At 56.2% G+C, this 115343-nt stretch carries 122 protein-coding genes, 1 tRNA gene, 1 pseudogene and 1 riboswitch (1 of these 125 running past the window's edge); of the genes and pseudogenes, 71 read left to right on the plus strand and 53 right to left on the minus strand.

Annotation, left to right across the window (positions count from 1 at the left end; translation table 11 throughout):
- Positions 1–247: 247 nt before the first annotated feature.
- A complete protein-coding gene (locus RWM61_RS02765) occupies positions 248–352 on the minus strand; it encodes a YjcZ family sporulation protein (RefSeq protein ID WP_313997147.1) in 105 nt (34 codons plus the stop codon).
- A gap of 158 nt (positions 353–510) precedes the next feature.
- Between RWM61_RS02765 and RWM61_RS02770 the strand changes: the two genes are divergently transcribed.
- From RWM61_RS02770 to RWM61_RS02785, 4 genes are read left to right on the plus strand one after another with little or no spacing between them, the layout of a single operon-like run.
- A complete protein-coding gene (locus RWM61_RS02770; protein WP_313997149.1) occupies positions 511–726 on the plus strand; it encodes a spore germination protein in 216 nt (71 codons plus the stop codon).
- 15 nt (positions 727–741) lie between these two features.
- Positions 742–921, plus strand: coding sequence for a hypothetical protein (locus tag RWM61_RS02775; RefSeq protein WP_313997151.1), 180 nt, complete (start codon positions 742–744; stop codon positions 919–921).
- Entirely contained in the window at positions 911–1231 is a 321-nt protein-coding gene (gene gerPC / locus RWM61_RS02780) for a spore germination protein GerPC (protein WP_313997154.1), read from the plus strand. Before RWM61_RS02775 ends, gerPC (RWM61_RS02780) begins: the two co-directional genes overlap by 11 nt.
- Positions 1232–1537, plus strand: a complete 306-nt coding sequence (locus RWM61_RS02785) for a hypothetical protein (RefSeq protein ID WP_313997156.1) — start codon at positions 1232–1234, stop codon at positions 1535–1537.
- A gap of 38 nt (positions 1538–1575) precedes the next feature.
- Here the strand turns inward: RWM61_RS02785 and RWM61_RS02790 are convergent, their stop codons facing one another.
- A complete protein-coding gene (locus tag RWM61_RS02790; RefSeq protein ID WP_313997403.1) occupies positions 1576–2043 on the minus strand; it encodes an Hsp20/alpha crystallin family protein in 468 nt (155 codons plus the stop codon).
- Between the two features lie 154 nt (positions 2044–2197).
- Here RWM61_RS02790 and RWM61_RS02795 point away from each other — a divergent pair, with 154 nt between their 5' ends.
- The 13 genes from RWM61_RS02795 to RWM61_RS02855 all read left to right on the plus strand — a co-directional run bounded on the left by RWM61_RS02795 (position 2198) and on the right by RWM61_RS02855 (position 10588).
- The gene (locus RWM61_RS02795; RefSeq protein WP_313997158.1) at positions 2198–2419 is read left to right on the plus strand and encodes a spore germination protein; all 222 of its coding nucleotides are present in this window, start codon (positions 2198–2200) and stop codon (positions 2417–2419) included.
- Between the two features lie 33 nt (positions 2420–2452).
- A complete protein-coding gene (locus RWM61_RS02800) occupies positions 2453–2656 on the plus strand; it encodes a spore germination protein GerPB (protein WP_313997160.1) in 204 nt (67 codons plus the stop codon).
- 57 nt (positions 2657–2713) lie between these two features.
- Positions 2714–3331: a spore germination protein GerPC gene (gene gerPC, locus RWM61_RS02805; RefSeq protein WP_313997162.1), complete on the plus strand. Its 618-nt coding sequence runs from the start codon at positions 2714–2716 to the stop codon at positions 3329–3331.
- A gap of 8 nt (positions 3332–3339) precedes the next feature.
- Complete coding sequence (locus RWM61_RS02810) at positions 3340–3522, plus strand: spore gernimation protein GerPD (RefSeq protein ID WP_313997406.1); 183 nt, start codon at positions 3340–3342, stop codon at positions 3520–3522.
- A gap of 1 nt (position 3523) precedes the next feature.
- Positions 3524–3916: a spore germination protein GerPE gene (locus RWM61_RS02815; RefSeq protein WP_313997164.1), complete on the plus strand. Its 393-nt coding sequence runs from the start codon at positions 3524–3526 to the stop codon at positions 3914–3916.
- A complete protein-coding gene (locus RWM61_RS02820) occupies positions 3900–4628 on the plus strand; it encodes a nucleotidyltransferase domain-containing protein (RefSeq protein ID WP_313997166.1) in 729 nt (242 codons plus the stop codon). The genes RWM61_RS02815 and RWM61_RS02820 overlap by 17 nt, the downstream gene beginning before the upstream one ends.
- Positions 4629–4813: 185 nt before the next feature.
- Entirely contained in the window at positions 4814–5434 is a 621-nt protein-coding gene (locus RWM61_RS02825; RefSeq protein ID WP_313997168.1) for an NUDIX hydrolase, read from the plus strand.
- Positions 5435–5560: 126 nt separating this feature from the next.
- Positions 5561–6277: a class I SAM-dependent methyltransferase gene (locus RWM61_RS02830; RefSeq protein ID WP_313997170.1), complete on the plus strand. Its 717-nt coding sequence runs from the start codon at positions 5561–5563 to the stop codon at positions 6275–6277.
- Between the two features lie 124 nt (positions 6278–6401).
- A complete protein-coding gene (locus RWM61_RS02835; protein ID WP_313997172.1) occupies positions 6402–6947 on the plus strand; it encodes an acetyltransferase in 546 nt (181 codons plus the stop codon).
- A 170-nt stretch (positions 6948–7117) separates the two neighbouring features.
- Positions 7118–7954: a TIM barrel protein gene (locus RWM61_RS02840; RefSeq protein WP_313997174.1), complete on the plus strand. Its 837-nt coding sequence runs from the start codon at positions 7118–7120 to the stop codon at positions 7952–7954.
- 166 nt (positions 7955–8120) lie between these two features.
- Entirely contained in the window at positions 8121–9557 is a 1437-nt protein-coding gene (locus tag RWM61_RS02845; RefSeq protein WP_313997176.1) for a hypothetical protein, read from the plus strand.
- Positions 9558–9715: 158 nt separating this feature from the next.
- Positions 9716–9970: a DUF1450 domain-containing protein gene (locus tag RWM61_RS02850; RefSeq protein ID WP_313997178.1), complete on the plus strand. Its 255-nt coding sequence runs from the start codon at positions 9716–9718 to the stop codon at positions 9968–9970.
- Positions 9971–10084: 114 nt separating this feature from the next.
- Complete coding sequence (locus RWM61_RS02855) at positions 10085–10588, plus strand: ferritin (RefSeq protein ID WP_313997408.1); 504 nt, start codon at positions 10085–10087, stop codon at positions 10586–10588.
- An 80-nt stretch (positions 10589–10668) separates the two neighbouring features.
- Here the strand turns inward: RWM61_RS02855 and gluQRS are convergent, their stop codons facing one another.
- Positions 10669–11631 (minus strand): tRNA glutamyl-Q(34) synthetase GluQRS, encoded by a 963-nt coding sequence (gene gluQRS, locus RWM61_RS02860; protein ID WP_313997180.1) that lies wholly within the window; start codon positions 11629–11631, stop codon positions 10669–10671.
- A gap of 95 nt (positions 11632–11726) precedes the next feature.
- Positions 11727–11803, minus strand: a tRNA-Asp gene (locus tag RWM61_RS02865).
- A 112-nt stretch (positions 11804–11915) separates the two neighbouring features.
- Between RWM61_RS02865 and RWM61_RS02870 the strand changes: the two genes are divergently transcribed.
- A complete protein-coding gene (locus tag RWM61_RS02870; RefSeq protein ID WP_313997182.1) occupies positions 11916–13040 on the plus strand; it encodes a serine hydrolase in 1125 nt (374 codons plus the stop codon).
- Between the two features lie 66 nt (positions 13041–13106).
- Here the strand turns inward: RWM61_RS02870 and RWM61_RS02875 are convergent, their stop codons facing one another.
- Both RWM61_RS02875 and RWM61_RS02880 read right to left on the minus strand, forming a co-directional pair.
- A complete protein-coding gene (locus tag RWM61_RS02875; protein WP_313997184.1) occupies positions 13107–13487 on the minus strand; it encodes a PilZ domain-containing protein in 381 nt (126 codons plus the stop codon).
- 127 nt (positions 13488–13614) lie between these two features.
- Positions 13615–14235, minus strand: a complete 621-nt coding sequence (locus RWM61_RS02880) for a DedA family protein (RefSeq protein WP_313997187.1) — start codon at positions 14233–14235, stop codon at positions 13615–13617.
- A gap of 565 nt (positions 14236–14800) precedes the next feature.
- Here RWM61_RS02880 and RWM61_RS02885 point away from each other — a divergent pair.
- The 3 genes from RWM61_RS02885 to ytxJ all read left to right on the plus strand — a co-directional run bounded on the left by RWM61_RS02885 (position 14801) and on the right by ytxJ (position 17021).
- Positions 14801–15946, plus strand: a complete 1146-nt coding sequence (locus RWM61_RS02885) for a metallophosphoesterase (protein WP_313997189.1) — start codon at positions 14801–14803, stop codon at positions 15944–15946.
- 118 nt (positions 15947–16064) lie between these two features.
- Entirely contained in the window at positions 16065–16595 is a 531-nt protein-coding gene (locus RWM61_RS02890; RefSeq protein ID WP_313997191.1) for a DUF420 domain-containing protein, read from the plus strand.
- 84 nt (positions 16596–16679) lie between these two features.
- Complete coding sequence (gene ytxJ / locus RWM61_RS02895; protein WP_313997193.1) at positions 16680–17021, plus strand: bacillithiol system redox-active protein YtxJ; 342 nt, start codon at positions 16680–16682, stop codon at positions 17019–17021.
- 65 nt (positions 17022–17086) lie between these two features.
- Here the strand turns inward: ytxJ and RWM61_RS02900 are convergent, their stop codons facing one another.
- Entirely contained in the window at positions 17087–17542 is a 456-nt protein-coding gene (locus RWM61_RS02900) for a hypothetical protein (protein ID WP_313997195.1), read from the minus strand.
- A gap of 35 nt (positions 17543–17577) precedes the next feature.
- The gene (locus tag RWM61_RS02905; protein WP_313997197.1) at positions 17578–18027 is read right to left on the minus strand and encodes a chemotaxis protein CheX; all 450 of its coding nucleotides are present in this window, start codon (positions 18025–18027) and stop codon (positions 17578–17580) included.
- 89 nt (positions 18028–18116) lie between these two features.
- Positions 18117–18200, minus strand: a riboswitch (cyclic di-GMP riboswitch).
- Between the two features lie 291 nt (positions 18201–18491).
- On the opposite strand from RWM61_RS02905, the gene ggt reads away from it, so the two are divergent.
- From ggt to RWM61_RS03020, 23 genes are all read left to right on the plus strand, one after another.
- Complete coding sequence (gene ggt, locus RWM61_RS02910) at positions 18492–20078, plus strand: gamma-glutamyltransferase (protein ID WP_313997199.1); 1587 nt, start codon at positions 18492–18494, stop codon at positions 20076–20078.
- A 24-nt stretch (positions 20079–20102) separates the two neighbouring features.
- Positions 20103–20654 (plus strand): chromate transporter, encoded by a 552-nt coding sequence (locus RWM61_RS02915; protein WP_313997202.1) that lies wholly within the window; start codon positions 20103–20105, stop codon positions 20652–20654.
- A gap of 196 nt (positions 20655–20850) precedes the next feature.
- Positions 20851–22449, plus strand: coding sequence for a PucR family transcriptional regulator ligand-binding domain-containing protein (locus tag RWM61_RS02920; protein ID WP_313997204.1), 1599 nt, complete (start codon positions 20851–20853; stop codon positions 22447–22449).
- Positions 22450–22476: 27 nt separating this feature from the next.
- Positions 22477–23799: a 5'-deoxyadenosine deaminase gene (locus RWM61_RS02925; RefSeq protein WP_313997206.1), complete on the plus strand. Its 1323-nt coding sequence runs from the start codon at positions 22477–22479 to the stop codon at positions 23797–23799.
- A 148-nt stretch (positions 23800–23947) separates the two neighbouring features.
- On the plus strand, positions 23948–24883 hold the full coding sequence (locus RWM61_RS02930) for an XdhC family protein (protein ID WP_313997208.1): 936 nt from the start codon (positions 23948–23950) through the stop codon (positions 24881–24883).
- Between the two features lie 157 nt (positions 24884–25040).
- Positions 25041–26216 (plus strand): BMP family ABC transporter substrate-binding protein, encoded by a 1176-nt coding sequence (locus RWM61_RS02935; RefSeq protein WP_313997210.1) that lies wholly within the window; start codon positions 25041–25043, stop codon positions 26214–26216.
- A gap of 90 nt (positions 26217–26306) precedes the next feature.
- Positions 26307–27839, plus strand: a complete 1533-nt coding sequence (locus RWM61_RS02940) for an ABC transporter ATP-binding protein (RefSeq protein WP_313997212.1) — start codon at positions 26307–26309, stop codon at positions 27837–27839.
- The gene (locus RWM61_RS02945) at positions 27836–28957 is read left to right on the plus strand and encodes an ABC transporter permease (protein ID WP_313997214.1); all 1122 of its coding nucleotides are present in this window, start codon (positions 27836–27838) and stop codon (positions 28955–28957) included. Before RWM61_RS02940 ends, RWM61_RS02945 begins: the two co-directional genes overlap by 4 nt.
- Before the next feature lie 19 nt (positions 28958–28976).
- Positions 28977–29906 (plus strand): ABC transporter permease, encoded by a 930-nt coding sequence (locus RWM61_RS02950; RefSeq protein WP_313997216.1) that lies wholly within the window; start codon positions 28977–28979, stop codon positions 29904–29906.
- 49 nt (positions 29907–29955) lie between these two features.
- Complete coding sequence (locus RWM61_RS02955) at positions 29956–30936, plus strand: FAD binding domain-containing protein (protein WP_313997219.1); 981 nt, start codon at positions 29956–29958, stop codon at positions 30934–30936.
- Complete coding sequence (pucD, locus tag RWM61_RS02960; RefSeq protein WP_313997220.1) at positions 30927–33320, plus strand: xanthine dehydrogenase subunit D; 2394 nt, start codon at positions 30927–30929, stop codon at positions 33318–33320. The genes RWM61_RS02955 and pucD overlap by 10 nt, the downstream gene beginning before the upstream one ends.
- Positions 33317–33886, plus strand: a complete 570-nt coding sequence (locus RWM61_RS02965) for a 2Fe-2S iron-sulfur cluster-binding protein (RefSeq protein ID WP_313997221.1) — start codon at positions 33317–33319, stop codon at positions 33884–33886. The genes pucD and RWM61_RS02965 overlap by 4 nt, the downstream gene beginning before the upstream one ends.
- The gene (locus RWM61_RS02970; RefSeq protein ID WP_313997223.1) at positions 33834–34370 is read left to right on the plus strand and encodes a nucleoside deaminase; all 537 of its coding nucleotides are present in this window, start codon (positions 33834–33836) and stop codon (positions 34368–34370) included. Before RWM61_RS02965 ends, RWM61_RS02970 begins: the two co-directional genes overlap by 53 nt.
- Positions 34367–34915 carry a 2-oxo-4-hydroxy-4-carboxy-5-ureidoimidazoline decarboxylase gene (gene uraD, locus RWM61_RS02975; protein WP_313997224.1) on the plus strand — a complete coding sequence of 183 codons (549 nt, stop codon included), beginning with the start codon at positions 34367–34369 and terminating at the stop codon, positions 34913–34915. The genes RWM61_RS02970 and uraD overlap by 4 nt, the downstream gene beginning before the upstream one ends.
- A complete protein-coding gene (gene pucL, locus RWM61_RS02980) occupies positions 34908–35891 on the plus strand; it encodes a factor-independent urate hydroxylase (RefSeq protein ID WP_313997227.1) in 984 nt (327 codons plus the stop codon). The genes uraD and pucL overlap by 8 nt, the downstream gene beginning before the upstream one ends.
- Entirely contained in the window at positions 35888–36265 is a 378-nt protein-coding gene (uraH, locus tag RWM61_RS02985; RefSeq protein WP_313997230.1) for a hydroxyisourate hydrolase, read from the plus strand. The genes pucL and uraH overlap by 4 nt, the downstream gene beginning before the upstream one ends.
- A 54-nt stretch (positions 36266–36319) precedes the next feature.
- Positions 36320–37690, plus strand: coding sequence for an allantoinase (locus RWM61_RS02990; protein ID WP_313997232.1), 1371 nt, complete (start codon positions 36320–36322; stop codon positions 37688–37690).
- Positions 37691–37775: 85 nt separating this feature from the next.
- Positions 37776–39032 carry an allantoate deiminase gene (allC, locus tag RWM61_RS02995; protein WP_313997235.1) on the plus strand — a complete coding sequence of 419 codons (1257 nt, stop codon included), beginning with the start codon at positions 37776–37778 and terminating at the stop codon, positions 39030–39032.
- Positions 39029–40270: an alanine--glyoxylate aminotransferase family protein gene (locus RWM61_RS03000; protein ID WP_313997237.1), complete on the plus strand. Its 1242-nt coding sequence runs from the start codon at positions 39029–39031 to the stop codon at positions 40268–40270. Before allC ends, RWM61_RS03000 begins: the two co-directional genes overlap by 4 nt.
- 142 nt (positions 40271–40412) lie before the next feature.
- Complete coding sequence (locus RWM61_RS03005; protein WP_313997239.1) at positions 40413–40802, plus strand: hypothetical protein; 390 nt, start codon at positions 40413–40415, stop codon at positions 40800–40802.
- Between the two features lie 293 nt (positions 40803–41095).
- Positions 41096–41797 carry a TerC family protein gene (locus RWM61_RS03010; RefSeq protein ID WP_313997241.1) on the plus strand — a complete coding sequence of 234 codons (702 nt, stop codon included), beginning with the start codon at positions 41096–41098 and terminating at the stop codon, positions 41795–41797.
- Complete coding sequence (coaW, locus tag RWM61_RS03015) at positions 41787–42968, plus strand: type II pantothenate kinase (protein ID WP_313997243.1); 1182 nt, start codon at positions 41787–41789, stop codon at positions 42966–42968. Before RWM61_RS03010 ends, coaW begins: the two co-directional genes overlap by 11 nt.
- A gap of 261 nt (positions 42969–43229) precedes the next feature.
- On the plus strand, positions 43230–44546 hold the full coding sequence (locus tag RWM61_RS03020) for a dGTP triphosphohydrolase (RefSeq protein WP_313997245.1): 1317 nt from the start codon (positions 43230–43232) through the stop codon (positions 44544–44546).
- 24 nt (positions 44547–44570) lie between these two features.
- Here the strand turns inward: RWM61_RS03020 and modB are convergent, their stop codons facing one another.
- Together modB and modA are read right to left on the minus strand one after the other, a co-directional pair.
- Positions 44571–45245 (minus strand): molybdate ABC transporter permease subunit, encoded by a 675-nt coding sequence (gene modB, locus RWM61_RS03025; RefSeq protein WP_313997247.1) that lies wholly within the window; start codon positions 45243–45245, stop codon positions 44571–44573.
- 16 nt (positions 45246–45261) lie between these two features.
- The gene (gene modA / locus RWM61_RS03030) at positions 45262–46071 is read right to left on the minus strand and encodes a molybdate ABC transporter substrate-binding protein (RefSeq protein ID WP_313997250.1); all 810 of its coding nucleotides are present in this window, start codon (positions 46069–46071) and stop codon (positions 45262–45264) included.
- 167 nt (positions 46072–46238) lie between these two features.
- Here modA and RWM61_RS03035 point away from each other — a divergent pair, with 167 nt between their 5' ends.
- The 3 genes from RWM61_RS03035 (at position 46239) to RWM61_RS03045 (ending at position 47122) form a co-directional block, all read left to right on the plus strand.
- On the plus strand, positions 46239–46601 hold the full coding sequence (locus RWM61_RS03035; protein ID WP_313997252.1) for an NUDIX hydrolase: 363 nt from the start codon (positions 46239–46241) through the stop codon (positions 46599–46601).
- Between the two features lie 101 nt (positions 46602–46702).
- On the plus strand, positions 46703–46954 hold the full coding sequence (locus RWM61_RS03040; protein WP_313997255.1) for a hypothetical protein: 252 nt from the start codon (positions 46703–46705) through the stop codon (positions 46952–46954).
- 30 nt (positions 46955–46984) lie between these two features.
- A complete protein-coding gene (locus RWM61_RS03045) occupies positions 46985–47122 on the plus strand; it encodes a hypothetical protein (protein ID WP_313997257.1) in 138 nt (45 codons plus the stop codon).
- 51 nt (positions 47123–47173) lie between these two features.
- Here RWM61_RS03045 and RWM61_RS03050 read toward each other — a convergent pair whose 3' ends face one another.
- Positions 47174–47776 carry a solute carrier family 23 protein gene (locus tag RWM61_RS03050; RefSeq protein ID WP_399537771.1) on the minus strand — a complete coding sequence of 201 codons (603 nt, stop codon included), beginning with the start codon at positions 47774–47776 and terminating at the stop codon, positions 47174–47176.
- A 309-nt stretch (positions 47777–48085) separates the two neighbouring features.
- Between RWM61_RS03050 and RWM61_RS03055 the strand changes: the two genes are divergently transcribed.
- The 4 genes from RWM61_RS03055 (at position 48086) to RWM61_RS03070 (ending at position 52904) form a co-directional block, all read left to right on the plus strand.
- Positions 48086–48865 carry a response regulator gene (locus RWM61_RS03055; RefSeq protein WP_313997260.1) on the plus strand — a complete coding sequence of 260 codons (780 nt, stop codon included), beginning with the start codon at positions 48086–48088 and terminating at the stop codon, positions 48863–48865.
- Positions 48866–48877: 12 nt separating this feature from the next.
- The gene (locus RWM61_RS03060; protein ID WP_313997262.1) at positions 48878–49243 is read left to right on the plus strand and encodes a response regulator; all 366 of its coding nucleotides are present in this window, start codon (positions 48878–48880) and stop codon (positions 49241–49243) included.
- A complete protein-coding gene (locus RWM61_RS03065) occupies positions 49236–52088 on the plus strand; it encodes an ATP-binding protein (protein WP_313997264.1) in 2853 nt (950 codons plus the stop codon). Before RWM61_RS03060 ends, RWM61_RS03065 begins: the two co-directional genes overlap by 8 nt.
- Before the next feature lie 387 nt (positions 52089–52475).
- Complete coding sequence (locus tag RWM61_RS03070) at positions 52476–52904, plus strand: WGxxGxxG family protein (RefSeq protein ID WP_313997266.1); 429 nt, start codon at positions 52476–52478, stop codon at positions 52902–52904.
- A gap of 88 nt (positions 52905–52992) precedes the next feature.
- Here the strand turns inward: RWM61_RS03070 and xerS are convergent, their stop codons facing one another.
- The 4 genes from xerS to RWM61_RS03090 all read right to left on the minus strand — a co-directional run bounded on the left by xerS (position 52993) and on the right by RWM61_RS03090 (position 57460).
- Positions 52993–54087 carry a tyrosine recombinase XerS gene (gene xerS / locus RWM61_RS03075; protein WP_313997268.1) on the minus strand — a complete coding sequence of 365 codons (1095 nt, stop codon included), beginning with the start codon at positions 54085–54087 and terminating at the stop codon, positions 52993–52995.
- Between the two features lie 116 nt (positions 54088–54203).
- The gene (locus RWM61_RS03080) at positions 54204–55379 is read right to left on the minus strand and encodes a helix-turn-helix domain-containing protein (RefSeq protein WP_313997270.1); all 1176 of its coding nucleotides are present in this window, start codon (positions 55377–55379) and stop codon (positions 54204–54206) included.
- Positions 55380–55432: 53 nt separating this feature from the next.
- Positions 55433–56425 (minus strand): D-glycerate dehydrogenase, encoded by a 993-nt coding sequence (locus RWM61_RS03085; protein ID WP_313997273.1) that lies wholly within the window; start codon positions 56423–56425, stop codon positions 55433–55435.
- A gap of 21 nt (positions 56426–56446) precedes the next feature.
- Positions 56447–57460: a LacI family DNA-binding transcriptional regulator gene (locus tag RWM61_RS03090; RefSeq protein ID WP_313997275.1), complete on the minus strand. Its 1014-nt coding sequence runs from the start codon at positions 57458–57460 to the stop codon at positions 56447–56449.
- A gap of 398 nt (positions 57461–57858) precedes the next feature.
- On the opposite strand from RWM61_RS03090, the gene RWM61_RS03095 reads away from it, so the two are divergent.
- From RWM61_RS03095 to RWM61_RS03140, 10 genes are all read left to right on the plus strand, one after another.
- Positions 57859–59265 carry an extracellular solute-binding protein gene (locus RWM61_RS03095; RefSeq protein ID WP_313997277.1) on the plus strand — a complete coding sequence of 469 codons (1407 nt, stop codon included), beginning with the start codon at positions 57859–57861 and terminating at the stop codon, positions 59263–59265.
- Between the two features lie 79 nt (positions 59266–59344).
- Positions 59345–60235: a sugar ABC transporter permease gene (locus RWM61_RS03100; protein ID WP_313997279.1), complete on the plus strand. Its 891-nt coding sequence runs from the start codon at positions 59345–59347 to the stop codon at positions 60233–60235.
- A gap of 75 nt (positions 60236–60310) precedes the next feature.
- On the plus strand, positions 60311–61087 hold the full coding sequence (locus tag RWM61_RS03105) for a carbohydrate ABC transporter permease (RefSeq protein WP_313997410.1): 777 nt from the start codon (positions 60311–60313) through the stop codon (positions 61085–61087).
- A 145-nt stretch (positions 61088–61232) separates the two neighbouring features.
- A complete protein-coding gene (locus tag RWM61_RS03110; RefSeq protein WP_313997281.1) occupies positions 61233–61961 on the plus strand; it encodes an RraA family protein in 729 nt (242 codons plus the stop codon).
- A 761-nt stretch (positions 61962–62722) separates the two neighbouring features.
- Positions 62723–63685 carry an NAD(P)-binding domain-containing protein gene (locus RWM61_RS03115; RefSeq protein WP_313997412.1) on the plus strand — a complete coding sequence of 321 codons (963 nt, stop codon included), beginning with the start codon at positions 62723–62725 and terminating at the stop codon, positions 63683–63685.
- Position 63686: 1 nt separating this feature from the next.
- Positions 63687–64364 carry an RraA family protein gene (locus RWM61_RS03120; RefSeq protein WP_313997283.1) on the plus strand — a complete coding sequence of 226 codons (678 nt, stop codon included), beginning with the start codon at positions 63687–63689 and terminating at the stop codon, positions 64362–64364.
- A complete protein-coding gene (locus RWM61_RS03125) occupies positions 64361–65419 on the plus strand; it encodes an Ldh family oxidoreductase (protein ID WP_313997285.1) in 1059 nt (352 codons plus the stop codon). The genes RWM61_RS03120 and RWM61_RS03125 overlap by 4 nt, the downstream gene beginning before the upstream one ends.
- Before the next feature lie 52 nt (positions 65420–65471).
- Complete coding sequence (locus tag RWM61_RS03130) at positions 65472–66635, plus strand: iron-containing alcohol dehydrogenase (protein ID WP_313997287.1); 1164 nt, start codon at positions 65472–65474, stop codon at positions 66633–66635.
- Positions 66636–66687: 52 nt separating this feature from the next.
- Positions 66688–68193 (plus strand): aldehyde dehydrogenase family protein, encoded by a 1506-nt coding sequence (locus tag RWM61_RS03135; protein ID WP_313997290.1) that lies wholly within the window; start codon positions 66688–66690, stop codon positions 68191–68193.
- 148 nt (positions 68194–68341) lie between these two features.
- A complete protein-coding gene (locus RWM61_RS03140) occupies positions 68342–69370 on the plus strand; it encodes a substrate-binding domain-containing protein (protein ID WP_313997292.1) in 1029 nt (342 codons plus the stop codon).
- A 638-nt stretch (positions 69371–70008) separates the two neighbouring features.
- On the opposite strand, the gene RWM61_RS03145 is transcribed toward RWM61_RS03140, so the two are convergent.
- The 11 genes from RWM61_RS03145 to RWM61_RS03195 all read right to left on the minus strand — a co-directional run bounded on the left by RWM61_RS03145 (position 70009) and on the right by RWM61_RS03195 (position 81578).
- Positions 70009–70815, minus strand: a complete 807-nt coding sequence (locus tag RWM61_RS03145) for an IucA/IucC family C-terminal-domain containing protein (RefSeq protein ID WP_313997294.1) — start codon at positions 70813–70815, stop codon at positions 70009–70011.
- Positions 70787–71575, minus strand: coding sequence for an ABC transporter ATP-binding protein (locus tag RWM61_RS03150; protein ID WP_313997296.1), 789 nt, complete (start codon positions 71573–71575; stop codon positions 70787–70789). Before RWM61_RS03150 ends, RWM61_RS03145 begins: the two co-directional genes overlap by 29 nt.
- Before the next feature lie 56 nt (positions 71576–71631).
- On the minus strand, positions 71632–72672 hold the full coding sequence (locus tag RWM61_RS03155) for an iron ABC transporter permease (protein ID WP_313997298.1): 1041 nt from the start codon (positions 72670–72672) through the stop codon (positions 71632–71634).
- The gene (locus tag RWM61_RS03160) at positions 72669–73682 is read right to left on the minus strand and encodes an iron ABC transporter permease (RefSeq protein WP_313997300.1); all 1014 of its coding nucleotides are present in this window, start codon (positions 73680–73682) and stop codon (positions 72669–72671) included. Before RWM61_RS03160 ends, RWM61_RS03155 begins: the two co-directional genes overlap by 4 nt.
- A gap of 90 nt (positions 73683–73772) precedes the next feature.
- Positions 73773–74828: an iron-siderophore ABC transporter substrate-binding protein gene (locus tag RWM61_RS03165; protein ID WP_313997302.1), complete on the minus strand. Its 1056-nt coding sequence runs from the start codon at positions 74826–74828 to the stop codon at positions 73773–73775.
- 100 nt (positions 74829–74928) lie between these two features.
- Complete coding sequence (locus tag RWM61_RS03170; RefSeq protein ID WP_313997414.1) at positions 74929–76437, minus strand: helix-turn-helix domain-containing protein; 1509 nt, start codon at positions 76435–76437, stop codon at positions 74929–74931.
- A gap of 381 nt (positions 76438–76818) precedes the next feature.
- Positions 76819–78291, minus strand: a complete 1473-nt coding sequence (locus RWM61_RS03175) for a protein adenylyltransferase SelO family protein (protein ID WP_313997304.1) — start codon at positions 78289–78291, stop codon at positions 76819–76821.
- A 298-nt stretch (positions 78292–78589) separates the two neighbouring features.
- Positions 78590–79105, minus strand: coding sequence for a hypothetical protein (locus tag RWM61_RS03180; protein ID WP_313997306.1), 516 nt, complete (start codon positions 79103–79105; stop codon positions 78590–78592).
- Between the two features lie 297 nt (positions 79106–79402).
- Entirely contained in the window at positions 79403–79576 is a 174-nt protein-coding gene (locus RWM61_RS03185) for a hypothetical protein (RefSeq protein WP_313997308.1), read from the minus strand.
- A gap of 294 nt (positions 79577–79870) precedes the next feature.
- Positions 79871–80071: a hypothetical protein gene (locus tag RWM61_RS03190; RefSeq protein ID WP_313997310.1), complete on the minus strand. Its 201-nt coding sequence runs from the start codon at positions 80069–80071 to the stop codon at positions 79871–79873.
- 148 nt (positions 80072–80219) lie between these two features.
- Entirely contained in the window at positions 80220–81578 is a 1359-nt protein-coding gene (locus RWM61_RS03195) for a TrkH family potassium uptake protein (RefSeq protein WP_313997312.1), read from the minus strand.
- A gap of 467 nt (positions 81579–82045) precedes the next feature.
- On the opposite strand from RWM61_RS03195, the gene RWM61_RS03200 reads away from it, so the two are divergent.
- From RWM61_RS03200 to RWM61_RS03210, 3 genes are all read left to right on the plus strand, one after another.
- On the plus strand, positions 82046–82870 hold the full coding sequence (locus tag RWM61_RS03200; RefSeq protein WP_313997314.1) for a DUF6492 family protein: 825 nt from the start codon (positions 82046–82048) through the stop codon (positions 82868–82870).
- A gap of 12 nt (positions 82871–82882) precedes the next feature.
- Positions 82883–84217, plus strand: a complete 1335-nt coding sequence (locus tag RWM61_RS03205; protein WP_313997316.1) for a sugar phosphate nucleotidyltransferase — start codon at positions 82883–82885, stop codon at positions 84215–84217.
- Between the two features lie 79 nt (positions 84218–84296).
- The gene (locus RWM61_RS03210; protein WP_313997318.1) at positions 84297–84395 is read left to right on the plus strand and encodes a YjcZ family sporulation protein; all 99 of its coding nucleotides are present in this window, start codon (positions 84297–84299) and stop codon (positions 84393–84395) included.
- Between the two features lie 92 nt (positions 84396–84487).
- Here RWM61_RS03210 and murI read toward each other — a convergent pair whose 3' ends face one another.
- The 12 genes and pseudogenes from murI to RWM61_RS03270 form a co-directional block, all read right to left on the minus strand.
- The gene (gene murI / locus RWM61_RS03215) at positions 84488–85285 is read right to left on the minus strand and encodes a glutamate racemase (protein ID WP_313997320.1); all 798 of its coding nucleotides are present in this window, start codon (positions 85283–85285) and stop codon (positions 84488–84490) included.
- 72 nt (positions 85286–85357) lie between these two features.
- Positions 85358–88297, minus strand: coding sequence for a polysaccharide lyase family 8 super-sandwich domain-containing protein (locus RWM61_RS03220; RefSeq protein ID WP_313997322.1), 2940 nt, complete (start codon positions 88295–88297; stop codon positions 85358–85360).
- Between the two features lie 291 nt (positions 88298–88588).
- Entirely contained in the window at positions 88589–89911 is a 1323-nt protein-coding gene (locus RWM61_RS03225) for a hemolysin family protein (protein WP_313997324.1), read from the minus strand.
- Between the two features lie 32 nt (positions 89912–89943).
- Complete coding sequence (locus RWM61_RS03230; protein WP_313997326.1) at positions 89944–90972, minus strand: HD domain-containing phosphohydrolase; 1029 nt, start codon at positions 90970–90972, stop codon at positions 89944–89946.
- 92 nt (positions 90973–91064) lie between these two features.
- Positions 91065–91328 (minus strand): annotated as a pseudogene (locus tag RWM61_RS03235) (M15 family metallopeptidase); the annotation flags it as partial.
- Positions 91329–91385: 57 nt separating this feature from the next.
- Positions 91386–92066 carry a serine/threonine protein kinase gene (locus RWM61_RS03240; RefSeq protein WP_313997328.1) on the minus strand — a complete coding sequence of 227 codons (681 nt, stop codon included), beginning with the start codon at positions 92064–92066 and terminating at the stop codon, positions 91386–91388.
- A 287-nt stretch (positions 92067–92353) separates the two neighbouring features.
- The gene (locus tag RWM61_RS03245; protein ID WP_313997330.1) at positions 92354–93391 is read right to left on the minus strand and encodes a glucosaminidase domain-containing protein; all 1038 of its coding nucleotides are present in this window, start codon (positions 93389–93391) and stop codon (positions 92354–92356) included.
- Between the two features lie 348 nt (positions 93392–93739).
- A complete protein-coding gene (locus tag RWM61_RS03250) occupies positions 93740–93934 on the minus strand; it encodes a hypothetical protein (protein ID WP_313997332.1) in 195 nt (64 codons plus the stop codon).
- A gap of 97 nt (positions 93935–94031) precedes the next feature.
- Complete coding sequence (locus tag RWM61_RS03255; RefSeq protein ID WP_313997334.1) at positions 94032–94274, minus strand: hypothetical protein; 243 nt, start codon at positions 94272–94274, stop codon at positions 94032–94034.
- Positions 94275–94397: 123 nt separating this feature from the next.
- Complete coding sequence (locus tag RWM61_RS03260; protein ID WP_313997336.1) at positions 94398–95093, minus strand: hypothetical protein; 696 nt, start codon at positions 95091–95093, stop codon at positions 94398–94400.
- Between the two features lie 345 nt (positions 95094–95438).
- The gene (locus RWM61_RS03265; RefSeq protein ID WP_313997338.1) at positions 95439–96662 is read right to left on the minus strand and encodes an MFS transporter; all 1224 of its coding nucleotides are present in this window, start codon (positions 96660–96662) and stop codon (positions 95439–95441) included.
- A 97-nt stretch (positions 96663–96759) separates the two neighbouring features.
- A complete protein-coding gene (locus RWM61_RS03270; protein ID WP_313997340.1) occupies positions 96760–97653 on the minus strand; it encodes a hypothetical protein in 894 nt (297 codons plus the stop codon).
- Between the two features lie 190 nt (positions 97654–97843).
- Between RWM61_RS03270 and RWM61_RS03275 the strand changes: the two genes are divergently transcribed.
- Positions 97844–97993, plus strand: coding sequence for a hypothetical protein (locus RWM61_RS03275; RefSeq protein ID WP_313997342.1), 150 nt, complete (start codon positions 97844–97846; stop codon positions 97991–97993).
- Between the two features lie 74 nt (positions 97994–98067).
- Here RWM61_RS03275 and RWM61_RS03280 read toward each other — a convergent pair whose 3' ends face one another.
- Both RWM61_RS03280 and glgP read right to left on the minus strand, forming a co-directional pair.
- Positions 98068–99240 (minus strand): DUF418 domain-containing protein, encoded by a 1173-nt coding sequence (locus tag RWM61_RS03280; RefSeq protein ID WP_313997346.1) that lies wholly within the window; start codon positions 99238–99240, stop codon positions 98068–98070.
- A gap of 217 nt (positions 99241–99457) precedes the next feature.
- Entirely contained in the window at positions 99458–101623 is a 2166-nt protein-coding gene (gene glgP / locus RWM61_RS03285; protein WP_313997348.1) for an alpha-glucan family phosphorylase, read from the minus strand.
- A gap of 198 nt (positions 101624–101821) precedes the next feature.
- Here glgP and RWM61_RS03290 point away from each other — a divergent pair, with 198 nt between their 5' ends.
- Entirely contained in the window at positions 101822–102031 is a 210-nt protein-coding gene (locus RWM61_RS03290) for a hypothetical protein (RefSeq protein ID WP_313997350.1), read from the plus strand.
- Positions 102032–102271: 240 nt separating this feature from the next.
- Here the strand turns inward: RWM61_RS03290 and RWM61_RS03295 are convergent, their stop codons facing one another.
- Positions 102272–102508, minus strand: a complete 237-nt coding sequence (locus tag RWM61_RS03295) for a hypothetical protein (RefSeq protein WP_313997352.1) — start codon at positions 102506–102508, stop codon at positions 102272–102274.
- A 328-nt stretch (positions 102509–102836) separates the two neighbouring features.
- Between RWM61_RS03295 and RWM61_RS03300 the strand changes: the two genes are divergently transcribed.
- Together RWM61_RS03300 and RWM61_RS03305 are read left to right on the plus strand one after the other, a co-directional pair.
- The gene (locus tag RWM61_RS03300) at positions 102837–103013 is read left to right on the plus strand and encodes a hypothetical protein (RefSeq protein WP_313997354.1); all 177 of its coding nucleotides are present in this window, start codon (positions 102837–102839) and stop codon (positions 103011–103013) included.
- Positions 103014–103032: 19 nt separating this feature from the next.
- On the plus strand, positions 103033–104388 hold the full coding sequence (locus RWM61_RS03305) for an ArsB/NhaD family transporter (RefSeq protein ID WP_313997356.1): 1356 nt from the start codon (positions 103033–103035) through the stop codon (positions 104386–104388).
- A gap of 40 nt (positions 104389–104428) precedes the next feature.
- Here RWM61_RS03305 and RWM61_RS03310 read toward each other — a convergent pair whose 3' ends face one another.
- From RWM61_RS03310 to RWM61_RS03325, 4 genes are all read right to left on the minus strand, one after another.
- A complete protein-coding gene (locus tag RWM61_RS03310) occupies positions 104429–105304 on the minus strand; it encodes a lysophospholipase (protein WP_313997358.1) in 876 nt (291 codons plus the stop codon).
- Positions 105305–105362: 58 nt separating this feature from the next.
- Positions 105363–105653, minus strand: coding sequence for a 4a-hydroxytetrahydrobiopterin dehydratase (locus RWM61_RS03315; protein WP_313997360.1), 291 nt, complete (start codon positions 105651–105653; stop codon positions 105363–105365).
- Between the two features lie 129 nt (positions 105654–105782).
- The gene (locus tag RWM61_RS03320) at positions 105783–105950 is read right to left on the minus strand and encodes a hypothetical protein (RefSeq protein WP_313997363.1); all 168 of its coding nucleotides are present in this window, start codon (positions 105948–105950) and stop codon (positions 105783–105785) included.
- 45 nt (positions 105951–105995) lie between these two features.
- Positions 105996–106631 (minus strand): FMN-dependent NADH-azoreductase, encoded by a 636-nt coding sequence (locus tag RWM61_RS03325; protein ID WP_313997365.1) that lies wholly within the window; start codon positions 106629–106631, stop codon positions 105996–105998.
- 169 nt (positions 106632–106800) lie between these two features.
- Here RWM61_RS03325 and RWM61_RS03330 point away from each other — a divergent pair, with 169 nt between their 5' ends.
- Together RWM61_RS03330 and RWM61_RS03335 are read left to right on the plus strand one after the other, a co-directional pair.
- Complete coding sequence (locus RWM61_RS03330) at positions 106801–108162, plus strand: cytochrome ubiquinol oxidase subunit I (protein ID WP_313997367.1); 1362 nt, start codon at positions 106801–106803, stop codon at positions 108160–108162.
- Positions 108155–109180, plus strand: coding sequence for a cytochrome d ubiquinol oxidase subunit II (locus RWM61_RS03335; RefSeq protein ID WP_313997370.1), 1026 nt, complete (start codon positions 108155–108157; stop codon positions 109178–109180). Before RWM61_RS03330 ends, RWM61_RS03335 begins: the two co-directional genes overlap by 8 nt.
- On the opposite strand, the gene RWM61_RS03340 is transcribed toward RWM61_RS03335, so the two are convergent.
- From RWM61_RS03340 to RWM61_RS03370, 7 genes are all read right to left on the minus strand, one after another.
- Positions 109126–109398 carry a hypothetical protein gene (locus RWM61_RS03340; protein ID WP_313997420.1) on the minus strand — a complete coding sequence of 91 codons (273 nt, stop codon included), beginning with the start codon at positions 109396–109398 and terminating at the stop codon, positions 109126–109128. The two genes, RWM61_RS03335 and RWM61_RS03340, sit on opposite strands and share 55 nt — an antisense overlap.
- 32 nt (positions 109399–109430) lie before the next feature.
- Complete coding sequence (locus RWM61_RS03345) at positions 109431–110567, minus strand: zinc-dependent alcohol dehydrogenase (protein ID WP_313997372.1); 1137 nt, start codon at positions 110565–110567, stop codon at positions 109431–109433.
- A complete protein-coding gene (locus RWM61_RS03350) occupies positions 110564–110935 on the minus strand; it encodes a spore coat protein (protein ID WP_313997374.1) in 372 nt (123 codons plus the stop codon). The genes RWM61_RS03345 and RWM61_RS03350 overlap by 4 nt, the downstream gene beginning before the upstream one ends.
- On the minus strand, positions 110932–111159 hold the full coding sequence (locus RWM61_RS03355; protein ID WP_313997416.1) for a spore coat protein: 228 nt from the start codon (positions 111157–111159) through the stop codon (positions 110932–110934). Before RWM61_RS03355 ends, RWM61_RS03350 begins: the two co-directional genes overlap by 4 nt.
- Positions 111160–111426: 267 nt before the next feature.
- On the minus strand, positions 111427–112038 hold the full coding sequence (locus RWM61_RS03360) for an alpha/beta hydrolase (RefSeq protein WP_313997376.1): 612 nt from the start codon (positions 112036–112038) through the stop codon (positions 111427–111429).
- The gene (locus RWM61_RS03365) at positions 112035–112985 is read right to left on the minus strand and encodes a ring-cleaving dioxygenase (protein ID WP_313997378.1); all 951 of its coding nucleotides are present in this window, start codon (positions 112983–112985) and stop codon (positions 112035–112037) included. Before RWM61_RS03365 ends, RWM61_RS03360 begins: the two co-directional genes overlap by 4 nt.
- Before the next feature lie 36 nt (positions 112986–113021).
- Positions 113022–113471: a MarR family transcriptional regulator gene (locus RWM61_RS03370; RefSeq protein ID WP_313997380.1), complete on the minus strand. Its 450-nt coding sequence runs from the start codon at positions 113469–113471 to the stop codon at positions 113022–113024.
- A 164-nt stretch (positions 113472–113635) separates the two neighbouring features.
- Here RWM61_RS03370 and RWM61_RS03375 point away from each other — a divergent pair, with 164 nt between their 5' ends.
- Positions 113636–114616, plus strand: coding sequence for a hypothetical protein (locus RWM61_RS03375; protein ID WP_313997382.1), 981 nt, complete (start codon positions 113636–113638; stop codon positions 114614–114616).
- Between the two features lie 263 nt (positions 114617–114879).
- Here the strand turns inward: RWM61_RS03375 and RWM61_RS03380 are convergent, their stop codons facing one another.
- A protein-coding gene (locus tag RWM61_RS03380; protein WP_313997384.1) for a tripartite tricarboxylate transporter permease crosses the window boundary here: on the minus strand, positions 114880–115343 show its 3' portion. 1063 nt of this gene lie beyond the right edge of the window; only the last 464 of its 1527 coding nucleotides appear in the window; its start codon lies off the right edge, out of view — the gene reads right to left on this strand; its stop codon occupies positions 114880–114882.

Here is a 115343-nt window from a genome sequence, read left to right on the forward strand (position 1 = left end):
TTACATATTGTGGATGTATTCGTTGTGTAGGTATAATTTTCAGCGGGAATTTAGGTTATTATGTATTTACCCTGCACGCCCCTAAACAACACAATTTTTCCGCACGCCGCGGAACGCCGAAAGGCTGAACCCTCGATGGGCTCAGCCTTTACTGTTGTACCGGGACAGGGAGGGATCGAATCTGCATGGATCGGATTTCAGGCATGCACAGGCATCTCTCCCGCACCGGCTGCCGGGTTGGAGGATCTTAGTAAATGAAGGCGCGGGAAACGATGACGAGAAGAATGAACAATACCAGGATGACACCCGCAGACGTACCGAGGAATTTGCCGTATCCACCTATTGCACTCATTGACTTTCCCCTCCTTTCGCATATCATACGACCAGTGTATTTAGATAGCCGACTTTAAGATTGGATTATAGCCCGCTTCCCGGCGAATTGGGCGGCTGCCTGCGCTGTAACGATTCTCCGCCATTAGCCATATAGTGAAGGAGATGGAGGGTGGGGAGATGCCTACGGTAAACAATATTTTCAACATCAAAATCACCAATGTGTCGGGCAACGGCTCCATTAACTTCGGCAATAACTTGCATAGAGACAATTCCATTACGCAAAAGAAAAGCGGCGGGTATTATGTGGTAGGCGACGGTACCTTTTCCAACAGCAGGGAACTGATCAACGTAAGCGATCCGGATGTAATAGATCAGCCAAGTCCGTCGGCATAAAAGGAGGATCGAGCGATGAATATCTCGATTGCCGTCATCAAAGTGAACAGTATTCATAATCTGGGCTCGCTCAATGTCGGTAAAACCATCCTGAGCCGAAATCAGGCGTCGACACAGGTTTACCCGGAACCCTCGGGCATGCAGCAATCGGCGGCAGCGGATAACGCAACAGAGGTGGATGATGATGTACATTGATATATATGCGTATGTGCGGCTGATGGAAAGCAGGATCAAACAGCTTGAAGACCGGCTCGCCCTGCTGGAAAATCAGTCCGAGCAGCTGTCGAGGGCTATGCAGCAAGTAAAGCCGATTCACATCGAAAATATTACGTACAAGGTGCAAGAGCTGGCGGTGCGCGATCTGTCCGGCACCCTCAACATCGGTTTGACGGCCTTGTCCGATCCGGAACAGTTGGAGAAGTGGGTCAATCAAAAGGATGAGGGCGACAGCCAGGAGCTTCACGTCGATAACTTGAGCCGCTCGCAGGGCAAGGAGGAGTTGTGATTGGCGGATTCGAAGGCGAAAACACGCGCGTGCATAAGATGCGGCGGGATTGTACAAGCAGAGCATCAATATTGCCGGAGTTGCGGGGCGCCGGCCGTCAATCGTTGCATGGATGCCGGCGGATTGCTCGCCGAGCCGTGCGGACACGTCAACGACGATCAATCCGCCTATTGTGTCCGCTGCGGCTCCTATACGGCCTACCATAAAGCAGGGCTGTTGTTCGCGGACTATCCGGAAACCAAAGTGCTGCAGAAAGAAGAATTCGAGGAATGGAAATGGTTCTCCCATCCTTTCTTCACCCAATGACCAACGGAGAGGCGATTAGCCTCTCCGTTCTTAGCGGCTCAGTCCCGAATCACGATGTCGTGATAGGGAGCAGGGCTTCTTTTTTTCGGTAACCGGATCTCCAGCATGCCGTCCTTGAAGGTCGCCTTGGAACGCGACGGATCCACGTCGCAGGATAACAGGATGTCTTGTGTTTTATCGGCATGTTTGATTTTCAGCCTGCGTTTGTTTACGGAAAAATTCATATCATGCGGAGAAGTTTCCTTCGGCAGCCGGCATTGGACAAAAATGCTGCGATGGGTCTCGAACATATCGTAATCGATGCCGCCGTTCTTGAACGGGTTGAAATAGGGATGCCGATATGACGGGCTTTTGAAAAATCGTTTCATGACGTTCTTAACGTAATCTTCCACCGGATCCAACTGCTCGCCGAGCGTTTTCCACTGTCCGCCAGTCAAGAACGGGAATTGCTTCACCATATATTTCTCGAATTCATCCCAATCCATCATCTGGGGCTGACGATCCATCACCGGTTTTCACTCCCCTGCTGTAGCAATTACCGTATAGTATGTGGCATGCGCCCGATTGACACACGGCGGCACATGACGAATGCGGTATAAATGGAACACACACCCGCCCGGATTCATATGCTGAAAGTGGGCGCAGGCAGGGGGGAGCAGCATGCCATCGATTGTCGGGAGTATCAAAATCGTCAGCGTAGGATCCAGCTCGATCGTCCAATTGGGAGACGCCGTCATTCTTGCCCCGAAGAGCTCGGCCAAAACGTTCGCGGGCGCCGGCTCGTTCAACACCGGTGATTTTCCGAACACGAATAACGGCCTCAGTCTCACGAATACACTGGATAACGACGTTGTCGACGATACGGTTAGCGGCAATGCTTAGCAGATATTAACCTGCTGATCGGGAGATGATAGCATGATCATTCATCAGACGATTACGATCCACCATCTGCGTATCGGCGGCATATCCAATTCCTCCGTTCTGCAAATCGGTACGGCAGGGTTAATCAAGCCGCTATCCAGCTTATATAACACGGGCGGCTTCACGGGACCCGCACCCCAGCCCGGCCAGGCAACCGGTTTGCCGCTCGTGCCGTTTCGGCCGCTGGACTTGCGTTAATGTTATGGGATATATGAAGAGCGGCCAGCGTAGGATGTACCATAGGAGGAGAGGCCTATGGACTTGTACCGATACATCGTTTGCCTGCAGCAGGAAGTGCATCGGGTCCTGGTGCTGCAAAACAACAGAATGAACGAATTGGCCAATGAATTGGCCGCGGTCCGGGCACAGCTGGAGCGTCTCGAACGATTGCCGAGGATGAACATCGAGAAGATTGAATACAGCTTCGAGCAATTGAAAGTGGAACGGCTGGACGGTACGCTGATCATCGGAATTTCTCCTTTCGACACCGGCACCATTCAAGACCTTCAGGTTCAGCAGCAGCATCAAGAGGACGTTACCTTCGGGCAGACGAATGCTCCGGAGGATCCGGAGCGGCCGATCCGCAAAGATGTCGGCGACTATATTCGGCGGCATGTGCCCGAGCTGCTGGCAAAGGAGGCGCAGGCCCGCGGTCTTGAGCTCTTGCCCGAGCATCGCGAGCTGATCGTGGAAGATATGCTCAAGCAAATTGATGAACGCATAGGCGCCTACTACAGGTTTATGCAGGGTGATAAAAATACGAATAAGGACGGGCAGACGGTCGCAGATCTGGTGTTCCAAAAGGTTAAGCAGGATGTGCACGCGGCCTTGGAACGCTATGTCGAGCATTTCGGGAAGGGGGATGGCCATTGAACGACAGCATACGGATGAACGTCGTGAACGAATGCCTGCAAGTCGGATGGATCCGAATCATGGGGGTGGGCAGCTCTTCCGTCGTGCTTATTGGAGACACCGAAACGATCATCTCCGCTTCCGCCTTCGATACGCCGCCGGAATCGCTGATTATCGGACCGCTTATTCCGTTTGCGCCAACGGGAGGGTAGCGTGAAACGCCTGTCGCTCGTTGGAACCGTGAATATCAGGTCCGTGACGAACTCGTCTCTATTTCAGGCCGGCGATAATGTTGTTGTTGCGCCTTACTCCAGAGTGTTTGCCGTGCAAAGGGAAATTCCGTCTTACATCGGCAATGAGGGAAACTTTAATTATCCGGTTTTTACCGCGCCTATTCCGATGCCGATTGTGGATGAGCAGGTACAAGTATCCGTCCGACACGCAAAGCCGCTCATTCAAGTGGGCTGCCTGGATATTGTGGGGGTATCCACTTCTTCCGTCGTGCAGATCGGTTCCAACCGCGTGATTCAGGCGGAAAACCGGACGAAGCATATCCGGCAGCTGCTGCCGCGGGAAGGGGGGACGGACAGTGGCGAACGCGCATGAGCAGGTCGTGAGGAAATATGTGAACAAATATTATCCGAAAGCCGGGGTTGTGCTGCTTGCGGGCAGCGCGGCCAAAGGAAAGGCGATTGAAGGCTCCGACCTTGATCTCGTTATTTTCGACGAAAGCGCGGAGGAATCGATTCGCCGTATCGACCGGAAGCTCGGATCGATATTCGAGGTTTTTCTTGTGTCGCCGAAGCAATTCCCCTATTTCCTGGAGGAGGCCCGCAAAAGCGGGATTCCTTCGATCGTACGCATGTGTGCGGAAGGCGTCGTCGTGGTCGATCACGGCCAAGCGGCCGGATGGGTCGCCCGGGCCAGAGAGGTGTGGCAGGCAGGTCCTTACGCGAGGCCGCTCGATGAGTTGGATCGATACCGGTATGAGATCACCGAACAGCTTGAAGACTTTGCGCACTCCGATTGCAGGGCGGAGAACCTGTTCGTGCTGAACAAAATCGCGGAGCTTCTCGGCCGGTTTCTTTTGCGCGCGAACAAGCGTTGGCTCGGCGTCGGGAAGTGGGCTTACCGGGCGCTTGAGGAATTCAATCCCGCCGTCGCGCGGCAATTCGCCGAAGCGATGGATTGCTTTTACCGGAACGGCTCCCGCAGCGAATTTGTGGAATTTGTGCGCGCGATGCTGGCCCCGTATGGAGGCAAGCTGAGAGTCGGATGGATCGAGGGGGTGCGGGGCGATCCCGATGAGGCTGATTAAGGGTCAGAATCCGAATAGGAACGGAAGCTCGACAACTTGCGGGATGGGTTCGATGTGGAGCCCATCCTTTTTGCGTTGCATACAAGGAAGTCAAGGCGCCGGTATCGAATTAAAGCAGAATGTTTCGGAGAAAGAGGGAGATGCGATGTTACTGGAAATGGCCATTCTGCAGGTGAACTTGTAGCATGAACGAACCGAAATGGCTGGAGTGGACTAAAAAGATACAATCGATCAGTCAGGCCGGACTGGCCTACTCTAAAGATATGTACGATCTGGAGCGGTTTGGGATGCTGCGGGAGCTGAGCGTCGAGATTATGCACCATTACACGCAGGCCAGCCATGAGCAAATCAGGACGCTGTTCGCTTCGGAAGGCGGATATGCGACGCCCAAGGTGGATGTCCGGGGTGTCGTTTTCCGTGACGGGAAGGCGCTGTTCGTAAAAGAAAAGCTCGACGGAGCATGGTCTTTGCCCGGCGGGTGGGCGGATGTCGGCTTGTCTCCGAGCGAGGTGGCGGTGAAGGAAGTGAAGGAGGAATCGGGCTTCGACGTGGAGCCGGTCCGCCTGCTGGCCGTTCTCGATAAAAAGTTTCACCGTCATCCGCCTTCTCCGTGGCATACCTATAAGCTGTTCGTGCTTTGCGCCATCGTCGAAGGCGAAGCCGCGCAAGGCATGGAAACGTCGGACGTTCGTTTCTTCGGGGAGGACGAGCTGCCGGAGCTGTCGTTGGAGCGCAACACCTACGAACAGGTGGAACGAATGTTTGAGCTGTACCGCGATCCGGGCCAGCCGGTCTGGATCGACTAGCTTCTGCCTGAGGGCTTGACAGGGAAGGCTCCGGTCTCTTGTTTAGGACAAGGAAATGCCCGGTTAAGAAAAGGGATAAGATAACCGCGTAAAGCATTCCCAACCGAAACGGAGGTCCGGGCCGGCATGAGCATGAGCGCAAGATTGATGCGGATCCGCAAGGAAGAGCGAAAATACCACGAGCATATTTACGATGTACATAAGCTTTACAAGAAAGGCTCCTGGCTGCATGAGCCGACGGAGGCGGTCATGGAGGCATTCTGGGAAATCGGCACAGGCGGCGGGCCGTTGTCGATCCTCGATCTGGGCTGCGGGGTGGGCCGCAACAGCATCCCGCTGGCGGAGAAGGTACGGGATAAGGCAGGCCGGGTAGTGTGCGTCGATCTGCTCGATAAGGCCATTCAGAAGCTGCGCGAATACGGGCGCCGCTACGGCGTCGGGGATACGCTTGCGGCCGAGCAAAGCGATATCAGCGATTTCCGCTTTCCTCCGGAAAGCTTCGATTATATCGTCGCAGCGTCGAGCCTGGAGCATGTGCGCACGGAGAAGATGCTGGAAGAGGTGCTGGGCCGGATGGCCGAGGGGACGAAGAGCGGCGGCGTTAACTGCATCGTCATGCACACGTCGATTGAGGAATACGACGAACGGGACGGATCGCGAAGGGAAACGTTGTTCGAGGTCGTTCTGGACCGGGACAAGGCGCTGGACAAACTGCGCCGCGCTTATGCCGGTTGGGAAGAGCTGCGCGTCTCGGATGAGCCGACCGAATTTCCGATCAACCGCGGGGACGTTCCGGTTCGGCTGAAAGCCGTAAGCGTGACCTTTGCCGTTCGCAAACCTTGAATACGCGCTTTTTCGTCGTTGTGCTGGTGGACATGCTGGCGCAAATTAACTTTCAGTAAACGCTTACCAAATGAACGCCGGAAAGTGTATAATCGTTAGATAGCACTTTCGAAGGAGTGAGCGTATGATCTTCATCCATCACAACGGTTATCACATCAAGCTTGTGGAGGCGTCGGTCATCGACAAGCCGGTGCTGCGCAGCATGATTCAGTTCTACTTGTACGACACCAGTGAATATAACGGCAAGGATCCCGACAAGCACGGCGTGTTCGACTATATGTTCTTCGACCACTACTTCACCGACCACGGCCGGCAACAGGAAGGGCGTTTGCCGATCATGATTCAGATCAACGATCTGCTTGCCGGCTTCGCGCTCATCAATACGTTCAGCATTCTCACCCCGCAGACGCCTTCGACCCGCAATCTGGCGGATTTCTTCATTATGCGCAAATGGCGCCGCCGTTCGATCGGCAAGGTGATCGTGAAGGAGATTTTCGATACGTGGCAGGGTCATTGGGAAGTGAAGCAGGAGCGCGAGAACATAAGCGCCCAGCAATTCTGGCGGAACGTCATTCATGAGTATACGAGCGGAGCCTACAAGGAAACGGACCTTAACGACGAGCGTTGGAACGGTCCGATCCAGGAATTCGACAACAACGGCCGACTGTAGTCGCGGCAGGCGAATTTGACGGCGAAGCCATACAAACGCACGGCATCGAGCAAGGCCTGTGGACGGAGGAACAATCCGACAATCGGCTTCGCTGAATCGGAAGTCCTCCTCTTGGTTAAGAAATCGTAAGGACTTGTCGCTTACGTTCATAATAGGGGAGGTGTATCGGCATGCCCGTCATATCGGTAAATGCTTGGTCGTTCGAGCGGTATATGGGACCGCTGCGGATGATAGAATGGAATGAGGATACGAAGGAGCAGGTGCTGAAGGTGTCGAACCGTCCCGAAGAAATGGGACTGACCGCAATGCTTGCCAAACTCGGCCGCAAAGGCTACAGGGCTGTCGAGATTCCCTACTGCCATCTTCAGGATACGTCCGAGGAAGGGCTGGAGCATCTTCGGGACCAGGCCCGGATACAGAATGTACAATTGACGTCGCTTCTGCTCGACTACGGCGATTTGTCGTCCGTCGACCCGTTGCGCCGCCGAACCGATCTGTCCTGGTACAGGCGATGGATCGACATTGCGGCCGATGCGGGTTTCGTGTGCGTGCGCATTCCCGCGGGAGAGGCGGACCCGGACGACCGTCCTGCGATTATACGCGCGGCGGACGGGCTCCGTTGCGCGGCCGATTATGCGAAGTCGCGCAACGTCCGTGTCGTTACCGAAAATATAGGCGGCCTGTTGTCTACCTCCGATAATGTGAACCGCTTGCTTGAAGCATGCGGCGGACGCGTGGGGCTGACGGTCGATTTCGGCAATTTTCCCGAGGATAAATACCGCCAATTGGCGGAGGTGCTGCCTTACGCCGATACGGTGCACGCCAAAGCCAGGACGAAGTCCGGCGGCATCGTGGACGAGGACGATTTCTACCGGTGCCTGCAGCTGTGCGCCAATGCCGGCTTCCGCGGCCCGCTGTCGCTTACGTATCTTGACGAAGGGGATGCATGGGAGGCGCTTGACGGGTTAAGAAGCATGGCTGACAATGTGATGACGAAACCTGCATAAAATCGATGGGCGGAGCTCGGCAGAGTTCCGTCCTTTACTATACAAGTGCGTCTCCGCCCGCTTAATACAGCTTGTGGACTTGCGCGTTTAACTTCTATCGGCCGGCGTTAAAATAGTTAGTAAGATGACTATTGTCGAAGCGGAAGGTGCTGGTCGGATGGAGCGAATGAACCGGGCTGAACATCGGGAGAAAACGGTAAAGACGGCGCTGCTGCAGTTTGTGTTTCCTTTCTCTCTTAAACCGGAAAGCGGGGCGTCATTAGTCAAGGAGTTGGGGAAGCGCGGCGGATATACGCCTTTCTACTTGAACCGGACGGAGCTGGAAGATGCATTTTACGGGGAAGGCTTTCAGGTATCGCACAAAAAGCTGGAGCGTTACTATTTGCATTTTACCGGCAGCGTGCTGTTTCCCCGTGACCATAACCCGAAAGCCTTTCAACGCATGTCGAAGGCGGAAGGCGAAATCTACATACTCGAAACTCCGTTTTTCTCGATGCCGTTCAAGGTGCTGTCGGTCGATGTCATCGTCTGTCCGTTCGATCTCGGCTTTCTGACCGTCAGAATCCAGATCAATCAGACGGAAAGCTACAGCCGTGTCCTGGAATTCGCCGACCGGTTCCGCGTGCTGGAGGATGTCAGCGCGATGGATAATGCGGCTTTCGTGCTTTGCGGCGATGAACGCTTCCAGCAAATCGAACAGTTTCTGTTCAGGAAAGTCGCGCCCGGCGTCATGCCTTATCTCGACACATCGGATCTCGACCGTGCTTACTTCGAGACGCTGCCGTTCTTTGTGGACGAGCGGATGTTCGTGCAGGCGGTCTACGCTTTCGCGGACGGGGAGACCATCACGACGGAGGACCAGTACCGCGCCCTTCATCTGGACGGCGTGAACGAGTGGGGAGAGCCTTTTACGAGCTCCGGCAATCCCGATTTTATTACGGGCTATTGCGATGAGCATATCTATGGGAGATGGAGCCCCGAAACCTTCTTTGGTCTTAACGAGCATACGTTCTGCTGCTTAACGAACGGATCGGAGACAAGAGTTCGGGCGATTGCGCGGCAAATGTACGGAGAGTTTTACTATGGAGTCCTGCTTAATATGTTCCACAAAATCGTCCTGCTCAAGCTGTCCAATGAGTATTCGCAGGTCCGGCTTGAGCGGGACAAGGAACCGGTTGAGGGTCTGATCCGTTCCATTACGACGTTTTCGGCGAATTATTACTTTTTGGAGCTGGCGTCGCAGCTGGAGGGGAAGGAGCTCTTTTTTCAGTTGCGGCAAATGTTCGGCATTCACGATCTCTATTTGGAGGTTAAGCAAACGCTGCTCGATCTGTACACGTATCAGGACCGCGAAAACGCAAAGAGCTCCAATTACCTGCTGCTGCTGCTCACTATGTACACGGTTGTCGGCGGTATTTACGGCATGAACCAGGTGATCGAGGATTTGAAGGGCAGGATCGATTGGAGCAAAATGCTGGAATACTCCATATTCGAGTACATCGCGCTTTTCACGACGTTGACCGGTTTGGTCGTCGGCATCGGGCTGTCGTTTACTCTCGTCGTGAAATGGATCAGGGACGGGATCAGGAAACGGGAGAGGTAGCGCGGCGCGGCACCGTGCGCGCAATCGCGCAAATGCGTGTTATGGAATAAAAGGAGTCCGGTTGCGGAATCCTAGTTTTCGTTGACACTGAGAATGAATCTCATTTATTATAAGGGTAGTGCAGGAGTTTATATTTTCAATGGCAGGTGAACGAACGGGTGAAGACGATCAAATATTGCTGCCGGAACGAACGGCTCGGCTCCAAGACGGTGTACAAAGGCTTGAAGCATGAGTATCCCGATGTGAAGCAGAAAAAGAAGGATTGCTTGGGCCATTGCAAGCAATGCCATAAGCAGTGCATCGCCCGGGTCGGAAAAGGCAACCTGGTCTGCGCCGATTCGCCCGACGAGCTGTACGCGCAGTTGAAGCGGATCATCGAACAGTCCCGCGAGAAGGAGTGCGTTACGGTATGAGCCTGTCGTTGCTGGCCCTGTACATTCCGTTTGTAATACTGATCGTGGTTCTGTTACTCTTATATAGGGTAATTGCGAAGCAGTAAATCGAGACGGAAGGTTGTGACCGGGATGTTGAACGATACGTTAAGCGAAGCTTTAAACGAGCAACTGAATTTCGAGTTTTACTCGGCCCATGTTTACATGGCCATGGCGGGTTATTGCTCAGCCGAGAGCCTGGACGGGTTCGCCAACTTCTTCCTTGTACAGGCGGAAGAGGAGCGGTTCCACGGCATGAAGATTTACAAGTATCTGAACGATCGCGGCGTCCGCGTGCAATTGACGGGTATGGAAAACCCCCGCAACGATTACGATTCGGTTCTGGAAGTGTTCGAGCATGCTTATGAGCACGAGAAGATCGTGACGCGGCGCATCTATCATTTGTCCGACTTGGCGTTGAACGACCGCGAGCATGCCACCATCCAGTTTCTGAAATGGTTCATCGACGAGCAGGTCGAGGAAGAAGCGATGTTCGACAGCGTCATCAATAAGCTGAAGCGCATCGAGAAGGACAGCAATGCGTTTTTTATGATGGACAACGAGTTCGCGCAACGGTCCTTTACCCCCCCTGGGGTATGATAACGCATGGACGATCGAAAGCCTCCTGACATCGTGTCGGAGGCTTTTTTGGCCGCCGTGCCGGTACCTGTGCATGCGCGCTATAAGGACCGGAGCTTCCGGAGCCAGCCGTCGTCGACCACGACCGGCTGCTTCGGAATAAGCTCCAGGGAGAAGCAGGAGGCCAGCTCCCGGGCGGTAACCGGCTCGATTCGGTCCAGCAGCCCGCTCATGGCCGCCATGGCGCCGATGACGGTTTCCGATCCAATGCCGTTCTCCCTCATCGCGCGGATCGAAAGGGCGCCGTGACGCTTCGCCAGGCGTTTGCCGTCGGAGCCGAGGAGCAGAGGGATATGGGCGAAACGGGGAGGCCTTTGTCCCAGCGCTTCGTACAGCGCAAGCTGGCGCGGCGTCGAGTCCATTAGATCGTGGCCCCGCAGCACATCGGTTATTTTCATGGCGGCGTCGTCCACGACGACCGCCAGCTGGTAGCTGATGATGCCGTCGGCTCTGCGAACGACGAAATCGCCGTTTTCGCCCGGTTGAAACGATTGCGGGCCCGCGGCCAAATCGTGAAAGGCAATGGTGCGGTCGGGCATCGCAAACCGGAGTGAAGGCGTTTTGCGCTGTGCGCGCTCACGTCTCTCTCCTTCATTCAGATGCCGGCAGGTACCGGGATAAGCCGGTCCTTCGGCCGATAGCCCATGGGGCGCGCTCGCCACCGCGGCAAGCTCCGCGCGGCTGCAATAGCAAGGGTAGAGCAGACCCTTCGCCGACAAACGTTCGATTGCGGCGTCGTAAAGCGCTTGACGCCCGGATTGGACGTACGGTCCGAACGGTCCGCCCGCATCGGGGCCTTCATCCCAATCGATGCCGAGCCACCTGAGATCCGCCAAGGCCTGCCGGGCAAGCTCAGGCCTGGAACGCGGCTTGTCGATATCCTCCAGCCTCATAATAAACGCTCCGCCTGCGCTGCGCACCTGAAGCCAGGCAAGCAGGGCGGTGCGGGCGTTTCCGACATGGAGCTCGCCCGACGGAGTCGGCGCATAACGTCCTCTTATCATGAAATCGCACACCTCTGCGCAAAAAGAGCAGGGAGATTGTCCCTGCTCAAGCGGTTCAAATAAGGATGCGAGCCGGATCGGCTCGAATGTTGCAATGGCGGAGCCGACGGGATTCGAACCCGCGGTCTCCTGCGTGACAGGCAGGCATGTTAGGCCTCTACACCACGGCTCCTTGACCAACAACAGTGCTGATCATACCATGAATATTTAAACGGATGCAAGCTTTTTTTGCGGGAAGCAATAGCGAATGTGATTAATCTTACGAGCGATTCGGGAGGAAAGACATGAGGGCTGCAGTCGGTCAGGAGAAATTGCCCGAAGCCGCGCCGGAAACATGCGGGCTTGACGGAGACAAGCTGGAAGCGATGAGGGAAGTTCTGACGCCATGGGGGATCAAAAGCGTGCTCGTGGTGAAAAACGGCCGCAAGGCATGGGAATGGCACGAGGCCGGACAGGACCGGCAAGGTTCGATCTATTCCTGCACCAAGAGTGTGTTATCCGCGCTGATCGGCATTGCGGTCGACAACGGCTATATTGACAATGTGGAACGCCCGATCGGCGATTATCTCGAGCTTGGAGAGCTGCCGGAGAACGGAAGCCGCTCGGCGCATCGGATCACAATCAGGCATTTGCTGACGATGAAGTCTGGCTTTGACTGGCCGGATTTCGACAAGCCTTATAATCAGATGAAGAAAGCGGACGATTGGGTAAGGTACGTATTGGACAGACCGGTCGTTCATGAGCCTGGAGAAGCGTTTACATACAACTCGGGCGGTTCCCATTTGCTGTCTGCGATATTGACGAAAACGACGGGACAGAGCACTCTGGCGTTCGCCATGGACAAGCTGTTCGGGCCGCTCGGCATCCGCCGGGTCCGATGGAACGCCGGGCAAGGCGTTCAGGAAGGCGGTACGGGGCTATATATGACCGCGGCCGATCTGGCGAAATTCGGACTTTTATACGCGCGCAAAGGCGTCTGGGAAGGGCGCCGAATCGTGTCGGCGGATTGGGTCGCGCAATCGACGGTTGCTTCGACGAAAGGGCTGCTTCATTACAAGCCGCCGATCTATGGATGCTACGGCTACCATTGGTGGGTGTCGGCGGAGCAGCCGGAAGAAGTGCCGGATTACTTTTTCGCCTTCGGGTTCGGCGGGCAATATTTGGCCGTCGCGCCGGAAGAGGAACTGGTGGCGGTCATCCGGAAAGGACTGGCCGGACGCAATAAAGCGATACTCTCGAGAAGGCTGCTGCATGAATATATTTTTGCCGCTTTGATCGGTTCCCGGCGCACCATTCCGGCTTCTCAATCGTCGAATGAAGAAAGTAGCCCAGCAAGCCAAGCAAAGGACGTGACGGTCCGGGACGGCAAAGCGGTGAGAATCGTACAGCAATCTGTGCCGCGAGCCTAAGTTCCCCGCATACGGAAAGACAAGCCTCGCCATGCGAGCGCTTGTCTTTTGTCCGTTTTGACGGCATTATACGGCGTTGATCCGGTTCTCTGCCGCCAACCGGCGGATTTCGACTTTGACGCGTTCTTTCAGATCGTCGTCCGACATAAATTGAATGCCGTACAGATACCCGCCGTCGTTATCCGATTGCCAGCGCACCTCGCCGTTAACGGTAAGCGGAAAGGTCTCGGCGAATGGGAAATCGATCGTTAGCCGTACCAGATTGTCACCGCTGCGGAGATCAAGCCCCGCAACGAGCTTGCAGCCGCTCTTGTTCCAATCGATCAGCTCCGCCGGCGCTTGCCTGGTTTCGAGCTCAAGGCCGTTCAATTCGATAATTTGAAAAAGGCATGGTTCCGGTACTGCAAATAAATACCGAAACGGTTCTTTTCTTCGGCTGTTGATCATTCAGTCTGAACCTCCGGGTGAAATATCACCATTAACTATACTATGAAATCCATAATTCGGCAATTTACAAAGGAGCGAATTTCGCATGCATATGGAGACGCTTAAGTAAGGAAAACGAAAAGCGTCCCTAGGAATCCAGGGGACGCTCTTTTCTTGTTTTTCGCATAATCGCGAGTCTGACCAGTCCGTATATACCGGCAGTGCCGAGAATGGCCCAAACGATGATCATCCCGTATCGGTTCACATGATAACCGATCTGCTCGATATATTCCCCCACGAACCAACCGAGAAGGAAGTAGACGATCGTCCATACGAATGCGGTGCTGTACGTATACGTTGCGTAACGGCCGTAAGGCATTTTGTTCAACCCGACGATATACATCGAGATGTGCCGAAGCAGCGGAAGCAGGACGAACAGGCAAATCGCGAAGCTTCCGTATTTGGCGCTGAGCCGCTCGGACGCTTCGAGCGCTTTGCGGAAGTTTTTCTTGTTCTCGAACCGTTTGCCGAATTGATGTCCGGCGGCCTTGCCGATCAAATAGCCTGACGTCAATCCGCTTGCGATGCCGAGAAAAATCGCGATGAAGGTGGGGATCGGCGACAGCAGTCCGGAAGCCGCAACCGCGCCGCCGGTCATCACGACCGCCTCGTTCGGAATCGGCAGGCCGATAATGCCGAAGCATAGGGCAAAGAAAAAGGCGGCATAGCCGAAATCTTCAATGAATGCAGTCAATAAATCATATCCCATACGATTCCATCCCAACGAATCTGAGTTGTTTCTAGAATACGCCTTGCCGTGAGATAAAGCAATAACAGTGATCTTCAGCGATCTTCGCTCATGATGAGCGATCGGTGACCGATGCCCGCGGCCAAGCCGAATTGTCGACGGGGGAAAGAGGTCAAGGATGCCGTTCGGCAACGCGCAAAGTAATAAGGTGCATTTTCTGCACCTGGTTTAGTCCGGATTGCGGCGATCAGACATCAAGGTGCAATGAGTACACCTTGATTCAAGGTTTTCGGATAAAATCCGGATTTGGGGCCCAACAAAGTGCAGGTTTTGCACGTTATTGGGCCAGAACGGGAGAAACGGCGAAAACAAGGTGCAGGTTTTGCACCTTGCATCTCACAAACACCGGGGGCGGTATACGCTAAGAGGCATTTAAGCACACAAAGTGGGTATAATTGTAGCCCCGTTATTAAATGTGATAAAATCTTAACAGTATCAGCAACAGTATCAGCCCGGCAATTTTCACATTATCCGGCCGCGTCCGCGAGGACGCAAGGCCGAGAATCAAGAGGAGCCGCATATACGAATGAAACTCCGCACCGTACTTACGTTCACTATCATTGTCGCCATTTTTATCGCAGCAAATTTCTATGTCGGATGGAACGGGCTGCTGTTTGTGCGCTCATCGGCCGCGGAGTGGCATCCCGCCTTGTACTGGATTCCGTTCTGGATCGTGGCCTTCTCCTATTTGATCGGAAGGGCAAGGATGCTGCCGGGCGCGATGGGCAGATTGCTGAAGGTGATGGGATCTTATTATTTCGCGCTGTTTGAATTCGCCGTATTGCTGTTGCCGCTTGCCGATCTGGCCGGCTGGCTGCTGAAGCGTTCCGGGGCCGTACGGGAGGTGTATGTCGGCGTTGTAGGAACCGTGGTGCTGCTGCTCATAGCGGCGCTTATGGTTTGGGGAAGCCGCAACGCATGGAGCCCGGTTGTCCGGTCCTACAGCATATCGGTGCCGAAAAGCGCAGAGGGGCGGGAGACGCTGCGCATCGCCGTCGCCTCCGACATTCATCTCGGCAATGTCGTGGGCAACCGCCATATCGGGCGGCTGCTGGACAAGGTGGAAGGAATAAACCCCGACCTGATCTTGCTGCCGGGAGATGTCATCGACGACAGCATCGAGCCGTTTGTGCGCAACCGGATGGCGGACTCGCTTGCCCGGCTGAAGGCGATGGCGCCTCTTGGGGTGTACGCCGTGCTGGGCAACCACGAATATTACGGGGGCCATATCGAAGAATATGTCAAACGGATGGCGGAGATCGGCATCCGGGTGCTGCGCGATGAGACGGTTGCCCTTGAGGGCGGCATTCAAATTGCCGGCCGCAAGGACAAGGCGGCGGAGAGCATGGATCAAATCGGCCGTAAGCCGGTCGCCGAGATGCTGGCTGGGCTGGACAAGGCGAAGCCGATCATTCTGCTGGACCATCAGCCTTATGCCTTCTCGTCGGCCGCCGAGGCGGGGGCCGACGTGATGCTGAGCGGACATACGCACCGCGGACAATTCGCTCCCAATCATTGGATTACGCGCCGGCTGTTCGAGCTGGACTGGGGCTACATGCGCAAGAATGGCATGCATGTGATCGTTTCCTCCGGATTCGGGACATGGGGGCCGCCGATCCGGCTAGCCAGCCGTTCGGAGGTTATCGATCTGGCCGTTGAATTCCGCAAATAACGCGACGTTCGAAAAATTGTGACAATCCTGCGACGAAACCGGTTGTGCGAAACGCTAAAAATGTCTAATCTATACATGATAAGGGTTGTCGATTTTTTGGCTTGGAGGAGGATGCTGGATGGCAACGATACGGCAACGCAATTGGATTCCGCTTATATTCGTCTTTACGATCGTACTGGTAGGCATTATTGCGGCGTTGTTTTTTCTGCCCGGTTATAAAGGTGAAGTCGGGTTTGACGTAACCATTCTGCCGATGCTGAACGCAATTTACAACTGTTTTACTTTCTCGTTCCTGTTGATTGCTCTTTACGCCGTCAAACGCAAAAACATCAAAATGCATCGAACGTTCATTTGGGCCGCGTTCGGGTCGACGTTCCTTTTTCTCATTACTTATGTGATCTATCAATTCCTGACCGAGCCGACGATGTACGGCGGCAGCGAGGCCATGCGCAATGTCTACCTGATCATTCTCCTTAGCCACATTACGCTGGCGATCGTGAACGTCCCGCTGGCACTGATCTCGCTCACTTACGGATTGGGCAACCGGATCGCCAAGCACCGCAAAATCGCGAAAGTGACGATGCCGATCTGGCTGTACGTCAGCTCCACAGGCGTTATCGTCTATCTGATGATCTCGCCATATTATTGAGCCGCGGATTTGAACCGGCGGCGAAAAAAGCCTACAATAACAAAGAAACCATTCGCACACCGGCGAAAAGGAGGCAGACGCTCAATGAAAACATGGACCGAAATTACGACGCTTGAGGAATGGGAGAAGCTCAAGGCCCAATCCACGGAGCGCAGCCAGCTGATACTGAAGCACAGCACGCGTTGCCCGGTGAGCGCAAGCGCGCTGGAGGAATACGACAGCTACCTGGCCGGCAAGCCGAACGCCGATGCCGATTATTATCTGGTCAAGGTCATCGAAGCCCGTCCGGTATCCAATCAGATTGCGGAGGATCTGGGCGTGACGCATGCGTCACCGCAAATCATCCTGTTCAAGGACGGCAAGCCGGTATGGAACACTTCGCATTGGTCGGTGACACGCAAGCATATCACCGCGGTGTTGGACTAAAGGCCGAAATATACTTCCGCTAAAAAGGACGTTCGCCCATCCGGCGAACGTCCTTTTTTAAAAATTCATGATGCGATTTCAGAAGACGAAGCGTTCAGGCGGTAAGGGTGGAGGGATCGCTCGACGATCAGGCTGAAACGTTCCCGGTCGATATCGGGAAGTAGGCGCTCGGCGTAAGTCCAAGCATTCTCCTCGATGCGAAGCGCGATCAAGCTGCGTTCTCGTCCGCTGCACACATCCATTCGGTCCGAAAGGTCCTGCAATTCCGTATCCTCGGCATGGCCGAGCTCATGCGCGAAAATAATCGCGACGCAGGCTGCGAGAAATTCGTGGGAGCCGAACAGCTGCTGGCATTGCTCCGCGATGGACTCCGTATACAAGGTTACCGTATGGTTCTTCATATGATATTTCCCTCCGACCAATCTGCCGCCGGGAAACCGCCGCTCGAGAACAACCTTCACGCGGCTGTGAGAGCGGGCCAACAGCTCCCTTACGATTATCGACGTCGATTCGTTCGTCAAACCATTCACCCGAGTATGTTTATTTGTAAATCGGTTCAAGCGATCATGAAAATATCAAAGTCGCCGATATCGTTCAAAGAAAGAGGAATCGTAATCGCCTTGCACTCCGCGTAGCAATGATCGTCGCTCATAATGTTCGGCGGGGTGATGTCCACGACGATGCCTTCATTATAGAGCATCGTGCTGGCGTTGCCGCTGATCATGTTGCCGAGCTCCGAGATCGCGCTGCGGCACATATCGTCCAATTCCGCAACGGGGTAACCGCCCATCATGGAGGAAACGATCTTCAAGGCGACATCCTGCGGGAAGCAGAAAATGACTTCGCCCTGGAATGCGCCGACAATGCCGATCTTCAGCATCAGCAGATCGCTTCTGCCCTGCAGCGTCTTGAGCACGAGCTGTCCGATCGAGGGCTTGACCTGCATCATGGCCTCGATGACATGAATCGAAGAGGTGAGGAACGGATTGATGTACTGCGCGTTCATACGGTGCCCCCTATTTGGAGTAGATTAAAAAGAAATCCGCCCCCGAAATTCCGGAAGCGGTCTTCGACCGTCGCATCAGCGTCCGCAATTTCGGAAACCCAGCCGCCTTGGGATAGTCCTGTAGGCCTGTGGCTTTGCGTCCCTGTCTTTCAACAGGTTTGCCCTTTCGTTTTGCTAGGGAAAGACGTAGCGCAAACGATCTAGATCGAAAGAACTAGTCGAATAAAAGCGCTAATTACCTATATATTACCACATTAACGGGCGAAGGGCTATAACTTTTTCCAACGATGTCGAACGAACGGCGGTTTTTGTCGGCTGTCATGTCACCGCTTCCACTCCGGCCGCCCGTGCATGGCGACCAATATCGTTTGCGGATGACAGCGAAAGTGACAAAACCGGCCGATACGCGTTGCGGGGCGCCGAGAGCCGGCCATACAATGGGGGCACGACAAAGGAGGCCTGTTATGCTGAACATTATGCCGAAGGTGCATCACGCCATGGTGACGGCGCCTCATTATTTGGCCACGGCGGTCGGCAGCCGGATTATGCAGCAGGGGGGCAACTCGTTTGACGCCTCCGTCGCGGTCAGCGCCGCTTTGGCGGTCGTCTATCCGCATATGACCGGTCTGGGCGGCGACGCTTTTTTTATGGTTTACAAGGCCGGCAGCGGCAAAGTGGAAGGTTATAACGGCAGCGGGCGCTCGGGCGTCCACGCGGTTTGCGAACGTTACGCGGGCAAAGAAGTGATTCCGTTTCGCGGCGCGGACAGCGCGATTACGGTGCCGGGTATGGTCGATGCCTGGTGGAGCGTTTGGACCCGCTACGGCAGCCTTCCGTGGGAGCAACTGCTGGAGCCGGCGGCCCGCTACGCGGAAGACGGTTTCCCCGTTTCGCGCAACCTGGCGGAATGGATCGTCAAGGATAAACGTTTATTGGAAGCGAGCGAACCGCTGAAACGGCTCTATCAATCCGGAGGACAATGGCTGACGGAGGGCGACCGTCTGGAGCAGGCCGAACTGGCCGCCACTCTTCGGGCTCTGCAGCGGGGCGGGCGCGAAGCGTTCTATGAAGGGGAGGTGATGAAGCGGTTAACTGCGGGAATCGCCGCGGAAGGCGGGCTGCTGACGGAGGACGATTTCCGCTTGCATGCCGGCGAGTGGGTCGTTCCCCTGAACACTTCCTACAGAGGCTGGGACGTGCATCAGATGCCTCCCAATTCCCAGGGATTTTCGCTGCTAATGATGCTGAATATGCTGGAAAATACCGAGCTTACGGCGTATCCCCGGAACTCGGCCGGGTTTTATCATCTGATGGCCGAGGTGGTGAAGCGGTCGTTCCGCGACAGGGATGCGTATCTGACGGACCCTGCTTTTCGGCACATTCCGCTGCACAAGCTGCTGTCCAAATCTTACGCCGCTTCGCTGTGGGCCGACATTGCACAGGCTCCGCCGGCTGCGGCCCCTTACCTGTCGCAGGAGATGGGGCAGGATACGGCGTACGCCGCCGCCGTCGACGAGGAGGGAAACGCGGTTTCCTTCATTCAAAGCCTGTATTTCGACTTCGGATCCGGCTGGATGCCGGGCGGAACGGGAATCGTGATGCAGAACAGGGGCTCGTTCTTCTCGCTGGACCCGCTTCAGCCGAACGTGCTGGAGCCGCGCAAGCGCTGCTTTCACACGCTGATGCCCGGCATGGTTACGCGGGATGGCAAGCCGTACCTGCTTCTCGGCACGCAGGGAGGCGAAGGCCAGCCGCAAACGACGCTTTCGGTCCTGACCGGCGTCCTCGATTACGGACTGTCGATCCAGGAGGCGATCGCGCTTCCAAGGTGGGTATACGGCCGGACGTGGGGCGATTCCGGGGACACGCTGAAGGTGGAAAAAAGATGCGGCGACGGCGTGCTGTCGGAGCTCCGCGCGAACGGACACCGCGTGGAGGCGGTCCGCGGCTGGGACGGCATTATGGGGCAGGCGCAGGGCATTATGATCGACCGCGGTGTGATAAGCGGGGCGGCGGATCCCCGCGGCGACGGCTGCGCGATCGGCTGGTAGCGGGAAGAAAGGCGGCGTACGGTTATGCTGGTTTTACTATGGAAGCTGTTTATCGCATTCGGGACGGCCACGATGCTCGGTTACGGCGGCGGTCCCGCAATCATTCCGCTTTACGAGAATCAGGTGGTGGAACGGTACGGATGGATGGGCACGGATGAATTCGGCAAGGCGCTGGCGTTCGGCAACGCGCTGCCGGGCCCGATCGCGACGAAGCTTGCCGCATACATCGGTTTTAAAATCGCCGGCTGGGCGGGCGCGGCGGCGGCGCTGGCCGCCGTCGTGCTGCCGACGGCAGTCGTCATGGTCGCCTTGGCCGGCGTCATGATGAAGCTGTCCGGCAATCCGGTGATCAAAGGCATGATTCGCGGCATACAGCCGGTTATTTTCGTCATGATGGCGATGCTGGCCTACGATTTCGCGAAATATGCGATTCAACCGGCGGCAGGACCGATGCCGTATCTGCCGCTGCTGATCGCGGCTTCCTTCTTCATCCTTGTCCATTACTACAATGTCAATGCGGTGTGGGGGATTCTGGTATCGCTGGCGGCAGGCGCGTTGTTTCTGCGCGGCGCTTAATACGGAATGCGTGAGAAGAAAAATTAAACAATTAATGCCGGCCAGAGCTTTTCGCGTAATAATACCTGACATATATATTGCCATGTAACATGAAGAACGACTAAAATGTCAGTATACATTACATTACATTTAACTGCACTGAGTTCAGGTTGCCGGCCTAATTTTCTTGTCACGATCATCCGAGCGGAGGTGCCGTATGCATTTGACCGTCGAGCAAGCCCTGTCGGTGTATCCGCTGTCCGAAGGACGTCTGATCGCCGGCGCCGCGGGCAGAAACCGGGTCGTTAAATCCGTTAATGTCATGGATGCTCCGGACATTACGGATTGGATCAAGGAAGGCGAAATGCTGTTCACGACCGCTTATTTGCTGAAAGACCGTCCCGACGAGGCTTCGCAGCTGTTGTCCAGGCTGCACCAATGCGGCTCCGCCGGGCTCGGCATCAAGCTGGGCCGTTTCTGGACCGACGTTCCCGGGGAGTGGATCGAGCAGGCGGACCGCCTCGGTTTTCCTCTCATCGAGCTGCCTTACCAATTCACCTTCTCCGACCAGATGAACGGCTTGTTCCGCGAAGAAATGAAACGCAGCACGTCGGCCCTGCAGGACGTATTGGATAAGCAGGTGCGCCTGATGCGCTTCGCGCTCCATTCGGACCACATCCGGAAGCTGTTCGACGCCGTTGCGGACGTTGTCGGCTATCCGATGGCCGTTGTCGGCTCGCGCGGCCAAATGGTCTACAATTCCTCCGGCATCCCCGATGACGCGCTGCTCGGCGGGTGGCCGTGGCCCCCGCATCACCGGTGGATGAAGTCGGAAGGCTGGCAGGCTTTTCGCGTTCCGCTTACGAAGCAATCGCAATGCACCGGATTCGTGCTGTTTTTCAATCCGCAGCTGGTCCTTTCTCCGATCGAGGAGAGCTTATACGTACAGGCGGCCGAGCTGCTCGCTTTTCATATGAACGTCAATTACGAGGACTATTTCGAGTTGTCGATCCAACGGGACTTCGGCCTGCTGATCAAACGCTATTTAAAAAACGGGCTGCCGCTCGCTTCACTCGACGATTACGCGGACCGTTACGAAATCGATTTGCTCCGCAAGCCATTCCGCTGCGTGCTGACCGATTTCCCGACGCACGGACTGTCGACCGTCCGGGCCGAGAAGCTGGACGGGTTGAAGACCGCCTACCTTAGCCACGCGCGCATTCAGGATTTGAAGGGCGTGCATATCGTGCTGGAGGAAGGCGTGCTGTCCGTGTTCCCCGACGGATCGGGCGATGCGGCGGATGCTATCGCCTCCTCGCTGTCCTCCTGCTTCTCCGGTTTTAAGGGCACAACGCCGCGCGCCGCCATCAGCGGCCGAAAGCGGGATGCGGAGGGACTGAACGGCGCGTTCGACGAATGCCGCGATACGATCCGGATGGCCGCGGAATGGGATGTATCGGAACGGGTCGTCCGTTACGAAACGCTTGATCTGGCGTTCGTATTCGAGCAGGTGTCGCCCGACCGCATGCGCACGTTCTGCAACCGGCTGCTCGGCGGACTGCTGAACAAGGATCCGGATTACGCGGCCGATATGCTTCGCACGCTGGAAACGTACGTAGAATGCGACGGCCAGCTCGGAGAAACGGCCAAAAAGCTGTTTATACACCGCAATACGGCGACATATCGTATAGAGAAACTGGGTGAAATGCTGGATGTGGATTTCAAGAAGGTGAACGATCTGCTGCGGCTCAAGCTGGCTTTTCAATTCCGCCGCATGCTGCTCCAGGGCCCGTTTTCTTCCGAACGCATCCGCTGAAGTAGCCCGACAACGGGAGGCGACAGGATGGCGACGACGCTCATACGGGACGCCGTGATCATAACCATGAACGAGGCGGACGACATCGTCCGCGGAGATGTACGGATAGAAGGGAACCGCATCGCGGCAATCGGGCGGAGGCTCGACGATGCGGCCGACGTCGTTGTGGAGGCGGGCGGCAAAGTGCTGCTGCCCGGCTTCGTGCAAACGCACGTCCATTTGTGCCAGACGTTATTCCGCGGGCGCGCGGACGATCTGGAGCTGATCGATTGGCTGCGTCGGCGGATTTGGCCCCTGGAAGCGGCCCATAACGAGGAATCGGTCTATTACTCGGCCATGCTGGGCGCGGGCGAGCTGATTCGCAGCGGCACGACGACCGTGCTGGACATGGAGACCGTTCATCATACGGAGTCGGCTTTTCGCGCAATTGAGCAAAGCGGCTTGCGGGCTTTATCGGGAAAAGTGATGATGGATTACGGAACGGAGGTGCCTGTGCCTCTGCAGGAGAAGACCGCGGATTCGCTCGCGGATAGTGTGCGTTTGCTGGAGAAATGGCACGGCGCCGCCGGCGGGCGAATCTCTTATGCGTTCTGTCCGCGGTTTGTCGTCTCCTGCACGGAGGAGCTTCTGGTGAATGTGCGCGACCTATCGGAGCATTACGGGGTGAAGGTGCATACGCACGCTTCGGAAAACCGCGGGGAGATCGCAATCGTTGAGGCGGACCGCGGCATGCGAAACGTCGTTTATCTCGACCATATCGGCTTGGCGCGCCCTAATCTGATTCTGGCGCACAGCATCTGGCTGGACGACGAGGAGAAACGAATTATCCGCGAGCGCGGCGTTAAGGTAACGCATTGTCCCGGCTCAAACCTGAAGCTGGCGTCGGGAATCGCCGACGTGCCCGAGCTGATGGCGCTCGGCGTTCCGGTAGGCCTCGGCGCCGACGGCGCCCCTTGCAACAACAACCTGGATATGTTTCAGGAAATGCGGCTGTCGGCGTTCATTCAGAAGGTGAAGCACGGCCCGACGGCGATGGACGCGAGATCGGTGCTCCGGCTGGCGACGATGGGCGGCGCCGCGGTGCTCGGCATGGAGGGCAAGATCGGCAGTATCGAACCCGGCAAGCTGGCGGATCTTCAGCTGCTCGATTTGGAGGATTTCCATACTTATCCGTCGTATGACGCGGACTGGCATTCCCGGGTCGTTTACGCCGCCACGAGGGGCGATGTGGACACGGTGATGATCGACGGAGAGCTTGTCATGCGGGGCAAAACCGTCACAACGATGGATAAGGCGCGCGTGCTGAAAGAAGCGGACCGCTGCCTGAAGGAACTGCTTGCACGGTTGTAGGCTTGCGTTGCGGAACGGCTTGCCCGTGCGGAGGCACGTACGCACGCTTGCAGAAAATTGCAGAGTTGCGGGACTGCAGAGTTGCAGGACTGCGGATCGGATGCGGTCGAACGGTTGGGTCGACGCGAAGGCAAAGGAGGCTTGCGGAATGGACAGCTTCGAGCTTTTGGAGCGGGTTGCGGCGTCGGACGTTCCGCTTGCGCTCGCTACGGTTAGCCGCGTGTCCGGCCACGCTTACCGCAAGGCCGGAGCGGCGATGCTGCTTGCATCGGACGGAAGCAAGTTCGGGAGCATCAGCCCGGGGTGCCTGGAGGAGGACCTGCAGGAGCGGGTAGCTGCGCTGCTGGAGGAAGGCAAACCGCAGATCGTCACATACGACATGCGCCCTGAAGAAGACGCGGTATGGGGGGATGCAATCGGGTGCGGCGGCGTCGTCACGGTGCTGCTGGAACCCGTGACCGGCACGCTGCAGGCATTATTGAATGAGGCCCGCTTGCGGGTAAGCGCCGGTGAACGGCTGCGGCTGGAACGTTCCCGAAGCGGCGAATACATTCGCTACCGGTTGATGCCGGGCGGCGAAGAACCCCGTGCAGCGGACGATGGGGAGGCAGGCCTCGCGGACATCCGCCTCGAGCCCCGGCCGCGCCTGCTGCTGTTCGGAGCGGGCGAGGACGCGGTGCCGATCTGCGAGGCGGCGCTGCGGATCGGCTTTCTCGTGACTGTGGCGGATTGGCGCGCGGGGCGGGCGACGTCCGAGCGTTTTCCGCATGCGAATCTCATAGTCGGCACGGCCGATGAGATCGTGCGGGGCGCGGGGCTCGGCTCCGACGATTATGTCCTCTTGTGCGGCCACCAGCTGCGCAAGGACCGGGAGATGCTGGAGGCGGTGCTGCCGCTGCATCCGGTCTATATCGGCGTAATGGGCTCGCGCAAACGGATCGACGCGCTGTTCGAAGGCTTGCAGGCGACTCCGGCCGTTCATGCTCCCGTCGGACTGGCGATCGGCGCGGACGGGCCGAATGAAATTGCGGTCAGCATTGCGGCCGAGCTCATTGCCTGCCGGGCATCCGGCGCGGCGGGATGAGAAGCGAGGTGCATCGTGCACAATGTAACCGACTCCTTTTATACGATGCGCCAATTGTATGTTAGCTAAATTGACGCACATCCGACACGAACTTATAGTGAAGGTACGTCATTGGTCGAACGACCGGGATGATAACAGAGTGTCGGGGAGGAACCGTATGAAGCACCGCAACAAAAAATGGACTTTGGGCATCCTTTTGTTCCTATCGATCGCACTGGTGATTGCCGGCTGCGGCAAAAGCGGCGGAAACAATGGAGCCGGCGGCGACAATGCGGCCGAAGGCGCGGCGAACGCGCCGTCTGCCGGCGGAACCGCCGAAGAAACGGCAGAAGCCGGGATGAAAAAACCGAGGGTCGCTTTCGTTTACATCGGGCCTCCGGGAGACGGCGGTTGGACGTACGAGCATGACAAAGGCCGCAAATACATGGAAGAGCAGCTCGGCATCAAGGCGGACACCGTCGAGAATGTCCCCGAGAGCGCCGATGCGGAACGCGTCATCACCGAACTGGCGCAGAATCACGACATCGTTTTTACGACAAGCTTCGGTTACATGGATCAGACCCTTAATGTGGCGAAAAAGTTCCCGAACGTCAAGTTCATGCACGTCAGCGGCTACAAGACGAACGACAACATGACCACCTACTTCGGCAAAAACTTCGAAGCAAGCTATCTGAGCGGGATTGCCGCAGGCAAAATGACGAAGACGAACCTTATCGGTTACGTCGGCGCGTTCCCGATCCCGGAACTGATTTATAACATCAACGCCTTCATGCTCGGCATTCAGAGCGTCAACCCGGACGCGAAGCTGAGCGTCGTGTGGTCGAACACCTGGTTCGATCCGACGGTCGAGCGCCAGGCGGCGGTCAGTCTGCTTGACAAAGGCGCGGACGTGCTGCTCGCCTATCAGGACTCGCCGGCAACCCTGCAGGCGGCTGCGGAACGCGGCGCCATGGCGGGGGGCAACGATTCCGATATGACCCGCTACGCGCCGGAAGCTTATCTGACGAATCCGATCTGGAACTGGGGTCCTTATTATACGAAGGTCGTCCAATCCGTTATGGACGGCACGTGGACGAATGAACCGTACAGGGGCTCCATGGCGGACGGCTTGGTCGATATCGCGCCGCTCGGGCCAAGCGTTCCCGATGACGTTAAGCAGCTCGTCGCCGACAAGAAACAGGAGATTCTCGACGGCAAGCTGGACGTATTCAAAGGCCCGCTCCTTGACCAATCCGGCGCGATCAAGGTGGAAGAAGGCAAATCGATGTCCATTGACGAGATTCTCGCGATGAATTGGTTCGTAAAAGGCATTGAAGGGACGATTCCGCAATAACCGCAGCGTCATACGGACGGACCGACAAATCCCTTGCCAAAGGGATTTGTTGGTTTTACGCCCCAATACGGAAGAGGAGGAGGGGTCGGTATGAATGAAGCTTATGCCGTGGATATGAAGGGGATCGTCAAGCGATTCGGTCCCGTACTGGCGAACGACCGTGTCGACTTCCGTGCAAGCGCCGGAGAAATCCACGCGCTGCTCGGGGAGAACGGGGCGGGCAAAAGCACGGTGATGTGCATGCTTTCCGGCGTCTACCGGCCGACCGAAGGCGAGATTTACCTGCAAGGAAGGCAAGCGAATATCCGCTCGCCGAAAGATGCTGTGAAGCTCGGCGTCGGGATGGTTTTTCAAAATTTCCGGCTCGTTCAGAACTTGACGGCGGCCGAAAATATCGTTCTTGGCGAGAAATCGCCGTTCTGGCGGGGTCCGCAATGGATGAAGGCGAAGACGGAAGAAATCCGTGCCGTCTCCGAACGGTTCGGGCTGCCGTTTCCGGTTGAACGGCCGATCTGGCAGCTGTCCGTGGGCGAGCAGCAGCGTGTCGAAATCGTCAAGACCTTATACCGCGGAGCGGACATTATCATTCTCGACGAGCCGACGTCCGTCCTTACGCCGGGCGAGGCGGAGCAATTGTTCGCAACGCTGGCGCGCATGAAGTCGGAAGGCAAGACGGTCGTGATCACGACCCACAAGCTGAAGGAAGTTATGGCGGTTTCGGACCGGATTTCCGTTATGCGCAAAGGCCGGATGATCGCCGCGATGGCGAAGCGGGAGACGAATGAGCGGGAGCTGGCCCGCCTGATGGTCGGCAAGGAAACGTCGGCGGTGCGTCCGGCCGCGGCGCGGGGCGCCGGCAAGCCGCTGCTGACGGTGAAGCAGCTGGACGTATACGCCGATCGCGGACGCAAGGCGTTGGACGGCCTGAGCCTGCAGGTGAATGAAGGCGAGATCGTCGGAGTGGCGGGCGTTGCCGGCAACGGGCAAAAGGAGCTGGCCGAGGTGCTGGCAGGCTTGCTGGCCTGGAAGCGGGGGTCCGTTCATTTCGGCGGCAAGGAATTCAAGGCGGCGTCGGTAAGGGCGGCGATCGAAGCGGGCATCTCGCATGTGCCGGAGAACCGGATGAAAAGCGGGCTCGCCGGAAGCCTGGGCGTCGTCGACAACCTGTTGTTCAAATCGTATCGTTCCCCGGAACGTTCGGCATTCGGCTTCATGCGGACGGCCCGCAACCGCGCATGGTCGCAATCGCTGGTCGAGCGGTTCGACGTCAAGACGCCGGGTCTCGACGCGCCGGTGAGGCAGCTGTCGGGAGGCAATCAACAGAAGCTGCTGCTTGCGCGGGAGATTAGCCGCGATCCGAAGCTGATGGTCGCGGTCCATCCGACCCAAGGCCTGGATGTGGGCGCGGCGGAGGGCGTTCATCGGCTGCTGGCGGAGCTGAGAGACGCGGGCCGGGGCGTGCTGCTCCTATCGGAGGATCTCGACGAGGTGCTGCAGCTGTCGGATCGCATCCTCGTCCTATACGGCGGAGCGGTTGTTTATGAGACGAAGGGAAGCGAAGCGGACCGGGAACGGATCGGCATGTATATGGCCGGCCTGAGGGAAGGGGAGGAAGCGGGATGAACGAACGATCGGCTGCCGCTCCGCTTGCGTCCGGCGAGCCGGCCGCGGCGGCGAAGAAGATGAAACGCATGCCGTTTCGGCTCGAAATCGATCCGTCCCGTCCGGAAAGCCCTTGGTGGATGACGATCGTTTCCGTGCTGCTCGCGCTTGTCGTTTGCGGTGTTTTTATCGCGGCGAACGGCATGAATCCCGTCATCGTTTACCAAAAAATGCTGACCGGCGCGTTCGGCTCGTCCTTCGGATTTACCGAAACGCTGGTGAAGACGATTCCCTTGCTGCTCACCGGACTCGGCGTATCGATCGCCTACCGGATTTCGGTCTGGAACATCGGGGCGGAGGGGCAGTTCATCGCGGGCGCCATGGCGGCCACCGCGGTTACGATTTATTTTCCCGGCTTGCCCGCGTATGCGGCCATTCCGGCCATGCTCGTATCAGGAATCGCCGCCGGCGGGGTTTGGGGACTGCTTACGGCGATCCCGCGCACCTATTTTCAAGTGAACGAGCTCATTACGTCGCTCATGCTGAACTACGTCGCGCTGCTTGCCCTGGACTACGTCGTGTTCGGACCGTGGAAAGATCCGAAGGGCTTCAACTTCCCCGGCACGCCGATGTTCACCGAAGCGATGTCGCTGCCGGTGCTCGGCAATACGCGGCTTCATCTGGGGCTCGTGTTCGCGCTGGCCGCCGTTGCCTTATACGCCTTGTTGATCCGTTACAGCCGATGGGGCTATGAGCTGCGACTGATCGGCGCCAATCCGGAGGCGGCCCGAAATGCCGGGATCCGCATTTCCCGGCACATCCTGACCGTTATGCTCATCAGCGGCGGACTGGCCGGACTGGCCGGGATGGCCGAAGTATCGGGCGTTGCGCACCGGCTCATGTACGGCATTTCGCCCGGGTACGGCTATACGGCGATCATCGTCGCCTGGCTCGCGCGGCTCAATCCGGTCGGCCTGATCGTCTCCTCGTTCCTGTTCGGCGGCTTGATCGTCGGCGGCTACAGCGTCCAGACGATCGGATTGCCGTCTTCGACCTCGACCATGCTGCAGGGAGCGATACTGTTTTTCCTGATTGCCGGCGGCACGCTGGGCAAATTCCGTTTGCGGCGCAACGTGTGAAAGGAGGCGCGTATCCAAGATGGACTTATTCATTCAACTGCTCGCGTCCGCCATGGCCTCGGGAACGCCGCTGCTGCTCGCGGCGCTGGGCGGTATTCTGATCGAGCGTTCCGGCATCATCCAGCTCGGCGTCGAAGGCATGATGCTGATGGGGGCGGTCGTCGCCTGTCTGACGTTCCTGCAGACCGGCAGCTTGACGGTTGCGCTGCTCGCGGTTTTTGCAGTCAGTGCCGTTCTCGGTCTCATTCACGCCTTTCTGACCGTGTCGCTGCGAACGAACCAGATCGTGAGCGGCCTTGCGATCACCTTGTTCGGAGCCGGCATGAGCGCCTATCTGGGCAAGCCGATCAGCGGCATTCCGATGCCGGGCTCGGTCCCCAAGCTGCACTTGCCTTGGCTGGAGCCGCTGCCCGTGATCGGCGGCTTGTTCGCTCATCTGGATCTGTTGACATGGTTCAGCTTCATACTCGTCATCGCGATGCACCTGTTCATCCGCCGGACATCCTGGGGGCTTCATTTGCGGGCGATCGGCGACAATCCCGAGGCCGCCGACGTCATGGGCATCCGGGTGCAGGCTTTCCGCTACGGCTGCGTGACGATAGGCTCGATGCTCATCGGTCTCGCCGGCGCGGATCTGCTGCTCGTATTCTCGCCGACCTGGATCGAAGGCATGACGGCCGGCCGCGGATGGATCGCGGTCGCGCTCATCATTTTCGCCCGGTGGAATCCGGTCCGCGCGCTGCTGTGCGCTTATTTCTTCGGAATGCTCGATACGCTCGGGTTCCGCATCCAGCTCATCGGCAGCGAGATCCCGTCGTATTTTCTGAAGATGATTCCGTACATCGTGACGATTCTCGTCCTGATGTTTCTCGGTTGGCGCAACCGCAACAAGCCGTCCGGCGCTCCCGAAGCGCTCGGCGTTCCGTATATTCGCGAACAGAGATTGTAGCTTTTTGTCCAATCGTTTACGAGAACCGGAGGGGAGGGGGAGAACGACTATGGATACCGGATTACGGCACACGGTACTCTTGCAGCCTCGCGTTTGGCGGCCGGGCAGTCCGGAGGAGGCGTGGAGCCTGAAGCATACGTTCGGCACGGACGGCGTATACATCTCGGGCGGCACGCTGCTGCGCACCCAGTGGGAGTCCGGCGCGGCGGCCGTTCCGGCTCACCTTATCGATTTATCCGGCATCGGCGGCATAAGCGGGATTTCGGCGGCGGCCGGCCATATGACAATCGGCGCTTTGACCTTGCTTGCCGCGCTAAGGAAAGATTCTTCGATCGCCTTGCATTTTCCGCTGCTGACGGAAGCGGTCCGCTCGATCGCGGCCCCGTCCATCCGCAATTTGGGTACCATCGGCGGCAATGTCGTTTCATCCGTAGGCGACGCCATACCGGCGCTGCTCGTATACGGCGCCGAGCTGGCGATGTATGACGGCGGGCGAACAACGGACGTCCCGATCGCCGATTGGCTGACGGACGGCGGCTCTTGCCCGCCGTCAAACCGGCAGTCGCCCCCGCATCAGTTGCTGCTGCAGATCAAACTGCCTTTCGAGCGTTCCGGCGACAGCGCGAAGGGCGACGGCGGAAACGGACACCCGTTGCCGCAGCCGGCAAAGCGGTTCGGCGCTTTTCATAAAATCGGCCGACGGGAAGCGTTCACGCCCTCGGTTGTCACAGCCGCAGTTTCGGGCGGCTTGGCCAAGGACGGACGGATACACGGGCTTCGCATCGCGGCGGGAGGCGGCCAGACCGTCCCGCGGCGGTTGACGGAAGCGGAATCGGTGCTGGAGGGGAAACGGCCGGAGCCGGATGCTCTGGCGGCGTTGTATGAGGCGGTGCTGGCGCAATACAAACCGTGCGGCGACAGCTTTGCCGACGCGGATTACCGGCGGACGACGGCGGCCAATGTCATCGCCGCTTCGCTCTGGCGGGGGGCCGGCGGAGCGAGGGGAGAGGAGGAGGAAGCATGCTGCTGAACAAGAACGCAAGCGGCGGACGCTGGCGGATTCGGCCCGACGGGCCGGGAAAAGTAACGGGAAAGCTTGCTTATCTGACCGACATGGCCAGGCCCGATATGCTGATCGGACTCGTGCTGCGGAGCCCGCACCCTCATGCCCTTATCGCCGGCATCCGAACCGAGCGGGCGATGCGGCTGCCGGGCGTGCACGCCGTGGTCACCCATCTTGACATTCCGGGCTTGAACGGGTTCGGCATCGCCCGCCAGGACCAGCCGGTATTCTGCACGGACCGGGTTCGTTATATCGGCGATGCGGTAGCGGCTGTCGCCGCCGAATCGCTCGAAATCGCCGAGCAGGCGCTGCGGCTGATCGAGGTCGATTACGAGCCGCTGCCGGTTTTGGACAGCCCGGAAAAGGCGCTGTCCGAAGGGGCGCAGCCGCTGCATCCGCAAGGAAACGTCCTGCATAGCCGGACTTACGGGCGGGGCGATGCCGGCGCGGCCTTCGCCGAGTGCAAGCATGTCGTGGAGGAAATGTATGTGACGCCCCGCCAAATGCATACCTATATGGAGACCGAGGGCGGGTTGTTCGTGCCGGAAGCCGACGGACGTTTGACCGTATATGCGCCGACCCAGCACGGGTTCATGGACCGGCTGCAGCTATCGCGCATATTGGCCGTCCCCGAGACGGCGATTCGGGTCGTCTCCAGCCCGATCGGCGGGTCGTTCGGCGGCAAGGATGAGCTCAATATCCAGCCGTACGGCGCCCTGCTCGCGGTTCATACCGGCAGGCCCGTCAAAATCCATAACTCCCGCCGGGAATCGGTCCGGGTGGGACTGAAACGGCACCCGATGACGATCCGGATGAAGACGGGGACCGACGCGGCGGGCAAGCTGCTTGCGCACGAGGCGACTATTGTGGCCGATACGGGCGCTTATGCGACGCTCGGCGCGGAAGTGCTCAACTTTGCCGTGGAGCACGTCGTCGGTCCGTACCGGTTCGCCAATATTGATGTCAAAGCTTTATCCGTCTACACCAACAACGGGATGTCGGGAGAGTTTCGCGGCTTCGGCGGCAATCAGGCGATTTTTGCGCTGGAGGGACAGATCGACCGGCTGGCGGAGCTGCACGGCATCGACCCGTGGGAATTCCGCCGCCTGAACATGCGGGAGACAGCCGATCCGGGACCTCTCGGCCAGCCGATCGCGCAAACCGACGGCGCCGCGCAGGTGTGGCAAGCGTTGGCGGATTGCGCACTATGGCGGGAACGGAATACGTTATGCGCCGGAGACGCCATGAGCCGCGGCAATGTCCGCGCGGGAGGCGCCGCGCAGCCCCCCTGGATTCGAACGGGTGTGGGAGCCGCGTTCATCATGCATGGCGCAGGCCTCGGCGTCGGCATTCCCGACCCGGCCGGCGGGAGGCTGCAGCTGTCCGCGGACGGGCGGATTGAAGCGTCGTTCGGCTACGAGGAGTTCGGCCAGGGGCTGCTGTCGACGCTGGAGCTGATGCTGGTCGAGACGTTCGATGCCGATCCGGAGGATCTTCGCATCGTTATCGGGGATACCGATCTTGTGCCGGACAGCGGCTCCAGCACGGCCTCCCGGGCGACCGCCATGATGTGGAGGTCGGTCCGGAACATGCGCTTGCCGTTTACGGACGCGCTGCTGGAGGCGGCCGGCAAAGCGTTGGATCGGCCCCCGGAAACGCTGAGACTCGGGCCGGGCGGCATTTACGCAGCGGAAAGCCGGCATCCGGATGATCCGGCTCCCCCGGCGGGCGGCGGCGAGGTTTCCGTACCGTGCGTCGACGGCAACCGCGCGGAGCGGCTGCTCGGTTATGCCGAACTGGCGGCCGCGGCGGAGAAGCCGATCCGTGCCGAGACGAGCTTTCATTTCCCGACGACGGATCAAACGGCTCCGACCGGCGCCCATTTTCTGTATACCTATTCGGCGGTTGCGGTGAAGGTTCGGGTCGATACGCTGACCGGCCGTGTCACGGTGCTGGATCAATTCCACACGGTGGCGGCGGGGCCGGTCATGAATCCGCAGGGCTTCATCGGCCAGATCGAAGGCGGCAGCAGCATGGCGCTCGGCTATACGCTCACGGAGGAGGCGCTGATGGAGGGCGGTCATTACGTCACCCGCAATCTCGACTCTTACCTTATTCCGACAGTGGCGGACCAGCGCGGGACGGTATCGGTGCTTCCGATCGAGGAGCTGCCGGACGGCGATCCTTACGGCCCCCGCGGCATCGGCGAAATCGGCTCCGTCGGCTTGGCGCCCGCTATTGCGGCAGCCGTGGCGCAGGCGACGGGCGTTCGCGTGAGCCGGCTTCCGATCGAGCCCAAGCTGCTGCAGCGGAAACCGGCATTTCCGGTAAGGGCGGTGAGCGTCGAATGATCGACAAATCGATAATCGCACCGGAAGCTGCCAAGCCGCTCACCTTCCGGGTGAACGGGGTGGAGCGGTCGCTTCAGGTCCCGCCTGCCAAGCGGCTGCTGTCCATCCTCCGGGACGATCTGCTGCTGACCGGGACCAAGCGTTCCTGCGAGATCGGCCGATGCGGCGCCTGCATGGTGCTGATCGACGGCGAGCCAGTCAATTCATGCCTGGCGATGGCGTACCAGTGCGAGGGGAAACGGATTACGACGATCGAGGGCGTGCAAGGCGCGGAGGAAGGCGCGCTTCACCCGGTGCAGCAGGCCTTTCTCGAGGAAGGCGGCTATCAATGCGGGTACTGCACGCCGGGCATGATCATCTCTGTTGTTGCGCTGCTGGACCGCAATCCCGCCCCATCGGGCGAGGACATTGAAGAAGCGCTGTCCGGGAACCTGTGCAGATGCACCGGTTACGGCGGCATTTTAAGGGCAGTCTGCAGGGCCGTCGAGCTGCGGAAGGAGGATGAGGATGTACATGCCGGAATACATGCCGGAAGCGAAACAGGAGCCGGATCAAGCGCGGAATGAAGCGGAGCGGGAGCGCCATATTCGTCTTCTCCGCCGTTGTGTGGAGTTGGCCAGGATGGCGCGGGCGGCAGGCAATACACCGTTCGGGTCGCTGCTCGCCGATGCGGACGGAAACATTTTGCTGGAGCGGGGCAATGTCGAAATAACGGATTCCAACTGCACGGGTCACGCGGAAACGACCCTGATGGCCGCCGCGTCGAAGCAATTCAGCAAAACGCAGCTGTGGACTTATACGCTTTATACATCTACCGAACCGTGCGCGATGTGCGCGGGATCGATCTATTGGGGCAACGTCGGGCGGGTCGTCTACGGCATGAGCGAGAAAAAGCTCGCCGAGCTTACGGGAAACGATGAACAGAATCCGACGCTGGACCTGCCCTGCCGCGAGGTGTTCGCACGGGGAAGCAAGCCGGTCGCCGTGCTCGGTCCTTTCCCCGAGGTGGAGGACGAAGCGGTCGGCGCTCATGAGGGTTACTGGTCATGACGGTGTCCGGATCCAAGCTGTCGATCGGCGGGCTGAACGATTTAGACCGACTGCAATTCGTGGAGAAACTGGGCGCGGTGTTCGAGCATTCACCCTGGGTGGCCGAGAGCGCATGGGAGCTGGGGCCGTTTCGGTCCAAAGACGATTTGCATGAGAAAATGATGCGCATTGTGCGGCTCTCCCCCGCGAAACGGATTCTGAAGCTGTTCCGCGCTCACCCCGATCTGGCCACCCGGCTTGCCGTGGGCGATTATTCTTCCCGCGAGCAGCGGAGCGCCGGGCTTGACCGGCTCGAGCAGTCCGAGTACGAGACGTTCATGTCATTGAACCGGACCTATACGGAGAAATTCGGTTTTCCCTTTATTATGGCCGTGCGCGGGAAAACGAAGGACGACATTCTGTACGGGATGAACGAGAGGATTGAGAATGGGACGGAGGCGGAGTGGAATGAAGCGCTCTTGCAGATCGAACGGATTGCGGGGTTCCGTCTCGACGATCTTATCGACGAACCGACTGTAGAGGAAGGGGTTGACCGACATGCTTAAATTAACTTCGGGACGAACGCTTTATTACGGAAAAGGCGATGTTTTTGCATACCGGACCTATGCCGAACCGCTGACGGCGGTTTCGATTCCGGAATCGTCGTATACGGGCGACGGCAACGTTATTTTTGCGCATAACGTTCATTTTTCGGTCAGCGGGGAGTCGCTGCTGACTTCCTTCACGGAGGGCGACAATTCGCAGGTTGTGGCAACGGATTCGATGAAAAATTTCATATTGCGCGAGTCCGCTTCCTTCGGGGGCAGCACGACGGAAGGTTATGCGGCGTACATTGCCGGAAGGTTTATCGCGAAATATCCTCATATAACGGCGGTGGAAATCCGGGGCGACCGCATCCCTTTTCAATCGCTGCAGGTCGCCGGCGAGGGCGGACTGACGGACAGCGGGCTGGTCTTCCGGCGGTCGCATAACGATCATGCCGGCGCTGTGCTCAGGCTTGTTCGCGGCGCGGATGGAGAGGAAGCGGCCATCGCTTCACACAAATGCGTGCTTTCCGGCCTGCAGTTGATTAAAGTGAGCGGAAGCTCGTTCTACGGCTTCGTCCGTGACGAATATACGACGCTTCCGGACAGCTACGACCGTCCGCTGTTTATTTTTCTTGATTTGTTCTGGCGGTATGCCGATGTGCGCGACGCGCTGGACGGCAAGCCCGGACGATATGTGCCGGCCGAGCAGATCCGCGATATTGCGCACAATGTTTTTCATGAGAATGAGACGCCTTCGATTCAGTATTTGATCTATCTGATCGGCTTGCGGGTGATGGAGCGTTTCCCGCAGCTTGCCGAGATCGGATTCGAATCGAACAATCGGACGTGGGAGACGGTGGTGGAGCCCGCGGACGGCGGCGGCCCCGGCGTCTTTACGGAGCCGCGTCCGCCGTACGGCTTCCAGGGCTTCACGATGACGCGCGAGGATTTGCCGGCTGTGAAAGCGGAACTGAAGGCGGGGGCAAGGGCGTGAGTGGTCGGTTGACCACCCATGTGCTCGACGTAGCCCGGGGCAAGCCGGCGGCAGGCATGCGGATGCGGTTGTACCGGATGGAGGAGGCCGCCGGTCCGGTGCTGTTGGGCGAAGCGCGCACCGATACAGACGGGCGTATCGCCGGCGTGTTGCTGGGCGGCGGCGCTGCCGCCGGGCTGCTCAGGGCCGGGTTGTATGAGCTTGTGTTCGACGTATCGGATTATTTTCGGCAGGCGGACGGGGGCGCGGGCGGTGCCGGCGGCTCCTTTCTGGAGCAGGTGCCCGTCCGCTTCCGCGTGACCGACCCGGACGCCCACTATCATGTGCCGCTGCTCGTTGCGCCGGGCGGCTACAGCACGTACCGCGGGAGCTGACCGAATGTCGGGCCGAAAACCTATTCCATCCATTTATGAACGGGGGCGGGAACGTTGGTCTATGACAGAGTCGTCCGTAACGGAGAAGTTGTTATGCCGGACGGCGTCAAAAGGATGGATATCGGCATCCGCCACGGCGTAATCGCCGAGATCGCCGAACGGCTGGAGGGCGCGCAGGGCGCCACCGTGCTCGATGCGGAGGGACTGCTGGTGATGCCGGGCATGATCGACGCGCACGTCCATTTCAACGAACCGGGCATGGGCCATTGGGAAGGGTTCGAGACCGGCTCCGCGGCGCTTGCGGCGGGCGGCTGCACCGCCTATCTCGACATGCCGCTCAACGGCAACCCGCCCACCGTCACGCCGGAAGCGCTGCGGCTCAAAGCATCCCTTGCGGCCAACCGTTCGCGAGTCGATTACGGGTTCTGGGGAGGCCTCGTTCCGGGCAATCTGGAGCAGCTCCAGCCGCTTTCCGATGCGGGCGTACCCGCCTTCAAGGCTTTCATCTCCAACCCCGGGGGCGAAGGGGAGGGGCGGTTCAGGGAGGTTGACGATTGGACGCTATATGAGGGGATGAAGCGGATCGCCTCGTTTGGCGGGCTGCTCGCGCTGCATGCGGAAAACGACGGCATCACGGCCGCGCTCGCGGCAGCCGCCGGAACGGCCGGCCGGAACGGAGCGCGCGATTACGCGGCGGCACGGCCGATCGTCGCCGAGCTGGAGGCGGTGAACAAGTCGCTGTTGTTCGCGGAGCTTACGGGCTGCCGTCTCCATTTCGTACACATCAGCAGCGCGGCGGCGGTCGAGCGCATTGCCGGCGCGAAGAAAAAAGGGCTGGACGTGACGGCGGAAACTTGTCCGCATTACCTGCTCCTCACCGAGAACGACATGGAGAGGCTGGGCCCCGTCGCGAAATGCGCGCCGCCGCTAAGGAGCGCCGACGAACAGGCCGCGCTCTGGGCGGCGGTTGAAGAAGGACTGATCGATCTGATCGCCTCCGATCATTCGCCGTGTCCGACGGCGCTCAAAACGGAGGCTTCGAGCTTTTTCGATGCATGGGGCGGCATTTCGGGCGCTCAGAACAGCTTGGAGCTGATGCTCTCCGAAGGCGTTATCCGGCGCGGATTATCGCCCGTTGCGATCGCCGAACTGACGGCACGGAACCCTGCCGACCGATTCGGACTCGGCGAACGCAAAGGCCGGATCGCGCCGGGCTACGACGCGGATCTTGCTTTAGTCGATATGAGGCAGCCGTACACGCTTCAGGAAGAACAACTGCTGTACAGGCACAAGCAAAGCCCGTATACGGACATGACGATCGGATGCAAGGTAGCGGCAACGCTGTGCAGGGGACATATCGTTTATCGAGCCGGCTCCGAACCGGAGGCGCGCGAACATGGAAGGCCGATGTGGGCGATACGATAGGATGGAAAGGAAGCCTGGAAAATCAGTGCGCGGTCCGGCGCGGCAGCACGGCGTCAAACCGGCGGGAACAAGGAGGAGAAAAGCGATGACGATGGGCACAAACACCGATTTCGCCGTCTCCGTTACGGAGCTTCTGCAGGCTTTATCCGCCTTCGGAGCGGAGAAAGACGGCGGGGTAACACGCCTGCTGTATTCGAAGCCCTGGTCGGAGGCTCAGGCTTATTTATCCGAAAAAATGAAAGAGGCCGGACTTGAAGTCCGTTATGATAAGGTCGGCAATCTGTTCGGCAGGCTGGATGGCCGCAAGACCGAAACCGGCGTTGTATTGACCGGCTCCCATATCGACACGGTGCGTTCGGGCGGCGCTTACGACGGCGCCTATGGCATTGCGGCCGCATTGACGGCGGTGCGCCACCTGAAGGAAACCTGCGGCCTGCCGAAGCGTCCGATTGAAGTGGTATCGTTCTGCGAGGAGGAGGGCAGCCGGTTTCCGCTCGCTTATTGGGGATCGGGCAGCGTGACGGGCGCTTACGGATTGGAAGACGCCGAAGGCATTCGGGACGCCCAGGGCGTTACGCTGCGCGAGGCGATGGAAGCGGCGGGCTTCGGCAAGCCTGAGCAGCCCGAGTGCAGGCGGACCGATTTGTCCGCCTTTTTGGAGGCGCACATCGAGCAGGGCGTCATGCTCGAGCGTACCGGCGATAAAATCGGGATCGTCGAAACGATCGCCGGACAGCGCCGCTATGTCGTCACGTTGACCGGTGAAACGAACCATGCCGGAACGACGCCGATGGCGATGCGCAAGGACGCGATGGCGGGCGCGGCGGAGATGATGCTGATGCTCGAGCGGGCGGCGCTTAAGGCCGGCGATCCGCTCGTCGCGACCGTCGGGAGGCTTCGTCCCGTCCCGAACATTCCGAACGTCATCGCCGGGCTCGTCACCTTCACGGTCGATATTCGCCACACGTCCGAAACGCTGCTGACCGGCTTCACCGACGCGGTGCTGCGCACCTTTCATTCGATCGCCAAGCGGCGCGGCCTGACGATCGACATCCGCACGGCGCTCCAGGCGCGGCCCGCGCCGATGGACGCGGTGCTGACCGGCCGGCTGGAGCGGATCTGCACGGATCGGAACGTCCCATACCGGAGGATGATGAGCGGGGCGGGCCACGACGGACAGATGTTCCTGCCGGTCTGCCCGACCGCCATGCTGTTCGTGCCGAGCCGTGACGGCATCAGCCATTCGCCCGACGAATATACGGCGCCGGAGGATTTGGCGACCGGCGTCTCCGTTCTTATGGAAATGCTGTACGAGTTGGCCTACGAGGAGCAGATGACATGACCCGATACGCAGAGCTTTCGCCGCCGCCGCGGACCATCATGACACCCGGACCGGTCGAGGCGGATCCGCGTGTGCTGCGCGCGCTGTCCTATCCGATCCTCGGCCAGTTCGATCCGGCTTTCACGGAGCTGATGAACGATACGATGGGCATGCTCCGCGCGCTTTTCCGGACGTCCAATCAATGGGCTTATCCGGTTGACGGCACCTCGCGCTCCGGCATCGAGGCCGTATTGACGAGCCTGATCGAACCCGGTGACAGGGTGCTGATTCCGATTTACGGCAGATTCGGATACCTGCTGCACGAAATCGCCGAACGGTGCGGAGCCGAAGTGACGGTGCTGGAGAAGGAATGGGGCACCGTGTTCGATCCGGAGGAGGTGATCGCGGCCATCCGGGCGTGCAAGCCGGCGCTCGTCGCGATGGTGCACGGCGAGACGTCCACCGGCCGGGTTCAGCCGCTCGCCGATATCGGCAAAGCGTGCCTGGAATCCGGGGTTCTGTTCGTCGTCGACGCGGTCGCCACGATCGGCGGCATGCCTGTGGAGACAGACGCGTGGCGGATGGACGCGGTCATCGGCGGCACGCAGAAATGCCTGTCCGTCCCGTCCGGGATGGCGCCCGTCACCTACAACGAGCGCGCCGAACGCAAGCTGCTTGCCCGCAAAAAAATCGAAAGGGGCCTCAGGCCGCCCGCCGGCAGGCCCCTGGACGGCACGAGCGATCGTCCGGTTATCCGAAGCAACTATCTCGACCTGAGCCAGCTGCAGGATTATTGGAGTCCCGCCAGGCTCAATCATCACACGGAAATGACGTCCATGCTGTACGGCTTGCGGGAAGGGCTGCGCATTGCGTTGGCGGAAGGGCTCGAAGCCCGTTTCGAGCGCCACCGGTTGAACGAAAAGGCGCTGGTCGCCGGCTTGGCCGCAATGGGGGTCAGCCTGTATGGCGATCCCTCCTGCAAGCTTCCCGTCGTGACGTGCGTCGATATTCCGGACGGCGTCGACGGCGAATCGGTCCGCGCGATGCTGCTGCATCGGTTCGGAATCGAGATCGCCGGCTCGTTCGGCCCCCTCAAGGGGAAGATCTGGCGCATCGGCACGATGGGCTACAGCTGCAGCCAGAAAAACGTGCTTCATCTGCTCGGCGCGTTCGAGGCGGTGTTGGCCCGCCACGGTGTGAAGCTTCATCGAGGCGAGGCGCTCGAGGCGGCGCTGGATGTATATGAGGCTGCGGTTTGATTGCGGTTTGACCGATCGATACGGCCCCCGACCGGGGTCGTATTTCGTTTTTCGGGGGCCGGCAACCGAATTGGAATCGGATTCCTTCATGCATATCGCCATAATCTGTGCTATTCTAGTAAGATCGAGGGGAGGAATGGCCATGAATCCGGATTTCATTCAATTGAAGACGATTGAAGGCGATCTGAAACTTTCCCATAAGAAAAGCGATTACGGCGTGACCGTCTCCACCAAGGAATTCGTGTTCCACAAGCCGAACGTCAATTACCATTTCAGGCTGGAGGACATCGTCAGCATCGTGCCGTTTGAAACCAAGGGGCGGCGCACCGTCTCGATCGAGAACCGCAGCAAGGATGCCGTTGAGTATGCCAACGCTTCCGCGGGCGGCGATCAATACCGCATCTATGTAAAGGCCGCCGCGATGCATAACCGGAGCGGGCTTTTTCCGATCGGGGCGATGCAGTTCGTCATTCCGATTCACCCGAAGCTGCTTAAGGTCATAGGTGAATACAGCGGAATGAGCGCCTTTTAAGCGGCCCCGGCCGAAGGCACATTTTATGGGAACAAGCGCGCTTTCGCGGCACAACGGCCGCAATTCACGCGTATATATGGGATAGCACAGGCATAGATATAGGTATGGCTTAAAGGGGAGTAGCTCCTACAGCAAAGTCGTCATGTCGAGGGAAACCTCCGGCTTTGCCGGCAACGGTTGCGTTGTTTGCGAGACCTTTACCTGCACGGTAGAGGTCCGTTCGTTTCAGGATCTTTACCGTTCGCGGTAAAGGTCCTTTTATTTTGAAACGAACGAAAAAGGAGCTGGAGCGGATGGAACTGGGAGCGGATTTTTGGTCGTCGTTGCTCGCGATTGTCGTCATTGATCTGGTGCTTGCGGGCGACAACGCCATCGTCATCGGGCTTGCGGCGAGAAGGCTGCCGAAGGAGATGCGCAGAAAGGTCGTCGTATGGGGAACGGTCGGCGCCGTAGCGATCCGGTCGCTGCTCACGCTGGGCGTCGTCTGGCTGCTCGGCATTCCCGGCCTGCTTGCCGCCGGAGGCCTCATGCTGGCATGGATCGCTTACAAGCTGCTGGCGGATGAGCACAAGCACGACCTATCGGCGCCCCAAGCAGGGGTGTGGGCCGCCATCCGGACGATCATCGTGGCGGACGCGGTCATGGGCCTCGACAACGTGCTTGCGGTCGCGGGAGCCGCGCACGGCTCGTTCGCCCTCGTGGTCATCGGTTTGCTCATCAGCGTCCCGATCGTCGTATGGGGCAGCGGACTCATCCTGAAGGCGGCGGATCGCTTTCCGGCCGTGCCCTACATCGGTGCGGGCGTGCTGGCCTGGACCGCGGCGAAAATGATCGCCGGCGAACCGTGGCTGAAGCCGGCCGCGGAGGCCGTCCCCTACGGCAAATGGTACTTCGCCGCCCTCGTCGTGACGGCCGTTCTGCTGCTGGGCCGCGCTGCGCGGAAAAAACGGGGAGCAGCCGGTTCGGAACCGCTGCTGAGCAGGGATGCGAGCTGACTCGGCTGCAGGCGGATTCCGGGCTGCGCTTGACAGCCGCACACGCCGTGCTATAATCTACCCGAAATCGGCAGGAGGCCGTCATGTAGGCTGCGAGCCTGCGGAAGTTACGGTGTTCGGCGATCATTTGAACGATCTCGGTTTATTCGTCCTGGCCGGCAGGAAGGTGGCGGTCGCCAACGCGCATGAGCGGATTGCCGAGCTGGCGGATGAGCGCACAGCGTCGAACGATGAGGACGGGGTGGCCCGTTATATCAACCATGTGTTGGCCCGTGAACCGGCAGCAGCCGCTCCAAAGGAGGAAACCGGATTGGCGATTGTGAAGGCAGGCATTGATGCGGGCGGCACGCTCGTGAAAATCGCATATGAAGAAAATGGCGGGGAAATCCGTTACGTCAAGCTGGCCTCCGATCCGCTCGAGGCGGCGGCGGCGTGGATTCGCAGCAGGATGCCGGAGGCCCGGTTGTGCATGACGGGCGGACGGGCATCCAGGCTGCTTGGCCTGCTGGAACGGTCCGCGGAATCGGTATCGGAATTTGAAGCGACCTGCGAAGGCGCGAAACGGCTGCTTGAGCAGGACGGCAAGTCGTGGGACCGGTTCTTGCTGGCGAACGTCGGTACGGGAACGTCGATCCATATCGTCGGCGGAGATGGAGCGGCAAGGGTAGGCGGAACCGGCGTCGGCGGCGGAACGATACTCGGTTTGGCGCGGCTGCTTGCCGGAACAGCCGATTTTGAGAGCATCGTCCGGGCGGCACAGGCAGGCATACGCGACACGGCCGACCTGAAGGTCAGCCATATTTATGAGGGCGCGATACCGCCGATCGACGGCAATCTGACGGCGAGCAACTTCGGCCGCGTGGAAGAGACGATACGACGGTCCGCGGGCCTCGGGCAATCCGCGGAATTCCCGGTGGAAGATGTGCTGGCTTCGGTAATCGGCATGGTCGGCGAGACGGTCGCGACCGTCAGCGTGCACGCGGCGGGGCAGCACGACGCTCAAGTGATCGTCTACATCGGCTCGTCATTCGAGTGGAACGAGCCGCTGAAGGAAGCGGTAGCTTCGTATACGCGCTTTCGCGGGGCGGAGCCGTATTTTGCGCCGAACGGCGCGTTCAGCGGCGCGCTCGGCGCGCTTCTGGCGCTTGTTCCCGAAGGGAAGGCAACGTGAAACGCTTTGCTGCCTCGTTAATATTTAATGTTGTTAATATTTAACCAACGGGCAGGCTCCGCGGAGCTTGCCCGTTTTTTCGACCAATGGCTGCCCCGGCACTGCTGCAAGCCTCACGTGCTTCATGCACAAAAGAAAACGGCTCAATTGTTCTCCGTGCCGAATATGCGCGGAAAGCCGACATAACGGCGGCGGCGGCGCTTTCTTTTCCGCTTGGGTAAGAATATGATGAGGTATGGCGATCACAAAGGGGGTATTCGCATGGACATCCGTAAATACAGATTGGACGACACCGAGAAGCTGCATTCCAGCGAAGCCCGGGACGAATATGAGAAGGACTACGCGCGGCTCATCCAGTCGCCCGCATTTCGAAGGCTGCAGGGCAAATCGCAGGTGTTCGGCGCCGGCACGGGCGATTATTACCGCACCCGCCTCACCCACTCGCTGGAGGTGTCGCAAATTGCGCGCGAGGTGGCGAGGCGGCTCGGCAAAACGTATGCCTTTCTCGCCGCGCCGGAGCATCCGGGACTGATGCTGGAACCGGAGGTGGTGGAGTGCGCGTCGCTGGCCCACGATTTAGGGCATCCGCCGTTCGGCCACAAAGGGGAGGAGGTGCTGAACCGGCTGCTTACCGCCCGATACGGCCTGCCCTACGAAGGGAACGCCCAGAACTTCCGTATTCTTATGTTTCTGGAGAAAAGGGCGGGGAGCGACAGCGGTCTGGACCTGACGGCCGCCGTCCTGCTTGCGATCAACAAGTATCCTTTTCCGCTCGGCGAGCCCGGCCGGATCAAGGGCGTATACGATATGGAGTGGGAGGCGGTGCGCCGGCTTCGCGGCATGTGGGGGATGCCCGCCGGCTGCGCCACGCTGGAAGCCCAGCTGATGGACCTGTGCGACGATATCGCCTATTCGACGCACGATATCGAGGACGGCATCCGCGCCGGCAAAATTCTGATGAGCCGCAGCTTCTTCGAGGACGACAGCCTGATCGGACATGTCGTGCAGGAGATCGTTGACGACCAGGGCAACATGAATGTGGGCTGGCAGCAAATCGACATCGGCGCGATGGTGAAAGCGGTGCTGGAATCGTATTTGACGCAGTGGGAATCGGTGTACGAGGACTCCGGCCGTGAGCCGTCGCGCGCCCGGCGGGAAATGAAGGCGCGTTGGGTCAGCAAGTTCGCCAATCAGGTCGGCATTCTCGACGATCCGGCGAACGGTTGGAAAAAGGTGACGTTCGTGCGCGACGGCGTGCAGGATATCGAGCTGCTGCGGACGATGGAAATTTTGAAAAAGCTGGCCTGGGTGACGCTGATCAAGGATTTCCGCGTGCAGCGGCTGCAGAAGCGCAGCGAGATCATGATCACCCGATTGTGGGAAACCTTCATGGAATATGAGACGGGGAAGCTTATTCTGCCCCCCGACTGGATCGCGAACTACGAGCAGCAGAAAGGCAAATGGCCGTGGGAGCGGCTCGTCGCCGATTATATCGCCGGCATGACCGACGCGTACGCGGAGAAGGTTTACGCCGAGCTGTACGCAAGCCGCACAGGCTCGATCTATGAAAGGGATTGACGTTGCCGGACGGACGGCGGGACGCTAATGCTGCGACCTGGCGTTAAACCGTTCGGCTACAAACAGCATGGCGAACGAGAGCAGCACGATGGCGCCGGTCCACGCCCAGGCAAGCGGCATGCGTCCCGCATCGACGGCCGTATAAATGGCCGTCGGCAGCGTCTGGGTCCTGCCGGGTATGTTGCCGGCAATCATCAGCGTCGCGCCGAATTCGCCCAAGCCTCGGGCATAGCCGAGCAGGAAGCCGGCCGTGAGCGAGCGCCCCGCCAGCGGCAGCGTAATATACCGAAATACTTGCAGCTCGCTTGCGCCTTGGGCGCGCGCGGCGTCCTCCAACTCCTTCTCCACACCCTCAAAGCCGGTGCGCATCGTCCGGTAGGCAAGAGGGAAAGCCACAACGACCGCGGCAATAACGGCCGCTCCCCATGTGAACACGATCGTGCGGTCGAACAGCCATTCAAACGTTCGGCCGAGCCAGCCTTGACGCCCGAACAGGACAAGCAGCAAAAAACCGACGACCGTCGGCGGGAGCACGAGCGGAAGAAGGAGGATCGTGTCGACGATGCTCCGTCCGCGTATCCGGCTTCTTGCCATTCGGTGAGCGGTCAGCAGGGCGAGCACGAAGACGAATACGCCGGCAAGAAGCGATACTTTGATCGTCACGAAGAGCGGCGGGAGGAAAGCGCTCCAATCCGTCATGCAAGCCGCTCCTTTCTCAGGGTCTAATGGTGAATCCGCGCTCGGTAAATATGGCTGCGGCTTCTTCTCCAAATAAATAATCATACAGACGCATCGCTTCCCGCTGATGCTCGGACGCTCTCATAATGCCGATCGGGTAAACGATCGGAGCATGCAGCCCGGAAGAAATTTCAGCAACGACTTGGACGCGGCCCGATGCGAGCGCATCGGTCAAGTATACGATCCCGGCTTCCGTATTGCCGCTTTCCACGTAAGTCAGCACCTGGCGCACATCCTTGGCGAACACCAGCTTCGGCTCCACAGCCTCCCAAACCGCCGCATTCGTCATCGCTTCCTTGGCATAGGCGCCGGCGGGCACCGTTTCCGGTTCGCCGACCGCGATTTTCCGGAAACGATCGTCCAGCAGACCGCGCAAGCCGGGTATCGATTGCCGGTTATCCGCCGATGCGATGACAACAAGCTTATTGCCGAGCAGCGTCCCTTGCCGGGAGAGCAGTTTGCCCCGCGCAAGGGCATCCACCTGTTTTTTGCCTGCCGAAAGGAACAGGTCCGCCGGCGCGCCTTGTTCGATTTGTTTTTGCAGAGCGCCCGAAGATCCGTAGTTCATGATCAGGTCGACTTCCGGATACCGAGCCTCATAGCGGAACTCGATTTCGTTCAGGCTGTCCTGCAGGCTGGCCGCCGCCGAAACGAGCAGCTCCGTTCTGCCCTCCGCAGCATTGCCGCCGGCCCCCCCACCCCGGCCGAAGCATCCGGCGAGCACGGCGATCGACAGCATGGCCGCGGTTATTATCAAGCTGCGGCGCGCATATATATTCTTTGCCATAAATGGTCTCCCGTCCGTTATCACTTATCCGAATTATTCTAACACAGGTTCCGGCGGCGTATCTATCGTTTTGATGCCACGCGGCGCCGTTTTTCTGGTATAATCAAGAGGCAGTTATAGAGATCGCATACAAAGACGGGGTGCTTTTACATTCAGAGGTGAATGGATTGATCGCGCAAGCGGTAATCGTCAACGGCTCAAATGAAGTGCTGATGGTCAGGGAGTATGTGGAAAGAGGCGATATTGTCTGGAATTATCCCGGCGGCGGCGTCGAGGTGGCGGAAACGCCCGAGCAGGCCTGCATCCGCGAGGTGAAGGAGGAGACGGGCTACGACGTCCGAATCATCGACTGCCTTTGCTTCGAGAATTTGAAATATACGTACCGGGCCGAAATTGTCGGCGGCGGCTTGGCCGAGAACAAGCCCGGACCTCTTAACGGCGACATATTGGAAGTCAAATGGGTCCGGCTGGATGACGAAACGGTATTTGACGTCGTCACCCGGCCGATCCGGGACAAGCTTTGCGGCTGAGAGGCGCCCTCCCGTAAAAAGACGGCGCGATGTATGGATATACATGCGGCGAAATGGGCAAAAATAACAATGACACCATTTCGTCGACAGGAGGAATCTCCATGCAAAACCAGCCGAACATGAGCCCGGGCACGATGCAGAATTCGGTTCAGGCCGCTAACGCTATGCAAATGCCGGGCGGTATGCCGTCCCAATTGCAAGGCGCGCAGCAGCCGAGTACGCAGCAAATGTCATATGACCAGTTCAAGGATCAGGTCAGGCAAAGGCAGGAGCAGCAGGAAAGGTTGGCGCGGCAGGCGCTGGTGAGCGCCGGAGCGGACCGTCAGTCCGACCGGATACGCTCGCTGCTGTAGGATGTGCAAAGCATCGGACAGGAGGTGCAAATGGCCGAAAACCAGGTCCAGGTGCAAATGAATGCCCAGCTCAGGCAGCTTCAGTTGATCCAGCAGCGTCTCAAGCAGATCGAGTCGGCCGTGCAAGCGGCGCTGCCCCAGAATCAGAATCGGATGCCGCTGCAATAAATTTCCTGAAAGAAATAAATCCGTTGGTTATAAAAGCCTTTCTAATGCGCGTCAAGCGTGCATCCGGAAGGCTTTTTTGTCGGCCGGGCGGGTTACTCGTTGTTCAGCTTCAGGAGCTCCAACAGCTTGAACAGCAAACTGAGCACGATTGCCGCCACCGTGGCGAGCGCCATGCCCTTGAGCTCCAGATGGCCCCACTTGAACGTCGTGCCGCTGATGCCGATGACGAGCTTTGGACAGGTCGCGTCCGACCATATTGCTCGTGACAAGCAGGTGCCCGACATGCTCCGCGACGACGACAAGCGCGGCCGGGACGATGACGATCATGCTCGCCCAATCGAACTTCGGCGCCGTGAATTCGGGCATCTCCAGCATGGAAGCCGCGTTCACCCGGCTGAAGTCGACGATGCCGAGCCGCCAGGCGAGCAGATAACCCGCGACGAAGCCGATCAGGATCGGGATGATTTTCATGAAACCGCGAAACAGCACGGAGCCGAGAATAATGATCAGCAGCGTTGAGACGGACACGGCAACCGTCTTCGGGTCGGCTTGCCATGCCTGCGCGGAATTCCAGTCGGCGGGCTTGATCCAACCGGCCATCTGTGCCGCGACCGGCACCAGCTCCAGGCCGATGACCGCTACGATGGCACCCATTGCCGCCTGCCGGGGCTTTGCTTTGTGGCAATTATTAGGATGGGCAAATAAGAGGACGGTTGTAAGCCGCATTTACGATAATACATAATTAACATTATGTAAACTTTGTGGCGGCTTGTGGTTTCACGGCGAGCTGCGATTTCTCCATTGAATCGAGCCGCGCATTCCGAGCGAATGTGCGGTTTTTTGCTTTTGCGCGAAAACCGCTTGCGTCGAACGGGAGGATATTTTAGTGCAATTGTCGAATTAACATAGCCAGCAGAGGGATTGACGCCACAAGGAACGGCTAATTGAGGGGGCAGTGACACAATGAACAAATACCGGGAAGCGCTGCTTGCTTCTATTCGCAAACAATTAAATGCATGGCTCGAGCTCGGCCGCGACGACGTGAGTCGTGACGATCTGTACCGATTTCTGCATACCGTCCGCGGAACGTCGGGCACGATCGGGCTTGCCGCGATCTCGAACACGACCGCCCGATTAATGGATGAGCTTGAACAATCCGGGCGCAAGTCGTGGACAACCGGACAGTTGAGGACTTTTTTCTCCGACTTGATACGCGCCGTTTATGCCTTGGGGCAACAGGAAACAACTGTGCAAGGCGGGGCGGACGGAACCGGTTCCTTCCGGTTCGATCAGGATGAGCAGCCGGCCGTGCTTGTGCTGGACGACGACGATGCGTTCCTTTTGTATATGAAGGAGGAGCTTGGGAAGCGGGGATACAGGGTGATCGCCACGACGAATCCCTCCCTGGCCATGGATTATGTGCGCGAATGCAACCCTCAGTGCGTGGTGCTTGACCTCTTCATGGACCATACGGCCGGTGTCGAGTTCATGCTGGCGCTGCGCGACAAGATGAAACGTCGGTTTATCCCGACGACGGTCGTCGGCGTCGAGGACACGACCGCCAACCGGATCCAGGCATTCCGCCTGGGTGCCGACGACTTTGTGGCCAAGCCGTTCGAGATGGCGGAATTGGCTGCCAGGCTTGAACGACAGCTGGTTCGCAAACGGCTGTTCGACCGGCTGCTGCGCACCGGCGGCTTTCGGCCGAACTCTAATATAGGTTTTTGCGAATCGAACGATTAGGAGGAATGACCGATGGCAACGATTCTGCTCGCAGAGGACGAACCCGTATTGCGTATGCTGGTGATGGATTCTTTGGAGGATGAAGGATATGACATCGAGGTGGCATGCGACGGCCAGGAGGCGTTCGACAAGATTAAGGAACGCGACTTCGATCTGGTCATACTGGATTATATGATGCCCCGCATGACCGGCATCGAGGTGATCGAGCGGATGCGCGAGCTCCCTGAGCGAGTTTCGACGAAAATATTGATGCTCTCGGCGAAAAGCCAGCAGTCCGAGCAGAACAAGGTTTTTCAGGCCGGGGCCAACGATTTCATGTCCAAGCCTTTCAGCCCGTTGGAGCTTGTGGCCAAGGTGGAGGAAATGTTGAATGCTTAGGCGGTGGCACCATTATTTCCGCTCCAGTATAAGCCGAAGATTTACCGCCCTTATGGTGACTTCGCTCAGCCTTATTCTGATCGGAGCCATTATCGTGTTCTGGAGCACGCTGTTTCTGGCAAACCGGTATAACGACCGGATTACGGAAATAAACGAGAAACGTCAGGCCATATCCGATTTGGCCAGCGGTGCCAAGGAAATCATCCTGCATTCCCGCGGTTATTTGGTCTATCAAACGCTTTATGAGAACGATCGGGTGTTCGCGTTGCGTGACGAATTGAATAAGGATTTGAAGACGGTCAGAACGTACCCGCTGAGTGCATCCGAGCAGAATCTGTTGCAATCCATTGAGGATTATTTCCTTTTCACCTTCGATCAGCGTTATCCCAAATCGGTGGAATATGCGCTTGCGAACGATTACGAGGCGATCCGCGAGCTGGTGAAGGCGGATCAGACGAATCCGACCAACGATATGATCGCCTTTGCCCGCGAGCTGGAATTGGAGGCGCAAACCGACGTCAATCTGGAGAGCGGCAATCTTATTCGGGAATTATCGAAGCAAGGGCTGTATTTTATTATTTACGTTCTGTTGATTCTTTGGGCTACCTGGTACTCCGTTCGGGTTATCGCCAAGGACGTCAATGAACCGCTGCGCGTATTGTCCGATACAGCAGGCCGTGTCGCGCGGGGCGAACTGGTCAGCTTTCAATATCAATCCCGCTCGGATGAGATCGGACAATTGTCCGGCTCTCTGGATATGATGATGGTGTTGCTAGTCAATAAAGAGGAGGAGCTCGTTGCGCAGAACGAAGAGCTGATTGCCCAACAGGACGAGCTTCAAATGCAACAGGAGGAGCTGCAAGACGCGCTTCAGAGAATGGAGGAGAACGAGCGGTATTTACAGAAGCGGAACCAGCTCGTCCAATCGTTGTCGAACACGCTGGACAAGCAAGAACTGCTGCAAAGCATCATCCGCCATATGGTTGAAATTACCGGCACGGACAAAGGCGCAATCAAGCTTGCCAACGCGAACCGCGATATGGCGTTCTTCGGCATCTCCCGGCAGGCGGCCGATCAATTCCGTGCTACGGCGAACGAGAGCATGCTGGCAAGGGTCCGTCAATCGAAGCGGATCCATACGGTTACGAGGGAGTGCACGGTCAGCGAAAAAGGCTATCATGAGGACCCTATGACGGCGACCGACTTCTACATTCCGGTTCTGGGCGACAATCAAGAGGTGGCGGCTTTGATCATGCTGACGCGTATCGGGTGCAGGACCGGCAAGAACGATGAGGAAGAAATGATGGGCCTCGCTACGCAAATCTCGCTTTCGCTCGCCAAGCTCGAAATTTATGAGAATTCCGAGTATCAGCGGCAGATCAACTATGACATGCTCAACACGATCCAGGAAGCCGTTCAGCTGATGGATTTGACCGGCAATACGATTCATGTGAACACAAAATGGTTCCAGCTGCTGGGATTTAATCGGGACAAGCTGGCCGTCAAAAATATGTCGCTCACCCAGTTCTCGTCACTAATGGCCCAGCGGGTCGCGGACCCCGATGGGGTGCTTCGGTTCATTATGAAGCAGTTTGAGGACGGAACGTACGAGCCGAGCGCGATGAATTACGAACTGACGCTGCCCGAGCACCGCTATATTCAAATCTATTTCGAGCCGCTCTACCGCGGCAGCGAATTGTTCGGCACCCTGCTCGTACACCGGGATATTACCAAAGAATATGAAGTCGACCGGATGAAATCGGAATTCGTCAGCACGGTCAGCCACGAGCTGCGTACGCCTCTTGCCAGTGTCCTTGGCTTCGCGGAGCTGCTGCTGCATAAGGAATTGAAGCCGGAGAGGCAGCGCAAGTATATATTCACGATTCACCAGGAAGCGCGCCGCTTGACCACGCTCATCAACGATTTTCTCGATCTCCAACGGATGGAATCGGGACGCCAGAGCTACGATTTGAAGCCGTTGCGTTTGTCGGCGATCATCCAAGAGGCGATAGAGCTTCAGAAAGTAAATGCGGGGCAGCACCGGTTCGAGTGGAAAAACACCTGCGGCCGCGCGCTCGTTATGGCCGATCGGGACAAGCTGCAGCAGGTATTTACTAATTTGATCAGCAACGCCGTTAAATATTCGCCGGGCGGCGGCACGATCACGATCGACTGCCGGCAGGAAGGCAGGAATATCGTCGTCGACATCACGGACGAAGGACTCGGCATTCCGGCTGACGCTCTACCGAAGCTGTTCAGCAAATTTTACCGGGTGGATAATTCCGACCGCAGGGAAATCGGCGGCACCGGACTCGGTCTCGCCATCGTAAAAGAAATCGTCAACCGGCACAAGGGCGATGTCGCGGTCCAATCGGTTTTGGGTACCGGAAGCACCTTTACCGTCACATTGCCGGTCCTCGACGGCAACGAGCAGATCTCCGATCCCGAATCGGCCAGAGGAACGACGGGCAAAGTCGCGTACGACATCATGCTCGTGGAGAACGACCTCAACCTTTCTCTGCTGCTCCGCGGCGAGCTGCAATCCAGCGGTTTTCGCGTCCATTCGTTTGCGGACGGCAAAGCCGCGCTTGAAGCGGTGCCGGACATCAAGCCGCATGTCGTCGTACTCGATATCATGCTGGAAACCGGCTTCAGCGGATGGGATTTCATTAGCGTGCTGCGCAGCGACGAGCAGATGGCCCAAACGCCGATCATCATTTCAAGCGCATTCGAGGAGCGGCGCAAAGCGGAGCGGCACGGTGTATACGCCTTTATAATAAAGCCTTATTTGCCCGGCAAGCTCACGGAGATGATCTGGCGGATTCTCCGGCATGACCCGGATTAACGGGGGAACGCTACGGTTAATGATGGGAAAGTCATGCTGGAGGAGTGTTGAAGCGATGAAGGATTACGGGGATCGTAACGGCCGACCGGGAAACCGACCACAACGGCATTCTGGACGGCTATTTGCCGTTGTTCCAATGGGATGAGAACGGCATGGGCTATTTACATATGGATCCGGACGATCCCCATGTACTGTTGGTCGATGACGATTATATGCAGGATTCTTTATCTACCTGAAGCTTGAGTTTGCCATGCTGTGCTGCGTCCATCAACTCCCACATTGAGCCGAGAATCATAGCAGCTTCCCTTGGGAAAACCAACAAAGGGTTAAGCTTGAGGTGTTACACCACTTAGCTCAAACCAACGACGAAAGGGTGGCAGCACAAGCATGAAACGGACGATCACGAGCATACTGATTTCAGCGGGGTTATTGTTGGCGTTGTCAGTCCCTGCCTATGCGGAGAACGGTACCGCGACCTCCACACGCACCGGCACGGTCGGTCCTATGGGCGGCGGCATTTCTCCGGGCGCCGGAACATTTAACAACGGCAACGGCACAATGCCGGGTACGTACGGAACGTATGCGACCGATAACGACCGTACCTTCGGCGTTCTGGACGACGACCGGAACGACAACGGTGCGCGCCGTTTCAACACGAACACCGCCGACAACAACGGGAACGGCAACCGCAACGGCCGCGTACGTGCGACGGCGGCCGACACTGGGGGCGATAACGACGTGGACTGGGGCTGGCTCGGTCTGCTCGGCTTGCTCGGCCTTGCCGGCATGCGCAACCGCAACCGGCAATCGACCTAGCAGGAACCACAACGGAACGGACAACACGCCCGGGCATTCGTCTACGGCGGTTTGTCCGTTCTTTTTTCTGCCAACAAAGCAGGGTTGACTAGCCGCGGTCGGGCGTGTTTTTCTTCTTATCGATGGCCTCGGCCATTGTCCTGTCCGTCAGATGCGCATAAATCTGCGTCGTTTCCGGCGAAGCGTGTCCGAGCTGCTCCTGCGTTTTGTAAATATCGTTGCGCAAGTAATAATCGGTGGCAAAGGAATGGCGAAGCTTATGGACGGACAAATAGGGCTTTCCGAACCGTTTGGCGTATTTGACCACCATTTCCTGTATGGCTCTTTTGCTCATGCGCGAGCCTTCGCGCTTGCCGTTGGCCACGGCGAGAAAAAGCGCTTTTTCCCGCTTGGGGGCATGATATAACGTGTCGCGCTGCCGGACATATTCCTTCAGGTCGTCCACCGCGTCGCTGCGAAAATAGACGGGGGTTTTGAACGTTTCGTCGCCAGCGCCTTTGCGGTATACATAGGTCAGCTTCTTCTTGAGATCGATGTCGTCGATATTCAGGTTGACGACCTCGGATACCCGCAGCCCGGAATGAAGCACCAGGCAAATGATACAGGCGTCGCGTATTTTGTTTTTATCGTAGGAGTAAAGCGCCTGCTTGTTCCCCGCCAAATCCGCGGCATAGCCCTCCTTGACATAATGGAGGAAAGCGCGGATTTCCTCCTCCTGCAGCAGCTTGCCTTCCAGCTTGGCCGCGCTGTCTTTCGGTTTATGCGTTCTCTTGATGGACACCTTCGCCATCACGTTGCGCTTCAGCAGCGGATAAAAGTGATCGTCTTCGGCGATCTGGCTCAAGTAATGAAACAGCGAGCGGAGGGAGGACAGCTTGCGCGATATCGTCGTTTTACTGTTTGCCGGCGCTTTATGGGCGGCGAGGAACATTTTATAATGGTCGACGCTGTCCATATGAAGCTTCTCCAGATCCTCAAGCGGAATCAATTTAAGGTCGCCGGCCTGCGTAAGGCCTTCGGCCATGAGCCAGCTGAAGAACGTTTCGTAATCCCGGACATACTCCAGCAAAGAAGAGGGAGACAGGTCCGGCAGCTTGTAATTGATGAATTTCTCCACATACCAGGGCATCGACGGCGTTTTTTTGTCCAGCTCCTGCCGGTCTTTTCGTTTAATGACGTTCATGTCTGTCTTCACCCCGAAATCGTTGATCAAAAGCTCGTATCGCTTTATATTCTATCATGGCAGGAGACGGCGGGGTATAGAGGGATGACGCCGCATGCGAGAAGAGAGCCTGCGCTTTACGGATCAGCCGCAAACGCCGGGCTTGGCTTCGGCTTCCTGTGATTATGCAATAGGCGATAGCGGCTTGGCGAAATGCCGACCTCCCGTTTGAATACGACGCTTAAATATTCGGTATGCTTGAAACCGGCTCTGTCGGCGATGGCGATGAGGGAGAGATTGGTCTCGGCGAGCAGTTGCTTCACGTATTTGAGGCGTACGGCCATGATCTCTTCGTGGGGCGTTCGGCCAAGCACCTTCCGGAATCGATGCTCAAGAACTCTCCTGGAGAGCGGCAGTTCATTCAGGATATCCATGACTGTAATCCCGTCACAAGCATAGTGATGGATGAAATCGAGGGCTTCCGATACAAGCTTGTCTTTTCTGGAGATGGGGTCCATCATGGCAACGGCTTCTGCGTTGCCGTGCTGACTGGCGTGCTTGGCCATCATTTGATCCAGAAGGGCTGCTGCGTTATAGCCAGCTTTTACGGAATTGACGATCACGGTGGACAACTGCCGATCGAGCTTCACGTAAAGCAATTCCTCGCGATCACAGCCGATGATGGAAACATCGGCAGGGATATCGTACCCGGCCAACAGACATGTCTCGACCAGCACATCCTCCTGCGAGCAGGCCAGGATGCCGATCGGTTTAGGCAGGTCATCGAGCCAGCGGGCGATGCGGATTTGTTTCTCAATCTCGGACTTGCCGGCATAAGCGGATATGAATGCATTGCAGGGATAGCCTCTTTGCGTCAGACACGCCCGAAAATGATCATTCAATCCAACGTACGCTTCATGCCGGGCCTCACGGAAGGTGGCGAATGAACGGATGCCGCGGTCGAGAAAATATTCGGCCGCCATTTGTGCGGTCAGCATTTCGCTCGTGACCAGGGAAGGAAGATCCGGCTCCAATCCGGTCGCGCATAACGCGACGGTGGGGAGGTTTAGCTTCACGATGAAATCGGCCAGTTGTTCGGATTCAATGCGTGCCAGAATGCCATTGCCTTTCCAGTTGGCCAGCCAAGTGAAATCGCCGCCTTCTTCACAATCACCGATGTACACGGACCAGCTCTGATTCTCCTTCGTATACTGTTGGATACCTTTCAGCAATCCTTTATCATAACCGTTCGAGGGCTCAATGAATAAGGCAACTTGTTTTCCGGATACGGCTTTATATGGGATTGACGCCATGATCCACAACCACCTTCACTAAGTTGTTTTCGGTGATTCGAGAGTTGGTTCGCTCATCTCTTAGTGTCTCTTGCGTCCACCTGCGGGTTTACCAAATTAGGAGGGGTTAGACCGGCCAATCCCTTCAACAGATTATCCGCGGCAATGTCCGCCATACGCAAACGGGTTTTTATGCTTGCACTCCCGATATGCGGGAGGGTGACGACATTGGGAAGCGTGAGCAGCGGATGGTTCGCGGGGACAGGCTCCTGCTCGAATACATCAAGCCCGGCAGCCCATATTTTGCCTTCCGCCAACGCATAGTATAGTGCGGTTTCATCTATGATTCCGCCGCGGGAGGTGTTGATCAGAATGGCGGATTGCTTCATCAACGCGAGTTCATTATGACCGATAAGATGGCGGGTTCCCGGGGTATACGGCACAAGGATGCAGACGAAATCGGATTCCCTGAGCAAGGTCGCCATGTCGCAATATTCCAGGCCCAGCTGCTCTTCCGCCTCCGGCTTGCGCGTTCGGTTGTGATAGTATACTTTCATATCGAACGCTTTTGCACGCCTCGCCACCGCTTCCCCGATCCTACCGAGACCGATGATGCCCAGCGTTGAACCGTATACGTCCTGCCCGGTTAGCAGCATGGGTGACCATGTCACCCATGCGCCGCGCCGCAGATAATCGGAGGACTCGACCAGCCGCCGGGCCGTCGCCATCAGGAGCGCAAAGGTAAGATCGGCAGTCGTTTCGGTCAGGACGCCCGGTGTGTTGGTGACCATGATTCCTTTGGCGGTTGCCGCCTCGATATCGATATGGTTGTAGCCGACCGCCAGGTTCGCAATGATCTTCAGGCGCGGTGCTTTCTCCAACAAGGCGGCATCGATCTGTTCCGTGAGCAGGCAGAAAAGGCCGTCCGCTTCTCTGATTTCCCGCTCCAGCACCTCCCTCGGCACGGGAAGGTTCTCTTCCTCCCATAGGGTAACCTCGCAGGTCTCTTCCAGCTTTGCAAGAATGCCTTCGTTCAGCTTCCTCGTTACATAAATTTTTGGCTTCATTGTTCCACCTCATTCCCAAAGTTAAGCATTGGCTCCACATGAGCCACCGACGACGAGGACAGGCTCCATCAGATGTGTCTTGGCCTGTGCGATCTTGTGTTTGGACCGGATTTGCCGGATCAGGTCGGTGGCAGCCAACTGGCCCATCTCGTATGCCGGCTGCTTTACTATCGTTAGCGGGGGATCGACCAGGCGTGACCAGGCCGTTTCATCGTAGCCTACGAATGACATTTCATGAGGAATACCGATATGACTCTCTTTGATCGCTTCAAGAATCTCAAGGCTCATCAGATTATTCGTGGAGAAAATGGCTTCGGGCCGGTCGTCGCCGGCCAACATCCGCTTGGTCGCCAGCTTCGCGGCATCTTTGCCGTCCTCAACGATCCGGATGAGCGAATCGTCAACGTCGATACCGTAGTGGTTCAGCGCCGATATGTAGCCCTCGATTCGTTCAAGGCGGGGGCTTACCCCTCCGGGCGGATAGACGAGGATGGCAATTCGCCTTCTCCCCAATCGAATCAAGTGTTCGGTTGCAAGGAACGCGCCTTTGACATTATCGACGGCTATCGTCTCGATAGGCAGCCCCTGAATCTTTCGGTTCAATGCAATGATGGGGTAGCGATTTTCAATCAGCGATTCAAACAATGCCTGATTTTTGGCGGTGGGGTTGATGATGATGCCGTCGACCTTGTTATTGCGCAGACCCTTGATATGCTGTTCCTCAATGGCGGCGTCTTTGCGGGCGTTGCAAATCATGAGGCTGTAGCCAAGGGAACGGCAAGTGCGTTCCACGCCGTCAAGGACGGCGGACCAGAAAGGATTCTGGAGATCGGATAACACGATGCCGATGACATCCGTCTTCAGCGACCTCAAGCTTTGGGCCAGCGCATTCGGAGTATAGTCGAGACTCGAGATTACCGCCTGGACCTTTTCCTTCGTCTCCCTGGTTACTTGGCTAAAATTACCGTTCAATACGCGTGAGACGGTAGTCTTGGAAACGCCGGCCGCTCGGGCAATATCTCCGATTGTGGTCACGAAGTCACCCCTCCCATATTTAAAGCGCTTACAGGAATCGTTATCGGAAAACGGTAAACCACGCCGGAAACCGGTACCGGAGAACGGTTTACTAAACCGATTAACCCCAGTCTATCAAATCAAAATATCCATTTCAACATGTATTGGCATTCTTTCGCTCGTTTCTTAAATAGCCGAAAACGATCCATGCACAACGGAAAAACACGGGTTTATCTACCTTGCCGTCGCCCTTCAAATTTGATTTGTATATTTATCATGCCGGATCATGAAGGTATATGTAAAAAATCTCAATTATTTAAGCGCAAAATCTCATCGACTATGGAAAAGTCCCCAAAATATAATAGCGATACAAATCCGGAAGGGTTGGGTGTACAGCAAAAATAAACGGAGGGTTCTTCATGAAGAAAAAAATGAAAGCGCTATTCCCGTTGTTGTTGGTCGTTGTATTCATCGTAAGTCTGGCCGCCTGCAGCGGCGGATCCGATTCCGGCGGGAAATCGGGCGACGCACCGGCAGCGGACACCGGAACGGAAAACACGCAGGCCGCGAACACGGAAGAGACCAAAACCGAGCCTGCGAACGATGCCGGCGGCGAGAAGGTAACCATCACATTCGCCTGGTGGGGCGACGCGAAGCGGCATGAGAAATACAATGCGATCGCGGACTTGTACGAGAAAGAGAACCCCTACGTCAAAATCGAACGGCAGTACGGCTCGTTCAATGACTATTGGGACAAGCTGGCGACCCAGACCGCAGGCGGCAACGCACCTGACGTACAGGGCATGCATGCCACGTATGTAGCGGATTACGCGCAGCGCGGCGCGCTGCTCGATCTGGAACCTTATCTGGCAGACGGGACGATCGATATCGGCAGTTTCCCCGATTCCGTCAAGGAAGTTCAGAAGGTTGAAGGCAAGACGGTCATGATCGCCCAAGGCGTTACGATGACGGGCTGGAACTACAACAAAGGAGCGCTGGATAAGCTCGGCGTAGCCGCTCCGGATTACAACTGGACCTGGGATGACTTCCTTGCAAAGGTCGCTGAAATTCAGAAGGCAATCAACGCAAGCGATAATAAAAAGCGGTGGGCCTCCGTGGATGCCAGCGGCGACATCACGGGTGTGCAGGTATACGCCCGCCAGAAGGGCACCGATCTTTTCACCGCGGAAGGAAAGCTCGGCGTTACGAAGGAGCAAATGACGGAATGGTTCGCGATGTGGGATAAGCTCCGTAAGGACAAGGTGATCCCGGATGCGGCGACCAGCGAACAATATGCAACCGTTTCTCTCGACCAAGGCATGCTGGTAAAAGGACTGGTCATTCTGGCGACATTCCCGTTCAACCAGATTCCGCTGTATCAGAACTATATCGCCGATGGGGAAGTTCAGCCGCTGCGCAGACCGCTCGATCCAAGCGGCAAGGAAGGTGAATTCGTCGAAGGCGCGTACCTGGCAGTGGCCAAGACTTCAAAGTATCCGAAGGAAGCGGCGGATTTCATCAGCTTCTTCGTGAATAACGAAGAAGTCCAGAAGATTTTCAAGCTGGAGCAGGGCGCGCTCGGCTCGACCAAAGGAAATGAAGTCATCAGGCCTACGCTGAATCCGGCGGAGCAAAGAACGCTCGAAGCCATCGAAACAAGCTTGAAGACGGCGGGCAAGCTGCCGCTGCCTCCGAAAGGCCAGGGAGAAGTGCGCACGCTCCTCACCGAAACATCCCAAGCCGTGGCATTCGGCCAGCTGAGCCCGGAGCAGGGCGCGCAGGAGTTCGTAGAGAAGGCGGCCGAGATTCTGGCCAAATCATCCTGACAACCGTTGGTACGGTAATTTACACACGGCCCGGACGGGTGCACCGTTTCCGTCCGGCCGTATATTTGGGAGTGACATTATGCCGGCATTAAAAGCCTTTTGGAAAAACAATTGGGTAGGCTATCTGTTCCTCAGTCCCTGGTTGATCGGATTGATCAGTTTGACTGCTTTTCCAATGGGCTTTTCGCTTTATCTGGCATTTACCGAGTATGATTTGCTGACCCCGCCACAATGGATCGGCCTTCAGAACTTCACGGAAATGTTTGCGGACAGAAAGTACTGGGCGAGTGTAAGCGTAACCCTCCAATATGTCTTCCTCGGGGTACCGCTTGCCCTTTCCTTTGCGCTCGCCGTTGCGCTGCTGCTCAATCGCGGCATCAGGGGCCTGCGTGTATATCGGGCTATCTATTATATCCCGTCCCTGTTCGGAGGCAGTGTGGCGATCGGTCTGCTGTGGCGGCAGATTTTCGGCGGAGACGGCTTGCTTAACAACTTCCTTGCCCAATTCGGCATAGAGGGGAAGAACTGGATCGCGTCTCCGGATACGGCCCTTTATACGCTGGTTGTGCTTGCGGTTTGGCAGTTCGGATCGTCGATGGTTATTTTCCTGGCAGGGCTCAAGCAGATTCCGACGGATCTGTACGAGTCATCCAGAATCGACGGAGCGAGCCGATGGAGGCAATTCCGGAGCGTGACGTTTCCGCTGCTGACACCGATCATTTTTTTCAACCTCGTCATGCAGGTCATCCACGCGTTCCAGGCGTTCACCTCCGCTTATGTGGTAAGCGGCGGTACGGGCGGGCCGCTTAACTCCACCCTTTTTTATACGCTGTATCTGTACCAGAAAGGGTTTGCCCAGTTCTCCATGGGCTATGCTTCCGCAATGGCCTGGGTGCTGCTGCTTGCCATTGCGACCGTGACCGGCCTGCTCTTCCTGTCGTCCCGCAAATGGGTGTTTTACCAAGAATAGAGGTGATTACCGTTGGTGCTAGGCAGATCGCAGAAGCTATTGCTTCAGGTTGTCATCATCGCCGGGTGTCTGATCATGATGTATCCGCTGCTCTGGATGCTGATGAGTTCTTTTAAGCCGAACACCCAGATTTTCACGGATCCTTCCCTGATTCCGAAGACGATCACGTTTGAAAACTATCAATTCGGCTGGGCCGGGTTATCGGGCTACACCTTCGGCAAATTTTTCGCGAATACGTTCTTGATCGTCGCACTGAACATCGTCGGAACGCTGATTTCCTGTTCCATGGCGGCTTACGCCTTCGGCCGGCTTGACTTCTTCATGAAGAAAATATGGTTTGCCGTCATGCTGCTGACGCTGATGCTTCCGTTTCACGTAACGGTCATTCCGCAATACATCATGTTCAACAAGTTCGGTTGGATCAATACCTATTTGCCGCTGACCGTTCCCAAATTTTTCGCCGTGGAAGCCTTCTTCATCTTTCTGATCGTACAGTTCATCCGGTCGCTGCCCCTCGAGTTCGACCAGGCGGCGAAGATCGACGGCTGCGGTCCCATCAAGATGTACGGGTATCTGATCGTCCCGCTGACCCTGCCGGCGCTGGTTACGTCGTCCATCTTTACGTTCATTTGGACCTGGAACGATTTCTTCAGCCAGCTGCTGTACCTCAGCAGTATCAAAACGTACACGGTGGCGTTGGCGCTCCGCATGTTCACCGATTCCTCCGGCGACAGCTCCTGGGGCGCACTCTTTGCGATGTCGATCCTGTCGCTCGTGCCGGTGTTCGTGATGTTCATCTTTTTCCAAAGGTATCTCATTGAGGGCATCGCGGCAGGAGGCGTGAAGGGATGACAGCATGCAGGTTGGTGCGGCAGTTAAGCAATGCAAGGGGGTGAACAAGCGCTTTGCCGGAACGTTAGCCGCATACAGTCGAGCTGTCCTCGTTGCAATCATGAATTTTCCGCAAGATCTGATTGAAAACAAAGGAGACGATAAAATGGCACAGGAAAACTTCGTTGAGGAAAACGTCGAAGCAAAGGATGACCGGGACGAGATTTTGGAGCTGTTCAAGGATTTGCGCGTAACGGACGTGCGCGACGGGATGGATTGGGTGGGCTACCACGGCTACGGAACGGTGCATCACAGCATCAAGCCGCTCTGGAGGACCAAGATCGTCGGCATTGCGCGCACGGCGCGGTATATGCCGTTCGAGGGACCGGTGCCGAACAAGACCCACGATGATTATACGGCATGGGCCAAATGGTACTACAAGGAGGTTTGCTACGATCCGTGGCACGCGGACCTCGTCGACGGAGACATCATGGTCATGGATGTCAGCGGATGCGATGTCGGTATTCTCGGCTCCAACAACACCCTGGCGGCATTGAAAGCCGGTTGCAGAGGGTACATAACGAACGGCGGGGGAATCCGGGACACGGACGAAGTCATCATGCAGAAAATTCCGGTATGGTCGAAGTTCGTATCCCAGGGCATGGACCAGACCCGTATCCGTTTCGACTCCAAGGATGTGCCGGTCGCGATCGGAGGCGTAGCGATTTATCCGGGCGACGTGATTGTGGCGGACGGGGACGGCGTTATCGCCGTTCCGCGTAAAATCGCCCGCGAAGTCGCTACATTTGCGCATCAGGAACTGACGGGAGACAAAGCAGGCCGAAAGAGATTGTATGAAGCGCTCGGCTGGGAGCTGGACGAAACCGTTCTGTAACGGGTCCTTGAATCAATTGAGAGCTAATAGCCTCTATTAGCTCTCTTACTAGTGCGCCACGCATGGCGATTACCTAGGCGGTGAAAGTCCGCTGTGGGGGCTAGTAGTGGCCAACCACTAGCCAAGGGCAAGGGTGTCCATTGTGAGGTGGAATCTGAAGGAAGCCGGAGGCAAACTTCCGACCTGAGGAACACGAACATCATCAGGCATATGGCATGGGATGAGCTTGCTAGACAAAGCGAAGTCCAATACACTACACGGACATGCCAGTGTAAATGGTGCGGGTACATGGAATGAAAGGGAATCGCCTTACCGTGGGAGGTCTCATGAACGTGAGGAGATGCACTTCGAATCACGGTTGAAACAAGATTTACCATGAGAAGTCAGCAGACGCCATAGTACCTGATGTAGTCGACGACATCAGGGAAGGGCCGAACCTTAGGAGGTGTGGGTCAATGAATGTTACTAACACAGGAGCGAAGGGCAGCCAACTTCCAATGGGAGGCTTCACGCAGAAAAATAGTGCGGAACACGAAGGATATGCGGGAGCGCACAGTCCTGTAAGGATAACTGAAACGGACAACACCGACGCAAACGAGCCGAAGATGAGATTGCTGGAACAAATCGTAAGTAAGCCAAACCTGAACGAAGCATTCAAGAGGGTGAAGGCGAACAAGGGCTCACCCGGGATTGATGAGATGGGAGTAAATGACCTTTTACAATATCTCAAAGAGAACGGAGAGACAATTCGGCAATCCATCATGGATGGAAAGTACCATCCGAACCCCGTCCGGAGAGTAGAAATACCGAAGGAAAACGGAAAGAAAAGAAATTATAAAGAATGGGGGATGGGCACGATGGGGAACAAACGGATAGGGTTTATCGGACTTGGCGCGATGGGGTTGCCGATGGCCCGCAACCTGCTGAAGAACGATTTTGAGGTGCATGTGGCTGTCCACCGGAATTCGGAGCCGGTACAAGAGCTAAAGGGGCAAGGCGCCGTTGTGCACGATTCCCTTGAGCATGTCGCGGCCGGCTGCGAAGTGCTGATCAGCATTTTACCGGCCGACATGGAAATGCAGAACGTGCTCCTGGATGCGAAATTGCTGGATGCGCTGAACGGGGACGCCGTATTGGTCGAAATGACGTCCGGATCCCCGGCCATGATGAAGCGTGTGCATGACGTATACCGCAATAAGGGAATACGCGTGCTGGACGCGCCCGTCAGCGGGGGGACGATCGGTGCCGAGAAAGGTACGCTGACCGTTATGGCCGGGGGTGAGGCCGACGTGCTGGATGACGTGCGTCGGGTGCTGGAGGCCATGGCAGGGAACATCTATCTCGTAGGTTCGGTAGGGGCCGGCAAAGCGATCAAGGCGATTAACCAGATGCTGGCCGGCGTTCATATGGTGGCTGCCGCAGAAGCGTTCGCGCTTGCGCAAAAGCTGGAGATCGACAAGGATATACTGAAGCAGGTCATCGGCAGCAGCTCGGGCGCCTCCTGGATGTTTCTGAACAAGGTCGATGCGATGAGCGATCGCAATTTCAAACCCGGCTTCAAGCAGCGTTTAATGAAGAAGGATGTGCAGATTGCGGTGGATGAAGGCAGGAATATTCCTTTGCCGCTGGCCGGTCTCGCACTGCAGTTGTACAACATGACGGAAAAGGATATCGGCGAGAAGGATTTCTCTGCGATTGCCGAGTACTTCGTGGGAGACGAATAGTATGGAGAACATGGGATTTCGCATATTGCCGCTCGATGGAAGGCCTGAAGCAGCGCTGCTTGGACGGTTCCGCGAGGCGGCCAGCCCGCTGATCAGCGACAACATGAACCGGATGACGGGAACCATCGCCGGCCTGCGGCCGTTTCATGCAAGCGGACCATTGCTGGGTCCTGCGTTCACCGTAAAGACGAGGGCCGGCGATAACCTGATGGTCCACAAGGCGATCGACATGGCGGAGCCGGGCGATGTGATCGTCGTCGACGCCGGCGGCGATATCACGCAGGCGATTGTCGGTGAGATCATGCTGCGGCTCGCGCGCAAAAAAGGGCTGGCGGGATTCGTCATCGACGGCGCGATCCGTGATACCAGGGCATTCCAAGCGCTTAATTATCCTTGCTACGCCCGCGGAGTCACGCATCGCGGCCCCTTCAAGGAAGGGCCCGGGGAAATCAACGTTCCCGTTTGTGTGGGAAATATGGTGGTGCAGCCGGGCAACATTATATTCGGCGACGAAGACGGGGTCGTTGCCGTACCTCAGAAGCAGGCTGCGGACATCATGGACCTGGTCGCGGCACAGCTGAAGCGGGAGCAGGACATCATTCGCTCCATCGAAGATGGAACGGTCGACCGCGCTTGGGTCAACGAAACGCTGCAACGCAAAGGTTGTGCATTGCCGTGAACCGCCGTTATGACTGGCAGAGACTTCAGCAGTATGTCGCCGGCTTGTTCAACGCGGCCGGACTGTCCCGAGCAAACGCGGAGATTGTCGCAGAATCTTTGGTGCAGGCGGATTTGCGCGGTGTGGACTCCCATGGCGTCGTTCGCACGGATATCTATCTGAAGCGCATGCAGGCGGGGATGATGAATCCGGACGGCGATGTTGCCGTCGAGCGCTCATCGGGCAGCGTCACGTTGCTTGACGGCCGCAATAATCCGGGCGCGGTCATCGGAAGCAAGGCGCTGGAGCTTGCGCTGCAGGGCGCGAAGCGGCAGGGAAGCGCGGTGGTCGGCGTCAAGGGTTCGAACCACTTCGGTACCTGCGCCTACTACCTATTGAAAGCGATTGAGCAGGACACGATCATGATCATTCTCTCCAACGCTTCGCAGACCATGCCTCCCACCGGCGGGATCAGGCCGTTTATCGGCACGAATCCGTTCTCCGTCGGCGTGCCGGCCGGCAAATGCCGCCCGTTCGTTCTGGACATGGCGACAAGCGTGGTGGCGAGGGGCAAGATCATCGTGGCGGCCGAGAGAGGCGAGGATATTCCGCGGGGATGGGCGATCGACAAGCACGGAAATCCCACTACGAATGCGCGCGAGGCACTGGACGGTTCGGTGCTGCCGATGGCCGGCGCAAAAGGCTACGGGATCTCCATGTTCATCGATATTTTGAGCGGTGTGCTGACCGGTGCCGGCTTCGGCAGGTACGTGAACAATATGTATGAGAATTGGGATGAACCGCAGAACGTCGGCCACCTGTTCGTAGCCGTAGATATTAATGCTTTCATGCCGGTCGCGTATTTCAAGGAACGAATGGACCGTTACATCCGTGAAATTAAAGCAGAGCCTAAAGCGCCTGCCGTCGAGGAAATCTTGATTCCGGGCGAGCTGGAGCTCCGATGTACGGAAGCGAGGATGGCCAGCGGGATCGAGCTTCCCGCTTCGGTTGAAAAGCAGCTCGAGACATGGGGCGAACGGTTTGGAAGAAAACTGTCCGATGCCTTGAGAGGATAAATCTTGTATGATCGCGCAAGCAAGTATGCATAGCCGCTGAGGAGGATCGAACATGTTATGGAACCGGATATTCAGATACGAGCTGCCTACTGCGATCGAGTTCGGAAACGGCTCTGTCCAAGAGCTTGCAGCCCATGTGAGAAAGCTGAATGGAAACAAGGTGCTTCTTGTCAGTGACCCGGGCGTCCAGAAAGCGGGCATGACCGAACGTTTGACGGCTGTGCTGGCAAAGGAAGAGATCCCTTATGCGATCTTTAACGAAATTGAGCCCGACCCGGATATCGATGGCGTCATGCGCGGCAAAGAGCTGGCCGCATCGGAAGGCTGCGACTGCGTGGTCGGACTCGGGGGCGGCAGCGCCCTCGACACGGCGAAGGCCATCGGACTTATGCTCGGCAACGGCGGGCATATTCGCGATTATGTCGGAATCGACAAAGTACCGAAGAAAGGCACTCCCGTCATCGCCGTGCCTACGACCGCGGGAACAGGCAGCGAGCTCACCATATGGTCCGTGCTGTCCGACAAGCGGGCCAAGGTCAAACTGAGTGTCGGGAGCGCCTATAATTGTCCCGATCTTGCGCTCTGCGATCCGGAGTTGACGGTATCTCTGCCTCCCCATATTACGGCGGCAACCGGCATGGATGCCCTTACCCATGCGCTGGAATCGTTTGTAAACAAAGCCACGCAGCCGATCTCGGAGGGGCTATCCATTCAATCGATGAAGATGATCGCGCACAGCCTGCGCACAGCCGTAGCGCAAGGCGAGAATCTGGAAGCGCGTTACGATATGCTGATGGCCAGCCTGATCGCGGCTATGGCGTTCAATCCGACCCGGCTCGGCTTATCCCATGCCCTGGCCATACCGCTTGGCGCCCATTTCAAAATTCCGCACGGCACTGTCAATGCCATTCTGCTCCCGGAGGTTATGCAATACAACCTGATGGGCAATCTGGATAAATTCAAAACGATCGCGCAGATCTTCGGCATGCCGGTTGACCACATGCCGCCCTGGGAAGCGGCTGAGCTGTCGGTAATCGCCGTACGAAAACTGAAGCAGGACGTCGGCATTCATCAGACGCTGTCCGATTTCGGCGTGACGGAAGACGCGCTGGATAGGATTGCGGAAGAAGCGATGACCTCGGGCAATGTCCCGGTCAATCCACGCAGGCCGACGCTTGAGGACTTGAAGCAAATTTGCCGCGAAGCCATGAAATGATGAAAGTCTTTGAATAATGGAAAGCAACGCGAATGGGGGATTGCATACCGTCATGGGCGAGTATCGGATGCTGGACTGGTTGGAAGAACAAGAACAAGCCGGCCGTAAATATGCCAATTTCATAAACGGTGAGTGGGTGGATAGCGCAACCGGACGTACCTCCCCGCTCTACGAGTCGGCGCGTCCCAACAGGAAGATCGGGGATTTTCCGGATTCGGGCGAGGAGGATGTGAACCGTGCCGTCCAAGCGGCGAATGAGGTCTTCCAATCCTGGCGCAATACGCCCGGCCCCGCAAGAGCCGGTGTTCTGTACCGGTTTGCGGATTTGCTGGAGCGAAACCGCGAAGAGCTGGCCTACATGCTGTCCGCCGAGCAGGGCAAGGTGCTTGCCGAGTCGCTGGGCGAGGTGCAGCGGGCGGCGAACGAGGCGCGCTTCGCAGCGGGCGAAGCCTTCCGTCTTGACGGACAAACGCTTCCAAGCGAGAACAATCAGATCCGCGCCGCGGTTATTCGTTGCCCGATCGGCGTCGTCGCTTGCATTGCGCCATGGAATTTCCCGATTGTGACACCCGTCCGCAAGGTTGCCCCTGCGCTGGCATACGGGTGTACGGTCGTCTTGAAGCCGGCGTCGGCAACCCCGTGGTCGTCGGTGCGGCTGATGGAAGTGCTGTCCGAAGCCGGACTGCCTAAAGGTGTTGTCAACCTGGTGCTGGGTTCAGGGAGCAGGGTAGGGGATCCGCTTGTCTCACATCCCCTTGTGAACGGGGTCAGCTTCACCGGCTCCACCGAGCTGGGCCTGCGCATCAACGGGATCGCCGCGGCACGGCTGGCCAAGACTCAATTGGAGCTGGGCGGCAAGAATGCCGCCCTGGTGCTTGATTACGACAATCTGGAAGGTGCGGCCGAGCAGATTGTAGCTGCCGCCTTCGCGTGCTCCGGTCAGCGCTGTACCGCGATCAGCAGGGTCATCGTTCAGAAGGATCTTGCCGATCGTCTGAATGGTCATATCATCGAGAGGATGAAGGCGATCAAGGTCGGCCCGGCATGGGCAGACGGCGCCGGCATGGGACCGCTCATCGACAAGAAGCAGTTTGAATCGGTCAAGGGCTACATCGATACGGGAAAACGCGAGGGCGCCGTGCTGGCCTATGGAGGGGAACGCCTGGACATGACAGGAGAGAACGGGGAATTGGGCGGCTGTTATTTGCAGCCCACGCTGTTTACCGGCGTCACGAGGGGAATGACCATCGCGAAGGAAGAAATTTTCGGACCGGTGTTATCGGTTCTGGAGGCGGCGGATTGGGAGGAAGCCGTTGAGCTGGCGAACGCCACGGAATACGGTCTTGCCGTGTCTATCTTCACCGATCGTCTTGAGCTTGCGGGAACGCTACCGGATCTGATCGATGTCGGGATGGTGCATATCAATCACGGCACCGCCAGTCAGGCGCATATGCCATTCGGCGGTGTGAAGCGCTCGGGTTTCGGCCCTTTCTCCATCGGGCATACGAACCAGGAGTTTTTCACAAACGTGAAAGCCGTTTATACGAAATCCAGATAGTCCATTGCCGGAAAGGTTCAACCATGCACATGGTGTCTGGTTGGCAAGGGACCTGGTTCGCACCTTTCTCGAAGCCCGATTCGGGACCGAGGAGCATAGACAGGTTATAACTTTGTAATGATTAAGCAATTATGGGAATGGTGAGAGCATGAACATTACAATCGTGGATGTAGCCAAAAAAGCCGGCGTCTCTAAAACAACCGTATCCCGCATCATTAACAATCAGTACGGGCATACGACCGAAGAGACGAGGCAGCGCGTACTTAACGTCATCAAGGAGCTTGATTATCGGCCGAACGCACTTGCCAAAGGCTTGAAATCCATGCAAACCAATGTGATCGGCATGGTGCTGTCCAATTTGAAGAACCCGTTCTGGTCATCGGTTCTGGAAGGCGTGGAGGATGCATGCCGCAGTCTCGGCTATCATCTGATGATCTGCAACTCCGATGAGGAGCCAAGCAAGGAGGAGCAGTACATCCGGGAGTTTCGGATGAGACAGGTGGACGGGATCGTCATTAATCCCACCGCCCGAAATCCCGGTTTCTTCCGGTCGCTGGTCGAGTCGCGCTATCCGCTTGTTGTTCTCAACCGCAGAATTCCTGGAATAGCCGTTAATAATGTCGTGATAAACAATATCCAGGGTGCCTCTATGGCGGTCAGGCATCTGCTGGATAACGGGAGAAAGAAAATCGCCGTATTTGCCTACCGCAATGAATATGTAAGCACCTGGCTTGAACGGATTGAAGGGTATCGGTTGGCGTTGCTTGATAATGGATTTGCGCCGGAAGATTATCGTATCGTGGAATCCGAACAGGAGAGCGGGAGAATCAAGGAAGCGGTAATCCGTTTTCTAAGGGAATATCCGGATACGGACGCCGTGTTCTCTACCAACAACATGGTTACACTGGAGGTCATGGACGGTATACGGGAGCTTAATTTGCGCATTCCGGATGACGTAGCCGTCGTCGGTTATGATGAAACGGTCTGGTCCAAGCACCTTAATCCGCCGCTGACGACCATTCAGCAGCCGGGTTATCGACTCGGGCGGATCGCTGCGGAGATGCTGATCAAGGCAATCAAGGCAAAGAAACCCGCAAAGCCCAAAACGGTGGTACTGGAGCCGGAACTAATTATCCGCGAATCTAGCGGCCGAGCACGTTCGGGAAAGACACTTTGAAGATGGTGTCGGTGTTCAAGAACATTGACCGAATGAAGTCCGCGTAAATCGCGGGCTTTTGTGCGCTTGGCAGCGCATCGACTAAGCGATAGCCACAGCAAATCATACAGCAGGCCGCTTAAAAAAGCGGCCTGACACCGGAATTGTAGTTAAGGTTACCGACTTCATTGAATCCATTGTCGAAGGACAAGAACATGTATCGTTAGCCGGGGCCGGTAAATCCGGCGATTATGCAATCCTCTGTATGTTTTAGTTTCAACTCTTTCGAATGGTGGCAGGGTGTGTGCCTTGGAATTGCCCAATGGGGCAGTATTTCCCCCCCTCGGCCGAGCTGAACCGTTATTCCCGGACGCTGCCAAGGCGAACAAGGCCGCAGCAGCTTTCAGAAAGCGAACCGTGGACGCCACGGGGCGGCATCCACAAAATCTAGTAGGAGGCTAGCCGTCTCGTCTGCCGCCATCGTCAAAAGACGCCGCCGGCTTCGATATTACCTTCTCCACACAGGCCGACTAACTATTTCACAAAATCCGTATTTTGTACATATGTATATGAGTGCCAAAATGGCCCCGCAGTTCTCAGATCACATGTCGAGTTGTCCAAAGACACAAATTAACCGAAACATGAAACACCCTCCTCCCCTATCCTGAATTCGATACTGTGTCCTTCCTGAATTGATTCACGATCGGACAGGTTGGACAATAGCTTTCATTCCCGGAAATTTTATAATAAAAGCAACAAGTTTTCCGAATACGCACAGGCGAATCGGACGCCGGAAGCTTGCATTTAGGGTTATAAAACTCGTTAAGCGGGTTTTTCTTTTCCCCAAACAAGACCGCAGGCGCATCGCCAATTAAATATTCGAAATCCTCTTGCATCCGAATTTTTTCTTGCCCCTCCGCCTCTGCTGCCATTCGCTTCTCATACAACGTGTACACATAGATGGCTGTGTTTTCCCACAAAACAGACCTCGAAATGCTGGCGGCCTTGGAAACGGAATGCCATATTTTCGCCATATGCCCGGCAAACATGTTATTTATCATTTGATCACGCCATTCATAGCGATTGCCGCTCTCCGGTTGTGTGATCGTACAATTACCCAGACGCAAATTCGGCATCCAAGAATCGTTGCGGTATAGGGATTCGACATGACAATTATCAATAGCCAAATCCAATCCTCTCTTATACATCGTCATCGCATATAAACCTGCAGAAACGAGCAGAAACGCATATCTCTTTGAAAATGAAGAAGCCGTTATTTTTCTGGAGGGAGAACGGTAAACGCTTGCCAACCGATCCAAATACACACCGCACTGTTGCTCATCCAACAAATCCCGGGAGGAAATGGAATGCCTTCGGTCAAGGGACTCTATTGTCGTCAATCGTAATTGGCCGGTCAAGTAATCCCATTCCTCTTGTTTAAGCGAGGATAGCATTGCATCGTTCATGGACTTTTCTACCCTTTCCATAGGGAATGAACAAAGGCGTTCCGAATAACGGATCCTTCGTGATTTGACAACGCATTTGAAAAACAGCCTGCACGGTTTCGGAAGTCATGATGTCTTCCGGTTTGCCCTGGTCATAAATCGTTTTATTCCGAACCGCCACAATGTGATCGGCATATCGGCAAGCCAGGTTCAAATCATGAAGGACCATTACAATGGTTCGCCGTTCTTTCCTGTTCAACTCAAACAGCAAATCCAGTATTTCAATTTGATGGGTCATGTCTAAATACGTGGTCGGTTCGTCTAATAGAAGGATGTCGCTGCCTTGAGCAAGGACCATGGCGATCCATGCTTTTTGCCGTTGTCCGCCGGATAGCGAATCTACCGGACGATCGGCGAGCGTTTCCATTCGTGTAGCTTCCAAAGCTTTGTTCACAATCATTTCATCCTCTTCCGACCACTGCCGAAGCAGACTTTGGTAAGGATATCGCCCTTGCTTTACCAATTGAAGTACTGTAAGCCCCTCCAGTGCAATGGCCCCCTGCGGGAGGACTGCCAGACGTCTGGCCACCTCTTTTGTGGACCATTCGATCATTTCCCGCCCATCCAGTATAACGGAACCCTGGGCAGGCTTTAGCAACCTTGCAAGTGTCCGGAGCAAAGCTGACTTGCCGCATCCGTTGCTTCCGATTAATACGGTGATTTTTCCTTGCTGGATGTGCAGGTTTAATCCATCTATAACGGTCGTCTTACCGTAAGTCAATGTTTATTCTTTTGTTTCGATCGCCTGCATGCTTCTTGATTCCTCTCTTGGTTGTATTATTTGTTCCGGTTTTTGTACAGCAAATAGATGAAAAACGGAGCGCCGATGCCTGCCGTAAATACACCGGCAGGAATATCAAGCGGAAGAAAGGCTGTTCTCGCAATGACATCTGCCGAGGAGACGATTAATCCGCCTATGATCGCTGTAACAGGGACCAAACCGGCGAACGAACGGCCTGCCAGTTTCCTCGAAATGTGGGGAGCAATCAAACCTACAAATCCGATTCCCCCCGCATAGGCAACGGCGGAGCCCGCCAAAGCCACGCTTATCAAAAGCAAACCAAAGCGTTGCAGTTGAACCCTCGCCCCCAGGCCGACGGCCACATCATCTCCCAACTCCTGTACATTAACGGCTCTGGAGAAAAACAAGGCAAGCGGGACAAAGACGAGTACCCACGACAACATGGCATTTACATTCTCCCAGTTTGCCCCATAAACGCTTCCCGTTAACCAAATGTAGGCCTGGCTGGCAAGGGCCGTGGAGCTGAGCACAATCATCATCGTCGTGAAGGCGCTCATTGTGGCAGCCACTCCAATGCCGACCAGCACTAGCCGAACAGGTGTCACACCTTTTTTCCAGGCTAAAACGTAAATAATAAGCGTAACCACTCCCGCCCCGATGATAGCCGCAAACGGGAGCCATTTTATGTTTAATGATCCCGAAAAATAGGTAATAAATACAACCGCCGCTACTGAGGCGCCACCCGTTATCCCAATAATATCCGGGGAAGCCAGCGGATTTCGGACAATCCCCTGCAGAATTAGCCCCGATACCCCGAGGGCCGCTCCCACAAGCAAAGAAAGAACCATCCGCGGCAGTCTAAGCGTATCGATAATAAATGTATATTCACCGGTTCCCATACCCAATAAATGTTTGATGACGGCCATAGGGTGAAGCCATGTGCTCCCTATCGATAAACCCGCTATAAATAACAGGAACGATAACAGTAATAAAGTTCCGAAAATAACAACTGTTTTCTTTTCGATAAGAAATGAAAACAAGCCCGATTTTATTCGCACTGAAATATATTTGCTCATCCCTTTGTAAACCCCTTGCGTGCAATATAGATAAAAAAGGGAGTTCCAATGAAAGCCGTCATCACTCCAATGGGCATTTCCTGAGGTATAATAACGAATCTTGCCGCTATATCAGCCAATAACAACAAGCTGGCGCCTAATAACGCACAATAGGGAACGATCCACCGATAATCAATACCTACAAGCGAACGCGCAATATGAGGAATGACAAGACCGATAAAACCGATCGAGCCGCCGACGGCAACGGCGCCTCCGGCTAGGACAATAACAACGATGGCCATTAGCGTTTTAATTAAAATCGTCCGTTGTCCCAGGCCTTTCGCTATATCTTCGCCGGATGCCAGAATTGTAACCGGATGACCCAAAAAAAACGCTAAAATCCCCGCCCCCGCCATGTAAGGCCAAATCGGCGCCAGCATATCCAGCGTCCTTCCCGCTACGGAGCCAGCCAACCAAAACAATACACCTTCCAAATTTTGCTCGTCAAGAACCAGCAGGCCTTGGGTAAACGAAACAAACAAAGCGGAAATGGCAGCTCCCGCCAGCACAATTTTGATGGGAGACAAGCCATCTCTTCCCAACGATCCCAGCACATAAACCAATACAGCCGCAACACCCGCTCCCAAAAAGGCAATCCACATATAATGGATTAAAGAAGTTACGGAAAAAAAGGTGGCTGCGAAAACGACAAAAAATATCGCGCCGGCATTGATCCCGAAAATACTTGGTGAGGCAAGCGGGTTTCGCGTTAACGCCTGCATGAACGCCCCCGCGATCGCTAGGCTGGCTCCGATCACCGCAGCCACCACTGACCGGGATATTCGTGTAGTTGTAACGATGACATGTTCCGTTGAAGATGGATCATATTGAAAAAATGCATCCACAGTCGTTTTAAAAGGGATTGGAGTCTGACCTAAACCAATGCTTAAAATAAAAGAGATGACAAAAAGACAAAAGCCAAGAATGAAACCTAAAATTTTTAAGGAAGTACGGGGAAATAAAGGTGTCATTTTCCACTTCTTCTTTCGTTATTTTGAAATAAAAGCAAGAATAGGAGGATTCGTACATCCTGCCTATTCTTCGCCCCGTTGTTTGCTTTATTATTTCGCCAATACGAAACGCTCATAAAGCTCATCCAGCATGTTGTTGGCGGAAATGATGCCCCCGCCGTTGTTCCAGGAAACTTCATTGACCATGAAAATTTTATTGTTTTTTACGGCATCGAGATTTTTCCATAATGGGTGACTCGTCCATTCCTCATACAATTTTTGAACGGCATCATCCCCCGTATCATCAAACTTAAAAATAAAGAAAACGTCGGCGTTCATGCTGGGAATGCCCTCTTTATCCGTCAATTTAAGAACCACTGTGCCCTTCTCCGCTTCTTTTTGTTGACTTTCAGGACGCACAAAACCGAGTTCATCCAAAATATCTCCGGCGTAACCCGTTATGTAAATACGGGCATGATCGGCTCTGAAGTTCAGTACGGATATTTCAACCGGCCACTCGGCACCCAGTTTTTCTTCAATTTTCCCTTTAAAATCGGCCACTCGATTCTCCCACTTCGAGAGGAGTTCACTCGCTTCCGTTTCTTTATTCATTGCCTTCCCCATTAACTGAACGGTCTCTTTAAACTTAAAGACCGTCTCATGGGTTACGGTTGGAGCGATTTGAGATAATTGATCATAAATTTTTTCATGCCGCAACTTGGAGGCGATAATTAAATCCGGCTTCAGCTTGGCGATTTCCTCCAAATTAGGCTGGGTTTCTTCCCCCACAATGGCGACACCTTCAAGGTCGTCTTTCATATAATTATAAACCGGCTGTTCCACCCAGGATTCAACCACGCCTACGGGCTTAACCCCTAAAGCCACAGCCACATCGGTAGCACCTTGATACAACGTAACAATTCTTTTCGGCGTACCCGTAATCTCTGTCTTGCCCATAGCATGTTCAATGACGCGGACATCTTGATTTTCAGAGGCCTGTTGCTTGTTATTCTGCTGATTACCTTCTTTCGGCTGTTCCCCACTCGCTTCTTGTGTCGGCTGAGTTTCTGCTCCCCCTTGTTCGTTAGCCCCGCAACCGACAATAACCAACATTAAAATCAGAATCGTTGCCAGCGGCGTAAACCATAATTTTCTTGCTCTCGACATGATGCTCCCTCTCCTTTTCCCGGCCAATCCAATTGATATTGATTCTCATTATTATTATTATACGAAAGGCGACATGAATGAACATGGACATTTAAGTCCACTATTTGGACGATTCCGGCATAAACAGCTGATGTGCTTTATCCAACAATAGATCATGTGAGAGAGAGGAGTAGCATGTATAGAGATGCCGGCTGTCGTACATACAATACACCGCCCGATTCCTGACTGCCTTTAAAGCACGCCATTGCTTGTTAGCGAATAGCGCGCTTGCTTCGTTTCGGATCGCGTGATCCATGTCCGCCGTGCCATCGTGCTTATAACTGGTTAACAGGATCCGATCCGCTTCAAACGCAAACAAATCCTCCAAGTATATCTCCTTGTAATGGGCAATTTCCTCCGCGCCTTTGGGAACGGCCAGTTGCAAATCGCCGTAAAGAACCGTCCCTATGTTGCGCTGGCCGTACACACACATTTTCCCGTCGCCGATTCCGACGATCAGGACGGTATCGTCTCCGATTTTTTGTTTGATTTGCTTTCGGATCGTTTCGGCTTTTCGTTCGTAATGCTCCAGCCAGTCGTTCGCTTCCTTTTCTTTGCCGACGATCTTGGCGACCGTCTGAAAATGAATTCGCCAGTTTTGGAAAAAAGGAAGCGTTACGGTCGGGGCGATATGATCGAACATTTTCTCCTTTGGAGATTTACCGAAATCGCGGGACTCGCACGTAACAATCAAGTCCGGTTTGACTGCCATCAACTTCTCCAAATCCGGCATCGAGTCGCCGACGGTAATCGTGTTACGGAACCGGGAGGTAACCGGGTAAGCGTTATTGATAATGGCGGCGTAAGGCTCGATGCCAAGCGCAATCAAATGGCCAGTCGGCAAATGTTTCAGCGAAGCGATTTTTTCCGAATATCTGATTTGTTTCACATAAGCCGTGGGCGAGCGGCCTGTCGTCGCCTTAAACTTGCGGCTAAAATAAAATTCATCGCTAAAGCCGACGCTGTGGGCGATCGAACGGAAAGAGTCGCCGGATTGCACCAACAATTGCCGGGCTTGGTTAATCCGGATTTCCGTCAAATATTCCATCGGACTTTTGCCGGTTTTTTTCCTGAACACGCGCGAGTAATAATCCGCACTCATCCCGGCCATTTCAGCAAGCTTCTCCCGGGTTACAGGAAATCGATAGTTCTGTTCCATATAATCGAGGGTAAGCGTAATCGCTTGGCTGTAATCCGGTTTCTGTTCATGAACGGCATTCTTGAATAACGCAACTAACAGTTCTTGAAACAGAATATTTGCCTCCATAGCATACAGACGAATGCCGCTGAGCTGCTTCTTCTTCATCTCATGAACCTTCTCGATAAGCGTATTGAAATGCATAACGGATAATTCATCCGGGCATTTCAACTCGGCAGGCGCGAAATGGCCTAGATCCGCAGCGGCCTGCAGAGCCTGAAAAGGTATATAATAATAATCCGCCGGATCGTCCGAATGAATAAGCAGCTTTACAGAAGCATTAGGCGATAAGATGAAAACCTTTTGCCGATGCAAGGGATAGCGGCGTCCATCTATGACGATATCTCCTTTGGCTTCCTTAAACAACAACATGGCGTACAAGGATGTCTCGTGGCGAAATAAAGATTGTCCCGAATGGGGATGCCTAATATCCTCCAATTTATATAGATAAGAAGCGAGTCGCTCTATGAGATTGTTAGTGTCCTTCATTGAGCCCAGCCTTTCTGCATCAAATGATAATTGTTCTCATTTATAATACCAAAATAGACACCATCAACTCAACGATTAGCATTCAGGCAGCCGAATGACTGGCCTACCGGCTCTTAATTTTCAGTATACAGTTATTCGATTAATTACAGCAAAGAAGCCTTTTTTTGATTCCGTAATAGAAAAAGGGCCTTCAGTATGCCCTTTTCTGTATACATTAATTTTGAAGTTTCTTGACAATTAGCTGATTGGTCTAAAGCTCCAGTATCAAGTACCGCAAAAGGTTCGGTAAGGACGCGTCGATGGCTCGGGCAGCGTGCAGTAATCTGCCTGTTGGGGGGCGAGCGCGTAAGGGCTCTTAAGAACATCAAGAAGCCGCTCCATCACGCTGTAGTCCCCTTGTTTCACCGCGGCTTCCAATGCCTCTTCTACCCGGTGGTTGCGAGGGATCACCGCGGGATTGCTGTTCCGCATCAACTGATGCGAGGAAGCTTCTGATTCCTGCTGCCTGCCTAGTCTCGCCTGCCACCGCTCATGCCACTGAGCATATTCCGCGGTGCCGAACAGGACCGTATCCTCCGGCTTATCAAAAGTTAATGCGCGGAACGTATTGGTGTAGTCCGCACGATACTTCTTCATCATACTGAGCAGGTCTTCAATAAGGGATTCATCCTGTGGCTCTTCGTTAAAGACCCCCAGTTTTGCCCTCACTCCCGCGAGCCAATTACGGTGATACAACTCGCTGAAATCTGATATCGCATCCTCTGCCAGTTCGACAGCCTGGTCCTCTTCGTCATGCAGCAGAGGCAGCAGGGTTTCAGCAAATCTCGCGAGATTCCACGCCGCAATACTCGGCTGATTGCCATAGGCATAGCGGCCATGAGTGTCAATGGAACTGAATACCGTTTCCGGGTCATAGTCATCCATGAAGGCACAAGGACCATAATCAATGGTTTCTCCGCTAAGGGCCATATTGTCGGTGTTCATCACCCCGTGAATAAAGCCGACGAGCTGCCATTTGGCAATCAGCACGGCCTGACGCTTGATCACTTCCTGCAGCAGGGAAAGATAGCGGTTCTCATCAGCGTCAACTTCCGGAAAATGTCTCTGCAAGGTGTAATCGGCCAGGGTCCGGAGCTCCTCAACCGTGCCCCATTGTGAAACGTATTGAAAAGTGCCGACGCGCAGATGACTGGCAGCCACGCGGGTGAGAATGGCGCCGGGTTGCTCGGTTTCGCGGATTATCGTCTCACCGGTTGTCACCACCGCCAGGCTGCGGGTTGTAGCAATACCAAGCGCATGCATGGCTTCGCTGATGATGTATTCGCGCAGCATCGGTCCAAGTGCCGCACGACCATCGCCTCGGCGGGAGTATGGCGTTCTGCCTGAACCTTTAAGCTGAATATCAACCCGCTCGCCTTGGGGAGTGAGCTGTTCGCCAAGCAGCAGAGCCCGGCCGTCCCCTAACATGGTAAAATGACCGAATTGATGCCCTGCATAAGCTTGAGCAAGAGGCAAAGCGCCTTCAGGAATCCGATTGCCCGCAAACACCGCTACGCCATCATTGCTTTGAAGCGATTCGGCGTTCAGCCCCAGGGATGTTGCCAACGGACGATTAAGGATGATCAACTTCGGTGAGCGTACCGGAGTTGGATTGAGCCTGGTAAAAACGGACTCCGGCAGGCGAGCATAACTGTTGTCGAAGTTCCATCCTGTTTCTATTGCTTTGTTCTCTGTCATTCGTATCTCCTTTATTTCTTTTGTCTTTTGGTGTCTTAGGTTTTTTCTGCACATTAAACGCATTAAACAAAAATCATAGGCATTATGATAGGTTCAGTTATCTATTTTCTACATCAACACAAGGCAGCCCCTTTAGGGTTTACTTCTGCCAATTTATTATACCCTTTCCACACTTCGTTGGCGCCCTTTTTGTACCCAACAATTCTTATCCCATAAATTAAAAAGCCGCATATTATGCGACTTTTAATGGGTCAATGTTTTTGACATCCGTCAATCCTCATCCATCCAGCATCATCTTTCACAGCGCGGCAAGCCACTCAAGGCTCCTTATCATATGTTCGATCAAGGCAGGAATGTCCTCAATCTGATCTTCGTTAATGCGCCGGTTGAACCGCAGCTCGATGACATCCCGCCATACGGCAGGCTCCTCGCCGTAAACGATACTCAACGTTTGGACGGGCGGCATTTCCGGCTGCCAAACCGAACGAACCGCCTGATCGATGCGGCGGCACTCCTCCGGCCAGTCGCGGACCTGCTTGTAGAATCGCACAAGAAGCGTACAGGCAGGTGTGCTGCCGGGTGTCTCCAGTATTTCGGCAGCCAGGTCGTCGAGCGACGATTCCAGTACGACCTCTCCCGTCACCGTTCCGCTGCCTGCCAGCATGAATTGAAGAGTGAACTTGCGGGACATCACCGCCATGTCCAGCAGATCCTCCCGGTTTGTGATCTGAATCTTCCCCTCGATGTTATCGAGATCGTACAGTTGATTCTCAAAGGCTATCTTCAAGTTTTCCAAAACTGTCGGATCGAACATATCGTCTCACCCACTCCTTCCGTCCGGTCGGCTCACTTCAACAGCATGCCCCGTCCAACGGCTTGGAAGTCTTTGGGGTGTAACAAGTACGGTTGCGGAATGCAATTTAGGAGAAGGTGGATGCCCAAGTACTGTTCCAACAAACTTTTGGAAAATCGCCGGAAAGCCTTAAATTTCCTAAGGCGCCTGATGTTAAAGATCTTGTTCGAAGCGTTGCAGCAAGCCGGTCAAATACGATCACCAAACGAAGGCTGCCGTTCGATTCGGCAGCCTTTGGTATTCAAGTATCGATTCGATTTATTCTGAATCCTTCGTATAAAAAGCATTCTCCTCCGGCCGACTATGGCCGTAAAGCCGTACATAGATTTGCTCAATCTCTTCGCCGGTCAGATCGCCCTGCTTCAGCAGATCCTCCGCTATGGCGTGGACGAAGCCGGCGTATTCGCGAACCAGCTTTTTTACTTGGAGCATCTGCTCCTTCAGCAGCACGTTGATTTTTGGCCGGAGAGCCTTTAATGCATCGGGACGAGAGCCCGACGCAAGCCAACACGGTTGGATTATTCTATGAAAAGTTAACCCCCTAAATGACTCATATCCAAAGCCGCGCGAGCTAATGTTGAGACTTCTGCTTTTGCCATGAAAAAATGTTACCTGGAAGGTTCCTCACATCAAGCAATGACGGAACCTAATCTTATAAAATAAAAAAATAACCACCGCCCGTAACGGGGTAATGGTTATTGTCATAACGAATGCAGGAATACATGGTTACTTTTGTTTGACCGGGTTGTATTTCATCGCTTGGTCCGTCTCATCCGAGCATGTCTCAATCCGGCTCACCTTGTCCCATAATTCGAGCGTCAATGCAACCAGCGCCCGCTGCTGTTCAATCGACATGCCTGTTTTTATTTCTTCTGCATAACCAAGATCTCTCTGCAAATCAACAAGCTTCTTTCGGCTCCACGTCATGCTACCAACTCCCGTTCGATTCGAGTTGATGATAGAGACTGATCGATCGTCGATTCGTAAGCAAGGCCAGCGTTACCTGGTAGATATATATGGCCGTATATCCAAAGCTATGCATAATAAGAATCGCGTCGATCAGCCACGCGAGCCCCTAACCGATGATGATTTTGCCTTCGGCATATTTGTAAAGTTCTTTATCCGGTTTCGGCGTTAAAGCGTAGGCCAGAGTAAGAGGACCCAATCTGCCAACAAACATCATCAGGGCAATGAGAATTTTACCGATCAGCGTTAGATCCGAGGTCAGGCCCATGCTGAGACCTACCGTGCCGAAGGCGGAAGTCACCTCGAACAAAATCATCAGAAAAGGGTGGTTTTCGGTTGTGGACAAAATCATCGCAACCAAAACAATCAGAAAAACGGCAAGTATGGATAGCGTAATCGCTTTAAGAATGCGGTCTTGGGCCAAGCGGTATCGGTAGATCGAAATGTTATCCTTTCCGCGCACCATGGCGATCATCGCGCCGATCAGTATCGTAAACGTCGTGGTTTTGATGCCGCCGCCCGTTGAACCGGGCGATGCGCCTATAAACATCAGAATGATGATGAAAAATTGCGTGGCCTGGCGAAGCGCGGCGATGTCCAATGTATTGGGACCGGCCGTTCGCGGGGCGACGGACTGGAAGAACGATGCCATAACCTTGCCCGCCCAATCGAGCGGTCCCAATGTTTCGACATTGGTAAACTCGAAAATAAAGATGACGACCGTACCGACCAGGAGCAGCGCAGCCGACATCGTGAGCACGACCTTGGAGTGAAGCGTCAATTTTCTTCGCTCCCGATAATCCACAACATCGGCAATGACGATAAACCCGATACCGCCCAAAATAATCAATCCCGTTACGACCAGATTAACAAGCGGATCGGTGGCGTAGCCGGTAAAGCTGCTGAACGGACCGGTGATGGGGCCGAACAGGTCGAACCCGGCATTGTTGAACATGGAGATGGCGTGCCAAACGCCGTAATAAATCGCCTGTCCGAGGGGCATGTCGAACGACCAGCGCACGGTCAGCAGCGTTGCTCCGGCCGCTTCGATCACAAGTGAATAAATCAATACCCTGCGGATCAGCCGCACGATTCCTTCCATGCTGTTCTGATTTAGCGCCTCTTGAAGGATCAAGCGTTCTTTAAACGAAATCCGTCTGCGGAAAACAAGCGCAATGAGGGTTCCCATCGTCATGAACCCGAGTCCGCCCACTTGTATGAGGCTGATAATGACGATTTCGCCGAAGGTGGACCAATGCGTGCCGGTATCCACCACGACCAACCCGGTGACGCAGGCTGCCGATGTGGCGGTAAATAGAGCGTCGATAAACGGTGTTCGTACCCCCTGCTCGGAAGAGATCGGCAGCGTCAGCAGAAAGGCGCCCAATAAAATGATGCAGGCAAATCCGAATGCGAGAATTTGCGGCGGAGTAAACCGGTGCAGCGGAAAATGGTTGGATTTGCTCACGATAGCTCTCTCCTCTGTTTGTCGCCGAATATAGGATTCCCATTTTAATTACACCCATTCCATCCATTACAAAAAGCCGCAGGAAAGCACGACTTCCCCGCGGCTTATTTTTCAAGCTGGACGATTATGCCAAGCTGCGATGATGAATTGAATCATACTCTTTTCAGAGCCTCCAGTAAAGCTATAACAATACCGAAAAACATATTTAAAAACTCATTCTTTAAGAAGTTAACGCTTACAATCGTCGCTTTCACCGTTTCCCTTCCTTTTTTTCGTCTTTTCTCCCGTTCCTGTTCCCACTTCATGACGGAAACGTACCAAAGGCGCCGTATTTTCAATTTTCGCGCGCCGATCGGCATGATCCGGGCGCCGCAGCTTGCCGCCGATCAGGCTCCTGCTTCGAACACCGGCCGATATGCCATCATATTTTATATGGTGAGCGAGAGAACGAATATGGAGATGATAAGATGAAATTATCCCTGGCTGCCCATGCCGAGAGCGGCCCCGCGATCGATATTTTAATTCCGGCCATCGAAAAGGATCTTGCCACGCTTCCCTATGTCATAGACGGTCTGCGAAAGCATGTGAAGCATCCGGTCGGCGATATTTACGTCGTCTCCCCCGGCAGCGAGCGCATACGGAGCCTCTGCAGGCGAAAAAGGTGCGTTTTCGTAAACGAAACCACGGTCCTCCCGATCACAAAGCGCGACATTCATTACCGCTCCCGAACCTGGGACCGTTCGGGCTGGCTGTACCAGCAGCTGCTTAAGCTGAGCGGCGATACGGTCTGCAGCCGGGATTTCCTGGTGGCGGACGCCGATACGGTGTTTATCCGTCCTCACCGCTTCCGCAGCAACGGCAAGACCATTTTTTATTCCCGCGCCTGGAGCCAGCCCGAATACTTCAACACTTACCGCAAACTTCTCGGCCGCAAGCGTACCTCTCCCCGTTCCCTGGTTGCCCACTATATGCTGTTCGAGAGGGCGAAGCTCAGGAAATTGAAACGCACGATTGAGGCACGGCACGGCATCCCCTGGTTCAAGGCGGTTATACGCGTTATCGACCGCACGAAGCAGTTCGGCTTCTCTGAATTCGAGACCTACGGGAACTTTGTATACGCGTTGAATCGCGCAGGCTATACCTTAAGGCCCGCTCTGAATAAAAGCTTGCCGACCGGCCCCCGCCGCTTATCCGCATCGAAAATAACCAAGCTCGCCAAGTCGTACCGCTCGATTTCGTTCCACAAGCGCAAAATCTATCGCCGAAGCGGCGGAAAGCCGTCAGACCGTTAAGGAGGAACGAGCTTGCACATCGTACTTTTGTCGGGGGGCGCGGGTAAAAGGCTGTGGCCTCTCTCCAACGGCGTTCGCACCAAAGCGTTCCTTAAGCTGCTTCCCGCGCCGGGCGGAGGCAAGGAGTCAATGCTTCAGCGGGTAATCCGGCAGCTGGAGCGCTCCGGCCAGCTTGCTTCGTCCTTGATCGTTACCCATCACAGCCAGCTTGATATTACGTTCAGCCAGATCGGCGAGCGGATTCCGGTCGTCAGCGAGCCCAGCCGGCGCGGAACGTTTAACGCGATTGCGCTCGCCTCGTCCTACCTTCGGGAGCGCATGCGGGTAGCGGAGGACGGCATCATTTGCGTTATGCCGGTCGACTTGTTTGCGGAGGACGATTTTTACGCGGTCATTAAACGGCTGCCGGCCGTACTCGCGCAATCGCAAGCGAAGCTGGCGTTGATCGGCGCCGATCCCTCCCATCCGTCCGACCAATACGGGTACATCGTGCCGCAGCCGGGCGGCCATACGGCCTATCGGGTCGTCGAGCGTTTTGCGGAAAAGCCCGATGAGCGGGAGGCACGCCGCTTGATTGCGCAGCGTGCGCTTTGGAACTGCGGCATTTTCACTTTCCGGCTGGGCTTTATGCTCGCCGCGCTGGAGCAGCGAAAGCTTCCAGCAAGCTATGGCGAATGGCTGGCGTTGTTCGATACGCAGCCCGATGCCAGCTTTGACCGGGAGGTTGTGGAACGGAGCACAAATGCGGTGGTCGTCCCTTACGGCGGGCCCTGGCATGATTTGGGCAGCTGGGAAACGCTGACGCAGCAGCTCGCCGATCGGGTCACCGGACCGGGTTCGCTGTCGGACGATACGACCGATACGCACATCGTCAACGAATTACCGGTTCCCGTGCATGTAATCGGCGGACAGGGTCTCGTCGTCGCGGCCAGTCCGGACGGTATTCTCGTCACGAGAAAAGGGTCAAGCAGCGAGATCAAGAAAGCGGTCCCGGATGCGGCGAGCGGCCAAGCCGGCAGATATGACGAAAAACAATGGGGTACCCGGACGGTCTACGACAGCAAGCGCGAGACGGGACAACCGGTGTCGCGGACGTCCAAAGTGGCGATGCTGCCGGGGATGGGAACGGTCTGTCACGAGCATGCCGGGACAAAAGAAATTGTGGTCGTGCTGGCGGGCCGCGGCGAGATCGAGATCGACGGCGCCCGGCGTCCGGTCGAAGCCGGGGAGACGGTTGAAATTCAGCCGGGCCTGAAGCACCGTGTGACTGCGGTAACCGCTTTAGAGTATATCGAGGTTCATGTAGACGTCCGCCCCGAAGAGCTTTCAAGCCTGTACGAAATGTGAAAACCGGGCATTCATCCAAGCATTTTGGCGGCATGTTAAATACACTGATTTTAGCTCATCAGAAGGAGGCATAAGTTCAATGAGTTGCGTACCCGGTTTCGGAGGCCTTACTTCCGCAGGCGTAATCCTGGTATTGTTCATTCTGCTCGTCATCGTATCCCGCGCGTTCATCTGGTAATAAAATCCAAAAAACAGGAACGGCTGCCGAAGGCAGCCGTTCCTGTTTTCCCAAGCGTTTCTCTTGCGGCAAGCGCCGCTCCGCGCGATGCGCTAAAGCACGTCCTCCGTCTCGATCGCGTTACCCCGAATGAGTTCAAGCGCGGTCCGCATTTTATCGATATAAGCAGGATCGCCGCCGGAACACATGAACCGGACGTTTCCGCCGCCTTTGGCGTCGCCCGCAATCCCGAAACGGTGCAGCAGCGCGGCGAGCCGTTTCACCGTTCCCGCGTTGCCGTCTACGATGCGGATGTGCGGCGGCAGCATGCCGCGAAGTGTATCCGTGTAGAACGGATAATGGGTGCAGCCTAGCACGACGATGCCGTAATCGTCCAGATCAAAGGGAGACAGCTTCGCCCGGAAATAATCTTCCATAATGCGTTTGTCGAATTGCAGGTCTTCACAGTAGCGGACGAGTTCCGGCATCGGCAGCGAATCCACGATACCCCGGTCGTCCACGCGGGATACGAGCGCATAATATTTAGGCAGCTGCAGGGTTAGGGGCGTGGCGAATACCAGCACTCTTTTGCCCGTGGCCCGGTTCATCTCCACAGCCGGCTTGACGGCCGGCTCCATCCCGACCACCGGAATGGAATAAAGCGTCCGCAGCTCCTCCACGGCGATGCTCGTGGCCGTGTTGCATGCGACGACAAGCGCGTCGATGCCTTCGCCCATCATCGCTTCAATGCTCTCGAGGACGAACGCTTTGACGTCTTCCTCCGATTTGGTGCCGTAAGGGACATGGAGTGTGTCCGCCATATACAAATAATTCTGGGCCGGGAGGCGCCGGAACGATTCCGCCAGCACCGACAGCCCCCCGATCCCCGAATCAAAAAAACCGATTGTCATAGGTTATCGATTCCTAACGTTTGGAGTGTTGAGTATGATGAAGAGAATTATATCATAGAGTGCTGTCCGCTGTTAATCCAAACCGCTCCCGGCCGCCTGCTCCTTGGTGACGGCCCCTTTGTCGACAAGCCGGTCCAGAACGGTCCGATCCGTTCCTTTAATCCGCATGCGAAGCATCGTGTGTAAAACTTCCACCATGTCCCCGCGGGTGAAGACCGCCGCCGGAGCGCCGAGACGAGCCGCCGCATCCTCTCTAAGCAGGCCCGATGCGACGGCAAGCTGCGCGGCGCTGGCGGGCTGGGCGGCCGGGTAACCGATGGAGCGCAGCATGATGGCTATGAACTCTCTTCCCGTAATCGTTCTTGCGGGCGCGAATACCGACGGGGACACCCCTTTCAGATACCCTTTGCTTGCCGCGTAAGCGATAGGGCCGGAGGCCCAATGGATGTCCTTCACATCCCGGAACGGGGACTTCGGAGCAGCGGCCTCGCCCTCATTATAATCGCCCGTTATGCGCGTGAGGACAACCGCCGCTTCCGCGCGGGTCAGCGTTTTGTCCAGCTCCCTGCCCTTATTCGTGCCTTTGAACAAGCCGAGAGCTTCGAGCGTTCCCGCCTTGGCATTCGGCGGAACGGATGAACCGGTCTCGAAATAGGCTTTGTAAACCCGGCCCGCCGATCGCGTGACATCGACCTTCAGCTTGAGCGCCGGGGACGTTGCCAGCACCTGGATCCGGGAGTCCGATGCAACCGGCTTATAACCCGGTATGTTCACTACAAGCGTAACGCTTTGCTGCTTCTGGGTCGGATCGGACACGCCCACCTCGAGCTTGCCGTTCCGTTCCTGCAGCGTAGCCGACAGCGGCTGCTCGGCGCGGAGCGTTCCGGCCGTACCCGGCTTCCAGAAGTTGGCCGCGGTTATGCCGAGCGTCAGCTCCTGCACCGCGTGAACCGCGTCGTTCTGCGCCACGATACGCACGTCCGGCTTCGCCGAATAGGCCGCCGTCTCCGCCGACGTCTTGTTCGGCAGCAGCACATAAGCATAGGCGGCTTCCCTCGGCCGCGAACCATGATCGAACCACATGGTCATATAGTTGCGGGTCAGCGCCTGCTTCGATCCGGATGCGCCCACCGCAGCCCAGCTTCCGGTACGCGCCTCGCGAAGCAAGGAGACGTTCGCCGCGGGCTTGGGGAACGTGTAGCCGATGCCCGCGCCGCCGTCCGGGCCGGCCAGATGCGCCCACCGGACGGCGGACGGCTTTGCGCTCCAGTTGCTGCGGGCAGGCTGGATTTGCCCGTTCACGGTAAGTGCCTCATTGCCTGCCGCGGAGAGCTTTCGGTTCTCTATGATCGTCTCATAGCTGCCGGGCACGTCGGCGGTGATGCCGCTTCCCATCGCCACGACCTCTTCGTCGAACATAAACCACGATTTGTTGCCGGACAATCCGCTTCCCTCATAACGGAACCGCATGCCCGCGCTTCCGTACGCGCTCGCGACGGAGGATCCTCCGACCCAGCTGGCGCCGCCTTTGCCGGATGGCTTGGGAAGCCCGTCGCTCGTCGTGCCCGGCAGCCGGTACGGGTCGACCGTCGGCCAGAAGCCGTCTACGAACTGGTTGACGTCGCCGTTGATCAAATAGGTCATGCCGCTGCCGGTGAACCAGCCTTTGGTGTTCTCGCCGTTCATCGTCTCATAATTGCTGATCCGGTCCGAATACATGCTTATGCCGAATTTATAATCCCTCCTGCTGTGCATGACCCGGTCCATCGATGAGAACGTCATATGGCTGTTCCGGTCGCCGGCGGGCGCAATATTCGGATCGCCGAGCAGCTGCTTCACCAATTGGATGCCCTTGACATTCAGCCCGTAGTACGGATTTTTCAGGACGGGATTTTTCCCGTACCAATACTTCAGCCTGCCCTTCATCTCGGCCGCCTGGCCTGTGGGCAGCAGGTGCGAAATGCGCAGAAAAGCGTTCATGGCTTGCCGGCCGCTCGAAAGCGCGTCGGAATTTTGCCGGGTGATCGCCCTGCCCCTTACCATGTCGGCGATCGCGCCGTCATACATGAGCGGCTCGAAGGAAAGCCGGAACAGGTTGTACATCGCCTCTGCCTGCGAGGTCTTTACTTCCCAGCTGCTGCCGTCGAGCAGCAGCATCAGATTGGCCAGGCTGTCGATAAGGACGACGCCGTAGCTTCCCGTATACGGGACGGTGCCGTGATCGATATACGAACCGTCTCCGTAAAAGCCGTTGCCGGCGGCGGTCGGCGCGAAGAGGGCGGGAAGTGCCCGGCCGGCCTGCGAAACGCGGTCGCCGTTCTTTATGATCGCGCCGTGCAGGGCGGCGATCAATGCCTTGTCGGCAAGATTGGCGCCGCTTTCCTTCGTTCCCCAGCCGTTGTTGCGGATGGACGGGTCCGGTATCATCGCGTATAAGGCTTTGCTGTACCGGTCGATCAGGTCCTGCTGCAATACGCCTTGCATGAGCACCAGAATGTCCACGATCTCCGCCGGAGCGCCGATCTCCCATTCCCACCAATTGCCGTACCTGACCGACCGCTCATTGTACCGATTGTCGTACATCCATTTCATGGCCGCCGCAATATCTTTGCCGAGCGCCTGATTTTTATATAAAACGGAACCTTTCGTCGCATAAGCGAGGGCGAGGAGTTTGATTCGCGCGTACTGCTGCGTAATAGGAGAGGGGTTGGACAAACTGCCGAGATCATTCCATAAGCCGTTCGGGCTCTGCAGGTCGAGCGTAACCCAATATCCGGTTCCGCCAGGACGGCCGACTTTCGCAATACGGGCCAGATAGGCGGCGATATCCTTATCGTTAGGATCGTAATTTCCGGCGCCCGTCAAAAGCTCCAGCCATATGCCGCGCATTCGGTCGAACTGGTCCGCGTCAGCGGCATGGCTTTTGCCCGGCGCCCCGATCGTAAGCAGCGACACAACCAGCAGAACGGCTAAATAATTTACCCGACTGCCGGTATATTGAAATCTTTTCAACGTAAATGCTCACCTCGTCCTCATCGTTAGCGGAGGCATATTTTAACATCCCCACTGCGTTTGGACGAATCATACCCTATTGTTGGCGCATTAAACAGCAAAATTTTTTTAATTTTTCGCGAACGCAAAACCGGCAGCGGTTGAGCGATTCCGCTCGTGATCCCTTCGCTCGCCGCGCTGTAAGTCAATCCCGGATCGAACCCTGTTTCCTTGCATTTCATGCCTGCCGGTTTATAGTAAAAGGGACTCGCAAAGAGTCCCCTTTCAGCCGCTTTTCCCGCATGTGCCGAACTATCGTTCCCCCGTTGCCTCGTCGCCAGCCAAACGAAGCACTTTTACTTTGCCGATCCGTTTCTCCTCCACAACCTCCACCTTGAACACGAACCCTTCCGATTCGATCGCCGGCTGCTCGCCTTCGGAAGGGATTCTTCCCAATTGGCCGATAATAAATCCGCTCAACGTATCGTAATCTTCGACGGGAAGCGCGATGTCGAGCAGTTCCTTCACCTCGCGCAAGCTGACGATGCCGTTAATCATGAACGTATTTTCGCCCAGGATCTCGATTTCCTTCTCTTCCTCATCGTGTTCGTCGAAAATGTTCCCGACGATTTCCTCGATCAAATCCTCGATCGTGACGATGCCGGCCATGCCGCCGTACTCGTCGATGGCGACGGCCAAATGGACCTTGTTCTTTTGGAGATCCTTCAGCAATTCGTCCGTTCGCTTGGACGCGGGCACGAAATACGGCGCGCGCATGATCGCGTTCAGATCGAACGCCTCGGCCGCCCCCGAATCGATGTATTGAATCAGATCCTTGACGTGCAGGATGCCGACCACATTGTCGATTTCCCCTTCATATACGGGCAGACGCGTGAATTTCTCCACCTGCACGAGATTGACCAGCTCCGGCAGCGGCAGGTCGTGCGGGATGCAAACCACATTCGTTCGATGCGTAAAAATATCGGATACCGTCTTGTTGTCGAACTCGAATATGTTGTTGATCATCATTTTCTCGGTTTCCTGGATGGCGCCGCTTTCTTTGCCGACATCCACCATCATCCGGATTTCTTCTTCGGTGACCTGCTCCTTGTTGGCATTCGGGTCGACCCCGAACATACGGACAAGCAAATTGGTCGACAGGGTCAGCAATTTGACGAACGGCGCGGAAGCCTTCAGCAGCAGCGTCAGCGGCGACGCCGCAAACATGGAGATCGATTCGGCCTTCTGCATCGCCAGCCGTTTGGGCACCAGCTCGCCCAGCACCAGAGTGAAATAGGAAAGGACCAGGGTAATGAAAATCAGCGAGACCGTCTCCAAAATGCCCTCATTCAGCGAAACGCCGGCATCGATCAGAAATTGCGCCAGACGGCCGGAAAACCTGTCGCCGGCGAAGGCGCTCGCCAGAAAGCCGGCAAGGGTGATGCCGATCTGAATCGTCGCCAGAAAACGGCTCGGCTCGCTGAGCAGGTTATAGAGAAGCTTTGCTTTCTTGTGGCCCGACTCGGCCATCGTTTTGATTTTGTTGTCGTTAAGCGAAATCAAGGCAATTTCGGAAGCGGCAAAAAAGGCGTTTAATACGATAAGTAAGAGTAAAACTAATAGTTCTATGTACAAGTTACGATCACCCTCCATCAAGCTTCATCAATTCAAGCCATGACCGCTTCAATAAACACCGTCGTTTGCTTCGCCAGGTCCACTTCGGTAATCTCAAGCTCGTTATCGCTCGTTCTTGCGACGCGGACGACCGGCCGCCCCGGAAGGCCGCGGTGCTGGCGCACGACTACACCCGTCTCCTTCGTCGATAGGCGGACGGCGGTTCCGTTCGGATATACGGAAATGATACGCGTGAATTCGACAAGCGTTTCATGGTCGAGCTCCTGGCCGGACATCGCCATCAGTTTCTCGCAGGCGTCGTGCGGGAGCAACCCTTTGTCGTTAAGCGGATTAATCAGGTTATCGTACATATTGGCGACGGCGACGATCTTGGCGAACATATGGATCGTGTCCCCGGTCAGCCCGCGCGGAAGCCCTGCGCCGTCGATGCGTTCGTGATGCTGCAAAGCGATATGCGCGGTCAACAGGCTGAATTCGCGCTTGGCCTTCAGGATCTCATAGCCGCGCCACGTATGATGGCGTTTCAAGTCCTTGGAGGGCTCCTCGACGGCCGCTTGGCCGGTCTTGCCCACATCGTGCAGAAGCGCGCCGATGGACAAATCCTTCAATTGCATGTAATTCATGCCCATGTTGATGCCGATGAGCGTGGAGATAAGGCACACGTTCATCGCATGCACGTATTGTGCATTATCCGCCGTACGGATATCCGTCAATTGGACGAGCAGCTCTTTATTGCTCATGACATCCTCAAGGATGCGGCTCACGCTGACGCCGATATTTCTGGTGCTCCATTCCTTGCCGGAACGGATCGCCTCGAAAGCGTCATTCATCTCGCGCATAACCGCCTGTTTGGTGGCGTCGCTCAGCATATCCTCCGTGTCGACGTCGTTATAGGCCGCATCCTGGATATACAGCATCGTAACGCCGATGCGATTAAGCGTGTTAATCATATATACCGTTAATTGTACGCCGGCGGACAAAAGCGGCGTTCCGCCGCCGGAATAAATCGTTTTGCCGAGAAACTGTCCCGGCTCCACACTGTCTATACTCACATATTTCATGCAACGTCTCCCGTATCAGCTCTCTGGATGTGGTGCTCCTATAGTCATTATCGGCAAACGCAAGCATACCGTTAAGCGGCCCGGCGCCATGTTCACTCCACGTCAAAATCAAAGTAACGGTCTGGAAACGGCTCATTCTCGAGCGTATAGTGCCACCACCATTCTTTACGGTAAGGAGTGAAGCCTTGTTTGGCCATGGCGTTCTTGAGCAGATTGCGATTGGCGGTTTGCTTCGCCGCAATCAGCTTAGTTCCATGATGCGAAATCGGGCCGAAAAAGTCAAACGCGCCGCCCATATCGACCGGCTTGCCGGTTTTGCTCTCGATCAGCGTCAAATCGACCGTGCTTCCTCTCGAATGTCCCGGCCGCCTTGGTCGGACGGTAAGCGTCCAGGATCAAAAGCCTGTTGGCTATTATTTCATGAATCTGGGGAAAAGCCGGATGATCCGCTGGGCGTAGGCGTCAAGGTGTTCATCGGCTTTATCCAGCTTGATGTATCCGTTCTTGACCGCTTCAAGGGCCCAGGCCGGTATTTTCCTGCCCTCGATCATGTGGTAAAAAAGACGGTAGGCCCAAACCAGATGCTCCCACCGGTTATCGTTGCCCTCCAGAACGTATTCGGACACGTCGAGCACCTTGCCCCGTCCGTTCTGCAGGATGACGTTCTTCAGATGGATGTCGCGCGGGTTCAAGCCGCGGGCGCGCACCAGCTTTCGCGCTTCTTCCACGTCAAGGATGGCCTGCTCCGGAATCGGAATGCCCTGCAGCAGACAATCGTACAGCGTGATGCCGGGCTCAAGGCTCAGTACCAAATAGTTGCGGCCGGCTCCGTAATAACGGGGGAAAAAAGGGATACCGGCAAGCCGCTCGTAGACGCCGCCTTCAATCTCTTTCTTCTCCAGCGCAATATCCGAATATAGCTTGAAAGCGCAGCCCGGCGCGCGGTCGCTGGTGAATACCGCCGCATCCGTTCCGACTCCGATGCAGCGGACGCCATCCGTCATGCCGTTAATGAGGACCGGTTCATTCTTTTCACTCCCGGTCACCTGGATCAAACTCAGCGCCTCTTCGGCCCGGGTCCATTGCGAGCTCATACTTGAACATCCCCCTTCCAGCCGGCTGTATGGCTTATGCATGTAATAGTATAGCAAAAATTTCCGATAAATTTGATCCCTCCGAAGCGAATGTCATACGCATCTTATTAATATATTCGCGGCTTGCGCCCCATATCCTGTTCGACTCGAAACGCGGGTCGGTTCGGCGCAATGAAAAAAGCTATGGAGACGTATATCCCCATAGCGGATCATTTTCCGGGCGGCTCGCTTACGGCCTGATGAACATCTGCGTCCAGTAATGCCGTTCGCTGCCGCCCGATACGTAGCTATAGCTTTCGATAATCGCTTTTCATAATCATTTTGACAAGCGCGGGCCATCTCGGGTTGACAGGCGTATATTTCTTGCCTACCTTCTCAATCGTCGAATACCCTTTTCCGACGTAATTTTTCGATATAAGTTGTCCGAACTTTCGGACGCTGTCTTCTTTCGTCTCGAAGGAGAGCGGTCCGTTCCTGGCCATCAATCCGAACAGGTTGTTTTTGCTGCGGGCCAATCGGCTCTTGCCGTTGCCGCTTTCAAGCTTCATGACCGCGATAGTGAAGTAAGCGTTGACGCCGTACTCGCCTTCGATTTCCAGGATCGCTTGCTCCAGGCCCTGCCCGGCAAGCGCGGTTCCCGCGAACAGCTCGGCAATGTGCCGTTCCGTCAGTCCCGATTTGGACTTTACGGTGGACGTCGGCTTTGCGATTTTTCCCAGCTTATGTATAACGACGGCAGGTTTCGGTTTCACCGCTTTTATCGGCGCGGCCGGCGCTCTTGCGGATAATACGGTTACGCGCGCCGCATCCTTGCCGTTTGCGCTTAGCGGCTGCACATAGTCTCCATTAACATATCCCTCGCCCTCCAGCTTCAGCCACCCATTGCCGGCAGTCCCGGCGACCTCCAGGATTGTGCCTTGCTCGACCACCTTGATAATGTCGGAGTTCGCATTCGCCTGGGACCGCACATTAAGATAAAAGGCCGTTACCGCATACGGCTTGAAGGAGGCCGACGGCGGGTCTGCCTGAGCATTCAGTACTTTGACGACGGATTGTTCGCTGCTTGCAGCCGTAACGGCCGACAGGGCGGCTACCTCAAGAGGCTCAACTTGTTTTTTCAACACCGCCGCGGCTTGCGCGGGTTGGGGCGCCGTCTTGTCCAGCGCTTGCGCTTGCCCTGCGAACGATGACAACCGTGGGACGGATTCTTTCGTGTACGGCTCGCTTTTCGTGGCTTCAGCAAGGATGCCCGCCGTCACGATCACGATCAAGGTCACGCTCAAAACGTAAACGAACAACAAAGACCGATTCATATTATTACGCAAAATAATCACCTCTTATCGATCAGTTTTTGGACTCGTTTCATTCCGCCGCGCGACGCGGCCGCCGCAGATACATAGATTGTACATAGAAGCGGAGGAAAAGCTTGTCAAACCGTCGGTAACTTTTAGCGGTTAATTTGTCAAACGGCAAGTGCAACTTGTCAAATCGAGGGCGCCGGGTACGAAAGCGGCGCCCCGCGATTTGCGGGAAAAGTCGAACTTGAGACAACGCTGTTATTTACATAATAATAGTTCTGTCATGTTTAAGCGTCGTCGCCGAGCGATGCGCATGCCAAAAAACCGTCCGGATCGCCGGACGGCCGTCAGCTTGTGTATTCGATTTTGACCGCCTTATTTTCCCCGCGCTCTTACCCTGCCTACAACAAAGTACTTCAACGCCGCCACTACGGCCGTATCGACGATCGTCGCCGTCAGCGCCACTCCGAGCCAATCATCGGTGCCGAGTGCCGAATAGAGAAAACCGTGAAAGACGAAAAGCGCGACTAGCAGCCACAGAATATGAACCCTCGCGATCCAATCCAGCATGGTACATCCGTCCTTTCCGAGGCGGCCGTTGTTTCACGCTGCCCAGTATGGATATAAGGATGCACAACCGCCGCGGCAAACATACGCCATCGTACGATTAGGTTATTTGCACCGTTCTTATAATGCGGAGGGAAATGACGGTCGTGCTCATCGGATTCTTCGGTTTGAAGGTCATGGTCGTGAGATCGGACAACTCCATTTCCAGCCCCCATTGCCTGAATGCCCCGATAAAATCCCCGATTGTGGGCCGTTTGCCGGGCTCGCACGTAATTCTGATTTCCTTGTTCGACTGGCCGTATTTGTCTATATATTCAACGACGGATTGATACACGTTCGTCACGGGATAATCGCCACCTTTGGTAAAAAAGTCTCACATATACGTCGATAGGCCTACATCTGCTGCGCACATTATAACACTCCCGTTCCTTCAAAAATGTAACCGCCGTTACAAAATGAAAAATGATTACTCGAGATGCGCCCGTTCCATTATCGTATTTAAAGTGCGTACCAGGTTCGAGCCAAGCTCGGGATGCACGAATGGCTCCCGGTTGCGAAAATAATGCGGATGTCCGCCAAGCACCGTAATGGTGCCGATGTGTCCCGGAGCATATTTGAGCTTGTTCCAGGACCAAAGCCCGAGCCGGTTCCTGCTCCATCCCCCCCAGCTGCCGAGCCGGGTGATCGGATCCTTCACCTTTCCCTTCTCGTCGACCGCAATATAATAGCTGACCTTGTCGCGATAATCGGGCTGGATCGTCACCCTCGGCGACCCGACCTGAATGACCCGGAAATCCGGGATGACATCCTCCCGGTGCAGCATGGCCGCAGCCCGGTAAGCCGCAACTCCGCCCCCGCTGTGTCCGATAAACAGCACCGGCCTCCCGACGGACAGCCGCATAACCTGCTGGGCGGCCGCTCTGCCGCCGAATTGGCCTGCTCCCCGGAGGCGGGAAAGATCGCCCCGGACCTCAAGCAGCTGGCGGTAAAGCTTCTGCGTATGATCGCCGTAAGGGAACAGCTCGCGAATAACCGGCTGTCGTCCGCTTTGTCCGAACCGCTGCTCGAGCTCCCTCTTGCAATCGCTGAAAATACCGGGCGTCGATCCGACGCCGGCTAACAAATAAATGTCCCATCCCATCGCCGCTTCCGCCTTCGTCATCCCTATCCCTGCCTTATCGTCCGACTCATAACGGCTCAGCCGCTATCCGTTAGTATGGGGCGCCTGTCCGGCGTTCATTCCCTTTTTACCAACATCCCGCCCGCGATAAGCAATGCCGAACGCAAAACAAACAACCCTGCTGCTTTATAATAAGCAAGGTTGTTTGTTTTGGTGAAAACGTTTCCCTGAATGGTTGTTCGAACATCCGTTCGGATAACGCGAGCGGCGCCGAACTGCCGATCGATCGGGGAAGTTGCTCGTTTTCGCACCAAATCCGCGCCTTGCGCGATAAGCTTAACGCAACGAAAAAGCTCTTGTTCCGCTCAAACGGAAACAAGAGCTTTTTCAATATGCCGCATCCGGGTCGGTTCCCTTCGTTTCCTTCCCCAGCATCCATACGGCCGCCGCGCCGATCACGATGGCCGCAAAAAAGACGAAAAAGATCGCGGTCACCGGCGTCTGCCAGGAAACAAGCATCCCTACGAGAAGGGGCCCCAGTACGCCGCCGAGGCGACCGAAGGAAGCGGCCAGGCCGACGCCGGTCGAACGAACGGCCGTCGGATACAGCTCAGGCGTATACGCATACATGACGCCCCAAGCGCCGAGATTGAAGAATGATAAGCAGATCCCGGCCGCAATCAGCAAGCCTTCCGATTCGGCGAGGCCGAACCATGCGGCGCTGACCGCGGTCAGCAGCAAATAAGCGATCAGCACCAGCTTGCGGCCGAATTTTTCGATCAGATAAGCGGCCGAGAAATACCCGGGAAGCTGCGCGAACGTCATGATGAGCACGTATTGAAAGCTTTTGACAAGGTCGAAGCCCTTCAGCAGCATGACCGAAGGCAGCCATAGAAACATACCGTAATAAGAAAATACGACCATGAACCATAAAATCCACAACATAACGGTCGAACCGGCGAGCCTGCCCGACCAGACCGCGGCCACGCGTCGAACGAACGGAAGCTTTCGTTCACGCTGCGCCGTATAGCGCGGCGAATCATGGATAGCCCGTCTGAGATACAGTGCATAGAAAGCCGGAAGAGCCCCGATCGCGAAGGCGATGCGCCAGCCGTATTCGGGAATGATGAAAAAGGCGATGAGAGCCGCCAGAATCCAGCCCCCCGCCCAGAAGCTTTCGAGAAGCACGACCGCCCGTCCCCTCTCCGCCGCCGGCACCGATTCGGACACCAGCGTCGAAGCGACCGGAAGTTCTCCGCCAAGGCCGAATCCGGCGACGAACCGCAGCAGGCAAAGAACGGCAAAGCCCGTCGCCAAAGCGGACAATCCGCTTGCGACCGAGAAAATGACGAGCGTCCACAGCAATATTGCCCGGCGCCCGTACCGGTCCGCCAGCGAGCCGGCAACCGCAGCGCCGGCGGCCATTCCGATTGAATTAACCGCATTAAGCAATCCGATCTGCCGAGGCCCCAAATCCCATTCGACCGCCAGCGCGGCGACGATGAACGAGAGCAAGCCGATGTCCATCGCGTCGAACAGCCAGCTAAGGCCGGCGCTCAGCATCAGCTTTCGCCGACCCGGATTATGTGCCGCAATTGCCGCTTCTTTCATGCCAAGGACCCCTTTTCCGCGTATAGTATCCGTCATCGCGGCATAAGTCATGCATAGCCGCTGGGAACACCGGCGCGAAAGGTGCCCTTCTTTTCTTTTACACGCTTAAACGCTGCTGAAGCAAAGCCGCGAGTTCTTCCGGCTTATCCCATACGATCGGCCGGATCAGCTCCGACCGGACGCGCATGACATCGGATTCGTCCCGCTTGATCGACCAGATGACCGGTATTTGCAGGCCCAGCGCATAGCCGGCCGCGAAATAAACCTCGGGCGCATGCTCGGACAAATCGGCGATCAACAGCTTGCTTTCCGCAATATCGCGGTAGTCGTCGGGCACGGAATCCGGCGAGAGGCTGCCGGAGTGTATACGGGCCGCATAGCCGCATTGGGCGATGGAAGGTATGATCCGCTCTTCCCATTCGTTCCGTCTCTCCTCGTTATCGGGGACCAGAATGAGGCAAGACTTGGCGCGCCTTCCTTCGGCCGTCGCCACCGCTTCCATCCAGCCCGTCTTCGTCAGCTTGAAGGTGGAGCCGGAGCGCTCGAGCATTTCCCGTTCCTTCAGCATTTCGATAATGTAGATCAATTCCTGCAGATTCATCGAATAGGTCAAATTGTAGCTGACGGCAAGCGGATGAATGACGACCGGCTCGTAAGCCGCGCTGCTGCGGCGGTGCAAATATTGCAGAAGCCGGTTTGCTTTCTCGTCGATCGTGGCCGGAATGCGCGAAGAATGCTCGAGCGTATCGATGTCCTCAGCCGCGAGCCGGACCGTTTCGCCGCAATCGGTCAGCTCCCGGATGTAGGCGGAGAACAGCGGATTCAACCGGCGTTTCGAGGCCAGCGGAAGCGTGCAGTACGTCTCATAACTGTCGCTCCGCAATCCGTAACGTCCGACCGGGGAACAATAACAGCCGATGTACCAGTCATAGCCCTCCTTCGTTTCGATCGGCACGATTTGATCGCAGAATAAACAACGTTTCGTATCCATTTCGTTATCATCACCTCTTCTCATATCTTCGCATAGAAGAGCGCGCAATAGGGCGGTCGTCCCATTAAGATTCTCTCATGACGGGAATAGCAGCCGGAATCGCTTGTGTTCCCCGCATGCCCTGCCGCCGATTATGGATAGCCGCGTGCCCTGCCGGATATGCTATTCACCAGAAAAGGAGGTTTGCTCCATGCCTTATGACAAGCTTGATGTCGAAACCGACGGAGATTCCAATACCGCCTATGAAGATTTGGAGGCTCACGAGCGCATAAGCTTTTTTGCGAAAGAGCCGGCGGAGGACGAGAATCGAGAGGCCAACCTGCAAACCCCGCCGGAATGAGCAAAGGGACTGTTCCGCGTCGCGCTTTTGCCGACGCCGGAACAGTCCCTTTCTTTTTTACGCGACGACGATACTCAATTTGAACGGCTCGCAGCCTCGTCCCGATTGTCCGTCCGATTGCGGCGCAAGGCAGGCCATTGCAGATAGGTTCCGGCACGCCAAATCCACTCGAACGGTCCCATGCGAAAACGGCGGAGCCACAGCGTGCTCCAAGCGGTTTGGATGAGCAGCAGCACGACGGCATAGGCGAGATTCGCCCACAACGGCCACTCATTGGCTTGCCGCCACACCACGTACACCAAGAAAATCGTGATCAGCGTTTGTGTCAAATAATTGGTGAACGCCAGCCGTCCGAGTGCCGCCAAACCGCCGAATCGCCGCGCGCCCAGCGACTGTATGAGGCGCATGAGCGTGCAAACATAGAAAACGGCCATCGTTTTCCCGGATAAATACGTAAAGTGGTACACATAGTTCGGATTGTAGACCGCATTTGAGAGATAAGCGTTCACCATAGGAATAAACAGCAGGATCGACACCGCCAGAGCGGTCCACTGCAAACGGGCGAGGATGCCGGCTGACGGGCCTGCGCCGGCGAACCATCCCTTTGCGCCCGAATAATAGCCGAGCAGGAACAATCCCAGTATTTCGGGCCCGAGCACCAGATAGTTCACGGCGGCAACGTTGACGAGAAAATCGATGCGGTCCTTCATGTCGGGCAGCGCTTGAAAAAGCGTTTCGTTCAATGACTCCGGGGCAAGCCACACCGATAGTGAAGTGGCGCCGACGATGATGAAGGCGGCCAGGCCTAACAGGCATACGCCCCACACCAGCGCCGTATGCGCGGTTCGTTTGTAGAAGAGCAGCAGCATAAAACCGAGTATCGCATAGGGCAGCAGAATATCCCCGTACCACAGCAGCACGCCGTGGGCGAGCCCGGCCATGGCCAGGAGCAGCAGCCTGCGGGCCATCAAACGCCTGGCTCCCAGGCCGCGACGCTGCGCGCTTTGCATGAACAAATAGAAGCTGAGCCCGAACAGGAATGCGAATATCGTGTAAAATTTCGTCTGTACGAACATATCGTAAAGCAGCCGGATCAAAGCGTCGGAACCGGCAAACTGCGTGACAAACCCGATGCCCGTCCCGAGCATCTCCGGCACATTGACCAGAAGGATGCCGATGACGGCAAATCCCCTGATAATGTCCACCTGCTCGATCCGCTCTGTCCGATGAAATTGCCCTTCCGCCATACGCGGCTTCCCCCATTTTCGATCGCTATTTTAGGTCGGCTGTCGCTCCCCTTCCGCCACACCGAATCATTATCACGTATCATATTACTTTTCGGGAAAGGAAGCAACGGCGTTGTCCGCCGGACGGACGAAAGGGCTTGATCGCTCAAGCCCCGTTCGTCGCCGATTCGATTGTACAGTCATGCATCGGGCGCCCCTTCGGGCGTCTTCCCTGCCGCTAACCCCAGGTCGAAAGCTCCATCTCAAAATCGTTGTTGAAATCGGTACTAACGGGGACGACGCGGACGTTGGCGGTCGAGTGCAGCATCGCGTCGTTCCGGTCGCGGAAGGTTCCTTCATATCGGAACAATCCTTTGCCGAGCTCCGCCACCGCGTTCAGCTTCACCTTCCAAATGCCGCCGTCGCCGTCGGAGCCGACCGCCTCCACGCGCACATCCTTCTCCCAGATCGGCCCCAAATAAACATGGACCTGAAACAGCGTTTCCGTCAAGCCGATCCTCGTCCCTTGAGAAGAATGCGTATGCATGGAATGAACCCGCACATGGTGCCATTGCTCCCGAATAAACCGTTTATAAGCCGCCACTTTCCCCGCAATTTCAAATCCGTTCGCGCTAAAGCGGTTTCCTCGTTCATGAGTCGGAGCATAGATGCGGTTCACATATTCCCGAACCATCCGGTGCGTGTTGAAGCGGGGCGCCAACGTGCAAATCGATTCCTTCATCCGGTTCACCCAGTCAAGCGGCACCGAATGCGCGTTCCTGCGGTAATACAGCGGGACGATCTCCTCTTCTAGCAGCCGGTATAACGCTTCGCCGTCCTTTTGGGCCTGCCGGTCGAAGCTGCCTTCCGTCTCGCCTTGTATGGCCCAGCCGTTGCGGCCGTTATACCCCTCATTCCACCAGCCGTCGAGCACGCTGCAGTTGAGCACACCGTTCAATGCCGCCTTCTGGCCGCTGGTGCCGCTGGCTTCCATCGGTTTAACGGGCGTATTGAGCCACACATCGACGCCTTGGACAAGCGTCTTGGCGCTGCCCATATCATAATTTTCGATGAACACGATGCGCCCCTTGAACCGTTCCATTTGCGATATTTCCACAAGCCGGCGGATCATCTGCTGGCCGGGCCCGTCGGCAGGGTGCGCTTTTCCGGCAAACACGAAGCGGACCGGCCGCTCGGGATCGTTCACGATTTTGTCCAAACGGTCGAGGTCCATAAAAATGAGCAGGGCTCGCTTATACGTCGCGAACCGTCTGGCGAATCCGATCAGCAACGTCTCTTTCGCGGACGCTCCATGACCGGGCAGCAGCCGCTCGAGAAGAATCTCCTTGAGCTTTTGGTGACGCTCCCACAGTTGGCCTGACGGGATATTGCGGACAGCCGACCAGGCGGCCGGCTCGCCTGTCCGCCCGCGCCAATCGGCGGGAAGGTACCGGCTGTACAGCTCCTTCAATTCGGGCGCCAGCCACGTATCGATATGCACGCCGTTCGTCACGGAGGTCACCGGTATATCCTGCTTCGGGATATGGGGCATCCACTGATGAAATAAAGCTTTCGTCACTTCCTCATGAAGCGCGCTGACCCCGTTCACGATCGCGGCCGTTCTCATCGCCAGACGGGTCATATTGAAGCAGTCCCCCACCCGGCCCAGCGCCAGAATCGTATCGCGGTCCGTGCCCAGCTGCCAATAAAAGTCTCTCAAATAATGATCCATCATCTGAATATCGAATTGATCGTGACCGGCGGGCACCGGCGTATGCGTGGTGAACACCGTGCTCGCCTTAACCGCTTCCAACGCGGTATCGAAGCTTAAGCCCTGGGCCGAATGTTCCCGTATTCTTTCCAGCGTAAGGAAGGCGGAATGCCCTTCGTTCATATGCCAAACGGCCGGCTTCAGGCCCAGCTTGCGCAGCAGGCGGACTCCGCCGATGCCGAGAATGATCTCCTGGCAAATCCGGCAATGGCGGTCTGAGGCGTACAGATTGTCGGTCAGGCGTCGGTCCTGCTCGTCATTGGCCTCCACATCCGCGTCCAGCAGATAGACGGGAATGCTCCCCACTTGCAGCCGCCAGGCTTTCAGATATACGAGCCGATTGGCTATCGGAACCTTGACGAGCAGCGGCCGCCCCTCATGATCCGACACCGGCTCCACCTGAAATCCGGTCCGGTCGATCTCCGGATACAGATGCCGCTGAATGCCGTCCTCCCCCACGACCTGCTTGAAATAGCCTTTCCGGTATAAAATGCCGACTCCGCAGAGCGGAAGCTCCAGATCGTTCGCCGCCTTGATGTGATCTCCCGCCAATACGCCCAGTCCGCCTGAGTATATCGGTATAGATGCGTCAATCCCGAACTCCGCAGAGAAATAAGCGATACTCGCCGTCATCTGACTCACCTCTGATTTGATTCGGATGTCCTGCTCTATACCATATGTCAGCCCACTTCGCATGTGACCATTTAAAAAAAGAAAGAACCTGCTCCCGCCGCGAGGCGGGAGCAGGTTCCTCGTTATTCGAACACTTCGACTTTAATTTCTACCGCAAACTTCGAGCTGAACGCGCTGCTGCTGTTCGTCAGGAAGCCGATGGAGCGGCTGGAGGCCGATTTCACGTGCGAAGCGGACGACTCCCGCGGGATCGCGCTGCCGGAGTTCCAGAGGCGGCCGTTCCGACCCAAAGCGGGGCAGGTGCCGGCCAGGATGCCGGCGCCGCTGCTGGTGCGCTTCTGCCGCCGCCATTGCGAGACTGTCTTTGGCCGCGAAGTGCAAAACCTGCACCTTGATTCGTGTAAATAGCCCGTTTCCGTGATATGAGGTGCAAAACCTGCACTTTGTTTCAACGAAACGGGCGTTTTCGGTTGAAGATGCCCATTTAAGGTGTACATTTTGCACGTCGTGGTGGCGGTAACACGATACCGAAGCAACAAGGTGTATAAAATGCATCTCATTGTCGGCTGCGGGCGAATAAGCGACGGCATGCAGGTTGGGGAGCGGCCGCGCGCAAAAAAAAGCGCCGTCGTTAACCGATGCGCTCCTTTATGTTCGATTCGGATCTTTAGGTTCTACCATAATGAGCTTCTTGTGCTCCAACAGCTGGAGCGCAACTGTCGTCTGCAATTCGCTCATTCTTGTTTTTTCCGCAATTCCTTTGATGCTGTCAGGCTGCGGCTCATCATCCGTCAGTGCGTGAAGAACGATTTTCTCAACCGGACTCAGTGTGGAGAGAAGGTCGTCGTCAATGATCTCGGGATGGTGAAAGTACGAATAGCTCATAGCTGTATCCCTCCATAACAATCTCCGGCAACTCGAGGCTTTCCTTTCGTTTACCATTAGCCTTATTACGAGGTATTTAACCGATTCCGGCCGGCCGAAAGCAGGCATTTGGGCCCAAACTTGTGGTCAATCCGTACCGTTTCCTACCATGCGTCAGCAACGGGAGAAGGATCGAACATAATCAGGTGAAACAGGAGGCGCGGATTTTTCGATAACAAGGCTATTCCATTAGAACAATAGATATGCAGGTTACGTATACATGCAGTATCAATATCTATCAATTACAGTTGTTCCGTAAACAAATTTGCTAGACGAGGAGGGACGAATCGTGTTGACATTCGCGATCATAACAATAGCCGGAATATCCGTCTATGCTTTGTTGAAGCCGCCCGCTGCGCCTCAGGAGGACTTTGCCGCCGCTAAAGAAACATTGCCCGATCTGGAGCGGATCGGACAAGGAATGCCGGGCTATGCGAGGATACACGGCACAAGCAACGATCTATAACGAATAGGAGGGAGCGAGCATGCTCGGGTCAGTCTCTATTTCGCTAACGATCATTGCGTTCATGCTGTCGATGATTCTTATTCTCTGGCGTCCCAACGGGCTGAATGAAGCGGTACCGGCGGCCGCGGGCGCATTGTTGGTCGTGATGAGCGGGAGCGTTTCCGTATCGGATCTGGGAAAAATCGGCCTAACGATAAGCAGCGCCTCCATTACGATTATGGCCACCATTGTAATGGCGAACATTCTGGAGAGCTTGGGTTTCTTCTACTGGGCCGCCGAAGGGTTGGCGGCCAGGGCCAAGGGATCGGGCATACGCCTGTTCTGGTATGTGAATCTTCTTTGCTTTCTGATGACCCTGTTTTTCAATAACGACGGAAGCATTCTGATTACAACCCCGATTCTGCTTATTCTGCTGGACCGCCTTGGACTGAAAAACCATGAGAAAATTCCGTATCTGCTCTCAGGCGCACTGGTCGCCACAGCCTCAAGCGCCCCGATCGGCGTCAGCAATATCGTCAATCTCATCGCACTCGAAATCGTCGGCATGGATTTATATATGCATACGCTTATGATGTTCGTGCCCGCAACGATCGGTTTGCTGTTTCTGGTTTTCCTGTTGTATCTCTGTTTTTATCAGCGGCTTCCCCGTAAGCTTCCCCGGCTCCGCTACGGCCATTTTTTTCAAGGACGGGGCTATCATCCGCTTAAGACGCCGGCGGCCGAAATTCCGGCGCCTGCCGATCGCGGCAGGTTTATGAGAAACGTTCTGCTGTTCGTGTTCGCGGTGAGGGTAAGCTTGTTCGCAGGCTCTTATTGGGGAATTCCGATCGAGCTCATAGCGGTATTGGGTTCTCTGCTGCTGCTGGGCTGGAGATGGCTGTACGCCAAAATATCGCCTGCCGACATGCTGGTCAAAACCCCCTGGCATATTCTCGTATTCGCATTCAGTATGTACGTCATGATCTACGGCTTGAACAACATCGGCCTGTCGGATTGGCTTATCGCCGTATTCGAGCCGTCGGTATCCGGAAGCCTGTTGAACGCCAGCATTATGATGGGGACGCTGCTGTCCGTTCTATCGATCTTCGTCAACAATCACCCGGCATTGATGATCGGAACGCTTACGCTGACCAATATGGATCTTGAGCCGCTGACACTGAAGGTTGCATACCTGGCATCCGTCATAGGAAGCGATATGGGCTCCCTGTTGCTGCCGATCGGCACGCTGGCATCGCTCATCTGGCTTCACATCCTGAAGCGCCACAAAGTAAAAATTCACTGGAAGGATTATGTGAGAATTACGGTGATCGTCATTCCGCCCTCCGTACTGTTCACCTTGTTTTTGTTGGCCTTTTGGGTGGAATGGCTCTATTGACGGATAGAGCCGTTCCTTTTTTTACGCCAAAATCGGACGTCTACTCGTGCCAGCGGTCGTTCGCCTGCTTGCCTCCGTCCCCTAACTGCCCGTTCAGCCAGTGCAAGACGACACCGAACACTTCTTGGCGGCCGGTTTCATTATGCAGCTCGTGGCGAAAGCCGGGCCATTCGTAAAAGTCGCATTTGTGCAAGGCGCGTTCGGCGAACAACCGGCTCGCGTTGATGGAAGTAATCCGATCGTCGCCGCCATGCAGCAAGAGCAGCGGAACGGACAGCTCGCGCGCATGCGCAAGCGCCCATAAGCCGGCTTTTTGCACGAGGTAAAAGAACCTGGCCGTCACTTTGCCGTGCCTGTAAGGATCCTCCGCGTTGCGGCGTATCATGTCGGGATCGGAAGTGGACCGTTCGGCAATGAGATATCGCAGCTTCGTCGTGCCGGGAGCAAGCCGTTCGACAATACGTCTGGCCAAGATGGCCACCGGCGGTCGACTGGCGGCAAGCTTCAGCCACGGCCCGGCCACAACCGCTCCGCAAAGCTTCGGCTTGCGCCTCAGCAAATAATTCAGCGTCACATTCCCTCCCATGCTGTGCGCATACAGAAAAGCCGGCGTTCGCGGGTGGCGCCGCTTCATTTCGGCAAACAGGAAATCCACGCCCTCGAGCAAAGCCTCGTAGTTCGGGCAGTCGCCCCGCCTGCCCCCGGAACGCCCGTGTCCCCGCTGATCGAAGGAGAGAACGGCATACCCTTCGGACGTGAACATATCCGCCATATGGCGGTACCGCCCCGTATGCTCCCCCATTCCATGCACAATGCCGATTACAGCTTTGACCGGCCGCCCTTCCGCCGGCTTCCACTCGCACCCGAACATACGGATGCCGTCGCTGCTCAGCCACTCGAACTCCGCGTAAGTCACCCCGATTCAGCACCTCCTGCCGCGCGTATGCCTGATTGCCCCGGTCGTCTTCGCTGCGCTATTGATCGATCCTATGATGCCGGTCAAACTCCGCGGCCGCTGTGAAATCCAGATCGGTAAGCCCTCCTGCCCGCCAGGAGGTCAGCCTGAGCGTGACCATTTTATAATCGATAGAGATAAATGGATGATGGTTCAAGCGTTCCGCCGTCTCGGCGACCCGATTCACGAAGGCAATCCCGTCCAAAAATTCACGGAAGCGGTATTTTCGCATGATCCATTTGCCTTCCTCCCGCTGCCAGCCGCCGGCTGACGCCAGCCGCGCTGCGATTTGCTCCTCGGTAAGCCTCATCGCGATTCCCCCATTCAACGGAAAAAGCCTTTTTAGAATAAATAACCAAAAGAACCATCCCGCCAAATGGAATGGTTCTTTGCCGTATGAGCCGTAAGGATGCCGTGTTCTGCGGGGAGCCGGCCCAATTTACCCGGCATCGTACCCGAAAGGATTGACGCCTATGAAACGCCGCCATTCATCGCTTTCGGCCGTCCCGGCCTCCGGAGCCGTCTCGGAGAGCCGTTCCGGATTGTCCGCGCCGACCGGTGCGGAGCCGTCATAGTAATGCGGAAATGCGTTGTCGTTTTCCTTCATTCGTCTCACCCCGCCATCAATAGGATCACATTCAATATATCACACTTAAAACGCTTTCGCAGCCTCTTTCGCGCGCGCTATCGCTTTTTGCTTAATGTTCTCCGCCTCGTTCGGCATGGCCGCCATGCCCTCCACAAAAATTCCTTCGAACGACGGAACGCCGTGGAATTGCATAATCTTCTGCAAGTAGCTGTGGCCGCTCTCAAAAGCTGCCGCCGGCCCTTCGGAATAGATGCCGCCTCTGGCCTGGATATGAATCGCCTTCTTATCGCCCAGCAGGCCGACCGGACCATTCTCCGTATACTTGAACGTCTTGCCGGCCACGCAAATAGCGTCGATGTAAGCTTTCAGAACCGGCGGAAAAGAGAAATTCCACATCGGCGACACATACACGTATTTATCCGCCGCAACATATTGTTCGACGATTTCATTCATCCGTCCGACCTTGCGCTTCTCCTCCTCCGACAGCTGGTCAAACGATGCGCCCGACCGCAGCTTGCCCCAGCCGCTGAACACATCGGTGTCGATATGCGGAATATCCGTCTTGTACAAATCGAGTTCGATCACTTCGTCGCCGGGATTGGCCTCGCGGTAAGCGCCGATAAAAGCTTTTCCGACGGCCATGCTGTAAGAAGCCCTGTCATCGTTCGGATGGGCCGTAATATAGAGTGCCGTTGTCATGCCGCTCACGCCAACCTTTTCGTGGATGTTTTTCACCTTCATTAGTATGGATAAAGAAAGAATGCGCTATTCCCGATGTCACAAAGTATTCTTCATGGTCGATACATAATTCCAAGCCGGTCGGTGCAGGTTAATGATGGAAAAATGAGTGGGAAGGGAAGCGTTAAGCTTGGACACAGTCGTACTTGCCCGTGCGCTATTCGGTTCGTCGATGGCGTTTCACATTATTTTTGCGACACTCGGCGTAGGCGTGCCGTTCATGGTCGTGTTCGCGGAGGTGCTGTATCAAGTCACCAAGAACGACCACTATGCCATTCTGGCCAAAAGGTGGACCAAAGGCTTCGCCATCATTCTCGGCGTGGCCATCCCGTCGGGCACCCTTGTCGGGGTCATGCTCTCGCTGCTGTTCCCCGGGTTTATGGAAATCGTCGGTCAGGTCATTGCCCTGCCGTTCCAGGTCGAAATCTGGGCCTTTCTCCTCGAGGCATTATTTATGTCGATCTACGTCTATGCCGCCGATCGCCTGTCGCCTGCCATGCGCATCGTCAGCGTGTTTTTCGTAGCGCTCGGCGCGAGCGCATCGGCCATCCTTATAACCGACGCCCACGCGTGGATGAATACGCCCCGCGGCTTCGATCTGGTTGACGGCAAAGTGACGAACGTCGATCCGATCGCCGCCATTCTCAGCCCGAGCTTCTTTACGACCGCAACGCACGTGCTGCTCTCCGCTTATATGACCGGCTCGTTCGTGATCGTGTCCCTTGCCGCTTACAAGCTGTTGAAACGCGGCAATACGAAGCGGGAACGCGATTATCATTACGGGAGCCTCAAGCTGGGCCTGATCGTCGGCGGCATATTCTCCCTGCTTACCGCCGTCAACGGCCATGCAACCGCGCAAATGCTCTACGAGTACAATCCGGAGAAGCTTGCCGCCGCGGAGGGGCTGTTCGAGACGACCGACTACGCGCCGCTAGCCGTGTTCGGCATCGTCGATCCAGAAGCCCGGGCAATCAGGGGCGGTATCGAAATTCCGTGGGCGCTCAGCTTCCTTGCCGGAAATTCCTTCGATACCGTTGTGCGGGGATTGAACGAGTGGCCCGAAGAGCTGTGGCCGCCTCTGTATATTCACACGCTTTTCAACCTGATGGTCGTCATCGGCATCGTGCTGATCGGGCTGTCCTTCGGGGCATTGGCGTGGCGGTACTGGTTGAAAAAGGAACTGCCGCGCTGGTTTCTGCGGATTCTCGTCAGCTCCGGCGCCCTTTCCTTAATCGGCATCGAGACCGGATGGATATTCAGCTGCAGCGGCCGCCAGCCTTGGACCATCTATCGCATGCAGCTCACGAGCGAAGCGGCGACCAAAACGAACAATCTCGGATTTTTGTTCGTCCTGTTTATCACCATTTATATCGTGCTGTTGATATTAACGGCGTTTGTGCTGCGGCTGTATTTCAAACGCCATCCGGTAACCAAGGATCTGACGCCGCGTACGGACATTCTCGAGCAGGACGGAGTGGAAACCAATGGATGATCCGACAATTGCCATTCTTCTCGTCTGGGCGCTGCTGTTCGTCTATTCGATACTGGGCTCGATCGATTTCGGGGCGGGCTTCTGGGGCATGCTGCTGCGCCGCGGGGAGGCTTCCAACGCCGGGGCGCTCGCCAACCGGTTTCTGTCCCCGACGTGGGAAGTGACCAATACGTTTCTCGTGCTGGTCGTCGTGGCGCTGGTCGGTTTTTTTCCATTCGCCGTCTCGATGCTCGGCACGGCATTGCTGCTGCCGGTCGGCCTGGTGCTGTTCCTCCTGCTGATCCGAAGCAGCTTTATGGTGTATGCCTACTCTTCCAGAAAATACGGCAGGCTGCTTAACATCGTTTCGGGCGCGACCGGCCTGCTCATTCCCGGCTTGCTGATCAGCGTACTGCCGATCTCGCTCGGCGGGTTCATCGATCTGGATGACGGCATCCCGAAGCTGTACTTCGGCAGGCTGCTGGCTTCTCCCACCTTATGGGCGCATCTGGGCTTCGGCCTGTCCTCCGAGCTGTTTCTGTCGTCGTTGTTTCTGGCGGATTACTCCCGCGAATCCGGGGACACGAGCGCGTATTTGCTTTACCGGAAAATCGCGTTATGGCTCGGTCCGTTTACATTGTTTTTCGCCGTGATCGCCACCTATACGATGGCGCCTACCGCCCGGTGGATCGTAACCGGCATCGAAACGAATCTGGAATGGTTCGTTTTCTCCGTCATCGCCTTCGTGATCGGCTATTGCGCCCTGCTGTGGGCGAATAAAGACGGCCGGTCCGGACTGCCGCGCGTCGCGTTCACGGCGATCATCGTCCAATATGCATTTGCCAGCGTCGGATACGGACTGGCCCACCTCCCCTATCTGATCCATCCGTATCTTACCGTCGAGGAGGGGTTCACGAATCCGAATCAATTCCGGGCGCTGCTGGTCGCGTATGTAGCGGGAATCCTCATTCTCGGACCGGCGTTTTATTTCTTCTGGAAGCTGTTTCTGAAGGATAAAAGGTACCTGCGCCACGAATAACTACGCTGAGCCTGCCGACACGCCGCAGCCGCCATCGGCAAACAAACAAGCCGGGAAGCAGATGAAGGTCTGCGGGCCGCTTGCTGCAGAATCGCTTTCAGTTCCGGATCCGTTACCAACGCCTGCATCGTCTTGGATTTGGTCGCGCACACCGCTTTGAAATTTGCGATTTCATGCAGATCAAGCGTTTCATGCAGCGCGTATCCGTTTGTATTCATCGGACGTCATCCTCCCGTTCTTATCATGATGGTCAAGGCTTAAGGACAACCTTGATGCAGTTGTCCGTTTTCGTGTCGAATACCTCATAGCCGCGCTTGGCCTCCGAGAGCGGAATGACATGCGTGACCACGTCGCCCGGGTCCAACTTGCCCTCGGCAATGAGATTGTACATATGCGGCATATAGTGAACGACAGGCGCTTGCCCCGAGCGGATATTCACGTTTCTCTGGAAAATGTCGCCCAGCGGAAACGCGTTGTAACGCGCCCCGTAAGCGCCTGTGATCTGGATCGTGCCGCCCTTGCGCACCGCCTGCGTCGCAATGACGATCGGACCGAGCGAACCGCCGTGCAATTTCAGGCCTGTCGCGAGAAACTCCAGCGGCGTCATTTTGCCGTCCATGCCGACACAATCGAATACGATATCCGCGCCGCCTTTGGTCATTTCCTTCAAGTGATTGCCGATGTTCTGCTCCTGCTCGAAATTGACGGTTTCCACCTTGTTGGTCCGTTTGGCATGCTCCAGCCGGTAATCGACATAGTCGACGGCAATGACCCGTTTCGCGCCTTTCAGCCAAGCGAATTTCTGCGTCAGCAGGCCAACGGGACCGCATCCGAGCACGATGACGGTGTCGCCCTCTTTCATGCCCGAGTTGTCAACCGTCCAATAGGCGGTCGGCATGGCATCCGCGATCAGACACAGCTTCTCGTCGACGATCTCGGAGTTTTCCGGGATTTTGAACGGGATGAAATTCGCATATGGAACCCGCATGTACTCCGCTTGCCCGCCGGCGTAGCCGCCCGCCGTCTCACTGTAGCCGAAGTAGCCGCCCATATCGCCGTGCGGATTGGAATTGTCGCATTGGCTTTCCAGCTCGTGCTTGCAATAAAAACATTCGCCGCAAGCAACGTTGAACGGGATGATGACCCGGTCGCCTTTTTTGACCTTCGTCACATTCGGGCCTACTTCCTCAACGATTCCCATCGGTTCATGGCCGATGATGTAGTCTTGGGGGAGATTCGGGACCATGCCGTGGATCAGATGCAAATCCGATCCGCAAATGGCTGTAGCGGTCAGCTTGACGATCATATCGTCCGCCTTCTCGATTCCGGGCTCCTTAACCTCTTTTACCTCTACATTTTTGATGCCCTGGTACGTTACGGCTTTCATCCCATGGTTCCTCCAGGCGTCGCAAACATCCCCAGCCGGGACGTATGATCCGGATACAGCTTCATATTGGCGATCTTGACCGTCGTATCCGCCGACTTCATGTCCAGTACAGATTGCTCGCTCACATTGTACGGATGCAGCCAATGCTTGTCGATCATCAGCTTCGCGATTTCCTCATGCATGGCAATGGCTTGATTCAATTGGTTGGTGAGCATAGCCTTGACCTCGGGCGTCGCCGTTTCGGCCAAGGCGTAAGCGCAGTTGCGGACCCCGTTCTTCGCCCGCATGAGCAAGTCCATGGCGAAGGTCATGTCCGCCATGTCAGGCATGTTCTCGGCGTTAATCGGATCCAGATAATCATTGTTCATCGCTTCTCACCTTCATTCAGTGGAACTGGGGCTTTGGGATAAATGCTGGTCAGCTCGGTCAGGTCCTTCATCGACTGCTCGACATCTTTCTGCATTAACGCTTTCAGTTGTTTATCGAATACAAGACCCTGCATGAGCTTCGATTTAAACAGGCAGAGGGTCTTGAAGTTGATCAGCTCGTGAACCTCCATCGATTCATGAAAGGCCAGCTGCTGTGGCACCATGGCATCCACCTCCATTTTCTTCACGGGAATAGGGTATCCCCAATCAATTGGTTTATACAGCGAATAAGCCCGCGCTAAGCGCGGGCCCGGTGACGTTGCTGCCATAGGTTCGTTGAATGGGAAACAAGCGGCGCAAGCTTCCCGTATACGCAGGAAAAGGCGATTGTATGCCCATAAGCGTCCGCTGCCGGCTTAACGGTCCGCATCACGTTGCTGAGATCGCCGACAGTCGAAAGCGACCATGATGACCGTTTCACCGTCCTCCCCTTAATCCGTGAATGTTTGCCGGTACCAGGCGGCAGCCGCATCGACCTCGGACGCCGTCAATTGGTGCCCGAAGCTTTCCCAATGAAGCGTGACATCGGCGCCCGCTTCGCTCAACTGCCGCTCCAGCTCCTCCGACTCCTGCGGGGAGCAAAGCGGATCGTTCCGTCCCGCGCCGATAAAGACGGGCACCGCCGCCAAATCGGGGAGCTCAATCCCTCTTCGCGGAACCATCGGATGATGGAGGATGGCTCCCTTAAGCGCGTCATTATAATGATAGAGCAGACTGCCGGCAATATTCGCCCCGTTGGAGTAGCCGACGGCCACCAGATTGCCGCGGTCGAATCCGTATTCGGCGGCGGCTTCATCCAGGTACTCGTTCACTTCCTTCGTCCGGAAGATAAGATCCTCGATATCGAACACGCCTTCCGCGAGCCGCCGGAAAAAGCGCGGCATCCCGTTCTCCAGCACATTGCCGCGCAGGCTGAGCACCGAGGAATCCGGCGATATCCGTTCCGCCAGCGGCAGCAGATCGCGTTCCGTACCGCCGGTGCCGTGGAAAAGCACAAGCGTAGGCGCCTGCGGATCGTTACCTTTCACAAATAAATGTTTCAACGTTTCCCCTCCTTGATTTCACGTACCCGGATCGGAAGCAAATTCGCCTCGATCCGCTCGCGATGCGGCTCGAACCATTCGGGAAGCATCAGCTTTGTTCCGAGCGAATCCGCTTGCTCGTCATTCGCAAAGCCAGGCGGGTCGGTTGCGATTTCGAAAAGTATGCCTCCGCCCTCCCGGAAATAAATCGCGTTGAAGTACTGCCTGTCGATTATCGGCGTCGGCTCGTAGCCGTTCCGCGCCACTTCGTTTCTCCACGCCTCATGCTGCTCGAAATCCTGCGCCCTCCAGGCGATATGGTGAACGGTGCCGGCTCCCCCTGCGCCCCATTCCATGTCGGAAAGCGGCACGTCGATCAGGTTGCCCACATCTCCTGAGGCTTTGAATCGCGCGTAGCCGGCATCCTCGCCCGCCTTGACCAGGCCGAGCACGTCCTCCAGCGCCTGTCTCGTCCGCTCCGAATGCACGCTGAACAGCACCGCGCCGCCAAAGCCCTTGATCGCCTTATCGGCCGGAATACCGTCGAACGACCAGGTGCTGTCCGCTCCTTCCTCCCGCTCCACGAGCTCAAGCCGCAGCCCTTCGTTGTCGGCGAACTGGAGATAGGACTCCGAGAATCGGGTCGATTTCATCACCGAAATGCCGAGCGATTGCAATCGTTCTTCCCAGAAGCCGAGCGAGCCCTTCGGTACCGCATAAGTGGTAATCCCGACCTGTCCTCCGCCGACACGACCCCTTCGCGAATCCGGCCAAGGGAAAAAGGTGATGATCGTTCCGGGGCTTCCGGCTTCATTGCCGAAATAGAGATGGTAAATTTCCGGAGCGTCGAAATTGATTGTGCGTTTAACGAGCCGAAGTCCGAGTATGCCTGCGTAGAAATCGACATTCTCCTGCGGGTTTCGGGCAAACGCGGTAATATGGTGGATGCCTGCTGTTTTCATTGCCATCGTTATCCTCTCCTGTTCGATCGAACGTCGCTCTATTTATAAACCTTGCTGTCGTTTTCCAAGCTTCTTCAAAAGCGCGGTCGCCGTTTCTTTCTCTTCCGGATCGAGCACATTCATCATCGAATGGACGAGGTCGGCATGTCCGGGGAAAATGCGGCCGAACCATTCGACGCCTGCAGGCGTAATTTCCGCATAAACCACCCTGCGGTCCTCCTCGCAAGGGATTCGCTTCAGAAAGCCCTTGGCTTCCAGCTTATCGATATTGTACGTAACGCTGCCGCTGGTCACCAAAATTTTCTCGCCGATTTGTTGCAGAGGGATACGTCCCTTATTGTACAGCACCTCGAGAATGGTAAACTCCGACGGTGACAGGCCGTATTGCTTCATGTCCTTCACCGCCCGGTCCATCACCGTTCTGTATGCTTTCGACAGTACGACGAACAATTTAAGCGATGCGGAGCGGTCATCGTTTGATTCCTGAAGCATGATCGGCTCACCTCCGTTATATATCAAATTTAATTATCTTAAATTAAAGATATATCATATCGGCTCATTCGTCAACCCGCAAGGCCCCGTTCTTCCCGAAATGATTACAGCCCGAAATGGACACGCTATAGCCGGCGGCAAATACACCCACTGGAGGCGATGATATGCGGAGTATCGAATTGAGGCCGGATCTGCGGACATCGGGGGGAGAAGTGAGCGATATTATGGTCGGCGGCCGGTTTTGCGGCACCCTCACACTCGTATACCGGGAAAGCGACCGGGTGGCGGGAGCGGTCCAACTCGAGGAGGAATCGTTGAAGCACGATGACAAAGCGCGGGTCGTCTCGTTTCTTCAGAACCATATCCAGTCGTTGGTGCATGCCGTCCGGGCGGAAACGTGCGATGTCATTATGACCTGCAGCACTTACGATCAGATCGTAACGACCGATTCGGAAATGGAGATGCGGGCCGACAAGGAGCACACCCGGACGGAGGAAGCCGGTACGGACGCCGAGGCATGGGGCTCCGCCGAATATGAGCTCGTCACCGTCAACGAGACCGGAGACCGGATCGATTACCATATTTATGACGATGAAGGCCGCTGGTCGGCGGAAGCGTCGTTGGATATCGCAAGCCCCGACGTGGAAGGCATCGTCCGTTGGGTGCACGAGCCTTCCGACGAAGAAATCGAGATGATTACCGAGCTGCTTGTGTCGGATTTCGATGACACCGCCGTCGATTCCTTCGTCTTCGACCACCGTTACGAGGACGAGGTGCTGGAAACCGTCGAGCTTACGCATGAGGATCTGCTCGATACGCCTGTGGAAATGATCGGCGGCCAAAGCGAGGACGATTATGACGTCATTCTGGCGCGGGACGACAGCGATGTGTTGACGTATGAGATTTACAAGCAATCCGCAGGCGGCCTGCCGGTCGGAACGGCCACGGTCGATATCGAAAGCCCCCGGCTGACCGGCTTCATCGAATTCAGCGACCGGCGCAGCATCGAAGACGCCGAGGCGATCACCTCCCTGCTGCTCCGCGAGCTCGACAAGGAGAAAGATTACGACGGTCTTCACCTGTCCTTGATGTACAAAAACGAACGTGTCGATGAGATCGTCGTCGACTACGAACAGGTTCACTGAAGCGGCAGCCGCCAAAACAAACAAGCCGCGCGCAGCGCGGCTTAAGTCCCAACCCGATAAACGACCCTTCAAACCATGAAACCCGGCAAATAGACGACAACGGTGACGGTAACCGCGCTCAGCAGCGTTGTCAGCAAAACCGCCTCTGCCGCATAAGCCGGGTGATTATCATACTCCAACGTGCTCAAGCTCCATTCGATTAATGATGTTCGTGCTGGACGCCATCGGTCTTCCTCCCTTCCGCCGCCGCGCGAGACTGCGGGTCAGCCTTCTTCATTAATGAGCACTTTTTTGCCGCGCAGCTTAAGCAGCAGCGGTACGACGAGCCAGAGCGCGGCAGCAATCAGGAACACTGCGGAAATCGGCTTGGTAACAAAAATCGAGAAATCGCCGTCGGAGCCGGTGAGCGCGCGGCGCATATTGTTTTCAATCATCGGGCCCAGCACGAGGCCGAGCACGAGCGGCGCCAGCGGAAAATCGTTCTTGGCGAGAAAATAGCCGGCGATGCCGCAAGCGATGAGAACCATCAGATCAAAGGTGCTGTACTGCACCGCATACACGCCGAACACGGAGATCGCCACGATAATGGGCAGCAAATATTTCGGCGGCGTTTCGATAATTTTGGCGAACAGCTTGACGAGCGGCATATTGAGCACCAGCAGCATCAGGTTGCCGATGAACATGCTCGCGATCAGGCCCCACGCCACCTCGGGATGCTCGTCGAACA

Source organism: uncultured Paenibacillus sp. (genome assembly GCF_963515335.1).
Lineage (GTDB): Bacteria > Bacillota > Bacilli > Paenibacillales > Paenibacillaceae > Paenibacillus_I.

Coding starts and splice junctions, on each gene's coding strand:
- RWM61_RS02765 (WP_313997147.1), bottom strand. CDS start 352: ATGAGTGCAATAGGTGGATACGGCAAATTCCTCGGTACGTCTGCGGGT.
- RWM61_RS02770 (WP_313997149.1), top strand. CDS start 511: ATGCCTACGGTAAACAATATTTTCAACATCAAAATCACCAATGTGTCG.
- RWM61_RS02775 (WP_313997151.1), top strand. CDS start 742: ATGAATATCTCGATTGCCGTCATCAAAGTGAACAGTATTCATAATCTG.
- gerPC (WP_313997154.1), top strand. CDS start 911: ATGTACATTGATATATATGCGTATGTGCGGCTGATGGAAAGCAGGATC.
- RWM61_RS02790 (WP_313997403.1), bottom strand. CDS start 2,043: ATGGATCGTCAGCCCCAGATGATGGATTGGGATGAATTCGAGAAATAT.
- RWM61_RS02795 (WP_313997158.1), top strand. CDS start 2,198: ATGCCATCGATTGTCGGGAGTATCAAAATCGTCAGCGTAGGATCCAGC.
- RWM61_RS02800 (WP_313997160.1), top strand. CDS start 2,453: ATGATCATTCATCAGACGATTACGATCCACCATCTGCGTATCGGCGGC.
- gerPC (WP_313997162.1), top strand. CDS start 2,714: ATGGACTTGTACCGATACATCGTTTGCCTGCAGCAGGAAGTGCATCGG.
- RWM61_RS02825 (WP_313997168.1), top strand. CDS start 4,814: ATGAACGAACCGAAATGGCTGGAGTGGACTAAAAAGATACAATCGATC.
- RWM61_RS02830 (WP_313997170.1), top strand. CDS start 5,561: ATGAGCATGAGCGCAAGATTGATGCGGATCCGCAAGGAAGAGCGAAAA.
- RWM61_RS02835 (WP_313997172.1), top strand. CDS start 6,402: ATGATCTTCATCCATCACAACGGTTATCACATCAAGCTTGTGGAGGCG.
- RWM61_RS02840 (WP_313997174.1), top strand. CDS start 7,118: ATGCCCGTCATATCGGTAAATGCTTGGTCGTTCGAGCGGTATATGGGA.
- RWM61_RS02845 (WP_313997176.1), top strand. CDS start 8,121: ATGAACCGGGCTGAACATCGGGAGAAAACGGTAAAGACGGCGCTGCTG.
- gluQRS (WP_313997180.1), bottom strand. CDS start 11,631: ATGATAAGAGGACGTTATGCGCCGACTCCGTCGGGCGAGCTCCATGTC.
- RWM61_RS02870 (WP_313997182.1), top strand. CDS start 11,916: ATGAGGGCTGCAGTCGGTCAGGAGAAATTGCCCGAAGCCGCGCCGGAA.
- RWM61_RS02875 (WP_313997184.1), bottom strand. CDS start 13,487: ATGATCAACAGCCGAAGAAAAGAACCGTTTCGGTATTTATTTGCAGTA.
- RWM61_RS02880 (WP_313997187.1), bottom strand. CDS start 14,235: ATGGGATATGATTTATTGACTGCATTCATTGAAGATTTCGGCTATGCC.
- RWM61_RS02885 (WP_313997189.1), top strand. CDS start 14,801: ATGAAACTCCGCACCGTACTTACGTTCACTATCATTGTCGCCATTTTT.
- RWM61_RS02890 (WP_313997191.1), top strand. CDS start 16,065: ATGGCAACGATACGGCAACGCAATTGGATTCCGCTTATATTCGTCTTT.
- ytxJ (WP_313997193.1), top strand. CDS start 16,680: ATGAAAACATGGACCGAAATTACGACGCTTGAGGAATGGGAGAAGCTC.
- RWM61_RS02905 (WP_313997197.1), bottom strand. CDS start 18,027: ATGAACGCGCAGTACATCAATCCGTTCCTCACCTCTTCGATTCATGTC.
- ggt (WP_313997199.1), top strand. CDS start 18,492: ATGCTGAACATTATGCCGAAGGTGCATCACGCCATGGTGACGGCGCCT.
- RWM61_RS02915 (WP_313997202.1), top strand. CDS start 20,103: ATGCTGGTTTTACTATGGAAGCTGTTTATCGCATTCGGGACGGCCACG.
- RWM61_RS02920 (WP_313997204.1), top strand. CDS start 20,851: ATGCATTTGACCGTCGAGCAAGCCCTGTCGGTGTATCCGCTGTCCGAA.
- RWM61_RS02925 (WP_313997206.1), top strand. CDS start 22,477: ATGGCGACGACGCTCATACGGGACGCCGTGATCATAACCATGAACGAG.
- RWM61_RS02930 (WP_313997208.1), top strand. CDS start 23,948: ATGGACAGCTTCGAGCTTTTGGAGCGGGTTGCGGCGTCGGACGTTCCG.
- RWM61_RS02935 (WP_313997210.1), top strand. CDS start 25,041: ATGAAGCACCGCAACAAAAAATGGACTTTGGGCATCCTTTTGTTCCTA.
- RWM61_RS02940 (WP_313997212.1), top strand. CDS start 26,307: ATGAATGAAGCTTATGCCGTGGATATGAAGGGGATCGTCAAGCGATTC.
- RWM61_RS02945 (WP_313997214.1), top strand. CDS start 27,836: ATGAACGAACGATCGGCTGCCGCTCCGCTTGCGTCCGGCGAGCCGGCC.
- RWM61_RS02950 (WP_313997216.1), top strand. CDS start 28,977: ATGGACTTATTCATTCAACTGCTCGCGTCCGCCATGGCCTCGGGAACG.
- RWM61_RS02955 (WP_313997219.1), top strand. CDS start 29,956: ATGGATACCGGATTACGGCACACGGTACTCTTGCAGCCTCGCGTTTGG.
- pucD (WP_313997220.1), top strand. CDS start 30,927: ATGCTGCTGAACAAGAACGCAAGCGGCGGACGCTGGCGGATTCGGCCC.
- RWM61_RS02965 (WP_313997221.1), top strand. CDS start 33,317: ATGATCGACAAATCGATAATCGCACCGGAAGCTGCCAAGCCGCTCACC.
- RWM61_RS02970 (WP_313997223.1), top strand. CDS start 33,834: ATGCCGGAATACATGCCGGAAGCGAAACAGGAGCCGGATCAAGCGCGG.
- uraD (WP_313997224.1), top strand. CDS start 34,367: ATGACGGTGTCCGGATCCAAGCTGTCGATCGGCGGGCTGAACGATTTA.
- pucL (WP_313997227.1), top strand. CDS start 34,908: ATGCTTAAATTAACTTCGGGACGAACGCTTTATTACGGAAAAGGCGAT.
- allC (WP_313997235.1), top strand. CDS start 37,776: ATGACGATGGGCACAAACACCGATTTCGCCGTCTCCGTTACGGAGCTT.
- RWM61_RS03000 (WP_313997237.1), top strand. CDS start 39,029: ATGACCCGATACGCAGAGCTTTCGCCGCCGCCGCGGACCATCATGACA.
- RWM61_RS03005 (WP_313997239.1), top strand. CDS start 40,413: ATGAATCCGGATTTCATTCAATTGAAGACGATTGAAGGCGATCTGAAA.
- RWM61_RS03010 (WP_313997241.1), top strand. CDS start 41,096: ATGGAACTGGGAGCGGATTTTTGGTCGTCGTTGCTCGCGATTGTCGTC.
- coaW (WP_313997243.1), top strand. CDS start 41,787: ATGCGAGCTGACTCGGCTGCAGGCGGATTCCGGGCTGCGCTTGACAGC.
- RWM61_RS03020 (WP_313997245.1), top strand. CDS start 43,230: ATGGACATCCGTAAATACAGATTGGACGACACCGAGAAGCTGCATTCC.
- modB (WP_313997247.1), bottom strand. CDS start 45,245: ATGACGGATTGGAGCGCTTTCCTCCCGCCGCTCTTCGTGACGATCAAA.
- modA (WP_313997250.1), bottom strand. CDS start 46,071: ATGGCAAAGAATATATATGCGCGCCGCAGCTTGATAATAACCGCGGCC.
- RWM61_RS03040 (WP_313997255.1), top strand. CDS start 46,703: ATGCAAAACCAGCCGAACATGAGCCCGGGCACGATGCAGAATTCGGTT.
- RWM61_RS03045 (WP_313997257.1), top strand. CDS start 46,985: ATGGCCGAAAACCAGGTCCAGGTGCAAATGAATGCCCAGCTCAGGCAG.
- RWM61_RS03050 (WP_399537771.1), bottom strand. CDS start 47,776: ATGGGTGCCATCGTAGCGGTCATCGGCCTGGAGCTGGTGCCGGTCGCG.
- RWM61_RS03055 (WP_313997260.1), top strand. CDS start 48,086: ATGAACAAATACCGGGAAGCGCTGCTTGCTTCTATTCGCAAACAATTA.
- RWM61_RS03060 (WP_313997262.1), top strand. CDS start 48,878: ATGGCAACGATTCTGCTCGCAGAGGACGAACCCGTATTGCGTATGCTG.
- RWM61_RS03065 (WP_313997264.1), top strand. CDS start 49,236: ATGCTTAGGCGGTGGCACCATTATTTCCGCTCCAGTATAAGCCGAAGA.
- RWM61_RS03070 (WP_313997266.1), top strand. CDS start 52,476: ATGAAACGGACGATCACGAGCATACTGATTTCAGCGGGGTTATTGTTG.
- xerS (WP_313997268.1), bottom strand. CDS start 54,087: ATGAACGTCATTAAACGAAAAGACCGGCAGGAGCTGGACAAAAAAACG.
- RWM61_RS03080 (WP_313997270.1), bottom strand. CDS start 55,379: ATGGCGTCAATCCCATATAAAGCCGTATCCGGAAAACAAGTTGCCTTA.
- RWM61_RS03085 (WP_313997273.1), bottom strand. CDS start 56,425: ATGAAGCCAAAAATTTATGTAACGAGGAAGCTGAACGAAGGCATTCTT.
- RWM61_RS03095 (WP_313997277.1), top strand. CDS start 57,859: ATGAAGAAAAAAATGAAAGCGCTATTCCCGTTGTTGTTGGTCGTTGTA.
- RWM61_RS03100 (WP_313997279.1), top strand. CDS start 59,345: ATGCCGGCATTAAAAGCCTTTTGGAAAAACAATTGGGTAGGCTATCTG.
- RWM61_RS03105 (WP_313997410.1), top strand. CDS start 60,311: ATGATGTATCCGCTGCTCTGGATGCTGATGAGTTCTTTTAAGCCGAAC.
- RWM61_RS03110 (WP_313997281.1), top strand. CDS start 61,233: ATGGCACAGGAAAACTTCGTTGAGGAAAACGTCGAAGCAAAGGATGAC.
- RWM61_RS03115 (WP_313997412.1), top strand. CDS start 62,723: ATGGATGGAAAGTACCATCCGAACCCCGTCCGGAGAGTAGAAATACCG.
- RWM61_RS03120 (WP_313997283.1), top strand. CDS start 63,687: ATGGAGAACATGGGATTTCGCATATTGCCGCTCGATGGAAGGCCTGAA.
- RWM61_RS03130 (WP_313997287.1), top strand. CDS start 65,472: ATGTTATGGAACCGGATATTCAGATACGAGCTGCCTACTGCGATCGAG.
- RWM61_RS03135 (WP_313997290.1), top strand. CDS start 66,688: ATGGGCGAGTATCGGATGCTGGACTGGTTGGAAGAACAAGAACAAGCC.
- RWM61_RS03140 (WP_313997292.1), top strand. CDS start 68,342: ATGAACATTACAATCGTGGATGTAGCCAAAAAAGCCGGCGTCTCTAAA.
- RWM61_RS03145 (WP_313997294.1), bottom strand. CDS start 70,815: ATGAACGATGCAATGCTATCCTCGCTTAAACAAGAGGAATGGGATTAC.
- RWM61_RS03155 (WP_313997298.1), bottom strand. CDS start 72,672: ATGAGCAAATATATTTCAGTGCGAATAAAATCGGGCTTGTTTTCATTT.
- RWM61_RS03160 (WP_313997300.1), bottom strand. CDS start 73,682: ATGACACCTTTATTTCCCCGTACTTCCTTAAAAATTTTAGGTTTCATT.
- RWM61_RS03165 (WP_313997302.1), bottom strand. CDS start 74,828: ATGTCGAGAGCAAGAAAATTATGGTTTACGCCGCTGGCAACGATTCTG.
- RWM61_RS03170 (WP_313997414.1), bottom strand. CDS start 76,437: ATGTTGTTGTTTAAGGAAGCCAAAGGAGATATCGTCATAGATGGACGC.
- RWM61_RS03175 (WP_313997304.1), bottom strand. CDS start 78,291: ATGACAGAGAACAAAGCAATAGAAACAGGATGGAACTTCGACAACAGT.
- RWM61_RS03180 (WP_313997306.1), bottom strand. CDS start 79,105: ATGTTCGATCCGACAGTTTTGGAAAACTTGAAGATAGCCTTTGAGAAT.
- RWM61_RS03185 (WP_313997308.1), bottom strand. CDS start 79,576: ATGCTCCAAGTAAAAAAGCTGGTTCGCGAATACGCCGGCTTCGTCCAC.
- RWM61_RS03190 (WP_313997310.1), bottom strand. CDS start 80,071: ATGACGTGGAGCCGAAAGAAGCTTGTTGATTTGCAGAGAGATCTTGGT.
- RWM61_RS03200 (WP_313997314.1), top strand. CDS start 82,046: ATGAAATTATCCCTGGCTGCCCATGCCGAGAGCGGCCCCGCGATCGAT.
- RWM61_RS03210 (WP_313997318.1), top strand. CDS start 84,297: ATGAGTTGCGTACCCGGTTTCGGAGGCCTTACTTCCGCAGGCGTAATC.
- murI (WP_313997320.1), bottom strand. CDS start 85,285: ATGACAATCGGTTTTTTTGATTCGGGGATCGGGGGGCTGTCGGTGCTG.
- RWM61_RS03230 (WP_313997326.1), bottom strand. CDS start 90,972: ATGAAATATGTGAGTATAGACAGTGTGGAGCCGGGACAGTTTCTCGGC.
- RWM61_RS03240 (WP_313997328.1), bottom strand. CDS start 92,066: ATGAGCTCGCAATGGACCCGGGCCGAAGAGGCGCTGAGTTTGATCCAG.
- RWM61_RS03250 (WP_313997332.1), bottom strand. CDS start 93,934: ATGCTGGATTGGATCGCGAGGGTTCATATTCTGTGGCTGCTAGTCGCG.
- RWM61_RS03260 (WP_313997336.1), bottom strand. CDS start 95,093: ATGACGAAGGCGGAAGCGGCGATGGGATGGGACATTTATTTGTTAGCC.
- RWM61_RS03265 (WP_313997338.1), bottom strand. CDS start 96,662: ATGAAAGAAGCGGCAATTGCGGCACATAATCCGGGTCGGCGAAAGCTG.
- RWM61_RS03270 (WP_313997340.1), bottom strand. CDS start 97,653: ATGGATACGAAACGTTGTTTATTCTGCGATCAAATCGTGCCGATCGAA.
- RWM61_RS03275 (WP_313997342.1), top strand. CDS start 97,844: ATGCCTTATGACAAGCTTGATGTCGAAACCGACGGAGATTCCAATACC.
- RWM61_RS03280 (WP_313997346.1), bottom strand. CDS start 99,240: ATGGCGGAAGGGCAATTTCATCGGACAGAGCGGATCGAGCAGGTGGAC.
- glgP (WP_313997348.1), bottom strand. CDS start 101,623: ATGACGGCGAGTATCGCTTATTTCTCTGCGGAGTTCGGGATTGACGCA.
- RWM61_RS03290 (WP_313997350.1), top strand. CDS start 101,822: ATGGAGCGGCTGGAGGCCGATTTCACGTGCGAAGCGGACGACTCCCGC.
- RWM61_RS03295 (WP_313997352.1), bottom strand. CDS start 102,508: ATGAGCTATTCGTACTTTCACCATCCCGAGATCATTGACGACGACCTT.
- RWM61_RS03305 (WP_313997356.1), top strand. CDS start 103,033: ATGCTCGGGTCAGTCTCTATTTCGCTAACGATCATTGCGTTCATGCTG.
- RWM61_RS03315 (WP_313997360.1), bottom strand. CDS start 105,653: ATGAGGCTTACCGAGGAGCAAATCGCAGCGCGGCTGGCGTCAGCCGGC.
- RWM61_RS03320 (WP_313997363.1), bottom strand. CDS start 105,950: ATGAAGGAAAACGACAACGCATTTCCGCATTACTATGACGGCTCCGCA.
- RWM61_RS03325 (WP_313997365.1), bottom strand. CDS start 106,631: ATGACAACGGCACTCTATATTACGGCCCATCCGAACGATGACAGGGCT.
- RWM61_RS03335 (WP_313997370.1), top strand. CDS start 108,155: ATGGATGATCCGACAATTGCCATTCTTCTCGTCTGGGCGCTGCTGTTC.
- RWM61_RS03340 (WP_313997420.1), bottom strand. CDS start 109,398: ATGAATACAAACGGATACGCGCTGCATGAAACGCTTGATCTGCATGAA.
- RWM61_RS03345 (WP_313997372.1), bottom strand. CDS start 110,567: ATGAAAGCCGTAACGTACCAGGGCATCAAAAATGTAGAGGTAAAAGAG.
- RWM61_RS03350 (WP_313997374.1), bottom strand. CDS start 110,935: ATGAACAATGATTATCTGGATCCGATTAACGCCGAGAACATGCCTGAC.
- RWM61_RS03355 (WP_313997416.1), bottom strand. CDS start 111,159: ATGGTGCCACAGCAGCTGGCCTTTCATGAATCGATGGAGGTTCACGAG.
- RWM61_RS03365 (WP_313997378.1), bottom strand. CDS start 112,985: ATGGCAATGAAAACAGCAGGCATCCACCATATTACCGCGTTTGCCCGA.
- RWM61_RS03370 (WP_313997380.1), bottom strand. CDS start 113,471: ATGCTTCAGGAATCAAACGATGACCGCTCCGCATCGCTTAAATTGTTC.
- RWM61_RS03375 (WP_313997382.1), top strand. CDS start 113,636: ATGCGGAGTATCGAATTGAGGCCGGATCTGCGGACATCGGGGGGAGAA.